This window comes from Actinomadura sp. NPDC048394 (assembly GCF_040651755.1).
Taxonomy (GTDB): Bacteria; Actinomycetota; Actinomycetes; order Streptosporangiales; family Streptosporangiaceae; genus Spirillospora; species Spirillospora montaniterrae.
Genome location: NZ_JBEZJL010000009.1, coordinates 1 through 115,343, shown reverse-complemented (window position 1 = coordinate 115,343; position 115,343 = coordinate 1). Strand labels below are relative to the sequence as shown.

Genomic DNA, 115,343 nt, shown 5'->3' with positions numbered 1-115,343 from the left:
ACCGATCTGCGTACGCCGCCGGTCAACGACGGCGATCTCTTCTCAGAACGCGCAAGGCAGTACGCACTGGAGAAGCCCCTGCAGCGGATCCACATCCTGGAGGCGGGCTGCGGCTGGGGCGCGGGGCTGGACCTCGGCGACCGCGAATGCCTGGTGACCGGGGTCGACCTGGAGTCGCCGGAGCTGCGCGCGCACGCCTGCGAGCGGCCCGACCTCGACCAGTGGCACCTCGGCGACCTGCGCACGGTCCCGATGCCGCCGCGTGCCTACGACATCGTCCACGCCACCTACCTCGTCGAGCGGGTCCCGCACGCCGAGCTGGTCCTCGACCGGTTCGTCGCGGCGCTCAAGCCGGGCGGGCTGCTGCTGGTCCACCTGCGCGACCGCAACACCGCGTTCGGGTTCCTCGACCGCCACCTGCCGCGCTGGATGCACGCCTCGGGCCGGCGCCGCAAGTCCCGTCCCGCCCGTGCCGCGCGCGGCGCCCACGCCCGCGTCCCCGCCGAGGGCCAGGCGGAGAGCGCCGCAGAGGGCGCGCCGGAGGCCGCCGTCCCGCCGCCCGGCACGGACATCGTCCCGGCGCCCGCGCCGGAGGCCGCCGCCCCGGACGCCAGCGGGCAGGACGCCGCCGGGCAGGAGCGGCCCGCTCCGCGGCGGGAGAAGCGGCGGGCCCCGGCGTCCGCGCCGCAGACAGGGCGGGCCCGGCGGCTCCCGCCGCCCGCGATCTACGACAAGGTCGCGTCCCGGCAGGGCATGCAGTGGTACTGCGTGATGCGCGGGCTGATGGTCGCCGAGGAGTACACCTCCCGGCAGGCCATCGACGCGCTCGGGGCCGGAACCGGCCTCACCGACCTGCTGTGCCGGCTGGTGGCGGCGGCCAGCCGGGGCCGCCTCACCGCAGACCACAGCGACGTCACCCTCGTCATCCGCAAGCCGGAGAACCGCTTCGCCCGGGTGATCTGACGGGGGGCGGAGGTGCGGGCACCGCCGCGACCGCAGTAATTTGGCGGAAATCGACGTTTGACCTGCATCGGCCCGGCGCGCACGCCGGGCGGGATCGGAGACCGCGGTGACCGCCGAAGCCGGCCTTCCCGACACGCTGCGCGACCTGCCCGGGTGGGCTCCGGACGCGGTGGAGCTCGCCGACCTGGAGCTGCTGCTCGCGGGCGTGTACCGGCCGCTGACCGGCTTCCTCGGCTCGTTCGACGCGGCGATGGTGATCGCCGGGGGCCGGCTCGCCGACGGGACGCCGTGGCCGGTCCCGGTCACCCTGGCGGTGCCGAAGGAGCTGACCGCGCACGAGCGGATCGTCCTGCAGGACCCGGAGGGCGTGCCGCTGGCCGTGCTGGAGGTCGCGGAGGCCTGGCAGGACCCGACGTCCCAGGGCTGGCGCCTCGCGGGGCCGCTGGAGGCGCTCCGCTCCCCCGCGCACGGACCGTTCCACTCCCTGCGCCGCCGTCCCGACGAGCTCGACCCGGTGGACGGCCCGCTGCTGGCGGTCGCGACCCGCGAGCCGCTGCACCGCAAGCAGCTCGGCCAGATCCGCCAGGTCGCCGAGCGGCTCGGCGCGCAGGTGCTGGTGCTCCCGCTGCTGAGCGGCGAGCACGACGAGTCGCTCGTCCGGGCGCTGCTGGGCGTCCGCAAGGAGCTGCCGGAGGGTGCGCGGATCATCCCGGTGCCGCTGCCCGCGCGCGGCGACCACGACCGTGACCTCCTGCTCCGCGCGCACGTCGCCGCCGCGTACGGCGCCACGCACCTGCTCGCCGAGCAGGAGGCGGAGGGCACCGCGATCCCGGTCGTGGTCCCCGAGCCGTGGGCCTACGACGCGGACGTGGAGATCTGGCGTCCGGTCGCGCGGATCGAGCCGGACCACGTGCAGGCGGAGCTGACCGCCGAGCGGCTCGGCGAGCTGCTGGACGCGGGCGAGCCCGTCCCGGACTGGTTCACGCCGCCGGCGGTCGCCGCCGAGCTGGCGCGCGCGCGGCCACCGAAGCACTCGCGGGGCGTCACGGTGTTCTTCACGGGCCTGTCGGGCTCGGGCAAGTCCACGGTGGCGCGGGGCCTGGCGGACGCGCTGGTCGAGCGCGGCGGCCGGACGGTCACCCTGCTGGACGGGGACGTGGTGCGGCGGATGCTGTCGGCGGGCCTGACGTTCTCCAAGGCCGACCGCGACCTGAACATCCGGCGGATCGGGTTCGTCGCGGCGGAGATCACCCGGCACGGCGGGGTGGCGATCTGCGCGCCGATCGCGCCGTACGCGGCGACCCGCGCGGAGGTGCGCCGGATGGTGGCGGCGGCGGGCGACTTCATCCTGGTGCACGTGTCGACGCCGCTGGAGGAGTGCGAGCGGCGCGACCGCAAGGGCCTGTACGCCAAGGCGCGGGCGGGGCTGATCCCGGAGTTCACCGGGATCTCCGACCCGTACGAGGTGCCGGACGACGCCGATCTGGCGCTGGACACCTCGGCGATGACGCCGGACGAGGCGGTGGGGCGGGTCCTGGAGCTGCTCGTCGCGGGCGGCTGGCTCCGGACCGAATAGTCCCCTTTCGTCACTCTTGTCGTAGATCGTCAATCTAGTCGCGTTTGTTGGGGTGCACCCGGGTTAACAGACCCGGGTGCGGTCCCGTACTGTATTAGGCGAGTTTTCCTATATAGCAGGTAGGTCATGCCGCCGTAGGGGGGTGAAGGCGCGTGGACTTCGACTGGACCATGGCCCTCGGCTCGTTCCTGGTCGCCATCGTCGTCGGCCTGACGGGAATGGGCGGCGGCGCGCTCATGACCCCGATGCTCGTGACGTTCTTCGGCGTCAGCCCGCTCGCCGCCGTCTCCAGCGACCTCGTGGCGGCGGCGGTGATGAAGCCGGTCGGCAGCGCCGTCCACTACCGGCAGGGCACGATCAACATGCGCCTCGTCGGCTGGCTCTGCGCCGGCTCGGTGCCCGCCGCGTTCTGCGGCGTGCTGGTGGCCCGCGCCCTCGGCCACGGCGACGGGGTGGAGAACCTGATCAGCAAGGCGATGGGCGTCGCGCTGCTGATCGCCGCCGGCGGCCTCGCCGTCCGCGGCGTGCTCGCCCGCCGCGACCGGAACCGCCCCGGCGCCGGGGACGGGGAGGCCCCCGAGATCAAGGTCCGGCCCGTGCCGACCGTGCTGATCGGGCTCGTCGGCGGCCTGGTCGTCGGCATCACCTCGGTCGGCTCCGGCTCGCTGATCATCGTCGCGCTGCTCGCGCTGTACCCGACGCTCAAGGCCAACCAGCTCGTCGGCACCGACCTGCTGCAGGCCGTGCCGCTGGTGTTCGCCGCCGCGCTCGGCCACCTGCTGTTCGGCGACTTCCAGATGCAGGTCACCGCCGCGCTGCTGGTCGGCTCGATCCCGGGCGTCTACATCGGCTCGAAGATCTCTTCGCGCGCCCCCGGCGGCCTCATCCGCCGCGTGCTGGCGCTGGTGCTCGTCGCGTCCGCGCTGAAGATGTTCGGCGTCGGCGCCGTCCCGATCGCGTGGACGGTCGTCGTGCTCGGCGCCGGAACGGCCGCCGTCTGGCTCACCGGCCGCCGCCGCGCGGACCGCTCCGCGAGCGGCCGGAGCGCGCGCGGGAACGTCCCCGCGTCAGCCGACGAGCTGGTCCCCTGACTCAGCGGTCCGGGCCGGCGCCCCGGGCTCCCGGGGCTCCGTCCCCGCCGGCGATGCCACCGGCCCGCCGCCTCCGCGCGGCGGGTCGCCCTTGCGGAGCATCCGCCACAGCATCACCGCCGACACGATCCCGCCCGCGCCCAGGCAGTACGGCGCGATCGCGGCGTGCCCCGGGTCGGCGGCCAGCAGGCCGAGCAGCACCGCCAGGCCGCTGAGGCTCTCCACCCCGCGGATCACGAACACCGACCGGGACTGCTTGCGGGCCGTCGCGAGGCTCGCCAGCGGCAGCGTGCAGGAGAAGCACACCGAGTACAGCGCCCAGCCGCCGAGCGCCACCCGGTCCACCGCGAACGAGCCGCCGGTCACGACCGGGCCGAGCCACCCCACCAGCAGGATCCCGCCGAGGCTCATCACGAGCGCGATCCCCGACATCAGCAAGCACGCCCGCACCGCCTGCCGGGCCCGCATCGGCCGGCCGGCCTTCTCCGCCTTGGCGAAGTCGCCGAGCAGGAACCAGCCGGCCCCGTTGACGAAGGTCAGCGCGGGCGACAGCAGCAGCCGCGCCGCCTCCACCCCGGCCAGCGCGGCGGTGGACGCGAACCCGGCGATCATCACGCGGGCGAGCAGCAGCGCCGTCGGCCTGATGCCGGCCTGCACCGACCGCCACCAGGAGAACGCGAGGATCTCCCGGAACGCGGTGCCGCGCAGCGAGGCGAGCGCGTACTCCTCGCGCGGCAGCCGCAGCCGGGCCAGCAGGATCGACGCCAGCGACCCGGCGCACATGGCGGCGAGCAGCAGCTCCACCGAGGCGTCCGCGCCGGCGCCGAGCGCGGCGCCGAGCACCGCGAGCGTCGTCAGCAGGTAGGTGGCGTCGTTGACGGTCAGCCGCCAGAACTCCATCCGCGCGGTGAAGATCCGCCGCCCGGTCTCCTCCAGCAGCCACAGGGCCACCGAGAGCGCGAACAGCCCGATGCCGAGCGGCCCGGCGAGCCCCATGACGGCCGCGACGGCGGCGCCCACGGCCGCGCCCACCACCACGGTGCCGCCGACCGACAGCAGCAGCGCGCCGCGCACCCGCGGCTCGAACCGGTCGAACACCGTGAGGGTGTCGCCGACCCAGCTCGTCTGCACCGAGGTGATCATCACGATGATCGAGAAGAGCAGCGCGTACGCGCCGTAGCCGGACGCGCCGAGCGTGCGGGCGGCCAGCGACTGCACGACGAGGCTGCCGCCCGCGGTGACGAACTGCACGGCGACGGCGCCGCCGGCGGACGCCAGCAGCCGGCCGGCCTTCCCCGCGACCCGCCTGCCCCGGCCCTCCGCGGGCGGGGCCGGGGGCGCCGGGTCGGGCACGGCGGGCAGGTCGATCGCGGTCTCGACCGTGCTCTCAGGGGTGCTGACGCTCCGTCCCGAAGCCCCCTGCGTCACCTGTCCAGGTCGTAGTGCATCAGGGACGAGTCGCCTTTTCCCTTGCCGGACCCGCTGCCCGGCTCGGGCTTGCCGCCCCGGCCCTTGTCGGACACGGGCTTGTCGGCCGCCGGCTTGTCGGCGGGCGGCTTGTCCGCGCCGGGCGTCTTGCCGCCGAGCAGGTACAGCGGGTCCTCGGCGGTGCGGGTCGGGTCACCGCCGTCCGGCCACAGGTCGGCGGCGATGTCCGAGGCGGGGCGTTTGTCGCCCTCCGCGGGCTTGTCCGAGCGGCCCTTCGGCGCGGCCTTGCGCGGCGGCTTGCCCGACGCGGGCGGCGTCTTCGGCAGGCCGGACGCCCCGTTCCCGGTCGACGCGCCGCCGTTCGCGCCGCCGGCGACGCGGGTGCCGCGCGGGCCGGACGACGAGCGCGACGCCGAGCCCGACCCCGCCCCGTTCACCCGGGACGAGCGGCCGCGCTCCGGCGGGAGCGGCGGCGGGGACGCCGGAACCGCCTGGGTGGCCGACGCGGACGGCGCGACGGCGCCGCCGCGGCCCTCCTCGGGCGCCCAGCCGCGCCCGCCGGCGGGCTCGGCGGGCGGCGCGGACCTGCGGCTCCGCCGGCCCCGGCCGCGCTCGGGCGCGGGCGGCGGCGGCTCCTCCGCGTACCCCTCGGACCGGTAGGCCTCGGACCGGTACGCGTCGTCGCGTCCGTCGCCGATGGACCGGCGGCCCTGGTAGGACCGGCCGGCCGGAAGCTCCGGCATCGGCGTCCCGGGACCGCCGAGCGCCCCGGCGGGCGCGCCGCCCGGCATCCCGCCCATCGCGGGCGCCGGCGCGGCCTGCGCCTGGCCGCGGGGCCGGGAGGACGCGCGCAGGAACGACACGATGCAGGCCAGGATCGCGCCGATCGCGAAGCCGATCGCGCCGTTCTGCGGCAGCTTGCTGGGCGTCGGCGCCGTCGGGTCGGCGGTGTCGGTGAACTGGACCCCGTCGTTGTTCTTCGACCGGGCCGACAGCAGGCCGCTCTCGTCCGACTGCATCTTCGCGAGCTGGCTCTGCAGCACCTTGTACGGCCGCGTGCCCGCCTGCGTCGACTGCATCTGCTCGGTGATCTTCGTCTCCTGCTCCTTCAGCCCCTTGATCTGCTCGTCGAGGTTGCTGTTGTTGGTGGAGACGGTGACGTCCTGGTAGGCCTGCAGCACCGCGTTGGCGATGACGGCGGCCTCGGGCATGGTGGAGCCGTTGGCGGTGACGACCACGACGCCGCCGTCCGGCTTGCTCGAGGTCTTCACCCGGCCGCGCAGCTGCTCGCCGGTGAGGTTCGGGCCGTGCTTGCTCTTGACGATCTCGGCGGCGCGGGCCATCACGGGCGTGGAGCCGGCGAACGCCGCGCGCTGCGCGGTGTACGCGGCGTACCCCTGCCCGGACACGACGCCCATGCGCAGCGCGTTGTTGTTGTTCGTCGGGTCGGTGACGGCGAACCTCGCGGTGGCGGTCGCGCCGCTGAACAGGATCTGGGTGGCGGCGACCGAGGCGAGGACGCTGGCCAGCACGATGATGAGAGACATCAGCCGGTAGCGCCAGACCGCCTCGACGAGGCTGATCTCCGGTGTGACGGGGGTCTGTGCTGTCATCGGATGCTCTTGGAGTCCTCAGGAGGCCGTGGGCGGGATGGGGTCGGCGTCGGGTCCGGCGAGACGGCGGACGGCGTCCCGCAGCTCGTGGTGGTAACGGTCCTTGCCGAACCGCCGGGCGGCGTCGGCGCCGGCCCGCTTGGCCATCGCCTGGGCGCCGTCCCAGTCGTCCAGCAGCCGGGCGATCCCGGCCGCCAGCGCGTCCGGGTCGTCCGGGGCGACCAGCACGCCGTTGTCGCCGTCGGCGACGATCTCGACCAGCCCCTGGGTGGCGCTGGCGACGACCGGCCGGCCGGCGAGCATCGCCTCGACGGCGACGTTACCGAAGGGTTCGACGCGCGAGGGGACGATCGCGATGTCCGCGCCGGCGAACGAGTTCCACACCGACGGGCGGAATCCCGCGAAGGCCACCGCGCCGTCGTCGCCGGCGAGGCCGCGCAGCTCCTCCTCGAACCACTCATATCCGGGGAAGACGCTCCCGACCAGGGTCAGGTTCGCATCGTATCCGCGATCGCGGAGTGATCGGACGGCGCGGACCGCGACGTCGGAGCCCTTGCGCGGGGACAGCCGCCCGACCAGGACGATCCGGGCGGGCCCGTCCAGGACGGCGCGCGGCGGCGCGACCGGCTCGGGCGGTTCCTCCACCCCGTTGTAGATGATCTGGGCGCCGCGTCCGGCGGAGCCGAGGGCGGCGGCGCTGGCGCGGCTGTTGACGACGACGGAGCGGGCGAGCCGCAGCGGCATCGACAGCGCGGCGCGCACCGGGCCGGGCACGTCGTCCTCGGCCTCGTGCACGTGGCAGAGGGAGGGCACGCGGGCGAGCCGCCCGGCGAGCAGCCACAGCGGGATCGTGACGGTGTTGACGTAGAGGGCGGCGGCGCGTTCGCGGCGCAGCAGCCGCCACGCCTTCGGCAGCGCCCGGGTCGCGGCGAACGCCAGCCGGACGAGGCCGAGCGGCGTCATGTACGACTTGCGCAGGACCGGGACGGGCAGCACCACGACCTCGGCGCCCGCGTCCCGCAGCACCGGTGAGAGCGGTCCGTCCGCCGGCAGCGTCACGATGACGCGGTGGCCGGGGACCAGCGCGCGCACCGACTCCACGAGCATCCGGTCGGAGCCGTAGAGATCGGGCGACGGGTGCGCCAGCACCACCGCGGACCTCGCGTCCCGTTCGGCCACTTGCCCCTCCTTCTGGTGATCCAGCCCCCTGGATACCAGTCTCCCGCAACCTTCAGATTAACTGTCGTTTACCGCAGGGACGCGCAACCCCCCTTCCGCATAATCTGTGCGGATCAATCACAAAGTGACGGTAATGGCTGGGGGTCAGGGTGCGCATCGCCATGGTAGGGACGCGCGGGGTGCCGGCGCGGTACGGCGGCTTCGAGACGGCGGTCGAGGAGATCGGCAAGCGGCTGGCGGCGGGCGGGCACGAGGTCACCGTCTACTGCCGGGGCGAGCGCCACCCGGAGCCGGAGTACCTGGGCATGCGGCTGGTGTACCTGCCGGCGATCGAGAAGAAGGTCGCCGAGACGCTCAGCCACACCGGGCTGTCGGTGCTGCACGCCTTCCGCAGCAAGATCGGCAAGGAGGGGGCGGACGTCGCGCTGCTGTTCAACGCGGCGAACGCGCCGATGCTGCCGGTCCTGCGGACGCTGCGGATCCCGGTCGCGACGCACGTCGACGGCCTGGAGTGGAAGCGCACCAAGTGGAGCGGCACCGGGCAGAAGTACTACCGGGCCGCCGAGGCGATGGCGGTGCGCTGGTCGGACGCGCTGATCGCGGACGCCGTCGGCATCCAGGACTACTACCGCGAGCGGTTCGACGCCGACACGGTGTTCATCCCGTACGGCGCGCCCATCCTGACCGGCACCGACACCGGGAAGCTGGCGGACGCCGGGTACGAGCCGGGCGGGTTCCACCTCGTCGTGGCCCGGTTCGAGCCGGAGAACCACGTGCACCTGGCGGTGGACGGCTACCGGCGCAGCAAGGCGGAGAAACCGCTCGTCGTCGTCGGCTCGGCGCCGTACGCCGACGAGTACACCGCGCAGGTGAAGGAGCTGGCGGGCGACGACCCGCGCATCACGTTCATGGGCGGCGTGTGGGACCAGGACCTGCTGGACGCCCTGTACGCGGGCGCGCTCACCTACATCCACGGGCACTCGGTCGGCGGGACGAACCCGTCGCTGCTGCGCGCGATGGGCGCGGGGGCGTCGGTGCTGGCCTACGACGTGAACTTCAACCGCGAGGTGCTGGGCGAGGAGGCGGGCCGGTTCTTCGGCGACGCGGCGGAGCTGGCGGCGCAGGTGGAGGCGGCGGAGGCCGATCCGGGCGCGGCGGGCGACCGGGGCGCAGCGGCGCGCAAGCGGGCGGCGGAGCGGTACGTGTGGGACGACGTCGCGGCGGCCTACGAGCGGCTGTGCGAGGACCTGCTGGCCGGTCGCCGTACGCGCAAGACCATTCGCGGTAAGTGACGACATGAACGAGCAGATGACCACATCTGGTCATGAATTCGTCCGCCCCCGCATCGGGACCGGAAATGTCCTGGTACCTGCGGGTTCGCGGCGCGGGGCCCGCGCCGGCGTCGCGCTGTTCACCCGGTCGAAGCTGCCCGCGCTGGCCGCCCAGTGGGCGCTGTACGGCGCGGTGGCGGTCGCCGGGCCGCGCGTCCTGCCGGGCCCGCGCGTCCGCTGGGAGCCGCCCGGCGGGCCCGAGCGGTGGCGGACGCTGGTCGACCGGATCGGCACGTTCGACGGCCTCGCCCTCTACGAGCGCCCGCAGGCGTCCCGGACGGGCCTCGCGGCGGTGCTGCTGCGCGACGGGCGCCCCACCGGGTTCCTCAAGCTCCGCGACGACCCCGGCGAGCTCGACCGCGAGGAGCGCGCGCTGTCGGCGTTCCCCGAGGGCCGCGCGGACGGCTTCCGCGTCCCCCGCGTCCTGGACCGCGACGAGACCGCCGGCTGGCACTGGATGGTGATCGAGGCGATGCCGCCGCGCCCGGCCCGCCCGGTGCGCGGGATCGCGCTCGCGCCGCTGCTGGCGGACCTGCAGCGGCGGCTCGCGGCGGTGCTGCCCCGCCCGTCCGGGACCCCGGACCACTGGACGCCGATGCACGGCGACCTGACGGCCTGGAACCTGCGGCACTGCGGCCGGGGCCTGCCCTGGCTGATCGACTGGGAGGACGCCGCGTGGGCGCCGCCGGGCGCCGACCTCGTCTACTACGAGGCGACGCACGCCACCGTGTTCGGCAAGCCGTCCGGGCGCGACGACCTGAGCGGCTGCGCGGAGGCGGCGGAGTTCTGGCTGAAGCGGGTCGCGCAGCGCTCCACCGGCGACCACGACGCCGCCTTCAACACCCGCCTCAGCGACGTCCTGAGGCAGCTCGGCGCCGCCTGACGCCTCAGGCACACGAAAGCGCGCCCCGGTGGAGACCACCGGGGCGCGCTTCGCGTCGGTTCGCGTCCGTTCGCGGGATCAGCCCACGGAGGCCGACGCGGCGCTGGTGATGGTGTTGCCCAGCGGGTCCTTCACGCGGATCTTGTAGGTGTGCTTGCCCGCCGGCGCCTTGTCGGTGTAGGTCAGCGACGGCTCGTTCCAGAACTGCGACCGCTGCTTCACCGTGTAGACCGGCGTCGTCGACGCGTCCCGCAGCACCTCGTAGGTGAGCCAGCCGTTGTCCATGTCCCAGGTGCCCTTCCAGGACACCTTGATGCCGGTGGACGTCTTCGCGGCGGTCGGCGCCTTCAGCTCGGACGTCTCCGGGCCGACCTTGTTCGGCGCCTTGTCCTTGATCGCGAACCGCACCAGGCCCTGCTGCGGCTTGCCGTTCACGTTCGGGAACTCGCCGCCCATCGCGACGTAGTCGCTGTTGCCGGTGACGGCCCACGCGGCCTGGGACTGGCCGGTGTAGGAGCCGACGGCCAGCCGCGGGAACCAGTCCAGCAGCGACGGGACGGGCAGCTTCCGGCCGGGGTAGTTGGTGTTCGCGGCCGGGTGGTCGGACTGGTCGGTGCCGGTCGCGACCTTGGTCTCGGCGAGCGCGCGGTGCCAGGTCTTCGGCGTCGTCTCGGGGAACGCGCCGAGCGAGGAGCAGTCGTGCGCGTGCGAGACGCTGTAGACCGCGCCGCCCACCGGGAAGATCCCGTACGTGGCGCCGTAGCAGTTGTCCAGCCACTCCAGGTGCCCGTTGGACGCCTTCGCGGCGAACCGCCCGTCGAACCAGTACCAGCCCTCGCCGTCGGCCGAGGCGTAGACCATGCCGTCGTCGATCCGCAGGTCGGTGACGTACGAGAAGTGACCGCTGTCGATCTTGGTGGGGATCGGCGTGCTGAGCCACTCCACGGACCCGCCGTTGGACGTGCTGACCGCGCCGATGCCGACGTGCTTCTGCCCGTTCAGCTGCTGGAACCGGCCGCCGACGATCACCCGGTCGCCGTACACGGCCAGCGCGTACACCTCGTCGTCGTTGGCGACGGGCTTCCAGGTGTCGACGTTGGAGCCGTCGGAGGCCTTCACCGCGGCGAGCCGCGTCCGCGACTTGCCGTTCACGTTGAAGAAGTTGCCGCCGACGTACACGGTCGAGTCCGTCGCGGCGATCGCGCGGACGCGGTTGTGCACGTTCGGCGCGAACGAGTCGATCAGCGCGCCCGTCGAGGTGTCGAACGCCGCCAGGTGGTTGTGGTCCTTGCCGTCGACCTTGGTGAAGTCGCCGCCGACGTACACCCGCTTGCCGTCCGGGGAGGCCACGATCCGCAGGCCCTGCCCGTCGAGCGTGTGCACGAACGTGGTGCTGAGCTTCCCGGTCGTCAGGTCGAACGCCACGATGTTGCCGCGCGCCACCTCGCCGGCGCCCCCGGCGGCGACGCCCGCCGGACGCGCCTTGGTGAAGCTGCCGGTCGCGTAGACGGTGTTCCCGACCGTCGCCATGCTCCACACGACGCCGTTCACCTGCGCGGTCGGCAGCGCGTCCGCGCTCACGGTCGCCGGCGTCCCGGTCGCGGGCACCGTGTCGGCGCCGGCCGGCCCGGCGGGCATCAGGGCCGCGCCCACGAGCGAGAGGGCGGCGGCGGACGCAACGCCCGCGCGCACGCCGGCACGGCGCTGTCGCAAAAAGGCTCTCACGAGTCGGATCCCCTAAAGCACTTCAACCCCCGGTGGCCCCCTCGGCCACTCCGGTCTGGTGATCTTAGTGCGCCGAAGGGACCACCACTCCGCACTCTTATGAAATCGTGATGGAAATCGCTTACGCAGCGCTTGATGTCGATAGCTCAGCGCAGTATGGCCAATTCCGGAAATAGAAAAGTGCCCCGAGGTGTAAACCTCGGGGCACTTTCGCGCGTCGGGGGTTCCGGGCTACCGGGACGGCGTCACCGCCGGACGGAGTTGGACGCCGCGCTCGTCACGGCGTTCCCGCTCGCGTCGACCGCGCGGATCTTGTAGGTGTGGGTGCCCCTCGGGGCGCTGGTGTCGGTGTAGGTGAGGGTCGCCGGGTTCCAGAACGCGGCCGTCTTGTCGAACGTCGCGATCGGGGTCGTGCCGCCGTCTCGGAGCACCTGGTACTTCAGCGACGCGTTGTCCATGTCCCAGGTCGTCCGCCACGTCACGCGGATGCCGGTGGTGCGCAGGCTCGCGGACGGGGCCTTGAGGTCGGCGGCCTCGGGGCCGACCTTGTTCGGCGCGTCCGCCTTGATCGCGAACCGGACGAGCCCGGCCTGCGCCTTGCCGTTCACCTTCGGGAACTCGCCGCCCATCGCGACGTAGCCGCCGTTGCCGGTGACGGCCCACGCCGCCTGGTACTGCTTGGTGAACGAGCCGATCGCCAGCTTCGGGAACCAGTGCAGCAGGGTCGGGATCGGCTGGTTGCGGTAGTTGCTGTTGGAGCCGGGCGCGGTGCGGTCGGTGCCGGTCGCGGCCTTGGTCTCGGACAGCGCCCGGTGGTTGGTCTGCGGGCTGGTGTCGGGGAACGCGCCGAGCGAGGTGCAGTCGTGGGCGTGCGAGACGCTGTAGACCTCGTTGGCCACGGGGTACATGCCGTAGGTGGCGCCGTAGCAGTTGTCGAGCCACACCAGGTCGCCCGTGTCGGCCTTGGCGGCGAAGCGGCCGTCGAACCAGTGCCCGCCCTCGCCGTCGGCGCCGCCGTAGACGACGCCGTCGTCGACGCGCAGGTCCGTGACGTAGGAGAAGTGCGTGCTGTCCTGCTTGGTGGGGATCGGCCGGCTGCTCCACGGCAGCGTCCCGCCGTTGGACGTGCTGACCGCGGCGACGCCGACGTGGGTCTCGCCGTTGAGCTTCTGGAACTTCCCGCCGACGATGACGCGGTCGCCGTACAGCGCGAGCGCGTACACCTCGTCGTCGTCGGCGGTCGGCCGCCAGGTGCCGATGTTGGACCCGTCGGTCGCCTTCACCGCGGCGAGCCGCGTCCGGCCGCTGCCGTTGACGTTGAAGAAGTTGCCGCCGACGTACACGGTCGAGTCCGTCGCGGCGATCGCGCGGACGCGGTTGTGCACGTTCGGCGCGAACGAGTCGATGAGCGCGCCGGTCGAGGTGTCGAACGCCGCGAGGTGGGGGTGCGCCTTGCCGTCGACGGTCGTGAAGTCGCCGCCGACGTACACGCGGCTGCCGTCGGGGGACGCGATGATCCGCAGGCCCTGGCCGTCGAGCGTGTGCACGAACGTGGTGCTGAGCTTCCCGGTCGTCAGGTCGAACGCCATGATGTTGCCGCGCGCGACCTCGCCGGTCCCGCCCGCGGCGACGCCCGCCGGGCGGGCCTTGGTGAAGCTCCCCGTCGCGTAGACGGTGTTCCCGACCGTCGCCATGCTCCACACGACCCCGTCGACCTGCGCGGTCGGCAGCGGGTCGGCGCTGACGGTCGCCGGCGTCCCGGACGGCGGGTCGGTGTCGGCGGCGGCCGAGCCGGCCGCCGCGAGCGCCGCGCCCGCCAGCGAGAGGGCGGCGGCCGCCGCCAGGCCCGCGCGGACGCTCGTCCGGCGCTGTCGCAAAAGAGCTCTCACGAGTCCGATCCCCTAAGCCTTGGCCCGGTGGCCACCCCGGCCACTCCGGTGCGGGGATCCTATTGGGTAGTCAGTCCGACACATCCGGTCCCTTATGAAATCGTGACCGAAGTCGCCTTCGCTCGGCTGACCGGCGCGAATTCGATCTTCGGGACGGTTCTGGAAGCGGCACGGGAAAGCGCCTCGGGGCGCTTTCCCGTGCCGTCCGCCGGCCGGTTCCGGGCGGCCGCGGGTCAGCCCGCGGGCCGGGTCGCGGTCAGGTCGTCGACGGACACGACCGTGGGCGCGTTCGTGGCGTTGCCCGCCAGGTAGGCGCGGATCCCGACCGCGCCCGCGGCCTGCAGCCCGGCCGTCGCGTCGGTGCCGGTCGCCTGCCAGTCCGGTTCGGCGGCGCCGTCCGCCCACACCTTCGCCTTCAGCGTGGTCGGCGACCCGCCGGTCACCTGGAGGCGCAGCCGCAGCGGGACCCCGGGCCGGTAGGTCAGGCCCGGGACCGTCTGCTCGGTGCCGATGGCCGTCTCGGTGTTGCTCGCGTTCGCGCGGCTGAGCTGCAGCGACACCACACCGGACGGCCGCAGCCGGATCCGCGCCCGGTAGTCGCCCTGCCCGGCGACGCGCCGCCCGAGCGCCCACACGTAGACGCCGTTGCCGGTGCCCTCCTTGTCGGTCGCGACGGTGAACGTCAGGTCGGTGTCCTGCGACGACACCGCGTTCAGGTTCGCGCCGCCGTCGTTCTTCGCCGCGGGCAGCTCGATCTGCCCGGTGCCGCCCACCGACAGCACGCCGCCCGAACCGACCTTGCTCCAGGCGCCGCCGGTGTCGGCGCTGCCCCAGCCGCCGGTGACCGTCCGCCCGAACGCGTCCGACGCCAGCGCCGCCGAGGTGGCAGTCACCGTGTGGACGACCTCGCCGGTAGCGCCCTTGTCGTCGGTGACGGTGAGCTTGACGGTGTGGTCGCCCGCCGACGCGTAGGTGTGCGACGGCTTGGCGCCGGTGCCGGTCGTCCCGTCGCCGAAGTCCCACGCGTAGCCCGCGATCGTCCCGTCGGGGTCGGACGACGCCGACCCGTCGAACGCGCAGGCCAGCTCGGTGCACGACGCGGTGAACGCGGCGGCCGGCGGCTGGTTCGGCTTCACCTCGCCGGTGCCGAGGCCGTGGTGGCGGGCGACCTGGTCGGCGGTCAGCGCCCGCGGGTACACCGCGGCCTCGTCGATCGTCCCGTTCAGGTAGTCGCTGGACGGCCGGTTCGGCCAGCCGGACAGGTTGTCGCCGCCGATCCGCCAGTAGCCGCTGTAGCTCTGCGCCGACGTCACGCCGCCGTCGGCCGCGACCTGCGCGCCGTCGACGTACAGCTTCATCCCGGCGCTCCCGTCGAGGGTCCCGACGAGGTGGTGCCACTTGCCGTCGTTCAGCCCCGCGCCGCTCTGGACCGTCTTCGCGGCCCCCGGGTAGACGCCGAACACGACCCGGCCGTCATTGGTCATGTACAGGTGCCGGTCGTAGGACGAGCTGTTGCCCGAGGCGCTGCCCCCGTACCCGATGATCTTCCCGCCGCTGCCGGACGCCGTCTTCACCCACGCCTCGACGCTGAAGTCGCCCGGCGTGGACGCGGCGCCGCTGCCCGCCGACGAGCCGAGGAACCCGCCGAAGCCCGCCGCCTTGTCGGCGTCGCCGGAGATCGCGCCGGCCTGGCCCCGGGTCGTGCCGGCGCCGAGCGTCAGGTCGTTGGAGCCGGCGTAGTCGTAGGCGGGGCCGCTCGCCTCGCCGAGCCGCCAGTACGCCTGCGCCCCGTCCGACCGGATCTGGTCGGAGTACGGGCCGGGCGCGCCGTCGGGGGCCGTCACCGCGTTCGACGCGGCGCTGGTCACGGCGTTCCCCGCCGCGTCCACCGCCCGCACCTTGTAGGTGTGCGCGGTGCCCGGCGCGGCGGTGCCGTCGAAGTAGGCGGCGTTCGGCTCGTCCCAGAACGTCGACGTCCGGTCGACCGTCCCGACGGGCGTCGTGCCGCCGTCGCGGAGCACCTGGTAGGTCAGCGAGGCGTTGTCCATGTCCCAGGTGGTCTTCCAGCCGACGCGGACGCTGCCGTCCGCCATCGCGGTCGCGGTCGGGGTGCCGAGGTCGCCGGCCTGCGGGCCGGCCTTGTTCGGCGCCTTCGCCTTCACCGCGAACCGGACGAGCCCGGCCTGCGCCTTGCCGTTCACGCTCGGGAACTCGCCGCCCATCGCGACGTAGTCCGCGTTGCCCGTGACCGCCCACGCCGCCTGGTACTGCTTGGTGAACGACCCGATCGCCAGCCTCGGGAACCAGTGCAGCAGGCTCGGGATCGGCTGCTTGCTGTAGCTGCTGCCGACGCTCGGGTTCCCGTGGTCGGTCCCGGTCGCCGCCGTCGTCTCGGCCAGCGCCCGCTGGAACGTCTGCGGGCTGGTGTCGGGCCACGCGCCCAGCGAGGTGCAGTCGTGCGCGTGGGAGACGCTGTAGACGGACTGGTCCTGCACGAACATGCCGTAGGTCGCGCCGTAGCAGTTGTCCAGCCACACCAGGTCGCCCGTGGCGGCCTTGGCGGCGAACCGCCCGTCGAACCAGTGCCAGCCCTCGCCGTCCGCCCCGGCGTACACGGTGTCGCCGGACACGTACAGGTCCGTCACGTAGGAGAACAGGCTGCTGCTCTGCTTGGCCGGGATCGGCGTGCTGCTCCACGGCACCGTCCCGCCGCCGGCCGCGTCCACCGCGCCGATGCCGACGTGCTTCTCGCCGTTCAGCTGCTGGAACCGGCCGCCGACGATCACGCGGTCGCCGTACAGCGCGAGCGCGAACACCTCGTCGTCGTCGGCGGTCGGCCGCCACGCGTCGATGTTCGCGCCGTTGGACGCCTGCACCGCCGCCAGCCGCGTGCGCGCCTTGCCGTTCACGTTGAAGAAGTTGCCGCCCAGGTAGACGGTCGAGTTCGTCGCCGCGATCGCGCGCACCTTGGCCGACACGGAGGGAGCGAACGACGTGTCGAGCGCGCCGGTGGCGGTGTCGAACGCGGCGACGTGGTTGCGGGTCTGCCCGTCCACGGCGGTGAAGTCGCCGCCGACGTAGACGCGCTTCCCGTCCGGCGAGGCCACGATCCGCAGGCCCTGCCCGTTCAGCGCGTGGTCGAAGGACGAGACGAGGTTCCCGGTCGTGAGGTCGAAGGCGAGGATGTTCTGCCGGGTGACCTCCCCGGCCCCGCCCTCGGCGACGCCCGGCGGGCGCGCCTTCGTGAAGTTCCCCGTCGCGTAGACGGTGCTGCCGACGGTGGTCATGCTCCACACGACCCCGTTGACCTGCGCGGTCGGGAGCGGGTCCGCGCTGACGGTGGCCGGCGTGCCCGCCGGCGGGTCGGTGTCGGCCGTGGCGGGTGCGGCCGGGACGGCGGCGGCGCCCGCGAGCGCCGTCGAGAATGCGGTGAAGACGGCTATCGCCGTTTTACGGACGCGCGCCGCGCGCCGGTGCGAAGGTACAGATCTCACTGGGCCGGTCCCCTGCCGTTCGTCTCCGGTGGCCCCCTCGGTCACGGAAGTGAGAGCAGGGTAATCCGCGATTCCTGTTTACACTGTTCTGCCCTGGAACTTTCGTTTCGTTTTCCACTGATGAGGAGAGAGCCGGATGTCCGATCGGGGAGCGCGTCCGCACAGGCATCTCGCCGCGACGGGCGCCGTCCTCGCCCTCGCGCTGGCGCTGACCGGATGCGGCGGCGGGAAGAAGAAGTCGGCCGACCCGACGCCGCCCCCGCCGCCGAGCGCGCAGCCGACCGAGCAGGCCAACGCCGCCCCGGGCTCCACCGCCCTGAAGTCGTCCGGCGGGCTGCGCAAGCCCGTCACCTACGACGACAAGGTCAGCGTGGCGATCAGCAACATCCGGTACGTCAAGAACAAGGACCTCGGCCCCGGCGAGCTCACCGGCAAGGTGCTCACCATCTTCACGCTGAAGTTCGCCAACGGCTCCGGCAAGCCCCTCGACCTCAACAAGGTGCAGGTCACGGCCGTCTACGGGAGCAAGAAGACGCGCGCCCAGCACACCTCCTACGCCAACCTGAACGACTTCTACGGCACCGTCCCCGCCGGCGGCACCAAGTCGGCGTCCTACGCCTTCGACCTGCCCTCGTCGGGCTACAAGTCGGTCATGGTCGGTGTCAAGTTCGACGCCCAGCACAAGACCGCGCTGTTCGCGGGCGCCCTCCACAACTGACGTTCCGCGAGGTACGTTCGTGGTTCCAGCGTTCCCCGGGGGTTGAGGGTCGTGCCATGCCTAGCTCTAACCGGTCTCGCGGCTCGAGCCGGTCGATGATCGTCAAAGTGCTCGCGCTGCCGGTGATCGCGGCGGTGGGCTTCCTCGGCTGGCAGCTGCCGCAGAGCCACGACCCGGCCCCGGACACCGTGCCCGTGCCGGGCGCCCCGGGCGCCGCGCCCGTGGGCTCCACCGCGTACAAGATCCCGGACGGGGCGCTGTTCGTGTCGCCGGCCGGGAACGACGGCGCGGACGGCACCCGGAAGCACCCCCTGCGCACGCTCGCCAAGGCCGTCGCGAAGGCGCGCGCCGGCGGCACGGTCGTGCTGCGCGGCGGCGTCTACCACGAGTCGGTCACCGTCCCCGGCGGCAAGAGGCTGACCGTCCAGTCCGCGCCGCACGAGGCGGTCTGGCTCGACGGCAGCTCGCAGGTCGCCGGCTGGCGGCAGGGGAACCGCGCCTGGGTGCGCGAGGGCTGGACGGCCCGGTTCGACTCCAGCCCGACCTACACGGCGGGCGCCCAGGAGAGCGGCGACTCCGACTTCCGGTTCGTCTCGCCCGACCACCCGATGGCCGCGCACCCCGACCAGGTGTGGCTGGACGGCGTCCCGCAGAAGCAGGTCGGGGCGCGCGGCGACGTCAAGGACGGCACCTTCTACGTCGACGAGGCGTCCCACCGCCTCTACCTCGGGTCGGACCCGCGCGGCCACGACGTGCGCGCCAGCACCCTGTCCGAGGCGATCACCGTCGGCGGCGCCGGATCCCGCCTGCGCGGCATCGGGGTGCGCCGCTACGCCACCTCCCTCCCCCAGCTCGGCAGCGTGAAGGTCACCGCGCCGGACGTCACCGTCGAGAACGTCGCGGTGAACGAGTCGGCCACCACCGGCCTCAGCGTCCTCGCCGCGCACGCCCGCGTCCGGCACGTCACCACGTCCGGCAACGGGATGCTCGGCGTCCACGCCAACTACGCCGACGACCTGCGGCTCGACGCGGTGCGCAGCACCGGCAACAACGTCGAGCACTTCAAGTACTCGCCGGTCTCCGGCGGCGTGAAGGTGACCCGGTCCCGGAAGGTCGCGGTGACCGGCGGCGTGTTCGCCGACAACCTCGGCAAGGGCGTGTGGATGGACGAGTCCGTCTACGACATCACGCTCACCGGCGACCGGATCCTGCGCAACGCCGACCACGGCGTCTCGCTGGAGCTGAGTGCGAAGGCGGTCGTCGCCGGCAACGTGATCGGCGACAACGCCGGCGACGGGCTGAAGGTGAACAACACCTCCGACGTCCAGATCTGGAACAACTCGCTGGCCGGAAACGGCCGCACGATCCACCTCGCGCAGGACGCGCGCAGCCCGTCCGACCCGCACGCGGCGGGCCGCGACCCGCGGCAGAAGACCGCCGACCCGGCGATGACCTGGCGCGTCTCCAAGGTCGTCATCAGCAACAACACCCTCGCCGACGCCCGCTCCGGCACCCCGTGCCTGCTGTGCGTCGAGGACGGCACGCACCGGCGCGGCGCCGGCCAGATGGGCGTCGCCGTCGACGGCAACGTCTACGTCCGCCCGGACGGGAACCCGCGCACGCTCGTGCAGTGGGCGCGCAGTTCCGGCGGGACGACCGACTTCGGCGACCTCGGCCGGTTCCGGTCGGAGACCGGGCAGGAGAAGCGCGGCGTGCTGAAGACGGCCGCCACCGCCGCCGGGCAGGACGGCGAGCTGGAGCGCACCGTCGCCGCCCAGGCGGACGCCGACACCGCGCTCCCCCTCCCCGCCCCGATCGCCGCCCTCCTAGGCAAGCCCACCGGCACCCGCCACATCGGGGCTTGGCAGTTCTGATTGCATCGCCCTTGGCGGTCGGGCCCTGGGGGCCCTCCCTTCAACGGGCAATGCGTGCGATCGCTGCATCGCTCCGACTCGGCCCTGGGGGCCTCGCTGCGCGATCGGATTCTCGCTCCGCTCGAATCCGGCTTCGCACGCGATCGCGACGCCTGAGGTCCGCGATGGCCGGGGTGACGGGCTGAGGCAAGCGCTCAGCCTTACGGCTTTCTCAGGGGCGGGTCCAGGGGAACTCGCGGCCCAGGATCGCTTCCAGGTCGGCGTTGTAGGGGGCGTAGTGCTCGGCGAGGGCCTGCCGGGTCGCGGGGGCGAGGTCCTGGCTCGGCGCCGCGTTCCACACCTTGATCGCCGACGGGGGCAGCGGCGCGGGCTCCAGCCCGAGGAACGTCGCGACGGTGTCGCACGCGGTCTGCGGGTCGGCGTAGAACTCCTCCGCCGCCAGCACGCAGAACTGCTCCGCCGGGAAGTGCTTCATCCAGCGCCGCAGGTGCGGGGCGTACTCGCCCTGCGCCCGGTACGACTGCTGCTCGTGCGCGTAGCTGGTGTAGCCGGGCTGACCGGCGATGATCCGCTCCTCCTCGCCGGCGAGCCGATCCGCCTCGGCGGCGAGGGCCTCCTCGAACGACGGCAGGTCCTCGGCGTTCTGCCGGCGCCGCTCCCGGTAGTGCGAGAACGCCCGCTCGATCGGGTCCCGCAGCACCAGCAGGATCTTCGCGTCCGGGACGTCCCGCCCGGCCCGCTCCGCCGCCAGCGGATGGAACAGGTAGTACGGCGACCCCTCGCCCACGACCTTCCCGGCGCGCCGCGCGGACGCGGGGAAGTGCGACCGGTACCAGGCGGCGCCCTTGTCGTAGTGGGAATCGAAGTAGTGGACGCCCTTGGTGTGGTTGTCCTTGGGCAGCAGCCGCGCGTTCGGGAACAGCGGCATCACCTGCGGATGCTCCAGCAGCGTGTAGTAGAGCGAGGTGGAGCCCCCGCGCTTCGCCCCGATCAGCAGGAAGTCGGGGCCGGGGCGCAGCGCCGCCGTGCTCATCCCGTACCCACGGATCATGCTGCGGCCCGCGGCGACGACCGGGCCGGGAAGAGTCCCTCGATTCACATCGGACAGATTACCGGCCCGGCGCCCGTATTCTTGGTCTCGTCTTTAACGAGCCCGGAAGGGCGCGGCGGCGGCCGGACTCAGCCAGGGAGGGCCTTCATGACCGTCAAAGGCGTCTTCCCGCGCCGCCGGCCGCCCGCGCCGAGCGCCGGCTGGTGGGCGTTCACCCTGCCGCTCGCCCTGATGCTCGCCAGCGACTACAAGCTCCGCAGCCGCGACGTCGACAACGCCGTCGGCGGCAGCGCCGACCTGACCGTCCTGGTCGAGATCGCGGTCTACGGCGCCGCCGCCCTGTACCTGGTGTGGAAGTTCGGGCTGCGGGCGCCGCGCCGCCGCACCACCGGGCTGCTGCTCGCGGCCTGGCTGTTCTGCGGGTACGTGGCGTTCTCCGCGCTGTGGTCGCCGTTCAAGTCGCTCGGCCTCGTCCGCGGCGTCCAGCTGATGATCACGATGCTGGTGGCGCACACCATCGCGACCCGCGCCACCCCCGCCGACCTGCGCAAGCTCGCGCACATCTTCGTCGGGATCGTGCTGGTGTCGGTCGGGATCGGCGTCGCGCACCCCTTCCCCCGGACGCTGCACACCGAGACCCGGTTCAACTGGCTGTACGTCCACCCCGTCATCGCGGGCGTGTACCTCGCCGTCGCGATCCTGCTGGTCGTCGGCTACCTGATCCGGTGGAACCGGCCCGAGGACCGGCTGTGGCACCCCGTCGTCTACGCGGGGGCGCTGGTGGTCCTGACGGGGGCGCTCGTCGCCACCGGGACGCGCGGCGCGGCGCTCGGCTGCGCCGCCGGGCTGCTCGTGCTGCTGGCCACCGCGAGGGGCCCCAAGGGCCGGATCGATGTGATCGTGATGGGCGCCGCCGTCGCCGTGCTGGCGGTCCTGGCGTTCTCCGACAAGATCCTCGCGTTCGTGTCGCGCGGCGAGACCACCGAGCAGCTCGCCACCCTGAACTCCCGCACCGAGCTGTGGTCGCTGGCGATGGACGCGTTCCGGGAGGAACCGATCTTCGGCCGCGGCCTCGGCGCGTCCCGCGGCCTGTTCCTGGACAGCATCGGCCTCGGCGGCGGCCACAACGCGTTCATCAACGCGCTCGTCGACAACGGCGTGGTCGGCACGGTCGCGTTCGCCGCGCTGCTGCTGACGCTCGGGTTCGTGCTGCTGACGCTCTGCCGGCACCGGACGCTGCGCGCCGACGCCGGCATGCTGCTCGGGATCTTCGGCTGCTTCCTCACCGACAGCATGACCACCGAGGGGCTCGCCGCCCCCGCGAACGTGTCGTCGGTGTGGCTGTTCATCCTCGTCGCGTGGGCGGAGACGCTGCGCCGGCAGGGCGGCGACCCGCTCCCCGCCGTCCAGCGGTCGCCCGCCGAGACGGTCGTGGACGCGGCCGGCTGGTCAGGCACCACCGTGACGGCGTCCGCGCAGATAGAACGCGCCGCCGAGCAGCCCTAGCACCACCAGCCCGACCAGCGCCCCCGTCCCGATCAACCCGCCCGGCATGCCGGACTTGGACGGGAACGCCACCGGGGAGGTGTCATCGGTCGCCGGCGACGCCGACGCGTCCGGCTCCGTCGCCGCGTTCGCCGCCGGCAGCGCCACCGTCCGGAACACCGGACGGGTGCCCGCCCCCGCCACCAGCACCTTCCGGCCGTCCGACGACACCCCGAACGCGTGCCCGGCCAGCGACGCCGCCGTCTTCACGACCTGCCCGGCGTCGTCCCGGATCCCGCCGAGGATCCGCACGTCCGTGGTCGTCTTCAGGATCACCCGGCCGTCCCGGGTGAAGTCGCCGCCGCGCACCGGGAACGGCAGCGTCCGCAGCCGGGTCAGCGCGTTGTTCGCCGGGCCGAGCACCCCGGGCAGCGCGAACACGGCCGCGGCCGCCGCGTCCCGGGTGATGATGTACACCCGGCTCTCCGCCGGGTCGGCCAGCAGCGCGGCGCCCCGGTGCCCCCCGTCCGGGTACTTCAGCTTGAACGTCTTGACCGGCAGCGTCCCGCCGGTCAGCGTCTTCGGCTCGGCGACCCGGTGCAGCAGCAGGCTCCCCGCCCGCCCGGCGCTCAGGTCACCGACGAACAGCCCCGACTCCCCGGACCCGTTCTTCACGATCGTGATCGCGTCCCACCGCGCCGCCGCCGCGCCGGACAGCGTGTAGGTCGCGCGGGTGCGGCCCTTCGCGTCCAGCGCGAACAGCCGCGCCCCTCCGGTGCCGGACGCGACCGTCCACCAGATGTCGGGATGCAGCACGCCCGCGACCATCGCCGCGGGCGCGGCCACGGCGGGCCGGAACGCGGTGCGGGCCGCCGCCGTGGTCGTCACGGCGGGACTCGGGGACGGCGCCGCCTCCGCGACCGCCTCGGGCCCTGTCAGAACCACGAGCACCGCCGCCGCGCCACCCGCGGCGAACCGGAGCCTGAGGGGATGCGTTCTCACAGTTCGACGTCCATCTCTGCCGGGAATCGTGTGGCATTCTTGCGCATGTGGATCCGCTCGGCATTAAAGGTACTTACTCCTTCACCCCCCGCGTGCACGGTGACCAGCGGGGATCTTTCCATGAGTGGTTCCGGGACGACGCGCTGCGGACGGTCACGGGACACGGGCTGAACCTGGCGCAGGCGAACTGCTCGGTGTCGTCCAGGGGCGCCCTGCGCGGCGTGCACTTCGCCGACGTCCCGCCCGGCCAGGCCAAGTACGTGACGTGCCTGCGCGGCGCGATCCTCGACGTCGTCGTCGACCTGCGCGTCGGATCCCCCACGTTCGGGCAGTGGGAGGGTGTCCGGCTGGACGACGAGTCCCGCCGCTGCCTGTACGTCGCGGAAGGCGTCGGGCACGCGTTCATGGCGCTCACGGACGACGCGACGGTCATCTACCTGTGCTCGGAGCCCTACGCGCCGGGCCGCGAGCACGGCGTCCACCCGCTCGACCCCGAGATCGGCATCGAGTGGCCCGCCGGCATCGAGCCCGTCCTGTCCGGCAAGGACGCGGAGGCGCCGACGCTCCAGGAGGCCCTCGACACCGGCCTCCTGCCGTCCTACCAGGACTGCCTCGACCACTACGCCAAGCTCGGGCTGCCGGTCTGACGCTCCGGCCACGCGGCCGTCAGGGACGGCCAGGCGGCGTGCAGGGCGTCCCGCCAGTCCCGCATGGGCGCCAGGCCCGACGCCGCCCACCGGCCGTGCCCGAGGACGCTGAACGCCGGGCGCGGCGCGGGCCGCACGAACCTCTCGCTCGTCGTGGCCCGCACCCGCGCCGGGTCGTGGCCGAGCAGCGCGAACACCTCGCGGGCCAGCCCGTACCAGGTCGTCCGGCCGGCGTTCGTGCCGTGGTAGGCCCCGGCAGGGGCGTCCGCGCGGGCGAGCGCGATGATCCGGTCGGCGAGGTCGCCGGTCCAGGTCGGCTGCCCGGCCTGGTCGTCGACCACCTCGACGGTGTCGCGCTCCCCCGCCAGCCGCGCCATCGTCCGGACGAAGCTGGGCCCGTGCGCCCCGTACAGCCAGGCCGTCCGCACCACGTAGCCGCGCTCGTAGCCGAGCACCGCCGTCTCGCCGGCGAGCTTCGTGCGGCCGTAGGCGTTGACGGGGGCGGTCGGCGCGTCCTCCGGGTACGGCTCGGTGGCGGTGCCGTCGAACACGTAGTCGGTGGAGACCTGGACGAGCTTCGCGCCGATCTCCGCGCATCCCGCGACGAGCGCCCCGACCGCCGTGCCGTTGACGGCCAGCGCCGCGTCCTCGCTGGTCTCCGCGTCGTCGACGGCCGTCCAGGCGGCGCAGTTCACCACGGTGTCGGGCCGGTGCCGCCGCAGCGCCTCGCGGACCGCGTCCGCGTCGGTCAGGTCCAGCTCGGCGCGTCCCGGCGCCACCACGTCGTCGAGACGCGCGACGAGGTCGGTGCCGAGCATCCCGCCCGCACCGGTGACGAGCCACGTCACGCCGCGTCCTCCGACCGCTTCTTCAGCGGCTCCCACCAGGCGCGGTTCTCCTCGTACCAGCGGACCGTCTCGGCCAGGCCGTCCTCGAACGCGACCTGCGGCGCGTACCCGAGCGCCCGCAGCTTCGCGTCCGACAGCGAGTACCGGCGGTCGTGGCCCTTGCGGTCCTCGACACGCTCGACCCTGTCCCAGCCGGCGCCGACCGCGTCCAGCAGCCGCCCCGTCAGCTCCAGGTTCGTCAGCTCCGCCGTGCCCGCGATGTGGTACACCTCGCCGGGCTCGCCGCGCTCGGCGACCACCTGGATGCCGCGGCAGTGGTCGGCGGCGTGGATCCAGTCGCGGACGTTCCCGCCGTCCCCGTACAGCGGCACCGTATGGCCGTCCATCAGGTTCGTGGCGAACAGCGGGATGACCTTCTCCGGGTACTGGTACGGCCCGTAGTTGTTGCCGCAGCGGGTGATGCTGACGGGCAGCCCGTGTGTGCGCGCGTAGGCCCGCGCCATCATGTCGCCGCCCGCCTTCGCCGCCGAGTACGGCGAGTTCGGCGCGAGCGGCGCCTCCTCGTCCCAGGAGCCCTCGTCGATGCTGCCGTACACCTCGTCGGTGGACACCTGCACCACCCGCGGCGTCCCCGCGTCCAGGCACGCCTGCATCAGCGCCTGGACGCCCAGCACGTTCGTCCGCGCGAACTCCGCGCCGCTGGCGATCGACCGGTCCACATGCGACTCGGCCGCGAAGTTCAGCACGACGTCATGCCCCGGCACCAGCTCCGCGAGCAACTCCCCGTCGCAGATGTCGCCGTGCACGAACGTGAACCGCCCCTCGACGGGCTCCAGGTTCGCGAGGTTCCCGGCATAGGTCAGCTTGTCCAGCACGGTGATCTCGGCGCCCGCCCACGCGGGAAACGCCCCGGACGCCAGGTCCCGCACATACTGCGACCCAATGAACCCGGCCCCACCCGTCACCAGCACCCGCGGGGGTCGGCCAGCCGCCATGTCCATCTGACTCCTCACTTGGACATCCGCCCTTCCGTCATCGGGGCAGCGTGCGCACGGAACTTCGAACAAATGCACGACGCTGAGCAATCGAACCGCTACAGTCCGTTCCATGCCTCGGACCGTGAAGCGGGCGTTCAAGTACCGCTGCTATCCGACCCTTCACCAAGCCACGCAGCTTGCACGGACGTTCGGCTGTGTCCGCCTCGTCTACAACAAGGCCCTGGAGGAGCACATCCGGGTCTTCCGCGCCGAGGGACGCCATCTCGGCTTCAAGGAGGCGTCGGCGATGCTCACACAGTGGAAACGCGAACCAAGATTCGACTTCTTGGCGGAGGTCTCCTCGGTTCCGCTTCAGCAGGCCGTGCGGCATCTGCAAAAGGCGTTCACCAACTTCTTCTCGAAACGCGCACGCCATCCGGCCTTCAAATCGAGGAAGAAGAGCAAGGCGACGGCCGAGTTCACCAGGTCGGCGTTCGCCTACCGGAACGGTGAACTGACGCTCGCCAGGATGGACGCGCCGCTCCGTGTCGTCTGGTCGCGTCCGCTTCCCGACGGGGCGACGCCGTCTACGGTCACGGTCACACGCGACCCGGCGGGGCGGTGGTTCGTGTCCCTGCTGTGCGAGGACCGCGTCACACCCCTGCCCCCCACTGGGCAGCGCACCGGCGTGGACTTCGGCATCACGTCGCTGGCGACCCTTTCCACCGGCGAAAAGATCACCAATCCGCGATTCGGGGATCGTGACCGGAAGCGACTCGCCAAAGCTCAGCAGAGCCTTTTCCGGAAGCGTCCGGGCTCGGCCAACCGCGCCAGGGCCCGGCGGCGCGTCGCGCGCGTCCATGCTCGGATCGCCGACCGGCGGCGCGATTTCCTGCACAAGCTCTCGACTCGGCTCGTCCGCGAGAACCAAGCGGTCGTGATCGAGGACCTGGGCGTGGGGAACATGCTCAAGAACCCGTCGCTGGCCCGCGCCATCGCCGATTCGGGCTGGCGCCAGTTGCGCTCGATGCTGGAGTACAAGGCCGACTGGTACGGACGCGAACTGGTCGTGGTCGACCGTTGGTTCCCGTCCAGCAAGCTGTGCAGTGCCTGCGGGCACCGGGCTTCCATGATGCCCCTGGCAGTCCGCGAGTGGAGGTGCGCCGCCTGCGACGCCCTTCACGACCGGGACGTCAACGCCGCGCGGAACATCCTCGCCGCCGGGCCGGCGGAGAGGCGAAACGCCTGCGGAGCTGCTGTAAGACCTCAACGGAAGTTCTTCCCGGCGGGCGAGCGGTGATGAAACAGGAAACCCGGCGGGTGACCGCCGGACTCCCCTTCCACGAGGGGAATGCCGGTCAATTGCTGATCTGCACTTTGCTGTGATCTCCCAGGACGAGGCGGTGCGCCTTCGGCACGCGGGGGGCGGGGGTGACCTCGGCCTCGCGGCCGATCAGCGAGCACTCGATGCGGCCGACGCCGTCGATGGACGCGCCGCGCAGCACGATCGAGTACTCGATCTCGCTGTCCAGGACCGCGCAGTCGCGGTCGATGGAGGTGAACGGGCCGACGTAGGAGTCGCGGACGACCGAGCCGGCGCCGACGATGACCGGGCCGACGACGCGGGACCCCGCGACGCGCGCGCCCGCCTCGACCACGACCCGGCCGATCAGCTCGCTGGCCCCGTCCACCTCGCCCTCCACATGAGGTTCGACGCCCTCCAGGACGAGCCGGTTGACCTCCAGCATGTCGGTGACGTTGCCGGTGTCCTTCCAGTAGCCGGTGATCACCGTGGACTCGACCCGGTGGCCGTGGTCGATCAGCCACTGGATCGCGTCGGTGATCTCCAGCTCGCCGCGCGCGGACGGTTTCAGCTCCGCGACCGCCTCGTGCACCGCCGCGCTGAACAGGTACACCCCGACCAGCGCCAGGTCGCTCTTCGGGAACTCCGGCTTCTCCTCCAGCGCGACGACGCGGCCCGCGCCGTCGAGCTCGGCGACGCCGAACGCGCGCGGGTCGGAGACGTGCGTCAGCATGATCTGCGCCTGCGGGCGGTCCGCGCGGAACCGGTCGACGAGGCCGTCGATGCCGCCGACGATGAAGTTGTCGCCGAGGTACATGACGAAGTCGTCGCCGCCGAGGTACTCGCGGGCGATGAGGACGGCGTGCGCCAGCCCGCGCGGGGCGTCCTGGCGCAGGTACGTCACGTCGAGGCCGAACGCCGAGCCGTCGCCGACGGCGCCGCGGATCTCCGCCTCGGTGTCGCCGACGACGATGCCGACCTCGCGGATCCCGGCGTCCCGGATCGCCTCCAGGCCGTAGAAGAGGACGGGCTTGTTCGCGACGGGGACGAGCTGCTTCGCCGAGGTGTGGGTGATGGGGCGGAGCCGGGACCCGGCCCCGCCCGCCAGCACGAGGGCCTTCACGGCGCGACGGCGGAGGTCGGGCCCTGGGGGGCGGGCAGGTGCACGGGGGGCTCCAAAGGGGTGCTTATCGGGCGCCGGTGATCATCCCGGCGCCGACGGTGTTGTTGGTGGCCTCGTCGATCAGGATGAACCCGCCGGTCAGCCGGTTGCGGTTGTAGTCGTCGACGAACAGCGGCTGCGTCACCCGCAGCGAGATCCGGCCGATCTCGTTCAGCCCGAGGCCCTCCGCCTGGTCGTCGCGGTGCAGCGTGTTGACGTCCAGCCGGTAGTGCAGGTCCTTCACCAGCGCCTTCGCGGTGCGGGTGGTGTGCTTGATGACGAGCTTGGTGCGCGGGGTGAGGACCCGGTCCGGGGTCATCCAGCACACCATCGCGTCGAGGTCCTGCGCGGCCTCCGGCCGGTTGTGCGGGCGCGCGATCATGTCGCCGCGGGAGATGTCGATGTCGTCGGCGAGCCGCAGCGTCACCGACATCGGCGCGTACGCCTCGTCGACCGGCCCGTTCGGGCCGTCGATGTGCGTGATCGTCGTGGTCAGCCCGGACGGCAGGTGCACCACCTCGTCGCCCGGCTTCAGCACGCCGCCCGCGACCTGCCCGGCGTAGCCGCGGTAGTCGTGCAGCTCGGGGTCGGTGGAGGCGTGCGGCCGGATGACGTACTGCACCGGGAACCGGACGTCGATCAGGTTGCGGTCCGAGGCGATGTGCACGTGCTCCAGGTGGTGGAGCAGCGACGACCCGTCGTACCACGGCATGTTCACGCTGCGCTCGACGACGTTGTCGCCGTGCAGCGCCGAGATCGGGATGAACGTCAGGTCCGTCACCTCCAGCTTGGAGGCGAACGCGGTGAACTCGTCGACGATCCGCTCGTAGACGGCCTGGTCGTAGTCGACGAGGTCCATCTTGTTGATCGCCACGACCAGGTGCGGGACCTGCAGCAGCGTGGTCAGGAACGCGTGCCGCCGGGACTGCTCCAGGATCCCCTTGCGGGCGTCCACCAGGATGATCGCGAGGTCGGCGGTGGACGCGCCCGTCACCATGTTCCGGGTGTACTGGATGTGCCCGGGGGTGTCGGCGATGATGAACTTGCGGCGCGGCGTCGCGAAGTAGCGGTACGCCACGTCGATGGTGATGCCCTGCTCCCGCTCGGCGCGCAGGCCGTCGGTGAGCAGCGCGAGGTTGGTGTACTCCTCGCCGCGGTCGACGCTGGTCTTCTCGACCGACTCCAGCTGGTCCTCGAAGATCGACTTGGAGTCGAACAGCAGCCGCCCGATCAGGGTGGACTTGCCGTCGTCGACGCTGCCGGCGGTCGCGAAGCGCAGCAGATCCATCGTCTTGGCGGACGCGCTCTCGGCGGGCTCGATCGTGCTGGCCATTAGAAGTAGCCCTCCTTCTTGCGGTCCTCCATGGCGGCCTCGCTGGTGCGGTCGTCGGCGCGGGTCTGGCCGCGCTCGGTGATCCGCGTCGCGGCGATCTCCGCGATCACCTCTTCCAGCGACGCGGCGTTCGACTTCACCGCGCCGGTGCAGGACGCGTCGCCGACCGTCCGGTACCGGACGGACGCCTCGAACTCCGGCTCGTCGTCGCCGCGGTTCGCGAACCCCGTCTCGGCGTCCAGCAGCAGCCCGTCGCGCTCGAACACCCGCCGCGTGTGCGCGAAGTAGATCGGCGGCAGCTCCAGCTCCTCGCGCCGCACGTAGTCCCAGATGTCCAGTTCCGTCCAGTTCGACAGCGGGAACACCCGGACGTGCTCGCCCTGCGTGATCCGCGTGTTGAACAGGTTCCACAGCTCCGGACGCTGGTTCTTCGGATCCCACTGCCCGAACTCGTCCCGGAACGACACCACGCGCTCCTTCGCGCGCGCCTTCTCCTCGTCGCGGCGCGCACCGCCGAACGCCGCGTCGAACCCGTGCTCCTCGATCGCGTCCAGCAGCGGTGTGATCTGCAGCCGGTTCCGCGACGCGCGCCGCCCCTTCTGCTCCACCACCCGGCCGGAGTCGATCGCGTCCTGCACCGACGCCACGATCAGCCGGACGCCCAGCTCGGCGACCCGCCGGTCGCGGAACTCCATCACCTCGGGGAAGTTGTGCCCGGTGTCGACGTGCATCACCGGGAACGGGATCGGCGCGGGCCAGAACGCCTTCTGGGCCAGGCGCAGCATCACGATGCTGTCCTTGCCGCCCGAGAACAGCAGGACGGGCCGCTCGAACTCGGCCGCCACCTCCCGGAAGATATGGATCGACTCGGCCTCGAGGACGTCTAGCTGGGACAGCAGGTAATCGCAACGCTGCATGGTCTAGGGCTCTCTCCACGCTGTTCTGGCAGATGCAACCGGTGGCGCGGGACGGGCGCCCGCGCTTCCCACCGGATCGAACGTCGGCCCGCCGCCGATCAATCCCGCCCGGCGAGGGGCGGTTCAGCCGGGCAGGCTGTCGCTCACTTCTCCGATGCCGGTCAGCAGCGTCGACGCCGACACGGGATGGCACACCAGGATATCCGGCAGCCTCGGGTCCTTCCGGTTGTACTCCAGCGGAGCGCCGTCGATGCGCGACGCGTGCGCGCCCGCCGCCAGCGCCACCGCCGCCGGCGCCGCCGAGTCCCACTCGTACTGGCCGCCCGCGTGCACGTAGGCGTCCACCTCGCCGAGCAGCACCGCGGAGATCTTCGCGCCCGCCGACCCGATCGGCACCAGCTCCACGTCCAGGTCCAGCCTCTCCGCGAGCCGCTGCACGAACTCCGGCGGCCGCGTCCGGCTCACCGCGATCCGCAGCTTGCCCGCGTCCGGCGCCGGCGCGTGCAGCGGCACCTCCCGCGGCAGGCCGCGGCGCGCGGCGTCGCTGCCCGCCGTCACCGGGTCGGGCTCGCCGGCGTCGTCGCGGACGAGCGACGCGCCGCCCGTCGCGTCGGTCCGCAGCGTCAGGCCCTGCGCCGGCAGCGCCACCGCGCCCGCCGACAGCCGCGCCGCGCCCGCCGCGTCCCGCTCCCACAGCGCCACGTGGACGGCCCAGTCGCGGCGGCCCTCCTCGGAGAACTCCCGGGTCCCGTCCAGCGGATCGATGATCCACACGCGGGACGCCGACAGCCGCTCCGCCTCCCCGGTGTTGCGCGTCGGGGCCCGGTCGTCGCCCTGGGAGCGCTTGCCCGCCACGGACGAGCGGCCCTCCTCCGAGAGCACGGCGTCGCCGGGACAGCGCTCCGCCAGCGCCGCCATCAGGTACTCGTGCGACCGCAGGTCGCCGGTGTCCTTCAGGGCGCGCCCGTCGGCGAAGCCCACCTCGTCCCGCACGCCCAGCAGCAGCCGCCCCGCCGCCGCGGCGAGCTCCGCCGCCAGCGCGTGGTCGTCCGCCGCCGCTCTCTCGGTCATCCGTTGATCACATTCCCGACTCGACTGGTCTGCCCGGTCTACTTTCTCATGCATACCCCACGCCGCCCGGTGCCAGGGTCACGTCCCACCTGGCGAGACCGGGCTGACGGCGGCGCGCCGCGGCTAGTACGCGCCGGAGCCGCGGAACACCGCCGACCACGTCTTCCACATGATCTGCAGGTCCAGCGCCAGCGACCAGTTGTCCACGTACCGCAGGTCGAGCCGGACCGACTCGTCCCACGTCAGGTCCGACCGGCCGCTGACCTGCCACAGCCCGGTCAGCCCCGGCTTCACCACCAGCCGCCGGTACACGTCGCCGCCGTACTGCGCGACCTCCTCCGGCAGCGGCGGACGCGGCCCCACCAGCGACATGTCGCCCCGCACCACGTTGAACAGCTGCGGCAGCTCGTCCAGCGAGTACCGGCGCAGCCACCGCCCCACCTTCGTGATCCGCGGATCCTCCCGGATCTTGAACAGCACGCCGTCGTTCTCGTTGTGCTCCATCAGCGCGTTCTTGCGCGCCTCCGCGTCCTGCACCATCGTGCGGAACTTCAGCACCGTGAACTCGCGGCCGCCGCGCCCCACCCGGACCTGCCTGAACATCACCGGGCCCGCGCTCGTCACCTTGATCAGGAACGCGACCACCAGCATCAGCGGGCTCAGCAGCAGCAGTCCCGTCAGCGCCGCCGTCCGGTCGAACAGCCCCTTCAGCACCCGCCGGCCGCCGTCCAGCTCCGGGTGCTCCACGTGCAGCAGCGGCAGCCCCGACACCGGACGGATCGAGATCCGCGGGCCCGTCACGTCCATCAGCGCCGGCGCGACCACCAGCTCCACGTCGTCGCGCTCGATCTGCCACGCCAGCCGGCGCAGCGCCACCCCGTCCATCTCCGGGCACGCCAGCACCGCCACCGAGTCCGCGCCGATCCGCTCCGCGACCGCCGCGGTCTGCCCGAAGTCGCCGAGCACCGGCACGCCCTCGATCTCGTGGACCGCGTCCTCGCCGGACGCGAGCGCCGGCGGCAGGCACACCGCCACGATGTCCATCCCGTGGTACCGCTTCTGCCGCAGCAGCCGGATCAGGTCCGCGACGGACGTGCGGTGCCCCACCGCCACCACCCGCCGCATGCACTCGCCGTTCCAGCGCTTGCGGTGCAGCCACTTGCGCAGCCGGTACCGAGCGACCAGGTCCAGGAACGTGCCGAGCGGCATCGCCATCACGACGTACCCGCGCGCCACCTCCGTCTTGGTGGCGTACGCCAGGATCGCCAGCGTCGCGGTGAAGATGAACCCCGCGCGCAGGACGCCCTTGAACTCCTCGTAGCCGACGCCGATGTACCGCGGCTGGTACGCCCGGCACAGCGCCAGCATCGGGATCCACAGCACCGGCAGCGCCACCGTCAACGCGACGTACGGCGCCGTCGGATCGCTCGGCACACCAGGGAAGCGGAGCACGAACGCGATCACCCCGGCCGCCAGCATGCTGAAGAAATCGAGCCCGCCGGCGAACCGGCGGTACCATCCACTCCAGCTCTGCGCATCCGGGCGACGTTGCTCGTGGCGGATCGGTGACTCGGCCTGAACCTTGTCAACGACGGCCATACGACCTCACCCAACCCATGTAACGCGCGCCCCGAAAAGCTCGATCCACCCCAGAGACGGTTGAACAGCGCTCAAGGTTCACATAAACCGTGAACCTCATCCGCGCAGAATTTTACGATCGTCCCGCCGTGTTCACCCCACCACGGGCCGCATCCGGCCGATCCCCCGAAGACGCTCGCCGCGCCGCGGAATCAGCCCGCGTGGTAGGCGTTCTGCGCCGCCTCCAGGCCGCCGGTCAGGAGCGACTCCACCGCGTCCGCCGCCCGGTCGACCTCCAGGTCCAGCACCTTCCGCTCCGCAGCCGAGAAGTCCTTCAGCACGTACGCTGCGGCGTCCATCCGCCCGGGCGGCCGCCCCACCCCGAACCTGACCCGCAGGTACTCCTTGTCGCCCAGCGACTTCGTGATCGACCGCAGCCCGTTGTGACCGTTGTCACCGCCGCCGCGCTTCAGCCGCAGCGCCCCGAACGGGATGTCCAGCTCGTCGTGGACGACGATCAGCCGCTCCACCGGCACCTTGTAGAAGTCCCGCAGCCCCTTCACCGGGCCGCCCGACTCGTTCATGTACGTCCGCGGCTTCGCCAGCACGGCCCGCACGCCCGCGAGCCGGCCTTCCAGCACGTCGGCCCGGCCCTTGTGCGCCTTGAACTTGCCGCCCGCCCGTCCGGCCAGCAGGTCCAGCACCATGAACCCGGCGTTGTGCCGGTTGCCGGCGTACGACGGCCCCGGATTGCCCAGGCCGACCACCAGCCAGACGTCCGCGCTCACCCGATCTCCTCACAGCCGAAGACCCCCGCAGGCGCGCCTGCGGGGGCCGTTCGTCGGTTTCGCCGTTCCGCGATGCTACTCGGCGGACTCCTCCGCCTCGCCCTCGGCGGCGGCCTCCGCGGCCGCGGCCTCGGCGGCTTCGGCGGCCTCCGCCTCGGCCTCGGTCTCGGTGTCGCCCGCGGACGCCGACGCGTCGGCGATCTGCAGGATCAGCGCCTCCTCGTCGACCGCCAGCGTGGTGCCCGACGGCAGCTTCAGGTCCTTGGCGAGCAGCTGCGTGCCGACCTCGACGCCCTCGATGGACAGCTCCACCGACTCGGGGATGTGCGTCGCCTCGGTCTCCACCGAGACCTGGACGAGCTCCTGCTGCACGACGCCGCCGGCGACGACGTCGCCGACCACGTTCACCGGCAGGTCGACGGTGACCTTCTCACCGCGCTTGACCAGCAGCAGGTCGACGTGCTCCAGGAAGCCCTTGATGGGGTCGCGCTGCACGTCCTTGGGCAGCGCGAGCTCGGAGCCGCTGCCGACGCCCTCGATGGTCAGCAGCACGTTCGGGGTCTTCAGCGCGAGCATCAGCTCGTGCCCCGGCAGCGTGATGTGCTGCGGGTCGGTGCCGTGACCGTAGAGGACGGCGGGCACCTTGCCGGCCCGGCGGGTGCGCCGCGCGGCACCCTTACCGAACTCGGTGCGCGGCTCGGCGGCGATGCGTACCTCGGACACGGCGAAAACTCCTCGTTGTTGCGATCCACGGCCGTCCCGAAGGACGTCCGCTACGGACAGAGCGAATCAGGCGTAGCTCGATGCGTCAGGCGCCTCGAAGATTCTTTGCGTTACCCGGGGAGTACGGACCTGAACGGAGCCGCACTGACGACCCGGGGCATACGCGGATTCAAGAAGTCTAGCCGATCGTTTCCACGCGCAACGCCATCGCCCCCGCGACGACCCGCCGCGGGGGCCCTTCCGAAACGTCCACGACCCGGCCGAGCCGGACACGAACGGCACCCTCACCCGGAAAGACGATCGTCCCCCCGACCCCGTTCCCACCACCCCGAGCCGTCAAGAAGAACCCAGCCGAGGACCGATGCCGACAACCTCAGCCACCGTGACCGACGACCTCAGCCGATGACCAGACCCGCCGACCTCAGCCGGCACCCCGGCCACGCAACGACCCGAACCGTCGCGATCGCGAGCGAAGCCGGATTCGAGCGAAGCGAGAATCCGATCGCGCAGCGAGGCCCCCAGGGCCGAGCCGGAGCGATGCAGCGATCGCACGCTTTGTCCGTTGAAGGGAGGGCCCCCAGGGCCCGACCGCCGAGGACAAAGCAAAACTAACTATGTCCGCCGAAGAGGCTGGTGACGGAGCCGTCGCTGAAGACCTCGTTGATCGCGCGGGCGATCAGCGGGGCGATCGACAGGACGGTCAGCTTGTCGAACTGCTTGTCCTCGGGGATGGGCAGGGTGTTGGTGAGGACGACCTCGGAGATCCGGGAGTTCTTCAGCCGGTCGACGGCGGGGCCGGACAGGACGCCGTGGGTGGCGGCGACGACGACCTTGTCGGCGCCGTGGTCGAACAGCGCGTCGGCGGCCTTCACGATCGTCCCGCCGGTGTCGATCATGTCGTCGACGACGACGCAGGTGCGGCCCTTGACCTCGCCGACGACGTCGAAGACCTTGACCTCGTTGGCGACGTCGGGGTCGCGCTTCTTGTGGATGATGGCCATGGGGACGCCGCCGAGCCGGTCCGACCAGCGCTCGGTCACCCGGACCCGGCCCGCGTCCGGCGCGACGACGGTCACGCGGGAGGTGTCGAGGCGGCTCTCGAAGTGGTGGGCGAGCAGGTCCAGCGCGAACAGGTGGTCGACGGGGCCGTCGAAGAAGCCCTGGATCTGCGCGGTGTGCAGGTCGACGGTGATCAGCCGGTCGGCGCCGGCGGTCTTGAACAGGTCGGCCATCAGCCGCGCCGAGATGGGTTCGCGGCCGCGGTGCTTCTTGTCCTGGCGGGCGTAGCCGAAGAACGGCGCGACGACCGTGATCCGCTTGGCGGACGCCCGCTTGAGCGCGTCCACCATGATCAGCTGCTCCATGATCCACTGGTTGATGGGAGCCGTGTGGCTCTGGATCACGAAGGCGTCGGAGCCGCGGACGGACTCCAGGAACCGCACGAACGTCTCACCGTTGGCGAAGTCGTACGCGGACGTCGGCGTCAGGTCGACGTGGAGGTTGTCGGCGACCTCCTTGGCCAGGTCCGGGTGGGCTCGGCCGGTGAAGAGCATCAGCTTCTTCTGACCGCTCGCTTTGATCCCACTCACCTCTGACAACTCCCCCTCAATGGAACTGTGCACTCATGTGGGTTGTCGTCCCCACTCCCCGGGCACCACAAGAGTCCCCTCCGTGATGCCCGGTCGTCTTTTGTCCGTGGGGGACGCCGCTGTCCTCCACCTCCCCGCCGCGGGGCGGGGCAGTCATGGGCGCGCCGGGTCGCCGGCGCGGGCCGTCAGGCGGGGTCGTCCCCGCCTTCGGCGGCGCGCCGCGCCGCTTCCGCCGCCTCCGCCGCGGGCGTGCCGGGCCGCCTGCGCTCGACCCAGCCCTCGACGTTGCGCTGCCGCGCCCGCGCGACCGCCATCGCGCCCGGCGGGACGTCCTGGATGATCACCGAGCCGGCGGCGGTGTAGGCGCCGTCGCCGACCGTCACCGGCGCGACGATCATGTTGTCGCTGCCGACCTTCACATGGGAGCCGATCACGCTGCGGTGCTTCTGGACACCGTCGTAGTTCACGAACACCGAGCTCGCGCCGATGTTGGAGTGGTCGCCGATCTCGGCGTCGCCGACGTAGGTGAGATGCGGCACCTTGGTGCCCTCGCCGATGTCGGCGTTCTTGGTCTCGACGTAGGTGCCGATCTTGCCCTTGCGGGCGAGCCGGGTGCCGGGCCGCAGGTAGGCGAACGGGCCGACGGACGCGTCCGGGCCGATCTCCGCCTCGACGCACACCGCGTTCACCACGGACGCGTCCGCGCCGACCCGGGTGTCGGTCAGGGTGCAGTTCGGGCCGACGCTGGCGCCCGCCTCCAGGTGGGTGCGGCCGTGCAGCTGCGTCCCGGGGTGGACGACGGCGTCCGGTTCCGCGGTGACGTCCACGTCGATCCAGGTGGACGCCGGATCCACGATCGTCACCCCGGCCCGCATGTGGGCCTCCAGGATCCGGTCGTTCAGCTGCCGCCGCGCCTGGGCGAGCTGGACGCGGTCGTTGACGCCCTGGGTCTCGGCCCAGTCGGCGACCAGGTGCGCGCCGGCGCGGTGGCCGTCGCCGCGCAGGATCGCCACGACGTCGGTGAGGTACTCCTCGCCGCCGGCGTTGTCGGTGGTCACCCGCTTGAGCGCGTCCTCCAGCAGGGTCCCGTCGAAGGCGTACATGCCGACGTTGATCTCGGTGACGGCGCGCTGCGCCTCGGTGGCGTCCTTGTGCTCGACGATCGCCTCGACGCTGCCGTCGGCGGCCCGGATCATCCGCCCGTACCCGGTCGCGTCGGGCATCTCCGTCGTCAGGACGGTGACCGCGTTGCCCGCGGTCTCGTGCGTCCGCACGAGCGCGGCGAGCGTCTCGCCGCGCAGCAGCGGGTGGTCTCCGTTGGTCACGACGACGGTGCCGTCGAGCGAGCCGGTCTGCTCCAGCGCCATCCGGACGGCGTGCCCCGTCCCGCCCTGGACCTCCTGGACGACGGGTTCCACGTCCGGCGCGTGCTCGCCCAGGTAGGCGACGGCCTGCTCGCGGCGGTGCCCGACGACCGCGACGATCCGCCGCGGCTCCAGCTCGCGGGCGGCGGCGAGCACGTGGCCGAGCATCGCGCGCCCGCCCAGCTCGTGCAGGACCTTCAGGGTGCGGGACTTCATGCGCGTGCCCTCGCCCGCGGCGAGAACGATGACGGCGGCCGGGCTGTTGGCGCTCACTAGGAGGCTCCTCGGCATCGCGGACGGGATCGGCTGCGAGCGCGCCCACCTGCGACATCAGGGCATGGCAGGCCGGAGCGCACCCGACACCGGAAGGATACCGCCCGCCGGGCGCGGGTCACCCCGCGGGCCACCTCACCAGGACAGACGCCCCAAAAGACGGCAATCCAGCCAAACAGGCTCCCGGGGGAGGAATCGAACCTCCGTTGACTGAACCAAAATCAGTTGTCCTGCCCCTAGACGACCCGGGATGGGCGTTTCGAACCTCTCTGCACGAGAGTGTCGACTCGCGCGGGATCAACGATACCGAGTGGACCCACGGGGTCCCCACGGCTTTCCCTCGCCCGCAGGACTTTACCGGCCGAGCCAGCCGGGCAGGGGTTCGCGGGCCTCCAACCAGGAGGCGGGGACGGCCTCGGCGCCGAGATGGGCGGCCACGATCCCGCCGACGATCGCGGACGTGGTGTCCATGTCGCCGCCGACCATCACGCACGCGCGCACCGCCGCCTCGTAGTCGGTGAGCCTGGTGGCCGCCGCCCACAGCGCGTACGGCACGGTGTCCTGCGCCGAGATGCGGTTGCCGTTGCCCAGCTCGTAGGCGGCGTCCCGCGGGGACTTGGACAGCAGGCGCATCGACCGCTTCAGGCCGCGCCTCACGTACTCCCCCATCGTGACGTGCTCCAGCGCCACCTCGATCACGTCTCTGGGAGCGACCTTGGCGTCCCTCTGGGAGGCGACGTAGGCGGCGGCGACGGCCACCGCCACGGCACCGGCGATCCCCTCGACGTGGGAGTGGGTGATCTCGGCGGAGAGGGCCGCTTGGGCCGCGGCGCGGTCGAGGTCGTCCGCGAAGAAGGCGCCGAGGGGCGCGACGCGCATCGCCGCGCCGTTGCCGAAGGAGCCCTTGCCGTCGAACAGCTCCCGCGAGGCTCGGTGCCAGTGGTCGCCGCCCCGGATGCGCTCCAGCAACTCGAAGGCGCCGGCGCCGTAGCGGCGGTGGACGTCGAACCGGTCGGCGAACGACCGCGCCAGTGCATCCTGGTCGATTTGCCCGAATCGGTTTAGAACGTCTACTACCGAGCACGCCATCTCCGTGTCGTCCGACCACCCCCACGGCGCCGGCGGCACACCCGTCTCCGCGGACACCTGCCGGTTGGCCAGGACGAAGAACTGGTCACCGAAGGCGTCGGCGGTGGAGAGGCCTGTCAGGGAGGCGTGGGCGCGGGTGGAGCGCTCGTCCAGGGTCGGGGGCATGGGACGTCCTTCCGCGGCGGGCAGTGGAGTTTCGCACGAGAGTTTTGTGGCCCATGAGAGAGATTCCCACTGATTTTACCGGCCGTCCCTGTCCAACTTACGGATCCGTAGGTTACGTTGGCGTAAGTAAGCAGCCCCTAGTCGCAGGAAGTGGTGACGCATGACAACGGCTCCGACCATGGCTCCTCCCCGACCCGAACGGCGTCCCGAACTATCCCCCGACCAGCAGGGCAACGCCGAACGCGCGCTCGTCGCGGTGTTCACCGGCGTCCCGTTCCTGGCCCTGTTCGCGGCCGTCCCGCTCGCCTGGGGCAGGTTCCTCGGCTGGACCGACGTCGCGCTCACGGCCGTGTTCTACGTGCTGTCCGCCGGAGGGATCACCGTGGGGTACCACCGGTACTTCACGCACGGGTCGTTCAAGGCGAACCGGGGGCTGAAGATCTTCCTGGCGCTGGCCGGGAGCATGGCCATCCAGGGGCCCGTGATCACCTGGGTCGCCGACCACCGGCGCCACCACAAGCACTCCGACCAGGACTTCGACCCGCACTCGCCGTGGCGGTTCGGGGACGACTGGAAGGCGCTCGCCAAGGGCCTGGTCTGGGCGCACTACGGCTGGCTGTTCGACGCGAACAAGACGTCCAAGCAGCGGTTCGCCAAGGACCTGCTCAAGGACCGCGACATCACCCGGATCCACCTGGCCTTCCCGGGGCTGGTGGCGGTGTCGTTCCTGCTGCCGGCCGCGCTCGGCGGGCTGATCACGATGTCGTGGCTCGGCTTCTTCACCGCGCTGTTCTGGGCGGGGTTCGTGCGGATCACGCTCGTCCACCACGTGACGTGGGCGATCAACTCGATCTGCCACACGTTCGGCAAGGAGGACTTCGAGGTCCGCGACAAGTCCCGCAACGTGTGGTGGCTGGCGATCCCCTCGCTCGGCGAGTCGTGGCACAACCTGCACCACTGCGACCCGACGTGCGCGCGGCACGGGGTGCTGAAGGGGCAGGTCGACATCAGCGCGCGCATCATCTGGGCGTTCGAGAAGGTGGGCTGGGCGCGGGACGTCCGGTGGCCGAAGGACGACAGGCTGTCCGCGAAGCGCACGAAGCAGGCGGCTTGACCGTCACAATTGATCCCGTGACAGATCCCGCTCCCAGGCCCCGCAGAAAGCGGATGACCGGCAAGGAACGCCGCGAGCAGCTCCTCGACATCGGCCGTACGCTGTTCGCCGAGCGCGGCCTGGACGGCACCTCGGTGGAGGAGATCGCCTCCGCCGCGGGTGTGTCGAAGCCCGTGGTGTACGAGCACTTCGGCGGCAAGGAGGGGCTCTACGCGGTCGTCGTCGACCGCGAGTTCGAGCGGCTGCTGAGCCTGGTGACCGAGGCGCTGAACTCGGCGATCCACTACCGCAGCAAGCTGGAGAAGGCGGCGCTGGCGCTGCTGGAGTACATCGAGGGGCATCCGGACGGGTTCCGGATCCTCGTGCGGGACTCGCACGGCGGGACCGGGACGGGCAGCTACGCGAGCCTGCTCAGCGAGATCGCCGGCGAGGTGGAGTACATCCTCGCGCAGGAGTTCGACCGGCACGACTACGACGACAAGTTCGCGCCGCTGTACGCGCAGAGCCTGGTCGGCATGGTGGCGCTGACGGGCCAGTGGTGGCTGGACGTCCGCAAGCCGAAGCGGGAGGAGGTCGCCGCGCACGTGGTGAACCTCGCGTGGAACGGACTGGCGGGGCTGGAGCCGAAGCCGTCGCTGGATCCGCGGCAGCGCCGCAAGGAGATGGAGCGCGCGGAGAAGCGCGCGGAGAAGGCGGCGGCGAAGGCGGAGAAGGCGGAGGAGAAGGCGGCGGCGCGGGCCGAGAAGGCGCAGCGGCGGAGCCGCCGGGAGGCGGAGTCCGACTTCGTCGACCCGAGCCCGAGCCCGCATCCGTCTGTCTGATCCGTCCGCGGGGCCGGTCGCGCGCGGTGCGTGCGGCCGGTCTCGTGCGTCCGGGGGCGGTCAGTCCTCGGGCTGGAGGAATTCGAGGCGGTTGCCGACGGGGTCGTCGGCGTAGAAGCGGCGGTAGCCGGGGAACAGGCCGTCGGGGCGGACGTCGTGGCCGGCGGCGCGGAGCCGGTCGGCGAGGGCGTCGAGGTCGCCGGTGAGCAGGCCGGGGTGGGCCTTGCGGGCGGGACGGAAGTCCTGCTCGATGCCGAGGTGGAGTTCGAGCCCGGGGCCGCGGAACCAGGCGCCGCCGCGCTTGGCGAGCTCGGGCGGCTTCGGGATCTCTTCGAGGCCGAGGACGCCGCCGTAGAAGGCGCGGAGGGCGTCCTCGCTGCCGGGCGGGGCGGCGAGCTGGACGTGGTGGAGGGCGGTGAGCATGCGGGCCTCCTCGCGGACGGACGCCGGCGGCCGTCCGGAGTTCGTCCGGGCGGCCGCCGGCAGGGGTCGCCGGCATCGGGTCGCGAAGCCGGGGTTCGGTGCCGGGCCGGGCGGTCTGCGATCATGTGCGGGTCGCGTCCGCGCGGCCTGGATGCCGCCCGCCGGCCGAGCTGGCACACCGCAGGGGAACGAGTCGCTTCCCTCGGCCGGCGGGCGGCACCCCGTCTAGGGGGCGTGACGTGCTGCGATCACGAACACTCTCCTGAACGGGAAGACGGTGCCGTAGGGGCGGGCGGGGTAGGCGTCGCGGAGCCGGTCCCGGTAGGCGGTGAGGAACTCCTCGGCCTCGCCGGGCGGGAGGGCGGACAGGACGGGGCGCAGCGCGGTGCCCTTGACCCATTCGAGGACGGGGTCGTCGCCGGTGAGGACCTGCATGTAGGTGGTCTCCCAGGCGTCGACGGCGCAGCCGAGGCGGGCGAGCCGGTCGAGGTAGCCGGCGGGGTCGAGGACGGGGTCCTCGCGGACGGTGCCGGCGAGGCGGTCGCGCCAGCGCGGTGACCGGCAGAGCTCGCGGAGCAGGACGTGGCTCGGCGCGTCGAAGTTGCCGGGGACCTGGAAGGCGAGGCGCCCGCCGGGGGTGAGGGCGTCGATCCAGCGCGGCAGCAGGTCGAGGTGCTCGGGGACCCACTGCAGGACGGCGTTGGAGACGATCAGGTCGACGGGATGCTCGGGCCGCCAGGCGGCGGCGTCGGCGACGTCGAAGGTGAGCCGTCCGGGGATCGCGTGGGCGCGGGCGGCGGCGATCATCTCGGGGGAAGAGTCGAGGGCTCGCACGACCGCGCGGGGCCAGCGGCCCGCGAGGGTCGCGGTGAGCTCCCCGCTCCCGCACCCGAGGTCGACGACGTGCCGGGGCTCGATCGGCCCGAGCCGGCCGACCAGTTCGGTGAACGGCCTGGCGCGCTCGTCGCCGTAGACCCCGTACTGCGCGGGGTCCCACACGGCCTCGGCTTGTCTCGACATCAAGAGACATGATGCCGCGCCCATATCTTGATGTCAAGAATCTTGTGCGCCGCCGCGCCGGGACCGGTCGACCGACAGATGCCCGGCGGGCGCGCGCTCCGTAGCGTCGGCGGCACGACGTTCGACGGGAGAGGGAGTGGGCGCATGAGCTGGGGTCTGGTGCTGGGGCCGGGCGGGCCGGTCGGGACGGCGTGGCTCGCGGGCCTCGCCGCAGGGCTGCGGGAGGTGGGGATCGACCCGGCCGCCGCGGGGACGATCGTGGGCACGTCGGCGGGCGCGATCGCGGGCGCGATGATCGCGACGGGCCGGGACCTGGCGGCGGTCGCGGAGCTGCCGCCGCCGAACGGCCCGCGCCCGGCGCGGGACCCGGCGGTGATGGAGCGGGTGTTCGGGCTGATGCGCGATCCGGCGCTGGAGCCGGACGAGGCGCGCCGGCGGGTCGGGCGGCTGGCGGCGGAGGTCGAGGCGCTGCCCGCCGAGTGGCACCGCAGGCGGATGGAGTTCCTCGTCGGGACGGACGCGTGGCCGGAGGGCCGGCTGCTGATCACGGCGGTGGACGTGGCGTCCGGCGAGCCGGTCGTGTGGGACCGGGCGAGCGGCGTGCCGCTGTCGGCGGCGGTCGCGGCGAGCAGCGCGGCGCCCGGTCACGCCCGTCCGGTCGAGATCGATGGGCGGCTCTACATGGACGGCGCGTTCGGCGGCGGCGCGTGGCCGTGGCTGGCGAGGGACGCGGGCAAGGTCGTGCTGGTCGAGCCGATCGCGCACATGTCGGACGGGTCGGGGGGCGACGTGCGGATCGTCCCGGACGCGGCGGCGCTGGAGGCGTTCGGCGGCGACGTCGGCGACGTGACCCGGTGGGCGGAGTGCTACCGGGCGGGCGTCCGGCAGGCCCCCGAGGCGGCGCGGCTGATCGCTACTGTGGCCTGATGCGGAAGGTGGTGCTGGCGTCGGCGTCGACGGCGCGGTTGCGGATCCTGCGGGAGGCGGGTGCCGACCCGGAGGTGATCGTCAGCGGCGTCGACGAGTCGAAGATCGCGGCGGGCTCGGTCGCGGGGCTGGCGCGCGCGCTGGCGAAGGAGAAGGCGGGCGCGGTCGCGGGCGGCGTCGCGGACGCGATCGTGATCGGCTGCGACTCGCTGCTGGAGGTGGACGGCCGCGCGTTCGGGAAGCCCCGGTCGGCGGACGAGGCGGCCGCGTGGTGGACGGAGCGGCGCGGCGTGACGGGCGTCCTGCACACCGGGCACTGCGTGATCGACACGGCGTCGGGGCGGGACGCACTGGAGGTGGCGAGCACCCGGATCCGCTTCGGCGACCCGTCCGCCGAGGAGATCGCCGCGTACGTCGCCACGGGCGAGCCGCTGCACGTCGCGGGCGCGTTCACGCTGGAGGGGCGTGGCGCCTGGTTCATCGACGGCATCGACGGCGATCCCGGCACGGTGATGGGCCTGTCGCTGCCCCTCCTCCGGCGGATGCTGGCCGCCCTCGGCGTGCCGCTCACGGACATCTGGCCGGTCGGCGCCTGATCACCCCGGCCTGCGCCTGATCTGTCCGGTCGGCGCCTGATCACCGCGGCCTGCGCCTGATCAACCAGGTCAGCGCTTGATCAGGCCGCGTTCCAGGGCGACGACGACGGCGCGGGTGCGGTCGCCGACGTCGAGCTTGGCGAACACGCGCAGCAGGTGCGTCTTCACGGTCGCCTCCGCGATGACGAGCCGCCGCCCGATCTCGGCGTTGGACAGCCCGTCCGCGACCGCGTTCAGCACCTCCGCCTCCCGGGCGGTGAGCGCGACGGGCGCGGGCTGCCGCATCCGCGCGACGAGCCGCTGCGCGACGCGCGGGGCGAGGACGGTCTCGCCGCGCGCGGCGGCGCGCACCGCGTCGGCGAGCTGCTCGCGGGTGGCGTCCTTGAGCAGGTAGCCGACGGCGCCGGCCTCCACGGCGCGCTCGATCTCCTCGTCGGTGTCGTAGGTGGTGAGGATCAGCACGCGGGTGCCGGTGCGGCGGGCGAGGATCTCGGTGGTGGCGGACACCCCGTCCAGCACGGGCATCCGCAGGTCGACGAGCGCGACGTCGGGCCGGAGCCGCTCGGCGAGGCCGACCGCCTCCCGGCCGTCGCCCGCCTCGCCGACGATCTCGATGCCGGGCTCGCCGGCCAGCAGCGCGGCGACGCCGGCGCGCATCACGGTGTGGTCGTCCACGAGGATCACGCGGACCGTGCCGTCGTTCATGGGGTGCCGTCGTTCATGGGGTGCCTTCGCGGGGAAGCAGGGCGAGGATCCGGGTGCCCTCGCCGGGGGCGCTGGTGACGGTGAGCCGGCCGCCGAGCTCGGCGAGGCGGCGGCGCATCCCGTCCAGCCCGTACCCGCCGGACGCGGCGCCGGGGGCGAACCCGCGGCCGTCGTCGGTGATCTCCAGTTCGACGCCGTCCGGGTGCGCGGCGAGGACGACGCCGACGGTGGTGGCTCCGGCGTGCTTGCGGACGTTCGCGAGTGACTCCTGGGTGCAGCGCAGCAGCGCGACGCGGGTCGGCTGGTCGCAGGGCACGTCGGGCAGGTCGGCGTCGACGGTGAGGCCGGTGTCCTCGGCGAACCGGTCGAGGGTGCGGCGCAGGGTGGCGGCGATGGAGCCGGCGGCGACGCCGTCGCGAGGGGCGGCGCCGACGAGGACGCGGGCCTCGGCGAGGTTCTCGCGGGCGGTGCGCTCGATGGACACCAGCTGCCGGGCGCTCGCCGCCGGGTCGGTGCCGATGCCCTCGCGGGCGGCCTCGGCGAGGACGACGATGGACGCCAGGCCCTGCGCGAGGGTGTCGTGGATCTCGCGGGCGAGGCGTTCGCGCTCGTCGGCGGCGCCCTGCCGGCGCTGCGCCTCGGCGAGGCGGCGCTCGGCGTCCTCCAGGTCGGCGGCGAGGAGCCGGGCGCGCTCGTCGTGGCGGCCGACGACGCGGGTCATCCAGAGCCCGACCAGGACGCTCGCGGCGTAGCCGGTGAGGGCGGCGACGGTGTTGCCGCTGACGAGCGACCCGTCGGGGTGCCGCTGGACGGCCATGCCCGCGACGGCGGCCGCGGTGGCGAGGCCGCTGAGGGCGATCGCGCGTCGCGGGCCGCCGCCCTGGATCCAGAAGTGCGGGAGGGACACGATCAGCAGCGACGCGGTGCCGTCCGCGAGGTAGGACACCGCGCCGATGCCGGCGGTCAGCACCCCGAGGAACGCGTACCGGCGGGCGGCCGGGTTCCCCGGGAACGTCCCGGTGATCGGGTGGCAGACGGCGAGCACGGCCAGCAGCGCGAGCGTCCCGGACCGGATCCCCTCGCTGCGGTCCCAGGCGGCGATGCCCGGCGGGACGAGCCCGAAGCAGATCCACAGGGCGGTGTACCAGCGGCGCAGCGCCCGTGCCTGGAGCCGGTCGTCGTGCTGTGGCCGTCGCTCCATGCCGGTCAGCCTACTTTCGCGGGGGCGTGCGCCGGGACGGCGGCGGGCGCGGGCCGCGACGGCCACCAGGTGCGTTCGCCGAGGAGCAGCATCAGGGCGGGCAGCACCACGATGCGGACGACGAACGCGTCCACGAGAACCGCGGTGGCGAGCGCGAAGCCCATCTGTTTCATCTCGATGATGTGCAGCGGGATGAAGCTGGCGAAGACGGTCACCATGACGAACGCGGCACTGGTGACGACGCCGGCGGAGCGTCCGATGCCGTCGAGGACGGCGGTGCGGGTGGACGCGCCGGCCAGCCGCGCCTCCCGGATCCGGCTGATCACGAAGACCTGGTAGTCCATCGACAGGCCGAACAGGATCACGAACAGGAACAGCGGGACGCGGGAGCCGATCGTCCCGGTGGAGGTGAAGCCGAGCAGGCCCTCCGCCCACGTCCCCTGGAACGTCAGGACGAGCAGGCCGAGCGAGGCGCCCGCCGACAGCAGGTTCAGCAGCACCCCGATCAGGCCGAGGACCACGGACCGGAACGCCCACACCGTCATCGCGAACGTGACGAGCAGCAGCGACGCGATGATGAGCGGCAGCTTCTGCTTCTGGTGGTCGGGGTAGTCGGCGTAGCGGGCGACGTCGCCGGTGACGGCGACCTTGACGCCGGGCAGTTTCCCGACCGTCGCGGGCACGTAGTCGCCGCGGACGGTCTTCAGCGACGCGACCGCCGCCGGGTCGCTGACGTAGTGCGGGACGGGCAGTTCGAGCAGGCTGGTCCGGCCGTCCTGCGAGGTGCGCAGCTCGGACGTCCCGGCCAGGCGCGGGTCGTGCTGCGCGCGGCGGGCGAGGTCGCGGAGCGCGTCCGCCACCTCCGCCTGCCGGGACGGGCCGGCCTGCACGACGACCTGGTGCATCGCCTTGAGCTCGGGGAACGCGGCGTTGAGCCGGTCGTAGACCTGCATCGCCGGGATCGAGCGGGGGTGGGTCTCGCGGCCCATGTCGGTGAGCTTCAGGCCGAGGAGCGGCGCGGTGAGCGCGAGCATCGCCAGGATCCCGGCGGCCAGCGTGAGACCGGGACGGCGGCCGGTCGGCCGCAGCAGGGCCCGGGTGATCCGCCCGCCGCTCTCCGAGCGCGTCCCGCGCACCGGCCGGCCGCGCCGGGTCCGGCGCTCGCGGCGGCGCTCCGCCCACTGGCCGAGCTTGGCGAGCAGCGCGGGCAGGACGGTGAGGGAGCTGAGGACGGCGACGACGGTGACGACGATCGCGCCGGTCGCGATCGAGGAGAAGATGACGTCGTCGGCGAGGTACAGCGTTGCGCTGGACACGGCGACGGCGATGCCGGAGACGACGACGGCCCGTCCGGACGTCGCGGCGGCCAGCTCGACGACGGCGGCGGGCGACAGCCGGCCGCCCGACCGGGCGCGCTCCTCACGCTCACGCTTGAGGTAGAAGAGCGTGTAGTCGACGCCGACGGCCATGCCGATGAGCAGGATGACGTTGGTGCCGACGCCCGCGTCGGGGAAGGCGTGCGAGGCGAGCATCGACAGCCCGACGGCCGCGGCGATGGACGACAGCGCGAGCAGCAGCGGCACCACGGCCAGCGCCACCGACCCGAACACGACCAGCAGCGTGACCAGCGTGACCGGCAGGGCGATCACCTCGGTCCGCGACAGGTCCTGACCGCGCAGGTGGTCGACGCCCTTGCTGATGGACGGGCTGCCCGTCTCCTCGACCCGCACCCCCGGATGCGCGGCCTGGACCTGCTCCGTCTGCGCGATCAGCGGCGCGACGTGCTTCTTGCCCTCCAACTCGGGGCCGCGCAGGGTGACCTGGACGCGGATCGCCGTCCCGTCCGCCGACCGGATCGGCTTCGACACCGACGCGACCTCCGGCAGGCGCGCCATCCGGGCCGCGGCGTCGCGGGCGGCGGCGTCCGCCTGCGCCGCGTCGAGGCGGCCCGCACCGGGCTTCGCGGTGATCAGCACCTGCTCGGCGGGCCGCTGCTGCAGGCCGCCCTCGGCGGCCATCGCCTCGGCGCGTCCGGCCTCGCCGATCCGGAAGTCGGCGCTGGTCGCGGCGTGCCCGCCCACCGAGATCCCGACGCCGAGGCACAGCGCGACGAACAGGAACCAGCCGGCGATCGCCCGCCAGGGATGCCCGGCGCTCCACCGGGCCATGCGCACAGGAAGATCTCTCATGCCGGAAATGCTCCCGTCGCGGGGCCCTCCGGCATGAGCCTCGACCGGCTGAACCCGCCGTCCACCACCCGGTGGACATGCGACGACAACCAGAGGTTGTCATCCCTGCTCAATGGCTGTTGGACGGGCCCGTACGGGGTGCGGTCGACTGGGTCCACCGCACCGGCGAAGGGGCGCCGGCGCAGGGAGCAGAGGAGGGGCCGTGAAGGCGTTGGTACCGACCGGCGACGCGCGGGAGACCGTCGCGTTCGCCGACGTCGACGAGCCGGAGCCGCGCCCGGACGAGGCGCTGGTGAAGGTGGCGGCGTTCTCGGTCAACCGCGGCGAGACGTTCCAGTTGGAGGGCGACCGGCCCGGCTGGCGTCCCGGCAAGGACGTCGCGGGCCTGGTCGTGCAGGCCGCGGCGGACGGGTCGGGTCCCGCGTGCGGGACGCGGGTCGTCGGGCATCCGCCGTCGGCGGGCTGGGCCGAGTACGCGGCGGTGCCGGCCGGGTCGCTCGCGGAGCTGCCCGCCTCGGTGCCGGTGGAGACGGCGGCGGCGCTGCCGCTGGCGGGCCTCACCGCGCTGCGGCTGCTGCGCGCCGCCGGGCCGCTCGCGGGACGGCGGGTGCTGATCACCGGGGCGTCCGGCGGCGTCGGGCACTACGTCACCGAACTGGCCGCCGCGGCGGGCGCGGAGGTCACGGCCGTGGCGGCGACGCCGGAGCGGGGACGGCGGCTCGCGGAGTTCGGTGCCGCGGTGGTGCCGGACGCGGCGTCCGCGGACGGCCCGTTCGACCTGGTGCTGGAGTCGACCGGCGGACGGCAGTTCACCGACGCGCTGGCGCGGCTCCGGCGGCGGGGCACGCTGATCTGGTTCGGGCAGGCGTCCCGGACGCCCGTGACGCTCGACTTCTTCCGGTTCTTCGACGGGCCGGAGTCCGCGACCATCCGGCACTTCCACTACGAGGACGCCGACACGGCCAACGCCGACGACCTGGCCGTCCTGGTCCGGCTCGTCGACCGCGGGCGGCTGCACCCGGAGATCGGCCGGACCGCCGACTGGGCCGAGACCGCCGCCGTGCTCGCCGACCTGCGCGAACGCCGCGTGCGCGGCAACGCCGTCCTCACCATCGACCGCTGAACGCACACCCACACCCGCACCCACACACACGCACACGCACACGCACACGAGGAGATCGCAATGAACGCCAAGGACGTCGTCGTCCGCTACGTCCAAGCCGTCGCCGACGGCGACCTGGAGACGATCAAGGACAGCTTCGCCGAGGACGCGACCTGGACCTACCCGGGCGACCTCCCGCTGACCGGCACCTGGAAGGGCCGCGACGCGATCATCGATGACTTCCTCGGGGCCGCGACCGGAAACCTGTTCAAGCCCGGCACGGCGCCGGAGGTCGCGCTCGTCAACGTGATCGCCGAGGGCGACCAGGTCCTCGCCGAGTGGACGGCGAAGGGGATCACCCGATCGGGCAAGATCTACGACAACCGGTGCGCCGGGATCTACGTCGTCCGGGACGGGAGGATCGTCTCGGTGCGGGAGTACGCCGACACCCAGCACGTCGAGCGAACCCTGTTCGGTTAGCCCCGACCGGCCGCAGGTCCCTCGATATCAAGACAGGTAGGCTTGCGGCATGGAGGATGAGGTCGACCGGCTGGTCGCCGCGTGGCAGGCCGAGCGCCCGGACCTGGACGTCCGGCCGCTGCAGGTCCTCAGCCGGGTGTCCCGGCTGGCCCGGCACCTCGACCGCGCCCGCCGCGCCGTGTTCGCCGCCCACCAGGTCGAGTCGTGGGAGTTCGACGTCCTCACCGCGCTGCGCCGGGCCGGCGCCCCCTACCAGCTGAGCCCCGGGCAGCTGCTGCGCGCGACGCTGGTGACCTCCGGCACCATGACCAACCGCATCGACCGGCTCGCCGCCGCGGGCCTGGTCGAGCGGCATCCCGACCCGCAGGACAAGCGCGGCGTCCAGGTCCGCCTCACCGGGGCGGGCCTGACGCGCGTGGACGCCGCGTTCGCCGACCTGCTGGGCCGCGAGCAGGCCATCCTCGAGGGGCTCAGCCCCGACCAGCGCGAGACCCTCGCCGTCCTGCTCCGCACCCTCCTCATCCCGTTCGACTCCTAGGCCGCCCCGTCAGCGCAGCGCCTCCTCCAGCGCCGCGGCGACGGCGCAGAGCCGCTCCTCGCTCCCCGCCGGGCCGATGAGCTGCACGGACGCGGGCAGGTGCGAGCCCGGCAGCGGGACGGGCAGCGCGAACGCCGGCAGCCCCGCCACGTTGACCGTGCCGGTGAGCATCGTCAGCAGCAGGTCGTCGTCGCCGTCCGGCGGCTCCGGCGCGACCCCGGCCAGCACCGGCAGCGCGAGCACCCCGTGCCGGTCCAGCAGCGCGTCGAACTCCGCCCGGACCGTCTTCTGGAGCTGCTCCGCCCACGGGCGCCGGCCCGCCGCGGCCTCCTTCAGCACGTTGAGCCGCCGGTACATCCGCTCGCTGATCCTCGACGGGTCGCCGAGCAGCGGGCCGTTCTGCGCGTACGCCTCCTCGCCGACGAACACGCCGTTCGCGAGCGCCGCGTCCTGGAAGTGCTCGCACGTCTCGTCGGTGATCGGGCCGAGCCGGCGGAGCGCGTCGTCGACGGCCGCGTCGATCGCCGGGTCCACGTTCGGGACGCGCAGCCGCCCGATCGTCATGTTCGCGTCATAGGCGTCCGGGGCGAACCCCGGCTCGATCAGCCGCATGCCGGTGACGACGGCGGCGACGTCGCGGCCCATCGGCCCGACGGTGTCGAGCGTCGGCGACAGCGGGTACACGCCGTCCAGCGGGACGCGCCCGTGCGTCGTCTTCAGCGACGCGATCCCGCAGCACGCCGCCGGGATCCGGACCGACCCCGCGGTGTCGGTGCCGAACGCGACGTCCGCCTCCCCCGACGCGACCGCCACCGCCGACCCGCTGGACGATCCGCCTGGCACCCGCGCCGGGTCGAGCGGGTTGACCGGCGTGCCCGACCACGGGTTGACGCCGTCGGCGCCCAGGCAGAACTCGGTGAGGTTGACCTTGCCGACGATACGGGCGCCCTGCGCGCGCGCCGACGCGACAACGGCCGCGTCGGCCGCCGCCGGCTCCGCGCGCTCGGCCACCGCCCGGCTGCCCGCCGTCGTGGGCAGCCCGGCCACGTCGATGGCGTCCTTCACCGCGAGCCGCGGACCGTCCCCCGGCGCGTCGTCGATCTTCACGATCCAAGTCGTCATTGCTGGATCATGGCGACTCCGGACGCCGAGCACCAGAGGTTCCGCCCGATATCGGGCGCTGGTCGATGTTCTCGGCGGACTAGTCGATGTCCTCGGCGAGCATCAGCCACTCCTCCTCGACCCGCGCGGCCTCCGCCTGGATCTCCTTCAGCCGCCCGTCGAGCTCCTGGAGCTTGACGAAGTCGGTGGCGTGCGCGGCGAGCTGCTCGTGCAGCTCCGCCTCCTGCCCGGACAGCTTCTCCAGGCGGCGTTCGAGCCGGTCCAGCTCCTTGCGGGCCTTCCAGTCCTGCCCGCCCTTCGGCTTCGGCGGCGCCGCGGCGGGCGCCTCCTGCGCGCGCGCCTGCGCCGTCCGCGCCTGCGCCGTCCGGGTCTGGGCCGTTCCGGCGGCGCGGCGCTCCAGGTACTCGTCGACGCCGCCGGGCAGCATCGACACCCGCCCGTCGCCGAGCAGCGCCACCACGTGGTCGGTGATGCGCTCCAGGAAGTACCGGTCGTGGCTGACGACGACGAGGGTGCCGGGCCAGCCGTCGAGCAGGTCCTCCAGCTCGGTGAGCGTCTCGATGTCGAGGTCGTTCGTCGGCTCGTCCAGCAGCAGCACGTTCGGCTCGCCCATCAGCAGCCGCAGCACCTGCAGCCGGCGCCGCTCACCGCCCGACAGGTCGCCGACGGGCGTCCACTGCCGGTCCCCGGCGAACCCGAGCCGCTCCAGCAGCTGGCTCGCCGTCCACTCCCGCTTCCCGACCGTGATGCGGCGGCGGATCTCCTCCACCGACTCCAGCACCCGCCGGGACGGGTCCAGCTCCTCCAGGTTCTGCGACAGGTGCGCCAGCTGGACGGTCCTGCCCTGCACCACCGTGCCGGACACCGGCGCCACCGAGCCGTCCAGCAGCCGCAGCAGCGTGCTCTTGCCGCTGCCGTTGACGCCGACGAGCCCGACGCGGTCGCCCGGGCCGAGCCGCCACGTCATCCGCTCGAAGATCGCCCGGCCGCCGACCTCGACGGTGGTGTCCTCGATGTCGTACACGGTCTTGCCGAGCCGCGCCGTCGCGAATCTCGTCAGCTCCACCGAGTCGCGCAGCGGCGGCTCGTCGGCGATCAGCGCCTGCGCCGCGTCCACCCGGAACTTCGGCTTGGACGTGCGGGCCTGCGGGCCGCGCCGCAGCCACGCCAGCTCCTTGCGCAGCAGGTTCTGCCGCTTGGCCTCCGTCGCCGCCGCGATCCGGGACCGCTCCGCCTTCGCCAGCACGTAGGCGGAGTAGCCGCCCTCGTACCGCTCGACGCGGCCGTCCACGACCTCCCACGTCCGGTCGGTGACCTCGTCGAGGAACCAGCGGTCGTGCGTGACGACCAGCAGCGCCACCCGGCGGTCCTTCAGGTGCCGGGCCAGCCACGCGATCGCCTCGATGTCGAGGTGGTTGGTCGGCTCGTCCAGCATCAGCAGGTCCGACTCGGGGACGAGCAGCCGCGCGAGCGCGATCCGGCGCCGCTCCCCGCCGGACATGCCGGCCAGCGGCGCGTCCAGGTCGACGTCCGCGAGCAGCCCGGCCAGGACGTCGCGGGCGCGGGTGTCGCCCGCCCACTCGTGCTCGGCGCGGTCCCCGAGGACCACCGACCGGACCGTCGCGCCCTCCGGGAACACGTCCCGCTGCGTCAGGTACCCCAGCCGCAGGCCCCGCGCGTGCGTGACGCGGCCCGCGTCCGGCTCCACCTCGCGCGCCAGCACCTGCACCAGCGTGCTCTTGCCGCCGCCGTTGCGGCCGACGACCCCGACCCGGTCGCCCTCGTCGAGGCCGAGGGACACCGCGTCCAGCAGCGGCTTCGGCCCGTACGCCTTGGCGACGTTCTCAACGTTGATCAGATTCACCGGGTCCTCCAAAGGGTGCATCGGCCTCCGAACCGGGGAGCGGTCCGGGCCCCATGGAGACCACCCGGCGCAACCCGGGGCGTTCCGGGAACGAATCCACCGACGCGCGGGCCGCGCTTTTACACAATCCTATGCCTCCTGTAATTTGCGGCTCATGCGCATGGCGTACAAGTGCCGGGCCTACCCGGACGCCGAGCAGGCGACCGTCTTCGGCCGCACGTTCGGGTGCGTTCGTCTGGTGTGGAACAAGACGCTCGCCGAACGGCACCGGGTCTGGCACGCCGAAGGGCGGCGCGTCTCCTACAAGGAGACCGACGCGGCGCTGACAGCGTGGAAGAAGACCGAGGATCTGGCGTTCTTGAACGAGGTGTCCTCGGTTCCGCTGCAGCAGGCGTTGCGCCACCAGCACGCCGCGTTCGCCAACTTCTTCGCCGGACGTGCCCGCTATCCCCGCTTCAAGAACCGGAACTCCCGCCAGTCCGCGCACTACACCCGCTCCGCGTTCCGCATCCACGACGGCGAACTGCGGATGGCCAAGACCACCGCGCCCCTGGCGTTCGTCTGGTCCTTCGACGACGTCGATCTGGTAGCGCTGAACCCGACAATGGTCGTGATCTCGCGGGACTGCGACGGGCGCTGGTACGTCACCTTCGCCGTCGACACCGCCGAGCCCGTCCCCCTGCCGGCCACTGGGCACCAGATCGGTGTCGATCTGGGCGTCAAGGAGTTCGCGGTCACCTCCGACGGGGACCGCATCGCCAACCCCCGCCATCTGGAGAAGAAGCAGCGCAACCTCGCCCGCTACCAGCGGCGCATGGCCCGCCGCCGACCCGGGTCCAACAACCGCGGCAAGGCGAAGGCCAAGGTCGCCCGCGCCCACCGCAAGGTCCGCAACGCTCGAAGTGACTTCCTGCACCGCACCAGCACTGATCTCGTCCAGAAGGCGGACGTGATCGTGATCGAGGACCTCGCGGTCACCAACATGGTGCGCAACCGTACTCTCGGCCGCGCGATCTCCGACTGCGGATGGGGCGAGTTCCGCCGACAGTTGGAGTACAAGTGCGAGCGGGCCGGGCGCACTCTGGTGGTGATCGACCGCTGGTACCCCTCGTCCAAGACCTGCTCGCACTGCGGGCACCTGCTGGCCGAGCTGAGCCTGTCCACCCGGCGCTGGACGTGTCCGGGCTGCCGCACCCGGCACGACCGGGACGTCAACGCGGCCAAGAACATCCTTGCGGCTGGTCGAGCCGTAGCCGGGTACAGCCCCGGTGATGTCTGTGGAGCTGATGTCAGACGGCGAGGGTCTTCCCTTCCGCAATCGGCTGTGAAGCAGAAACACCCACGGCGCGAGCCGTAGGACTCCCCTCTCCGAGGGAGGGGAGGAAGTCAAGACGCCGTCCAGCCTATTGCCTGCCCCCGCGCGCACTGCCCGTGCGGTCAGCCTTGCGGCGGCGCCCAGCCCTGCCCCTGCCGCCCCTGCTGGTCCGGCGGCCCCTGCGGCGGCTGCCCCTGCGGCGGCTGCGGCGGCTGCCCGTACGGCGGCGGACCCTGGGGCGGGCCGGGCTGCCCGTACGACGGCGGACCCTGGGGCGGCCCCGGCTGCCCGTACGGCGGACCTTGGGGCGGGCCGGGCCTCTGACCGCCCGGAGGCGTGTACGCCGAAGCGGACGCGGTGCGCCTGCGCGACGCCACGACGGCGATCACGATCACCACCGGCACCGCGACCACGACGGCGAGAAACACCAAGATGACCAGCAGTTCGACCACGCTGATGCCCGCTCCTGACGAATGGTTCACTGTCGGTCCCTCATGTGGAGACGCGCCGAGTCGGCATCAGCGTAGCGGCGGGCGGCGGGCCCCGGTCACCGCGTCGGGGGCGTCGCGGCGGATCGCCCGGTCCCGGCGCACGGCCAGGACGGCGAGCGTCGCCATCATCACGACGGCCACCAGACCCAGCAGCCCCGTCAGATACGTCATCGCTCCACCTCGTCGCGGAATCGGCGTCAATGATCAGGACGCCCGCCGCGCGCGCGGAGTTCGCTTGTGTGCCGAGAGCACACACCGTGATCGGTTCAGCACCCCCCGAGGGGGCACCCCCGGCCGGCTTCGTCGGATTCAGACCACGGTGGCGCCGGGCACCGGCCCCTGGGCCCGGACGATCTGCTCCGCCACCCCCGCGCCGTCCAGCGCCACCGCGAGGTCGGCGGCGTCCTCGTCGGTCTCGGCGAGGAACGCGCAGGTCGGCCCCGACCCGGACACCAGCGCGCCGATCGCGCCGAGGTCCCGCCCGGCGTTCAGGGTGCGGGCCAGCGACGGCCGCAGCTCCAGCGCCGCGGGCTGCAGGTCGTTGGCGAGCGCGGCGCCGAGCGCCTTCGCGTCACCGGTCGCCAGCGCCGTCATCAGGTCCTCCGCGACCGACGGCCGCGGCGCGCTCTCCCCCGCGGCGTCCCGCAGCCGGTCGCACTCGGCGTACACCGCGGGCGTCGACAGGCCGCCGTCCGCCGCCGCGAACACCCAGTGGAACGTCCCGCGGGTCAGCGCCGGGGTGAGCCGCTCGCCCCGCCCCACGCCGATCGCGGTGCCGCCGAGCAGCGCGAACGGCACGTCGCTGCCGAGCTCGGCGCCCATCTCCATCAGGTCGTCCCGCGACAGCGCCGGCCGCTCCCGGTCGTCCCACAGCCGCGCGCACGCGACCAGCGCGGCGGCCGCGTCGGCGCTGCCGCCCGCCATGCCGCCCGCGACCGGGATCGCCTTGCGGATCCGCAGCCGCACCCGCGGCTCCACGCCGAGCCGCGACGCGACCAGCACCGCGGCCCGCGCCGCCAGGTTCCGGGCGTCCGTCGGGACCCGGCCGATCGCCACCCGCGAGTACGGCGCCGCCTCGACGGCGAGCTCCAGGCCGTCGGCCGGCTCCGCGGTCAGCTCGTCGAACAGCGACACGGCGTGGAACACGTTCACGAGGTCGTGGTAGCCGTCCTCCCGGATCGGCCCGACGCCGAGCTGGAGGTTGACCTTTGCGGGGACGCGTACCCTCACTGCGCTCACTCCAGAACCCTACGGGAGAGATCAGCCCCCGCTCGTCACGGGGAGGTTGCGGGGATTGAAGTACGGCGCCGTCGCCAGCTCCCGCAGCGCCGACACCGCGTGCGTGTCGCCCGTCACCGAGTAGGCGCGCCGCTTGTCCCGCGCGTCCTCGGCCTGCTCGTCGGAGTCGAAGTAGACGACGGCCTTGACCTGCGGGTCCTCCAGCGTCCTGGTGGCGGCGCGCAGCCACTCGGCGCGCCGCTGCCCGTACGCCTTCGGCACCCCGAACTCGGCGATCATGATGGGCTTGTGCCGGTTGCGGGCCCACTGCATGAACACCTTCAGCGTCTCCGACAGGTCCCGGTACTCGTAGTCGGCGCCGGGCGGGGCGTCCGCGCAGATCCAGTCGACCTGGTCGTCGCCGGGGTAGAAGGCGCCCGCGTTGGGCGCGCCGAACCCGCGCGCGCTCGGGCACCACACCCAGGCGACGTTGTCGACCTTCTCCGCGGTGAAGATCTGCCGCAGGTGCTTCCACGCGGCGATGAAGTCGGCCGGCGAGTGCACCCGGTCCTTCACCGACGACCGGTCCATGTCGCGGGACCAGCGCAGGAACACCGGCTTGCCGGTCGCCTTGATCGCCTTCGCGCGGGCGCGGATCAGCCCGTCGTACTTGCCCTCGACGATCTCCTTGGTGTCGGCGCCCGCCCACGTCAGCAGCAGGTAGCGGTTGCTGTCGACGACGGAGGTGTCCAGCCCGGTCGGGAACTCCGACTTCCAGCCCCGGTAGCTCTGCACGATGTCCAGCTGCCGGCCCATGTCCCGCTCGAACGCGGCGACGGGCGCCATGCCCGGCTTGCCGGCGTCCTTCCCGGTCGGGGTGCCGGACGCGCTCCCCGACGCCGTGCCCGACGCGGTGCCCGACGGTGTTCCGGACGCGCCGTCCGACGCGCCGCCGGACGCGCCGTCCGAGGCCGTGGACGACGGCGACCTCGTCGCCGCGCCGCCCACCTCGGGCGGCACCCACGCGCCGAAGTAGGCGCCCTTCGCCGGCGGCGTCGGGGCGATGCCCGCCCGCGCCGTCGTCGTGATCTTCGGCGCCGCGCCGGCGCCGTCACTGCACCCCGCCGCCACCGTCGCGACCAGGCCGCCCGCCGCCACCAGCGCCGTCGCCGCCAGCGGCAGCCGGGCCGCCCGCGCCCCGCCGGGCCGGAAGGCGCGCGCCGTCCGGGCCCGCTCGGTCCCCGCCCGCGCCGTCCGCGAACGCGCCTTCACCATTGCCCTCCGACTCTTCCGTGTCCATCGCCCCGGCGTCCGTCCCGCCGGAGCCGCTCGCGCCGCCGTCCGTCCCCGGGGAGCCCGCCGCGCGGGGGTCCGCCGCGGCCCCGGCCGCAGCCGCCGGGGCGCCGGGAGCGCCGTCCCCCTCGATGGAAGGACCATACTCGGCAATACGGGCGAAGGCGGCCACGTCCAGAGCTTCGCCCCGCGCCCGTGGATCAACGTCCGCCGCGCGCAGCGCCCGCTCCGCCTCCGCCGCCGACCCCGCCCAGCCCGCCAGCGCCGCCCGCAGCGTCTTGCGGCGCTGCGCGAACGCCGCGTCCACCACGGCGAACACCCGCTCGCGGGACGCGGCGGCCGGCGGCGGATCCCGCCGCGTGAACGCGACCAGCCCGGAATCGACGTTCGGCACCGGCCAGAACACCGCCCGGCCCACCGGACCCGCGCGGCGCGCCTCCCCGTACCAGGCGAGCTTCACCGACGGCACCCCGTAGATCTTGCTCCCCGGCGCGGCCGTCATCCGGTCCGCGACCTCCGCCTGCACCATGACCAGCGCCGACCGCAGCGACGGCAGCACCTCCAGCAGATGCAGGACCACCGGCACCGCGACGTTGTAGGGCAGGTTCGCCACCAGCGCCGTCGGCGCCGGCCCCGGCACCGATGTGATCTTCATCGCGTCGGCGCGGACGACCTCCAGCCGGTCCGCCAGCTCCGGCTCCCGCGCGGCCGCCGTCGCGGGCAGCTCCGCCGCCAGCACCGGATCGATCTCCACCGCCACCACCCGCCGCGCCTCCGGCAGCAGCGCCAGCGTCAGCGACCCCAGCCCCGGCCCGACCTCGATGACCACATCGTCCGGCCCGAGATCCGCGGCCCGCACGATCCGCCGCACGGTGTTGGCGTCGATGACGAAGTTCTGCCCGAGCGTCTTGGTCGGCCTGATGCCCAGCCGCGCCGCCAGCTCCCGCACGTCCGCCGGCCCGAGCAGCCCCCGTCTCTCCCCCATGAGAACAAGTGTGGCAGGTCAGGAGAACAGGAACTTCCCGCATACCGGCCACTGCCCCTGCCACCGCCCGTTCACCCGGTTGTAGAGCAGCTGCGCCCGGTACGTCTGCTCGCCCGCGCTCGCGTCCGACGGCCTGCCCGACCCGCCGACCGACGCCCACGACGACAGCGAGAACTGGTACAGCCCGTAGTAGCCGGACGGGTTCACCGCCTTGGGATTGCCATGCGACTCGCAGTTCGCCAGCCCCGCCCAGTTCAGCTTCGCCGCCGCGCCCGTCCCCGCCGACTTCGGCCCCACCGCCACGATCCGCGCCACCGGCTTGCGCTTCACCTTCTGCGCGATGACCGCCTTGACCTTCTTGCCCTTGCGCCGGACGTACGCCATCTGCACGACCTTGATGCCGGCCTTGCCCTTGCGCAGCTCCTTCTGCGACCACGGCGGCACCGACGCGCTCTTCTTCTCGATCGTCGGCGCCGGCACCCGCACCGTCCTCGTCACCGGCTTCGACAGCAGTCGCAGCACCTTCACCACGCCCCCGGCGGGCTGCTCGCGCGCCGGCTTCACCAGGTCGTACCGGCCGAGCTTCACACCGGCCTGGTCCAGCACCTGCTGGACCGTCGTCCCGGTCGTCATCGCGGTCGTCTTCTTCCCGTCCACCACGATGACCACCTTGCGCGGCGCCGGCGCGGACGCCTTCGGCGCGTCCGCCACCCGCACCGTCGACCGCGGCTTCGGCGAACCACCGCCGCCGCACGCCGTCGCCAGCAGCACCGTCGCGATCAGGACAGCAGAAGTCGCAGGGGCTCGACGCACCGTTCCTCCAGGGGGAGCCGAACGGGCCTGGGGGGTCGCCCGCTCAACGGCCAGACCCTAGAGCGGAACGCCCGTCCCCCGCCACCTCAACGCCCACACGGGTCCCCCCGCCCCCTCAGGTAAGAAGATGCGAACCCGAACGGTCATATTCATAGAGTCACCAGTTGACTACGTTCAGTAATCGAGAGTCCACCTCGAAGAGAAGGGAGCCCACGCCGAACGCGGGTGTCCAGGGCGCGGAAGCCCGCGAAGAGGCCAGGGGGCCGGTGCGGACGGCCAGAGCCCGGCCGTCCGCACCGTCCTGTATTTATTTGCATCGCCCTCGGCGGTCGGGCCCTGGGGGCCCTCCCTTCAACGGGCGCTGCGGCGATCGCTGCATCGCTCCGACTCGGCCCTGGGGGCCTCGCTGCGCGATCGGATTCTCGCTTCGCTCGAATCCGGCTTCGCACGCGATCGCAACGCTCGGGTCGCTGCATCCTCAGCTTACGGACGATCCCTTTCCGCCTGCGCGGGGTTTCGCTCCCGTCCCGGCCATCCGCGCCTATCCGCTTGGGAGCCTCGGTGCGTTGTCGGGCGCGCGGGGGCATCGCCGAGTTGGGTCCCGAGCGCTCATGGACCTGTGTGGGCAGGTTGCTCGCTGGGGGTTTTTAGGCGGTTGCTTGGGCGGTGGCTTGGCCGGCGGCTCGGGCGGAGAAGAGGCAGCCGCCTAGGAACGTGCCTTCGAGGGCGTTGTAGCCGTGGACGCCTCCGCCGCCGAAACCCGCGACCTCGCCTGCCGCGTACAGGCCGTCTATGGGGCGGCCGTCCAGGCCTAGGGCGCGGGAGTCCAGGTCGGTTTGGATGCCGCCCAGCGTCTTGCGGGTGAGGACGTGCAGCTTCACGCCGATGAGCGGGCCGGCGGACGGGTCGAGGATGCGGTGCGGGACGGCGGTGCGGCTGAGCCGGTCGCCCAGGTAGCGGCGCGAATTTCGGATGTCCTGGACCTGGGCGTCCTTGCTGAACGGGTTGGTCGTCTGCAGGTCGCGGGACTCGATCTGGCGGCGCAGGTGGGCGGCGTCCAGGAGCGGTTCGTCGGTCAGGGCGTTCATGCCGGCGACGAGTTGGTCGAGGGTGGCGGCGACGACGAAGTCGGCGCCGTGGCGCTTGAACGCCTCGACCGGGGCGGGGGCGCCCTTCGACAGGACGCGTTCGCGCAGCACCGCCCTGCGGTCGCCGCTGGTGATGTCGGGGTTCTGCTCCGAGCCCGACAGCGCGAACTCCCGCTCGATGATCTTCTGGGTGAGGACGAACCAGGAGTGGTCGTAGGCGGCGATGTCGGGCGTGGTGCGCAGGTGCTCGAGGGTCGCGAGGGTGTCGTGGCCGGGGAGGCAGGGCGCGGGGAGGCGCCGCCCGAGGGCGTCGAACCACATCGGGGAGGGGCCCGGCAGGATCCTGATGGCGTGGCCGGGCCAGACCGGGTCCCAGTTGCGGACGCCCTCGGTGTAGTGCCACATCCGGTCGCGGTTGACGAGACGGACCCCGGCGGCGGCGCTGATGTCGAGCATCCGGCCGTCCACGTAGGCGGGCACACCGGTGATCATGTGGGCGGGTGCGGTGCCGAGGCGGTCGGGCCAGTACCGGCGGACCATCTCGTGGTTCCCGCCGATGCCGCCGCTGGTGACGATCACCGCCTGGGCCGACAGCTCGAACGTCCCCGTCTCTTCGCGGCTGGACGCGACGCCGCGCGGCGAGTCGTCGTCGGCGAGGACGGTGCCGTGCACGCCGGTCACGGCGCTGTTGGTGAGGGTCAGGCCGTCCACGCGGTGGCGGTGGTGGAAGGTGAGGAGGCCCTCGTCGGCGGCGAGGCGGGCGCTGCGGACGAACGGCGCGACGACGCCGGTGCCCGTCCCCCAGGCGATGTGGAAGCGCGGCACGGAGTTGCCGTGGCCGTCGGCGCGGAGGTCGCCACGTTCCGCCCAGCCGACGACGGGGGTCAGGCGGATGCCGTGGGACGCCAGCCATGCCCGCTTCTCCCCGGCGGCCCACTCCACGTAGGCGCGGGCCCACCGGGCCGCCCAGGCGTCCTCGTCGTCGAGGCGGTCGAAGCGGGCGCTGCCCTGCCAGTCGTTCCAGGCCAGGTCGAAGGAGTCCCGGACGCGGAGCCGCCGCTGCTCTGGGGTGTCCACCAGGAACAGTCCGCCGAGCGACCAGAACGCCTGGCCGCCCAGGTTCGCGGCGTTCTCCTGTTCCACCAGCGCGACCCGGCGGCCGCGCGCGGTCAGCTCGTGCGCGGCGACCAGCCCGGCGATCCCCGCGCCGACGATGATGACGTCCGCGTCCATCCCCGCCTCCTTCCCCTGGCCCTATGCCCAGGGGAAGGCGCGCCCAACTACGAGGTCACCACGGGCCGAAGGTGCGCTCCCCGTTCGCGGCGATCGCGGCGCACAGCTCGGCCAGGTCGACGCCCTTGACCTCCGCCATCGCCCGGACCGTGTGCGGGATCAGGTACGACGCGTTCGGCTTGCCGCGGTTCGGGACCGGGGTGAGGAACGGCGCGTCGGTCTCGACGAGGACGAGGCCGAGGGGCGCGACGCGCAGCGCCTCGCGCAGCGGCTCGGCGTTCTTGAACGTGACGTTCCCGGCGAAGCTCATCACGTAGCCGCGGTCGGCGCAGACCTTCGCCATGGCGGCGTCGCCGGAGAAGCAGTGGAACACCACCTTCTCCGGCGCGCCCTCCTCGCGGAGGATGGCCAGGACGTCGTCGTGGGCCTCGCGGTCGTGGATCATGAGGGCCTTGCCGGTGCGCTTGGCGATCGCGATGTGGGCGCGGAACGCGGTGTGCTGGTCGGACTTCGGCGCCCAGTCGCGGTAGTAGTCCAGGCCCGTCTCGCCGATCGCCCGCACCTTCGGGTGCGCCGCCATCGCCTCGATGTCGTGCAGGACGTCGTCGTCGATGCCCGTGGTCTCGTTCGGGTGGATCGCCACGCCCGCGTACACGTCGTCGAACTCGGCGGCCGCGTCGACCGCGAACCGCGAGGACGGCAGGTCGCAGCCGATCGTGACGATCCGGGTGATCCCCGCCGCCTTCGCCGAGTGCAGCTGCTCGCTGACCGGCGTCTCGACGATGTCGAGGTGGCAGTGGCTGTCGAACACGTCGACCGGGAGCCGCTCGGGCAGCGGCGGGAACGACCGGGCGGCCTCGCCGCCCTGGTCGTCCGCCGGGCTCACTCCGCCTCCAGCCGGGCGAGCTCCTCGTCCACCACGGACGTGTCGAGCTTCTTGAACAGCGGGGTCGGCTTCGCGAGCGGGACGCCGGGCTTGATCGGCGTCGACTCCCACCGCGCCGCGGTGTCGTAGTCGCCGGTGAGGACCGTGTAGTCGGGGCCGCCCTCCTCCGAGACCGTCTCCAGCCGCGGCATGCCGCTCCACACGCCCTCGCCGCCGAGCAGCTCGTACACCTTCTGCGAGGAGTTCGGCAGGAACGGGGTCAGCAGCGTCTTGGCGTCGTCGACGACCTGCAGCGCGGTGTGCAGGATCGACTGGACGCGGGCCGGGTCGTCCTTCAGCTTCCAGGGCGCCTGGTCGGACAGGTACCGGTTGGCGTCCCGGACGACGTCGAGCGCCTCGGTGATCGCGTTCTTGAAGCGGGACCGCTCGAGCTCGGCGCCGACCGCCGCGAACCCGTTGCGGCTGCGCTCCATCAGGGCGCGGTCGGCGTCGTTGAGGTCGCCGGGCTCGGGGATCGCGCCGAAGTTCTTCGCGGCCATGTTCACCGACCGGTTGACGAGGTTGCCCCACGCGGCGACCAGCTCGTCGTTGTTGCGGCGGACGAACTCCGACCAGGTGAAGTCGGTGTCGTTGTTCTCGGGGCCGGCGACGGCGACGTAGTAGCGCAGCGCGTCGACGTCGTAGCGCTCCAGGAAGTCCTTGACGTAGATGACGACCTGGCGGGACGAGGAGAACTTGCGGCCCTCCATCGTCAGGTACTCCGACGACACGACCTCCGTCGGGGTGTTGAGCGTGCCGAGCGAGCCGGGCTTGCCGCCCTTGTCGCCCTGGCCGCTGTAGCCGAGCAGCATCGCCGGCCAGATCTCGGCGTGGAAGACGATGTTGTCCTTGCCCATGAAGTAGTACGACAGGGCGTCCGGGTCCTGCCACCAGGCGCGCCACGCGTCGGGGTCGCCCGAGCGCTTCGCCCACTCCACGGACGCCGACAGGTACCCGACGACGGCGTCGAACCACACGTACAGCTTCTTCGCCGGGTTCTCGCGCCAGCCGTCCAGCGGGATCGGCACGCCCCAGTCGATGTCGCGGCTGATCGCCCGGGGCTGGATGTCGTCCAGCAGGTTCAGCGCGAACTTCACCACGTTCGGCCGCCACGCCAGCGACCCGCTCTGCTTGCCGCGCAGGTACCGGCCGAGCACCTCGGTGAAGGCGGGCAGGTCGAGCATGAAGTGCTCGGTCTCGACGAACGTCGGCTTCTCGCCGTTGATCCGCGACACCGGGTTGATCAGGTCGATCGGGTCGAGCTGGTTGCCGCAGTTGTCGCACTGGTCGCCGCGCGCGCCGTCGTACCCGCAGATCGGGCAGGTGCCCTCGATGTAGCGGTCCGGGAGCGTCCGGCCGGTGGACGGCGAGATCGCGCCCATCGTCGTGGTCGGGAAGATGTAGCCGTTGTCGTGCAGGCCCTTGAAGACCTCCTGGACGATCGCGTAGTGGTTCAGCGTGGTCGTCCGGGTGAACAGGTCGTACGTCATGCCGAGGCCGTGCAGGTCCTCGGCGATCACGGCGTTGTACCGGTCGGCCAGCTCGCGGGCGGTCACGCCCTCCTTGTCGGCCTGCACCTGGATCGGCGTGCCGTGCTCGTCGGTGCCGCTGACCATCAGGACCTGGTTGCCCGCCATCCGCTGGTAGCGGCTGAACATGTCGGCGGGCAGCGCGAAACCGGAGACGTGCCCGATGTGACGGGGCCCGTTGGCGTACGGCCAGGCGGGCGCGGTCAGGATGTGTCGGCTTGACGAGGACATGAAATCAAGGGTAGTCGCGCCGTCCCGTTGAACCGCACCAATATCGCCACCTGTGGATAACTCCCGGACGGGCGCCGGCTGGAAGGTTGCTGCAGATCCGGCACGGCCGACTACGGCGGGTCCGGCACGCGAGTAGCCTGGTCCGGCGCCAAGCGCAGTCCAGCTCGTCGTCCAGCCAGGGGCAGAAGCCAGCCATGCCGCAGACCACGGCCGACCAGCCGGCCGTCACGCAGGAAACGACCACCGGACGGGCGGACGGGGCGCCCCGGAGGCTGATCGCCCGGATCCGCCGCACCCGCCGCGTGTGGTGGCTGGCGCTGCTCGTCGGGGTCTGCGCGGTGACCGCGCAGTGGGTGCTGATGACCCCGCCCCTGTACTTCGACCCGTACTACGTGTGGCTCGCGGCCCGCGACTGGCCCGACATCCCGCTCGGCGTCTTCCCGTTCGACGAGGTCCCGCACCAGGTGACGCGGATCGGGCTGGTGCTGCCCGCGCGGCTCGTCCAGGACGTCCTCGGCCCCGGCCAGGCCGCCTACTTCGTGATCGCCGCGCTCGGCGGGATCGCGTTCTTCGTCGGCACGTACCTGGTGGTGCGGGCGCTGTTCGGGGACGTCGCGGGCCTGCTGTCGGCCGGGGTCCTGCTGGTCCACCCGTTCTTCACGATGACGAACCCGTACGGCCACGAGATCACCTGGTCGACCGGGGTGATGCTGCCCGATATGCCGGGCGCCGGGCTGTTCGCGATCGGGATGGCGGCGCTGGTGGTCGCGTCCCGCCGGACGGGGCGCGTCCAGACGAGGTTCCTGCTGGCGGCGGGGTTCCTGCTCGGCTGCTCGTTCCTCGTCCGGGAGTTCCTGGCGTTCCTGTTCCTGGCGATCCCCGCCTACCTGGCGCTGCTGCGGATCCCGTGGCGGCGCAACGTCACGGTCGGCGCGCCGATGGCGGTCGTGCTGGTGTTCAACTTCGTCCACAACCAGATCGTGTGGGGCAACCCGCTCGCCGGGCTGATCTCGGCGGCCGAGCACGGCGGCGAGTCCCGCGACTACGTGACGCGGGGGCTGGCGGCCCGGTCGTTCCTGCGCGCCATGCACGACTGGAACCCGCTCGGCACGATCTTCGTCGCGGCGCTGGTCCTGACGATCGTGGGGTTCGCGGTCACCCGCGACCGGCGGCTCGCGCTCGTGCTGGTGTGGTTCTTCACCCTCGCCGTCCCGCTGACGATCTTCTCCGGGGTGCTCGACCCGCACAGCATCTCGCTGCGCGCCTGGCTGCAGCGGTACTGGTTCGGGGTGCTGCCCGCGCTGCTGGCCGGCGGGTTCGGGTCGCTGATCCTGATGTTCAGGATGATCCCGGACGGTCTGGTCGCGCGGCTGCGGCTGCGGACCCTGGCCGTCCCGGCCGTGGCGGTGGTGCTCGGCGGCGCGTACGTGTGGGGCGCCGTGACGGCCGTCCCGGAGCTGCCGCGCGACCGGGCGTGGAACCAGCTGCGGATCTACCTCGGCAAGCACCAGGACATGAAGCTGATCTGCGCGGACCGGCGCCTCGCGCAGACCCTGACGTTCTACACGCGGGACATGTGGGGCAAGCAGATCTGGCACGGCGAGATCCGCGACTTCCCGCACTACGTGCCGCAGCTCCCGCTCGACGCCCTCCAGGGGCCGATGCTGTACACGCACTGGCGCGGCCAGGAGTCGCAGATCGCCGGGGGCTGGCGGCCGGACCCGGCGAAGGGATGGCGGCTGATGTGGCGGTCGTCCGACGGCGTCCTGCAGCTGTGGAACCCGCCGCCCGGCGCCACCAGCTGATCCGTCCCCGGGGCTAGCGGGTCCAGGCGACCCAGTCGCCCTCGACGGTGCGGCGGCTGTCGACGACCTTCCAGCCCGCGGGCGCGCCGTGCGGCCAGGACCGCTCCGCCGGGACGTTCTTGGGCCACCACATGATGACCATGTCCGCGCTCTGGGGGGCCGGGGTGGTCTGGGCGTTGAAGACGCTGCCGTCGCTCCACCAGGCCCAGTAGTACTGCCCCAGGCGGATCGTCCACGGGACGTTCCAGTCGATCGCGACGGACCGGGCGTCGCGCAGGCCGGGGATCCCGCGCAGGTCGGTGTGCGCGGTCTCGGCGGCGACCAGGGGATGGGCGATCCGGTCGGTGGCGGTGACCGACATCGCGAGCGTCACCACGGCGAGGAGCCCGGCGAGCAGCGCCGGGCCGCGGCGGCGCAGCAGCACCGCGGACACGGCGAGGCCGAGGAGGACGAGCCCGGCGACGGTGGCGTGCCACAGCTCGAACGCCTTCCAGTCCCAGGTCAGGAACGACGTCTCCGGGAAGTCGTACGACGTGAACGTGTACCGGGTCAGCAGGTCGCCCGCGTACCACTCCACCACGCACGCAGCGAGGACGGTCAGGACGGCGGCGGACGCGGCCACGAGCGCCAGCGTCCGCCGCGACGCCCGCAGCAGCACCGCGACCCCCACCATGAACAGGACCGGGGTGATGCACGCCAGGTAGCGGCCGTAGACGTAGTTGCCGACGCGGTACTCGACCGGGAGCGCCGCCGACGTCGCGAACGCGATGCCCGCCACGATCGCGAGGACGCCGAGCGCCAGCGTGCGCTGCCGCAGCGGCGTGCCGCGCCGGGCGGCGGCGACCGCGACCGTGATGAGGCCGATCGCCGCGATCCCGCCCGTCGCGACGGCCTGGTACCAGATCTGGCCGGTGCCGAGCGACAGCATCCAGGCCCAGCCGTCCTGCGTGGTAACGCGGCGGACGAGGTTCCCGCTCAGGTCGTTGTCACCGGACGGGTACATGTGCGGCAGCAGCGAACGGTTCAGCAGTGTCCCTGCGCCGACCGCTGCGGCGAGCACGAATGTCGACACCGCGACGCTCCGCCATGGCCGCCAACGGAACACCAGTGCGGCCGCCAGGAGCACGGCGTGGACGCCCAGCAGGATCGTCCCGCGCGTATGCGAGGTGTAGGCGAACGCGACCAGCAGCGACGCGCCCGCCCCGTACAGCGCGACCCGCCGCGCCTCCCCGGCGGGCGAGCGCCCGATGTGCAGCCAGGAATGGACGAGCAGCAGCCACCCCACCACGACCACCGGCAGGACCGCGTCCGTCAGCGCGAACTCGGAGAAGAACAGCACGCCCGGCAGCAGCGCCGTGACGTGCGCGAACAGGTACGACCAGCGCCGCCGCACCTGGAGCGCCCGCAGCATCAGGTACGACAGCGGCATCATCAGCGCGCTGATCAGGGCGTTCACGATCAGCGCACCCCGGTAGACGCTCACCGGGTCGTGCGCGATCCACAGCACCGGCGTCAGCAGCAGCGGGTAGCCGCCCCGGTACACCGTCCCGTACGACATGTCGGCGTCGGGACCGCCGGTCAGCACCCGCGCGGCGAACAGGTACCCCGACTCGTCCGGGGTCGCCACCGGCATCGTCTGCCCGGACGCCAGCCACAGCCGCACCGCGACCTGCATCGCCCAGCCGAGGACGAACAGCAGCACCCAGCGGCGCCGCCGCACCGACGGCGGGACGTCCCTTCCGGGCGAGGGCGCGGAGGGCGGGCGGGAAAGGACCGGCGGCGCGGCCTCGGTGCTCACGGCCGCCCGGTCCGCCGGCCGCGCGCGGTCAGGGAAGGAAGATCCATGTTCGTTTCAGCGTGTCACAGCGCCGGGCGGGGCGGCGTAGCGGGCCGGGAAACGCTCAGCAAGTTCTCGGCTTCGGACACGCTCCGTCACGGCGCCGCGACGGGACGGCCCGGGCGGCGCTCAGCGCTCGTCCGGCGTCCCGGCGGCCTCGGCCACCTCGGCGGGCTCGGCGGGCTCGGCGGCGTCCGCGGCGGGCTTCTCCGCCTCCTCGCCGTCCGCGGCGGCGGTGTCCGCCCCGGCGGCCACGGTCCGGCGCTCGCCCGCGACCTTGTGCGCGGCGGCGTCCACCACTCCGGCGGCCTCCTCGGCGGCGTCGGTGAGCGGCGGGTGCTGGCGGCGGCGGATGCCGAGGATGCTGACGAACAGCGACGCGAACATCACCTGGAAGCTCATGACCAGCGCGGTCGCGGACGGGACGACGATGCGCAGCGAGTCGCGGGGGTCCAGCTCACCGAAGCTGTGCCCGCGCCAGTGCAGCAGCGAGGCGACGAGGCCGGCGAGGCCCGCGATGGCCAGCAGCCCGCCGGTCAGCAGGCCGCGCTCCAGGCCCCACCAGTCGATGAGCCGCTGCACCCGGCGGTCGTGCGGCAGGAACCCCTCCTGCATCGCGTACACCTTGGTCAGCAGCGCGAACAGCACCGCCTGGAAGCCGATCACCAGCGCGGCGGACGCGCCGACGAGGGTGTCGACGTCGAAGGCGATCGCGCCGATCCGCACCGGGCCGGTGGAGATCGCGACGCCGGCGAGCAGGCCGAGGGTCATGAAGACCAGGCCGGGGATCAGGAACAGCCAGCGCGGGCTGTACAGCATGAGGAAGCGCAGGTGCCGCCAGCCGTCCCGCCAGGTGTTCAGGTGCGGGGCGCGGGTCCGGCCGTCCGGCGACAGCGTCGTCGGGACCTCGCGGATGTCGTACTTCTGCAGGGTCGCCTTGACGACCATCTCGCTGGCGAACTCCATGCCGCCGGTCTGCAGGCCGAGCCGCAGGATCGCGTCCCGGTCGAACGCGCGCAGCCCGCAGTGGAAGTCGCCGATCTTGCTGCCGAAGAACAGCCGGCCGACGAAGCTGAGCACCGGGTTGCCGAGGTAGCGGTGCAGCGGCGGCATGGCGCCGGGCGCGATGCCGCCCTTGAACCGGTTGCCCATGACGAGGTCCGCGCCGTCGCGCAGCTCGTCCAGGAACGGGCCGAGGGTGGTGAAGTCGTAGGAGTCGTCGGCGTCGCCCATCGCCACGTACTTGCCGCGCGCGGCCCGGATCCCGCCCATGAGGGCGTTGCCGTAGCCCTTGTCGACCACGGGGACGACGCGCGCCCCCGCGTCCCGGGCCAGCTGCTGGCTGCCGTCGGTGCTGCCGTTGTCGGCGATGACGACCTCGCCGTCGATACCGCTGTCCTCGAAGAAGCCGATCGTCTTGCGGACACAGGTCTCGACCGTTTCGGCCTCGTTCAGGCATGGCATCACTACGGAGAGTTCCACGCGATCTCCTTCGTTACCCCTGGTGACCGTTGGCGGTGCGGTGGTCTGCTGTCATGGTGTATCCGCCCGGCGGCCCGTCGTCGTTCATGATGCCTGCCGTGGACCGGTGATGGTGGCCGCTCTCCATAAGAGCACCCGTATCGTGTTGCCTACTTGCAACCGAAAAACCCTCTCCGCCGCGAACCCGGCGGCAGGCTAGGACGTCAAGCATACGGGTATGGCGGCCCGGAAAGGGTGGGTCGACTGTGACGCGCGGCGGAGAACGCAGTGCCACGGGTCCGGGATCAGAGCGGCGGAGGGGAGGTGCCGAAGTGGCTGTCGAATCGCCGCGCGGTGCCGAGCTGAAGGGGGCCGCGGCGGACGCGGGCACGGCGGAGACCACCGAGGTCACGGCGGGGACCGGGGCCGTCGGGGAAGGGTCCGGAACGGCCCGCGACACGCCCGGCGGACCCGATGCCGGGAACGGTTCCCCGGCGGACGCGGAGACGCCCTCCGCCGACGCCGGAAATGGCGCCGTGAAAGCGGACATGAAGGACCGGGCGAAGGACGGCGCGCCGTCCGGCGACGGCGGCGAGGCCCCCACCGGAGGTGCCACCGCCGCCGCCCTGGATGCGACCGCGAGCGGGCCGCTCGGCCGCCGCATCGCCTACTGGCTCGGCGCGCGCGCCACCGGAACGTGGGCGCGGGTCCGGCGGCATCCGATCTTCAGTGTGATCATTGCCACAGCGGCGCTGCTGCGGGTGGTCGCGATGGTCGGCTACCAGCCGGTGATGTTCTTCAACGACAGCTTCGACTACCTGCACGTGGCGATGGGGCTGTACCCGCACCCGCTGCGGCCCGACGGCTACTCGTTCCTGCTGTGGGCGCTGAAGCCGTTCCACAGCTTCGCGCTGGTCGCCGCCGTCCAGCACCTCATGGGCCTGGGCATGGGCGTGATGATCTACGCGCTGCTGCGCCGCAAGTTCGGGCTGCCCGGCTGGGGAGCCTCGCTCGCCACGGTGCCGGTGCTGTTCGACGCCTACCAGATCCAGCTGGAGCACCTCGTCCTGTCCGACACCACGTTCACCTTCCTGGTGATGTGCGCGGTGACGCTGCTGCTCTGGCACGACCGCCCGTCCTGGAAGATCGCGCTGGCGATCGGGCTGATCGTCGGGTTCTCCTGGCTGACCCGGTCGGTCGGCGCGCCGGTGCTGCTCGGCGTGCTGGCGTTCATGCTGATCCGGCGGATGGGCTGGCGGACGATGGCGATCACGGCGGCGGCGTGCGCGCTGCCGGTGCTGTCGTACATGACCTGGTACAAGGTGGACAGCGGCAAGTTCGCGATCACGGAGAGCAACGGCATCTTCCTGTACGCGCGGGCCTACAAGTTCGCCGACTGCCACAAGATGCACGGGCTGCCGGTCAGCGAGTACCCGCTGTGCACCGAGCCGGCGAACCGGCTGCCGAACTCGCAGGACGGCATCTGGAACGCGGCCTCGCCGCTGAACCGCTTCCCCGGGACGCGGTTCAGCCCCGAGAACAACGCGGCCAGCAACGACTTCGCCAAGCGCGCCATCCTCGCCCAGCCCGGCGACTACCTGAAGGTCGTCGCGCACGACTTCTTCCGCGTGTTCCGCTGGGACCGGACGGTCTTCCCGGACAAGGCGACGTACTCGCAGTACGAGTTCGGCAAGAAGAGCAACGCGCTGCCCGACTGGCGGATGGACGCCGACTCGACCGCGTCCGGCGAGGCCCGGGCCTACGAGCACGGCGACGCCCGCACCCGGGTGATCGAGCCGTTCGGCGGCGTCATGCGCGGCTACCAGGACGTGGTCTACCTGCGCGGGACGATGCTCGGCGGCGTGCTGCTGCTCGGGCTCGGCGGCATGGTCGCGCTGTGGCGGCGGTTCGGCGGCGAGGCGCTGCTGCCGTGGACGCTGGCGACCGGACTGCTGCTCGCGCCCGCCGCGACCGCCGAGTTCGACTACCGGTACGTGCTGCCGGCCGTCCCGCTGGCGGCCCTCGCCGCCGGGATGGCGTTCACGCCGGAGGTCCGGCACCGGCTGGACGGCTGGTGGCGGCGGCTGCGCGGCCGCCCGGGCCCGGCCGGGGCGCTGGACGTCCCGTCCGAGCCCGTCGGGCGGAAGGTCCCGGAGGTCACCGCCCGCTGACGGCCGCCCCCGGGCCCGCCCGCCGGCGGTCCTCCCGGGCCCGGCCGCGGCCGGGCCACGGCGTCACCAACGGCCCAGGCCGCCGCGTCACCAGCGGCCGGGCCGCCGGGTCACCAGGCGTGGATGCGGCGGAGGTGGAACACCATCGCCACGTCGTTGCCGTCGCGGGCCGGCGGAAGGTCGTTCGCCTTGCGGGACGCCGCCCACGCCTTGACGTTCCGGCTCTGACACTTCGGGCACAGGCAGTCCGTCCACGGTGTCGTGCACGGCTGGCCGTTCCGCTCGTAGATGACGGCCTCGTTACCGTGGCCATCGCCGAAATGACGGACCTCGAGAACCTCGTCCCAGGTCGTCTCGCAGCACAGGCATTCGTAGACCCATGCCTCACGGCTCGACCATGCGTCCTGCATGGCCCTCACCCCCTCGGTGACGCCATCTCGCGCTACCGGCGGCATCTCGTGCCGTCTTCCCGGCTCGCGCCGGGCTCTGAGCCGCGGGGTCCCACTCGGTGGTGGCTCCGCCGGTCCCATAGTGGTCCAGCGCGGGCCACCGAGGGACCTATTCCCCCGAAATCACCCTTTGGATCGTTCCGCCGGGGGTCACTCTTTCCTGGCCTCGACGACAGCGTTGTAGACGGTTCCGCGTGGTATGCCGTTCTCCTTGGCGATCTCCCGGATCGCCTGGTTGCGGGGGGTTCCGGTGGCCTCCCGGGCGGCGACGGCGGCCACGAGGTCGGCCGGGTCGGACAGCCCGGCGGGCTTCGGCGCGCCGCTGACGACCAGGGTGATCTCGCCGCGCACGTCCCGCTCCCCGGCCCAGCCGGCCAGCTCGCCGAGGCCCCCGCGGCGGACCTCCTCGTAGGTCTTGGTCAGCTCCCGGCAGACGGCGGCCGGACGGTCCGCCCCGAACGCCGCCTCCATGGCGTGCAGCGTGTCCGCCAGCCGGCGCGGCGACTCGAAGAACACCATGGTGCGGGGCTCGGCGGCGAGGGCCTCCAGCCGCCGCGCCTGCTCGCCCTTCTTGCGCGGCGGGAAGCCCTCGAAGCAGAACCGGTCCGTCGGCAGCCCCGACACGACCAGCGCGGTGGTGACGGCGGACGGCCCCGGCAGCACCGACACCGGCACGTCCCGCTCCACCGCCGCGCGGACCAGCCGGTATCCCGGGTCGGACACGCCCGGCATCCCCGCGTCGGTGATCACCAGCACGTCCCGCCCGGCGAGCAGGTCCTCCAGCAGCTCGGCGGCGCGCGCCTTCTCGTTCTGGTCGTAGTACGACACGACGCGCGCGGTCAGCTCCACGCCGAGGTCCGCGGCCAGCCGGCGCAGCCGCCGGGTGTCCTCGGCCGCGATCACCGGCGCGCCCGCCAGCGCGTTCCGCAACCGCACCGACGCGTCCTCGGCCCGCCCGATCGGCGCGGCCGCCAGCAGCAGAGTCCCCATCACGGTCCCATCCTCCCAGGGGCGCCGCGCGCCGGGGCCGGGCCGGGCGGGAGGGAGTCGGCTTTACGATTGCGAGATGGCGACGACGGATCTGGCTCCGGCGAACGCGTCCCGGTGGCGGCCGCCCTCGATGCGCGAGTGGCTCGCCCCCGCGGTCCCGGGCGGCGTCCTGGCGGGCTGGTTGGGCCCGCTGCTGGTGTCGCTGTTCGCGGGCTTCCTGCGGTTCTACCGGCTCGGGCAGCCGAAGGCCGTGGTCTTCGACGAGACGTACTACGCCAAGGACGCGCTGGCCCTGCTGAAGTTCGGCTGGGAGCACAACACCGTCGACAACGCCGACAAGCTGCTGATCGCCGACCCGGACGCGCACATCTGGGGGCAGGGGCCCTCGTTCGTCGCGCACCCGCCGTTCGGCAAGTGGATGATCGCGATGGGCGAGTGGGCGTTCGGCGCGACGCCGTTCGGGTGGCGGTTCGTGCCCGCGCTCGCCGGCACCCTGTCCGTGCTGATCCTGTGCCGGGTCGCCCGGAAGATGACCGGGTCGACGCTGCTCGGCTGCGCCGCCGGGCTGCTGCTGGCGCTGGACGGGCTGGAGTTCGTGACGAGCCGGGCCGCCCTGCTGGACATCTTCGTGATGTTCTGGATCCTGGCCGGGTTCGCGTGCCTGGTGAACGACCGTGACCGGTCCCGGCGGGATCTCGCCGACAAGATCGAGGCGGGCGCGACGTCGGTGTACGGGCCGTTCCTGGCGCACGCGTGGCGCTGGGGGGCGGGGATCTGCCTCGGCCTGGCCTGCGCCACCAAGTGGACGGGCGTGTTCTACGTCGCCGCGTTCGGGCTGATGGTGGTGCTCTGGGACTACGGCGCGCGGCGCGCGGCCGGCGTGCGGGACCCGATCGCCGGGACGCTGCTGCTGGACGCGGTCCCGGCGTTCGTCCAGCTCGTGGTGGTGGCGCTGGTCTCGTATTTGGCGACCTGGTCGGGCTGGATCTTCAAGCCGGGCGGGTGGGGGCGCGGCCACGCGTCGAGCCACTGGTGGTGGCGGCCGTTCGAGGCGATGCCGCACCTGTGGGACTACCACCGGCAAATGCTGGACTTCCACAACAACCTGGACGCCAAGCACCCGTACCAGTCGTGGCCGTGGGACTGGCCGGTCCTGCGCCGTCCGGTGGCGTTCTTCTACACCGAGCCGAAGACGTGCGGGGCGTCGCGGTGCTCGCGGGAGATCCTCGGGATCGGGACGCCCGCGCTGTGGTGGGGGGCGCTGGCGGCGCTGGTCGTGGTGCTGTTCATCTGGCTGGTGCTGCGCGACTGGCGGGCCGGGGCGATCGTGCTGGGGTTCCTCGCGGGCTGGCTGACCTGGTTCCCGTCGGCGTTCCGCGACCGGACGATGTTCCTGTTCTACGCGACGCCGCTGATCCCGTTCATGGTGCTGGCGGTCGTGCTGGTGCTCGGCTACCTGATAGGGCCGGCGTCCGGGCTGGTGGGCGCGCACGCGGCGGCGTCCGGGCGGCCCGCGGAGGCCGGCCCGCCGGCCTACGAGGACGGCGACGCGTTCCCGGACGAGATGCACGGGCCGAGCGGCGCGCGGCTCGCGCCGGTCCCGGCCTCGGTGCCGTCGCCGGTGCCGCCGGGGGTGCGGCGGCTCGTCGGCGCGGCCGCCGCGGGCGCGTTCCTGCTGGTGGTGCTGGCGAACTTCGCGTACTTCTATCCGATCCTGGCGGCGCAGACGCTGACCTACGACGACTGGCACGCCCGGATCTGGTTCAAGTCCTGGATCTAGCGCCCGTCAGGACAGGACCTCGGCGGGGACGGGCCGGGCGGCGGCGGGACGCAGCGTCCGCGAGCCGAGCAGGCACAGGACGAGCGCGAGGACGCCGCCCATGCCGGCTCCGGCGAACGCGCCCGGCACCCCGGCGAGCTTCTCGCCGAACCCGGCGACCGCGGAGCCCGCGGCGCCGCCCGCGCCGACCGCCGCGACGACCCACGCGAACGCCTCGGTGACGGTGCCGCTCGGCGCGAGCCGGTCGACGAGGGTGAAGCTGCAGGCCAGCACGGGCGCGAGGAACACGCCGCTGACGAACGCCAGCAGCGACATCGCGGCCAGGCCGGGCGCGAGGACCAGCGGGACGTACCCGGCGGCGAGCGCGGCGAGCAGCCACGGCAGCCGCCGGTGCGGCTCGCCCGCCCACGGCCGCGCGCCGTAGACGATCCCGCCGGTGAGCGCCCCGGCGGCCATGCAGGCGAGGAGCAGCCCGGACGCGATGCCGCTGTCGAGGCGCTCGGCGTAGGCGACGACGGCGACCGCGTACACGCCGAGCGCGATGCCGGCGCAGGCGAGGGAGGTCAGCAGGACGCGCAGGCCGGGCGAGCGCAGCGGCCCGGCCCAGTCGGCGGCGCGCGGCTCGCCCGTCCAGCGGCGCGACGGCCCGGACAGCGCGACGACGAGGGTCCCGGCGATGCCGACCAGGCCGGTGAGGACGAGCGCGGTCTCGGTGCTGATCGCGGCCGCGGCGACGACGAGGAGCGGCCCGACGGAGAAGAGGATCTCCTGGGCGGCGGCGTCGAGCGCGTAGGCGGCGTCGACCTGCTCGGGGCCGTCCAGGACGTCCGGCCACAGCGCCCGGAGCCCGGCCTCCAGCGGCGGGGTGGCGAAGCCGGCGAGGACGACGGCGGCGACCGCGACGGGCAGCGGGCGGGCGCCGGCGGCGGCGAGCAGCCCGAACCCGGCGGCGGACAGGCAGGCGGCGGGCAGCAGGACGCGGGGCTGGCCGTAGCGGTCCATGGCGCGGCCGAGGACGGGCTGGCCCGCGGCCATCGCGAGGCCGAGGACGGCGGCGAGGGTGCCGGCGAGCGGGTAGCCGCCGCCGTCGGCGCGCACGTGCAGGACGACGGCGAGCGCGCCCATCCCGTTCGGCAGCCGGCCGAACAGCGTGCCGCCGAGCAGCCGTGCCGCGTGCGGCCGCCGCAGGAAGACGACGTAGCCCCGCATCTCCGTGCCCCCGTCATGCCGTCATACGTATTACCCCGTGGGTCATACGTACCACTTCACGGGTGCCCGGCTCTAGTCTGTTTTTCGTGTCCGACGTCCCCGAGGGAGGCCCAGGTGCCGGTGGCAGGCCGTCCCACCAGTAAGGACGTCGCCCAGGAGGCCGGGGTCTCGCAGTCCACGGTGTCGCTGGTGCTGGGCGGCAAGTGGACCGGCCGCGTCTCCCCCGCCACCGCGCGCAGCGTCCGGACCGCCGCCGAGCGGCTCGGCTACCGGCCGAACCAGGCCGCGCGGAACCTGCGGCTCGGCACCACCCGGACCGTCCTGCTGATGGTCCCGACGCTGACCGCGCCGTTCTTCGGCCCCGTCTACACCGGCGCGGCGCGGGTCGCGGCGCGGCACGGGTTCGGCGTGGTGGTGTCCACCTGGCCGGACGACGCGGACGGCCCGGCCGAGAGCCCGTTCCCCGCGCCGCACGAGGCGATCGACGGGGTGCTGGCGTCGTCGATGCCGGCGGCGGCGCTGGAGCGGTTCCACGGGACGCCCGCGGTGCTGCTCGACAGCGGCCCGGACGCCGACGTCCCGACCGTCGACTTCGGGGTGGCCGCCGGGATGCGCGCGATCGCCCGGCACCTGGCCCGGCTCGGGCACCGCCGGTTCGGGCACGTCGCGGCGGGCGTCGACCAGTGGACGTTCCGGGCCCGCGCCGAGGTGCTCGAAGCCGAGGTCGCGGCGCTGCCCGGCGGCGTGCTGGCCCGCGCGGCGTGCGCGATCGACGTCGCCTCGGCGCGCGACGCGGCGCAGCGGCTGCTCGCCCGCCCCGACCCGCCGACCGCGCTGGTCTGCGACGACGACCTGATCGCGGCGGGCGCCTACAAGGCGGCGCGCGCGCTCGGGCTGGACGTGCCGGGCGAGGTGTCGGTCACCGGGTTCGACGACGTGCTGCTCGCGACCGCGCTGGAGCCGGAGCTGACGACGGTCCGGCTGCCCGCCGAGGAAATGGGCGCGCAGGGCATGACCGCGCTGCTGGACCTGCTGGACGGCGGCCGTCCGGCGCCCCGGGTGCTGCCCGGCCGGCTCGTGGTGCGCGGCTCGTCGGCGCCCCCGCGCGCCCCCCTGTGACCCGGGCGGCGCGCTATGACGCCCGCCCTGTGACACCCGCACTGTGACGCGCGCACACTGTGACGCCCGCGCCGTGACGCGCGCGCTGTGATCTCGGACGCACTCCGTGTTCCCGCGGCGGCTCGGGTATAAGGGGGCGCATGGCGCATCCCTCCGAAGCCGGTGCCGAGCACATCCCGGGTGACCGGATCGAGGTCCCCCCGCCGCGCACGCGCGTCTGGCGGGGCGGCACGCTGGAGGCGCACGACTTCCCGGTCGCGCAGGTCAGCGACTATCTCGAGCAGGACGACACGGTCGTGTGGGTCGACCTGTGCGCGCCGCAGCGCGCCGACCTGCGGGTGATCAGCGACGAGCTGGGCCTGGACCCGGTGGCGGTCGAGGACGCGGTGTCCCGGCACGAGCGGGCCAAGATCGACCGCTATGAGGGGTACGCGTTCCTGAACGTCTATGTGCCGCGGATCCGGGACGGCGAGCTGGAGCTGTACGAGGTGTCGGCGTTCCTGGCGAAGCGCGCGCTCGTCACCGTCCGGCAGGGCCCCGGCTTCGACATCGACGCGCTGGTCAAGCGGTGGGACGAGAGCCCCGGCGTGGACATCGCCTCGACCGGCGCGGGCTACCTGCTGTACCACCTGCTCGACATGGTCGTCGACCTGCAGCTGGACGCGGTGCAGGCGCTCGACGACGAGGCCGACGAGGTCGAGTCGATGATCTTCGACGAGGCGTTCGCGGTGCGGGAGATCCAGCGGCGCAGCTTCCGGCTGCGCAAGAACCTGGTGGCGCTGCGGCGGGTCGCGCTGCCGATGCGCGAGGTGGTGAACACGCTGCTCCGCCGCGACCTGCGGATGGTCGCCCCGGAGCTGGCGCCCTACCTGCAGGACGTCTACGACCACACGCTCCGCGTCGGCGAGTGGACCGACAGCCTGCGCGACCTCGTCGCGAACCTGCTGGACACCCGGATCGCGCTGCAGGGCAACCGGATGAACGAGGTGATGAAGAAGGTCACCAGCTGGGCGGCGATCATCGCGGTGCCGACGGCGGTCACCGGCTTCTACGGGCAGAACGTGCCGTATCCGGGGTTCTCCTCGCATTCGGGATTCATCGTCAGTTCGGTCATCATCGTGGTGTGCAGCGTCGCGCTCTATGCCGTCTTCAAATTCCGCGACTGGCTCTGATCCGGCGGCGGCGCCACCGCCGAGCAGCGCGAATATGGGAATTGATATCGATCCGCCTCTGATATCCATATTGGACACGCCCGCTCGGGCTCTGGTCTGCTCTCCCCATGCGCGAAAACCGACTCCCTCTCCGCCCGACCGCGGCGATCGCCGTGTCCGCCGCCGCCATCACCGGCCTGGCGGCGTGCGGTTCCGGCGAATCCCCCGGCAGGAAGGCCGCGCCGCAGAGCGCGGTCGCGCCGCTCCCCGCCTCGTCCGGCCTCCGGCCCGCCCCGTCCCAGGCCGCCGTCACCGAGCAGCTGAAGGCGCTCGAGAAATCCAGGAAAGACCGCATCGGCGCGTACGCCGTCAACACCGGGACGGGACGTTTCGCCGCCTACCGCGCGGACGAGCGGTTCGCTTTCGCGTCCACTTTCAAGGTGATGGCGTGCGGCGCGGTGCTGCGCAAGGCGCGGCAGAGCGATCCGGGCCTGATGGACCGGGTCGTCCATTACAAGAAGAGCGATCTGGTCGACAATTCGCCGGTCACCGAGAAGCATGTGAAGACCGGGATGACGCTGTCCGCCCTGTGCAAGGCGGCCATCACCCAGAGCGACAACACGGCGGGGAACCTGCTGCTCAGGCAGATCGGCGGCCCGGCCGGCGACACGGCGTTCCTCCGCTCCCTCGGCGACCGCGTCACCCGCCACGACCGCTGGGAGACCGACCTCAACCTCTGGAAGCCGGGCGAGCTCCGCGACACGACCACCCCGCGCGCCTGGGCGGGCGACCTGCGCTCCCTCACCGCGGGCGGCGCCCTCGTCCGCGCGGACCGCGACCGCCTGACGGGCTGGATGAAGCAGACGATCACCGGTGACCACCGCATCCGCGCCGGCCTGCCGGAGGGCTGGACGGTCGGCGACAAGACCGGCACCGGCGGCACCTGGGGCACCGCCAACGACATCGCGATCGCCTGGCCCCCGTCCGGCGCCCCGCTGATCATTGTGATCACCACGAACCGCCTCGCCGCCGACGCCGAGGCCGACGAGCCCGCGATCGCGAAGACCGCGAGCATCCTCGCCAAGGCCGTCCGCTGAGGCCGGGTCGTGGCGTGCCGCCCCTGGGAACGGCATCAGGAGGGCGGCACGCCACGAATGGACGCGGTCCGGTCAGAGGGCGTTGAGGAAGCCGGCGGCGATGGGGGCGGCGGCCTCGGCGCCGGTGCCGCCGCCCTCGACGATCACCGCGAAGGACAGGTCGCCGCGGTAGCCGATGAACCACGCGTGGGTCGGCGGGTTCGCGCCCGAGCCGTACTCGGCCGTGCCGGTCTTCCCGGCCGTCCCGGACGGGAAGTCCACGCCGCGCGCGGTGCCCTCGCTGACGACGGCCGGCATCAGCGAGTGCAGCGCCGACTTCACCGCGGGCTCCAGCCGGTGCGGCGGCTCGGCCTTGCGGCCGGCCGCGTCCACCGCCTTGGAGACCAGCGACGCGTCGACGAGCCGGGGCGAGCGCCATACGCCGTTCGCCGCCGCGCCGGCGACCGCGGCCATGTTCAGCGGGCTGGTCAGCACCTCGCCCTGCCCGAACGAGGCCGCGGCGAACGCGGTGTCGTCCTTGTTGTCGGGGAACGAGGCGCGGACGGCGGGCAGCCCGGCGACGACCGGGGCGTTGAACCCGAACTGCGCCGCGACCTGCGCGACCCGCTTCTCCCCCAGCTTGTCCACGGCGAGCCGCGCGAAGGTGGTGTTGCAGGAGTGCGCGAACGCCTCGCGCAGCGCGACCGTCCCGAAGTCCTCGTGCTGGTAGTTGTGGAACGAGCGGCCGCCGACCGTCGTGGTGGCGGGGCAGGGCACCTTGGTGGACGGCGACATCCCGCCGGCGACGAGCGCGGCGGCGGTGACGACCTTGAAGGTGGAGCCGGGCGGGTAGCGGCCCATCAGGGCCCGGTTGTAGCCGCCGGGCTTGTTCGCGACGGCGAGGATCTCGCCGGTGGACGGCCGGAGCGCGACCAGCGACGCGGGCTTGGCCGCCGAGCCGAGCGCCTTGCCGGCGGCGGCCTGCACCTTCGGGTCGATCGTGGTCCGCAGCGGCGTGCCGTCCGCGCCGCCGAACCGCTTCAGCGTCTTCACCGGCTTGCCGGCGGCGTCCACGATCTGCACGGCGAGGGCGGGCGTGCCCGCGAGCCGCTTCTCGTACTGCTTCTGGAGCCCGTCGGTGCCGACGGTGTCGCCCTTGCGGTACGGGGCGCCGAGCTTGCCGGCGGCCTCCGCGGACGCGGGCCCGACCGGCCCGGTCAGCTGCTGGACGGACCCGGACGGCGACCCGGCGAGGCTGCTGCCGTCCGCCGCCGTGATGTCGGCGCGGGCGGGCCAGGCGCGGGCGGCGTTCAGCTTCTGCCCCTCCTCCAGCCCGGGGTACATGACCTCGGGCGACCAGGCGACCCGCCACTTGCCGCCGCTCTTGGTGAGCGGCAGCGCGCCCTCGTAGGTCCAGGTGCGGGCGCCGGCGAGGGTCAGCGCGGCGGTGTAGGAGCCGCCGGCGGTGTCGCCCTTCGGCTTGCCGACGGACGCGACGGTGTAGTGCTGCGCGGTGACGCCGAGGCCGTCGCGCATGGCGGTGAACCGGGCGGTGAAGTCGGCGGGCGGACCGGCGGTGAGGGAGCGCATCGCGGCGTAGTCGCCGCGGCTCCACGCCGCCAGGTAGCGCTTTGCGGCGTCCCCCGGGCCCTCCCCGCCCCGCAGGAACCACACCGCTCCCGCCCCCACGAGCACGGCCGCGGCCGCCACGGCGGCGACGGCGGCCACGCGGGATCGGCGCATGTCATGTCCTTTCGGTAGTTGGACGCACAACAACACCAGGTCAGCGCGCAGATGTCCAAGATTGATATCCGGGTGACAGCGATATGGATCCTGATATGGTCGCTGGTCGTGAACATCGTCGGCCACCTCACCTGCTTCGTCGCGGTGGCCGAGGAGCTGCACTTCGGCCGCGCGGCCGAGCGGCTCGGCATGGCCCAGCCGCCGCTGAGCCAGCGGATCCAGCGGCTGGAGCGCGAGCTCGGGGTCCGGCTGTTCGACCGGTCCAGCCGCAAGGTGGAGCTGACCGCGCCCGGGCGGCTGCTGCTGGACGAGGCCCGTGACATCCTCACCCGCGTGGATCGCGTCTACTCCGTCGCCGAACGGGCCCGGCTCGGCGAGGTCGGCACGGTGCGCGCCGGGCTGCCGAGCGACCTCGGCGGCCCGATCGTCGCCGCGCTGATCGCCGCGTTCCGGGACCGCCGCCCGGACCTGCGCCTCGACCTGCGCGAGACCGGCACGGCCGAGCAGGTCCGCGCGCTGGCGGAGGGCGCGCTGGACGCCGGGATCGTCCGGCATCCGTGCGACTCGCGCGGCCTCGGGCTCGGCCCGATGCTGGGGCAGCCGGTCGGGGTGCTGCTGCCGGAGGGCGCCGCGCTCGCCGCGTCCCCGGAGGTGCACCTCGCCGACCTCGCCGGCCGCGACCTGGTCGTCTTCCCGCGCGACGAGGCGCCCGGCGCCTACGACGAGGCGCTGGCCGCGTGCCGCCGGCACGGGTACGCGCCGCCCGCCGTCCACGAGGCGCGGCACCCGCAGTTCGCGCTGGGCCTGGTCCTCGCCGGGACGGCGGTGGCGCTCGTCCCGCGCACCGACGACTCCGCCGGGGTGACGTGGCGGCCGCTGGTCGGCGAGCCGCTGGTGTGGCGGACGTCATGCGCGTGGCGGCGCACCCGCGACCCCGAGCACGAGCGCGCCATCGCCGACTTCACCGCCGTCGCGACCGCCGTGCTGCGCCGCGAGGCCGGGATGGCGCCGCTGGACGCCGCGCCGCCGCGCCGCGTCGTGTCCCGCCCGTCCTCGGGGTTCCTGGCGTGACCGGCACGCAGCGGACCGGCACGCAGCCGACCGGCACGCAACCGACCGGCACGCAGCCGACCGGCACGCGGGACGCGGCGGCCCGGGACACCGCCGTGCGGATCGAGGCGGCGTTCCGGGACGCGGGCGTCACCGGCTTCCTGCACGCGGCCGACATCGACACCGGGCGGGAGGTCGCGGTCGGCGCCGACGCGCCGGTGGTGCTGGCGTCGGTGTTCAAGGTCCCGCTGCTCGTCGCGTTCCACCGCCGGGCCGCCGAGGGCCTGCTCGACCCGACCGAGCAGGTCACGCTGCCCGCCGGGGACCGCACGTCCGGCCCGACCGGGGTGTCGGCGCTGCTGGACGACGTGCGGATGTCGCTGCGCGACCTCGCCTGCCTGATGATCACGGTGAGCGACAACGCGGCGGCGGACGCCCTGCTGGACCGGGTCGGCCTGGACGCGGTCAACGCCGCCGCCACCGCGCTGGGCCTCCGCGAGACGGTGGTGACGGGCGGCGGCCGGCAGCTGTTCGACGACCTGATGGCGGACGCGGGCGCGTCCGGGTTCCCCGAGGTGTGGGCGCGGCTGGACGAGCCCGGCATGGCGGCCCGCCTGCGCGCCCTCGACCCGTCCCGGACGAGCCGCAGCACGCCCCGCGAGATGACCCGGCTGCTCGCCGCGATCTGGCGGGACGAGGCGGCGCCGCCGGACGGGTGCGCGGCGATGCGCCGGCTGTTCGGGCTGCAGGTGTGGCCGCACCGGCTGTCGTCCGGCTTCCCCTACGACGACGTGCTGGTCAGCGGGAAGACGGGGACGCTGCTGACCGTCCGCAACGAGGTCGGCGTCGTGGAGTACCCGGACGGCGGCCGGTACGCGGTCGCGGTGTTCACCCGGTCGCTGCTGCCGATCGCGGTGCTGCCGCAGGCGGACGCGGTGATCGGCACGGCGGCGCGGCTGGCCGTGGAGGCGCTGCGTCGCACCGCGTCCGGCCGGTGACCGAACGTGGCCGACCCGATATCGGCGATCCGGCCGACCGCTAAACCAGCACTCCTTCCGTAAACGTAGGCTGTACCCCTGCTTTGATCTCTCTTGGAGGAACGCGTTGCGGCTGCCGGAGCATCTGGAGCTACTGCTCACCGACGAGCCGGTGCTCGACGTCTACGCGCACGGGCCCTGGCGCGTCCCCGACGGGCTGTTCGAGGAGATCTCGGCGCGGATCGACGCGCTCGCGAACGACCCCCGCGCCGCCGACCTCACCACCGACGAGCACAAGCTGCTGACGCTGCCCGCCTCGCTGGTCACCGCGGAGATCTTCGGCATCCTGGCGTTCCTGCCCGGCGGCGGCGCGATCAAGGCGGGCTCGTGGTCGCAGCTGCCCGAGCGGTTGCTGCACGGGCACCTCGCCAACCCCGGCGCGCTCAGCACCCGGATGACCCGCTGGGACGCGCCGGGCGGCCGGTGGCGCCCGCCGGTGGACTGGCTGATCGAGGCGCCCGACCGGGAGCTGGCGATCGAGCTGGCCCGCGAGTGCCTGGGCGTGCTGGAGGGCATCGAGCCGCTGGAGGAGCGCCGCAAGGCGCTGCTGCGGCTGTACTCCGACCCGCCCGAGTGCGACGTGAACCTGCCCAAGATGGAGCTGCGCGAGCACTGGCACGCGCACGCCGGCGACGACATCGTCGCCGCCGTCCCCGAGTTGCTCGGCCCCGTCGGCTACCTCGACTGGGTGTGCGAGGGGCTGCTCGCCGCGTACGGGATCCTCGCGGAGGTCGCGCCGCGCGACGAGTCCGCCGAGTCGCACCTGATCCAGCTGCTGCTGCAGGGCAGCATGGAGCACATCCCGGCGGAGCTGGCCGCGGCCCTCGGCGAGGACCGCTACCACGACCTCCAGCAGCGCTTCCCGGCCGAGCGTCGCGGTTTCAAGGCCGACGCCTGGCAGCAGCGCACCCGCGCCTGGCTCGTCCGGGCGCTGGTGGCGGGCGCCGCCGACGCGTGCCGCGCCTGGCTCGACATGGCGATGCGGTTCGTCGCGATCGTCCAGGGCCTGCCCGGCGACCCGTGGTTCCCGAAGGCCGAGTGGATCCCGGTCGGCCAGTTCCAGACCGACCTGCGCCGGCTGTACGCGCCGCGCCGCCGCGTCGTCAACCCGCTCACCGAGACCCTCAAGGCGCCCGCCGCCGATGACGACTCCGAGGACGGCGGTACGGGCGCGACGGCCGCAGGCGCGCGCGCGGAGCTGGCCAGCACGCTGGTCGGGCAGCCCGAGCTGACCGCCGCGCTGGAGGCCCTGTCGCGCGGCAAGGAGCCCGTCCGCCTGCTGATCGCGGGCCCGGACGGCACCGGCAAGCGGGACGCGGCGCAGGAGCTCGGCAAGGCGCTCGCGCTCGGCCGCGACCCGCTGTGGGTCACCGACAACCTGTACGCGGGCCAGCGGCTGTCGGACGCGGTCGCCAAGCTGCACGCCGACACCCGCGACTGCGCCGGCGACCGGCTGCTGATCATCGACGGGCTGGACGGCATCGTCGCCGACCCCGGCAACGGCGAGGCGATCGCCGACGAGCTGCACCGGCTGCTCGCGATCCACCCGGACCTGAACCTCGTCGTGCTGTGCGACGCGGGCGGCGACGAGCGGATCCGCGACGTCAACCCGGTGCTGCCGGGCCGCTTCCGCATCGCGCGGACCAGGCCGTTCGACGCGCAGGGCCACGCCGAGCTGTTCCGCCGGGCGCTGGACCGGCTCGGCGCCCGCGCCACCCGGCAGGCCGTCGAGGCGGCGGGCGCGCTGCTCGCGGCGACGCCGCCGATGCAGTCGCTGCGCAACGCGCGGCTGGCGCCCTACCTCGCCGACCAGGTCGTCGCGGCGGTCCGGGAGCGGACGGAGGGCGGGGCGGAGATCGTGGTGCGCAAGGGCGACATCCCCGCCGCCCTCGACACCGCGCAGTCGGCCGGGAACCCGCTGCACGAGCTGCGCGACCTCACCGGCCTCGACACCGTCAAGCACGAGATCGCGCTGCTGGTCGCGGGCACGCACGCGGCGCGGCTGCGCAGCGAGTCCGGCCTGCGGATCACCCCGCCGACGCGGCACATGGTGTTCACCGGCAACCCCGGCACCGGCAAGACGATGGTGGCGCGGCTGCTCGGCCGCATCTACAAGAAGCTCGGCGTGCTGTCGTCCGGGCACCTGGTCGAGGCGTCCCGCGCGCACCTGGTCGGCGAGTACATCGGGCAGACCGCGCCGCGCACCCGGCGGCTCGTCGAGCGGGCGATCGGCGGCGTGCTGTTCATCGACGAGGCGTACACGCTCACCCAGTCGCCGCTGAAGGGCGACTACGGGCACGAGGCCATCGCCGAGCTGGTCAAGCTGATGGAGGACCACCGCGACGACCTGGTCGTGATCGTCGCCGGCTACCAGCAGGAGATGGCGGAGTTCCTGGCCGCCAACCCCGGCCTGGACTCCCGCTTCCCCAAGCAGATCCACTTCCCCGACTACACCGACGACGAGCTGATCACGGTGTTCGGGCAGCTCGCGGAGGCGGACGGGTTCCGGCTCGCGGCCGGCACCGAGGAGACGCTGCGCTCGATGCTGCGGACCGCGCCGCGCGGCCCGTCGTTCGGCAACGGCCGGCTGATGCGCAACCTGCTGGACGTCGCCGTCGCGAACCAGGCCGACCGGATCGCGTCCGCGGCCGTGGGCGCCGGCGGCGACGGCGGGCCGGTGAAGCCGCCCGCGAAGAAGGACCTGGTCACCCTCACCGCCGAGGACCTGCCGCCGCTGCTGGACCATCCGGAGGAGTTCTTCGGCCTGTACCTGTGACGCCTGTCTCCGTGACGCCTGTACCCGGGGCGACGCCTGTACCCGGGGCGTCCGGGGTATGACTCAGGCGGCTTCCCCGCCGGCCCGACGAAGGCGAGGGACCCGTGACCGCCACCCCCTGGGAGGACGACCGGCGCCGCCTGGCCGCGCTGCTGCGCGACATGGCCGCCCATGAGGTGTCGCTGCTGCGCGACGGGACGCGCCCGTGGACGTGGTGGCTCGACCGGGCCGTCCTGCACGGGCGCCGCCACGGTTTCGTCAACACGCTGCTGATCGGCGCCCAGTGGCGCGCGGCGACGGACGTCCGGTCGTACGAGGACTGGCGTGCCGCCGGGCGCCAGGTCAGGAGGGGTGAGGCGGGCATCCGGGTGCTGTCGCGGACGGGCCGTCCCTACGCCGTCTTCGACATCGCGCAGACGACGGGCCTGCCGCTGCCTCCCGCCCCCGCCGGGCCGCCCGCGCCGCCGGAGGGGCTCGTCCACCGGCTGGCAGGCGAGCTGAGCCGGGGGCTGCCGCCGGTGGAGGCCGATTCGGTCGCGTATCTGGTCCTGGCGTGGCTCGGTCTCGAACCGGAACCGCCGGTGTTCCCCGTGAACGCGTTCTGGGCGGGCGCCGAGGCGGGCGACCGGATCCTGCGGACGGCCCGCCGCGTCCACGACCGCGTGCGCGACCCGTCCGGCGGGGTCCTGCCGGACGCGCACCGCTTCTTCCGCGCCCGCCTCAAGGCGAGCTGGGTGCCCGCCTACCTGGACGGACGCGGCTTCCCGGCGGCCGTGCAGCGGCGCCGCCAGATCGGCTGCGCGCCGGACTCGCCGCACGCCCTCGTCGATCATCTGCGTTCGCTGGGGCACGCCGGCGAGGCGATCGTCGCGGCGGGGCTGGCGCGGCCCGGGGCGTCGGGACGGCTCCACGCCATGTTCCGCGACCGCGCGATGTTCCCGATCCGCAGGCCGGACGGGGCGATCGCCGGCTTCATCGGCCGCCGCCGCGACGGCGGCGACGGCCCGAAATACCTCAACGGCCCCGACACCGGCTTCTTCCAAAAGGGCGAGCTGCTCTACGGCCTGCACGAGGTCCGGGAGCGGCTGGCGGCGGGCGCGCGTCCCGTCCTGGTCGAGGGCCCGCTGGACGCGATCGCGGTCGAGACGGCGCGGGCACCGGAGTACGCGCCCGTGGCGACCTGCGGGCTGTCCCTCACGTCCGCGCATCTGGCGGCCCTCGCGGGCGTCGCCGATCTCGACGCCACAGGCGTCCTGATCGCGCTGGACGACGACCCGGCGGGCCGGTCCGCGGCCGTCCGCGCGTGGGACGTCCTGTGCCGGGTCACCGGCCCGCTCGACCTGGCCTCGCTGCCCGGCGGCGAGGACCCCGCGGGCGTGCTGGCCGCGCAGGGCCGCGACGCCCTCCTCCAGGCGCTGCGCGCGGCGGTCCCGCTGATGGACGCGGTCGTGGACGCGGCGGCGGCGCGCGCGGGCGGTCCCCTCACCAGCCCTGAGCAGCGTCTCGCCGCGCTCCGCGCCGCCTGCTCGCCGATCGCGGCGCGGCCGTCCGGGGCGGCCCGGCAGGTCGTCCGCCTGGCGGACCGGACGGGCCTGCCGGCGCCCCTGGTGACCGAGGTGCTCGCCGACCACCTCGCGGGCGGCTGATCAGGGCGCGAGGCGTCCGGCGAGGGCGAACAGCAGATCCTCCCGGCCCGCGCTCGTGACCAGCTGCAATCCGGCGGGCAGCCCTCCGGCCGTCCCGGCGGGGACGGTCAGCGCGGGCAGGCCGAGAACGTTCCAGGCGCACGTCAGGCTCAGCAGGGCCGGCTGCACCCGGCCCAGCGCGCACTCCTCCTGCCCGATCTCCGGCGCGGTGATCGGGACGGTCGGCAGCGCGAGCACGTCGTGGCGGCGCAGGAGCGCGGCGGCCTCCTCGACGAACCGCGCCCGCTCGCGGGACGCCCGGACGTACCGCCAGCCGGGCGTCTCCCCGGCGCGGCGCAGTCGGTCCAGGGTGGCCGGCTGGTACAGCTCAGGCGCGTCCGCGACGCGTTCGGCGTGCACCTCGTAGGCCTCGCTGTCCTGGATCGCGGCGAAGACGCGGCGCAGTTCCCGCAGCTCGACGCGTTCGGCGGGCGCGTCGGGGAGCAACCTGCGGACCGTGGACGCCACCTCGTCCGCGACCGGAGCGCCCTCGACCCACGCCACACGGAGGTCGTCGTGCCCGGCTAGGACATCCTGCGGCTGCTGCGCCAGGACCCGGTAGGCCGTCCGGCAGTCGGCGGCCGTGGCGGCGAGAACCCCGACGTGGTCGAACGAGACCGACAGCGGGAAGACGCCCTCGGTCGGGACGGCGCCGTAGGCGGGCTTGAACCCGGCGATACCGCAGAACGCGGCGGGGATGCGGACGGACCCGCCCGTGTCGGTGCCGATGGCGAGCGGGACCATGCCCGCGGCGACCGCGACCGCGCTGCCGCCGCTGGACCCGCCGGAGATCCGGGACGGGTCGTGCGGGTTGCGGGACGGGCCGTTCACCGCGGTGTCGCCGCTCGCGCCGTAGGCGAACTCGTGCGTGGTGGTCTTCCCGACGATCACCGCGCCGGCCGCGCGGAGGCGGGCGACGCAGGCCGCGTCGCGGTCGGCGACGTACCCGTCGAAGTGCGCCGAGCCCATCCCGGTGGGCAGGCCGGCGACGTCGACGATGTCCTTGATCGCGACGGGCACGCCGTGCAGCGGGCCGCGGTCGCGTCCGGCGGCGAGCTCCTCGTCGGCGGCGCGGGCGGCGGCCGCGGCGCCCTCCGCGTCCACCGTGACGAACGCGTTGAGGGACGGGTCGATCGACTCCAGCGCGCGGTCGAGCAGCCCGGCGGCCGTCTCCGCGCCCGACCGCAGGTCGCGGCCCAGGTCGGTGAGCGTCCGTCCGGCGAAGAATCCCGTCATGCCGCCTGCATAGCACGGCGCGCCGGACCCGTGCCGCTCGTTCCGCCGCCGATCGCGGGAGGCACCGTCCGGCGGGCCTCCGACCAGGGCCGTTGCCCGCTCGTCGCAGGAATCCGACCGTTCGGCGACGGGACCGCCGGACGCGTGAACCTACGCGCGGGTACACGGCAAGCTTCATCGCACCTTGTGGAGGCGTTCCCACCGGTTCGCTGGGGGGCGGGGCGGCGGCCCGCGGCGGTCGCCGCCCCTGTAACCGGTGCCTTCCACAGCCGGGTGGGGGGACGGGGCCACGGCGGCGCGGTCTTGAGGCGCGCACCCGCCGCCGTGGCCTCCCCGGCCGCCCCGCCGCCCTCACCGCGCCCCCGGCTCCCTGTCAAATCCGCTGACAATGCCCGCCATCTGGGCCTTTCGGCCCGGCGCCGCGGCAACTACCGTCATAGTGTGAACGCGCCGGTGGATCAGCAGGGGATCACCGGCACCGCCGACCGGGCGATGATCTGCACCGCCGACCACCGCGCGTCCTCCGCGGGCCTCGCGATCCTGCGGGCCGGCGGGTCCGCGGCCGACGCGGCGGTGGCGGCGAACGCGGTGCTGGCGGTCGTCGCGCCGCACCGCTGCGGGCTGGGCGGCGACCTGTTCGCGCTGGTCCACGACCGTCCCGGGCCGCCCGCCGCGCTGAACGCCTCCGGCCGCGCCGGGTCGGGCGCCGACGCCGCCGCCCTGCGCGCGGAGGGCCGCCGCCGGATGCCCGTCCGGCACGACCTGCGGTCGGTGACCGTCCCCGGCTGCGTGGACGGCTGGCTCGCGCTGCACGCCCGGCACGGCCGGACGCCGCTCGCCGAGGTGCTGAAGTCGGCGGTCCTGCACGCCGAGCGCGGGTTCACCGCCTCGCCCGGCCTCGTCGCGGCCTGCCGGGACGCCCCGGACGGCGACGGGCTCGCGTGGCCCGCGCGGCCCGGCGAGCAGGTGAAGCGCCCGGGGATCGCCCGCGCGCTGCGGGCCGTCGTCGCGGACGGGCGCGCCGGGTTCTACCAGGGCGAGTTCGGCGACGGCCTCCTCCGCATGGGACGCGGCCTCTACGCGCCGTCCGACCTCGCCGAGCCCTGCGCGGAGTGGGTGCCCGCGCTCGGCGTCCGCGCGTTCGGGCACGACGTGTGGACGGCCCCGCCGAACTCGCCGGGCCACGTGCTGCTCGCCGCCCTGGCGGTCGCCGCCGGTCTCGACCTGCCGGATCCCGCCGACCCCGGCTGGGCGCACCTGCTCGCCGAGTCCGTGCTCGCGGCCTCCGACGGCGGCGGGGAGGCGGACGCCGCAGCGCTCCTGCGCCCGGAGCGCATCGACGCGCTCCGCGCCGCGATCGACCCGGCCCGGCACTGGCGCCGCCGCGGAACGGTCCAGTCCGGCGACGCCGCCTGCGTCTGCGTCGTGGACGACCGGGGCATGTCCATCGCGCTGCAGCAGTCGAACGGCACCGGCCTCGGCTCGCTCCTGTTCGAGCCCGGAACCGGGATCAACCTCCACAACCGCGGCGCCGGGTTCACACTGGCGCCCGGCTCGGCCGCCGAGTACGGGCCGCGGCGCCGCCCGCCGCACACGCTCGTCCCGGTCGTCGCGACGCGCCCCGATGGCACGTTCCGGGCGGTCCTCGGCTGCGCCGGCGGCGGCGTCCAGCCGCAGGTGGACCTGCAGATCCTCGTGCGGCTGCTGCGCGGCGCGGCGGCCGAGGACGCGCTCGCCGCGCCCCGCTGGCGGCTCGCCGGCGGGCTCGGGCCGTTCGAGGCGCCGCAGGGCAACACCCCGATCCGTCTCGACCTGCAGGCCGGCGCCCCGGACGCGTGGGCGCGGCACCTGCCCCGCTACGGGCACCTCGTGCGGGCGGCGGCGGAGGACGAGGAGTTCGGCGAGGCGCACCTCATCGAGGCCGGTCCCGGCGGCGGCCTCCGGGGGGACGGCCCCTGCCCCTTCACGCTCCCCCGCGTCCGCTGAGCGGGGTGCAGGACTGTTGAGTGGAATGTGAACAGACACCGACTTCCGTGGGTTTGCGTCCTCTGAATTTGCTGCCGTCCGGGTTTTGTCGGTGGTCGCGGTTACGGTGCGGGTTGTGATGGTCACACAGGCGTATCGGTTCGCGCTGGACCCCACCCCCGCGCAGGAGCGGGCCTTGCGGTCGCACGCCGGAGCGGCGCGGTTCGCCTGGAACTGGGCTCTGGCGGCTTGTCGGGACCGCTACGACGTCGAGGGCAAGTGGTGGTCGGGCGCGGAGTTGCACCGGCTGTGGAACGTCGTGAAGAAGACCGACCCGGCGTTGGGGTGGTGGGGAGAGAACTCCAAGTGCGTCTACCAGGAGGCGTTCCGGGATCTGGAGCGGGCGCTGCGCGAGTTCGTCCGGTCCCGCAATGGCGGTCGCAAGGGACGGCGTCTGGGGTTTCCGCGGTTCAAGAGGCGGGGCCGGTGCCGTGACTCGTTCCGGTTCGGTTCGGGGGTGATGCGGTGCGGCGACCGGACGGTGACGCTGCCGCGCTTGGGGGTGATCGCCACGCACGAGTCCACCCGCAAACTGGCCCGAGATCCCCGGGCCCAAGGCGCTGCGGGCGGGACTGCGGAGACTGGCGCGGCTCGGCAAAGCCCACTCGCGCACCCAGCTGGGGTCGGCCAACCGCAGCAAGGCCGCCCGGCGGCTCACCCGCCACCACGCCCGCGTCGCCGCCCTGCGTGCCGACGCGCTGCACAAGGCCACCACGCGCCTGGCAGCCCGGTACGAGACCGTCGTGGTCGAAGACCTCAACGTCACCGGCATGCTCGCCAACCGCCGGCTCGCCCGCGCCGTCGCCGACCAGGGCTTCGGCGCGGCGCGGCGCATGCTGGAGTACAAGACCAGGTGGAATGGCGGACGGCTGGTCGTGGCCGATCGCTGGTTCCCCTCGTCCAAGACCTGCTCGGGCTGTGGTGGGCGAAAGCCAAGCCTGTCGCTGTCCGAGCGGACCTATCGGTGTGAGGCATGCGGCCTGGTATTGGGCCGGGACGTCAACGCCGCGATCAATCTGCGTGACCTCGCCGCCAGTGGGGCGGAGAGGCGAAACGCCTGTGGAGGCGATGTCAGACCCGGCCCCGCCGGGCGACCGCCCGCGAAGCAGGAACCCGGCACCGCGCACGCGGGCAAGACCGGGACCGCCGCCGCGCAAGCGACGGCTGCCTGGACAGCGGATGCTCACATCCGCTCACATCTCAGGTAACGGTTGACGGGAGTCAGAGCGGGGACGTGATCCTTCCCGGGCGTATGCCGACCACCGAAGGGACCGCGCGATGACCGAGGCCGTGACCGCGTCCGCCCCCCTGTCCGATGACGAGGTCCGGCGGATCGACGCGTACTGGAGAGCCGCGAATTACCTTTCGGTAGGGCAGATCTATCTCCTGGGCAACCCCCTGCTGCGCGAGCCGCTCCGGCGGAGCGACATCAAGCCGCGGCTGCTCGGCCACTGGGGCACCTCCCCCGGCCTGAACTTCTGCTACGCCCACCTGAACCGGGTCATCAGGGCCCGCGACCTCGACATGATCTACATCATGGGGCCGGGCCACGGCGGCCCGGCGGCGGTCGCGAACGCGTGGCTGGAGGGCACCTACAGCGAGGTGTACCCGGACGTGTCGCGGGACGGCCCGGGCATGGAGCGGCTGTTCCGGCAGTTCTCGTTCCCCGGCGGGATCCCGAGCCACGTCGCGCCGGAGACGCCCGGGTCGATCCACGAGGGCGGCGAGCTGGGGTACTCGCTGGCGCACGCGTACGGCGCGGCCTTCGACAACCCGGACCTGGTCGTGGCGTGCATCGTCGGCGACGGCGAGGCGGAGACCGGGCCGCTCGCGGCGTCGTGGCACTCGAACAAGTTCCTCGACCCGGTGCGGGACGGCGCCGTCCTGCCGATCCTGCACCTCAACGGCTACAAGATCGCGAACCCGTCGGTCCTGGCGCGGATCTCCGAGGAGGAGCTCGTCCAGCTCCTCGACGGCTACGGGTACCGGCCGGTCGTCGTCAGCGGGGACGAGCCGGAGTCGATGCACCGGAAGATGGCCCTGGCCCTCGACCAGGCCCTGGACGAGATCGCCGGCATCCAGCGGGCCGCCCGCGACGGCGGCGACACCGCCCGGCGGCGGTGGCCGGTGATCGTCCTGCGGTCGCCGAAGGGGTGGACGGGCCCGAAGGTCGTCGACGGCCTGCCGGTCGAGAACACCTGGCGCTCGCACCAGGTGCCGCTCACCGGCGTCCGCGACGATCCCGAGCATCTCGCGCTGCTCGAGGAGTGGCTGCGCTCCTACCGTCCCGGCGAGCTGTTCGACGAGGAGGGGCGCCCGTTCCCCGCGCTCACCGCCCTGGCGCCGGAGGGCGGGCGGCGGATGAGCGCGAACCCGCACGCCAACGGCGGGCTGCTGCTGCGCCCGCTGAAGCTGCCCGGCTTCCGCGACTACGCCGTCCCGGTCGGCAAGCCCGGGACGACGACGTCCGAGGCGACCCGCGTGCTCGGGACGTTCCTGCGGGACGTGGTGAAGGGCAACCCGTCCAACTTCCGGATCATGGGCGCGGACGAGACGGCGTCCAACCGGCTCGGGGACGTCTTCGCGGCCACCGACCGGGTCTTCGAAGGCGAGCGGCTGCCGACCGATGAGCACCAGGGCCCGCACGGGCAGGTCATGGAGGTGCTCAGCGAGCACCTGTGCCAGGGCTGGCTGGAGGGCTACCTGCTGACCGGGCGGCACGGCCTGTTCAACAGCTACGAGGCGTTCGTCCACATCGTGGACTCGATGTTCAACCAGCACGCGAAGTGGCTGAAGGTGACGCGGCGGCTGCCGTGGCGGCGGCCGATCGCGTCGCTGAACTACCTGCTGTCGTCGCACGTGTGGCGGCAGGACCATAACGGCTTCACCCACCAGGACCCGGGCTTCCTCGACGTGGTCATGAACAAGAAGCCCGAGATCGTCCGGGTGTACCTGCCGCCGGACGCGAACACGCTGCTGTCGGTCGGCGACCATTGCCTGCGCTCCCGCGACTACGTCAACGTGATCGTCGCGGGGAAGCAGCCCGCGCTGAACTGGCTGCCGATGGACGCCGCGATCGCGCACTGCACGCGCGGCATCGGCATCTGGGAGTGGGCGTCCACCGACGGCGGCGCCGATCCCGACGTCGTCATGGCGTGCGCGGGCGACATCCCGACGCTGGAGACGCTCGCCGCCGTCGACATCCTCCGCCAGCTGTTCCCCGACTTGCGCGTCCGGGTGGTGAACGTCGTCGACCTGATGCGGCTGGAACCCGACACCGAGCATCCGCACGGGCTGCCGGACCGCGAGTACGACGCGCTCTTCACCACCGACAAACCGGTCATCTTCGCGTTCCACGGCTACCCGTACCTGATCCACCGGCTCGCCTACCGCCGCCACGGCCACGACCACCTGCACGTCCGCGGCTACAAGGAGGAGGGCACCACGACCACGCCGTTCGACATGGTCATGCTGAACGACCTGGACCGCTTCCACCTCGTCATGGACGTCATCGACCGCGTCCCGTCGCTCGGCGGGCGCGTCGCGCACATCCGCCAGCGCATGGCCGACCAGCGCCTCGCCCTGCGCGCCTACACCCGCGAGCACGGCGAGGACGCGCCCGAGGTCCGCGACTGGACCTGGCCGTACTGACGCCGAACCTTGACGAAGCCGTACTGAGGGGCCGCGATGCGCATCCTGACCGTGAACCCGGGGTCGAGCAGCCTGAAGCTGAGCATGATCGACCCGGACGGCTCCGTCGTCACCGAGAACGCCGGCGCCCGCCACGAGGTCGCCCCGATGGTCGCGGACATGCCGGCGCCCGACGCGGTCGGCGTCCGGTTCGTGCACGGGGGCACCGACTTCACCGAGCCCGTCGTCGTCGACGCGAAGGTCACCGAACGGCTGGAGGCGCTCGCCGACCTCGCGCCGCTGCACCAGCCCGCGTCCCTGCACGCGCTGTCGGAGATCACCGCCGCGCTGCCCGGCATCCCGGCCGTCGCGTGCTTCGACACCGCGTTCCACGCCACGCTGCCGGACGCCGCCGCCACCTACGCGCTGCCCGCGGAGTGGCGGGAGCGGTTCGGCCTGCGCCGCTACGGCTTCCACGGCCTGTCGTACTCCTACGCCGTCCGCCGGACGCGCGAGATGCTCGGCGCGCTGCCGACCCGGACGGTGATCTGCCACCTCGGGTCCGGGGCGTCGCTCGCCGCCGTCGCCGACGGCCGCTCCGTCGACACGACGATGGGCTTCACGCCCCTCGAAGGGCTCGTCATGGCGTCCCGCGCCGGCAGCGTCGACCCGGGCATCCCGCTGTGGCTGATCAAGCACGGCGTCGAGGCGTCCGAGGTCAACGAGGCCCTGGAGGGCCGGTCCGGGCTGCGCGGGCTCGCCGGGACGGGCGACATGCGGGAGATCCGCGAGCGCGCCGAGGCCCGCGACGCCGTCGCGCTCGCCGCCCTCGACGTCTACCACCACCGGCTGCGCGCCTGCGCCGCCGCGATGGCCGCCACCCTCGGCGGCCTCGACGCGCTGGTCTTCACCGGCGGCGTCGGCGAGCACGATCCGTCCGTCCGGCACCGCCTCGCCGAGGACCTCGCCTTCCTCGGCGTGTCCGTCGACCCCGGCCGCAACGACGGCGCGCACGGCGACGCCGACGTCACCGCGCCCGATTCCGCCGTGCGCGTCCTCGTCGTCACCGCCCGCGAGGACCTCGAGATCGCCGACGGGGTCCGCCGGTGCCTCCGCTGACCCGCGCCGGACGCGACGCCGGCGCCCTCGGCACCGGTGGCCGCCCGGAGGGCAATGACATCGTCCAACCTGCACCAATACCGGTAAAGCGCCGGATATCGCGCATACGATGACCGGGATGGAGAGACCGGCGGACGCCCTGGAGAGCCTCGCGCGCAAGCTCGAGAACATCCAGGCGATCACCGATGAGGCCTTCGCGCACATGGGCGTCGAGGAGTTCCTGGACACCCTGCTCGACCGCGTCCGCGACATCCTCGGCGTCGACACCGCGGCCGTGCTCCTGCTCGACCGGCGGGCCCGGCTCCTCGAAGCGGCGGCCGCGAAGGGCCTCGAGGAGGAGGTCACGCAGGGCGTGCGCGTCCCCGTCGGCCAGGGCTTCGCCGGACGCGTCGCCGCCGAGCGGATCCCGGTCTACATCCCCGACGTGCCCCACGCGAACGTCTACAACCCGCTGCTGGTCCAGCGGGGCCTGCACTCCCTGCTCGGCGTCCCCCTCATCGGCGGCGGGCGGCTGGTCGGGGTCATGCACGTCGGCACCCTGGCGCCGCGCCGGTTCACCGCGGACGAGACCGAGTTCCTGCAGCTCGCCGCCGCCCGCGTCGCCCTGGCGGTGCAGTCGCTGACGAGCCGCGCCGAACGCGCCGGCGCCCTGGAACTGCAGCGCAGCCTCATCCCGTCCGGGCTCCCGGAGATCCCCGGCCTCGAGCTGGCCGCGCGCTACCGTCCCGGCAAGGAGAGCGTCGGCGGCGACTGGTACGACGTCTTCGACCTCCCCTCGGGCGAGATCGGCATCGTCATGGGCGACGTGGCCGGGCACGGGCTGGGCGCCGCCGTCGTGATGGGCCGGATGCGCAGCGCGCTGCGCTCGTACGCGCTGGAGACCACCGACCCGGCCGAGGCCCTCGGCAAGCTCAACCGCAAGATGATGCATTTCGAGCCCGACGCGACCGCGACCGTGCTCTATGCGGTGTGCGATCCCGCCCTGGACCGGGTCCGGCTGTCCTCGGCCGGCCACCCGCCCCCGGTCCTCGCCCTGCCCGGCCGGCCGGCGGAGGCCGTCGACATGAAGTTCGACCTCCTGATCGGCCTGGACGAGACCACGGCCCGCCACACGACGGTGGTGGAGCTTCCGCCCGGAGCGCTGCTGTGCTTCTACACCGACGGGCTCATCGAGCGGCGGGACGACTCGGTCGACAGCGGCATCGCACGGCTGTGCGGCGCCGTCCGCGCGGGCCCGCCCGAGCAGGTCGGCGCCGCGGTGATGGCGGCGCTCATCGGCCGCGAGCGCGCCGAGGACGACGTCGCGCTGCTCCTGATGCGCCGGACCCCGGACGGCCCGGCGGCCGCGGAGCCCTTGCCCTAGGCTCTGGGCGCATGGCGGACAACGCGTGCCGGGTGTGCGGGAAGGCGCTGCCGCGCCCGGACGGGCGGCCCGGGCGGGCGTCGGTGTACTGCTCGGCCGCCTGCCGGCAGAAGGCGTACCGGACGCGGCGGGCCGGCGGCGGCGACGCCGTCCACGACCTGATCTCCGACATCGAGCGGCGCGTGCGGAGCCTGGCGCCCGAACGCCCCGAGCCGTTCTACGCCGACGTGCGGGAACTGTCGTCGTCGATCGGGCGCCTGCGCCGCATCGCGCGCGTGGCGGCGGACGCGACACGGTCCGTCCCGGCTGCCGTCGCGCCTTCCGTCCCGGCTGCCGTCACGCCTCCCGTCCCTGCTGCCGTCACGCATTCCGTCACGCCCGCATCCGTCACGGAATCCGTCACGCCGGAGACCGTGACGAATCCGCTCCGGGACGGGGACGAGATCGATTTCGCGGCGCTCGTCGAGCCGCACCGGCGCGAGCTGCAGGTCCACTGCTACCGGATGGTCGGCTCCTACGACGACTCCGAGGACCTCGTCCAGGAGACCCTGCTGAAGGCGTGGCGGAACCGCGACGGGTTCGAGGGGCGCTCCAGCCTGCGCACCTGGCTCTACACGATCGCCACCAACGCGTGCCTGGACTTCCTGCGCCGCAACGAGCGCCGCCCGCAGCGGTACGCCCCGTCCCCCGTCCCGCCGTCGAACGAGGTGACCGCGCCGCCGTTCCTGCCCTGGCTGCAGCCGTTCCCGGACGACCCGGAGGCGGCGGCGGAGACCGCGGAGACGCTGGAGCTGGTGTTCCTCGCCGCGATCCAGCACCTGCCGCCGAAGCAGCGCGCCGTCCTGATCATGCGGGACGTGCTCGGCTGGCCCGCCGCCGACACCGCGACCGCCCTCGGCCTGACCGTGGCCTCGGTGACCAGCGCGCTGCAGCGGGCCCGGCCCGCCCTCCGCGATCGTCTCCCGCAACGGCGTGACGAATGGGCGCGCGGCACGGACCCGTCCGAGGCCGAACGCGCGCTCCTCGACCGCTACATGCGGGCCGCCGTCGACGGCGACATGGCCGCGATGACCGCGATGCTGCGGGAGGACGTCCGCATCACCATGCCCCCGAACCCGCTGTGGTTCGGCGGCCGGGACGCGATCATCGGGATGCTCTCGCAGACGTTCGACCCGTCCTCGCCCGCGTACATCGGCCGGTGGCGGCACCTGCCGACCAGGGCGAACGGGCAGCTCGCCCTCGGCGGCTACGTGCAGCGGCCCGGCACCCGCGTCTACCGGGCGCAGGTCATGGACGTCCTGCGGATCGAGGACGGCCTGATCGCCGAGATCACCTCGTTCGAGCCGCACCTGTTCCCCGCCTTCGGGCTGCCGCTGACGCTGACCGATTAGTTTCCCGGCCGCGCGCGTCTCCATAGGCGTCCCACAACGACGCGAGAACGGAACACGGACATGCTGCTGGAGAACAAGAACGCGATCATCTACGGTGCCGGCGGCTCGATCGGCGGCGCCGTCGCGAAGACCTTCGCCCGCCTGGGCGCGACCGTCTTCCTCGCCGGCCGGACCCGCGCATCCCTCGACGCCGTCGCCGCGGACATCGCGGCCGCGGGCGGCCGCGCCGAGGTGGCCGTCCTCGACGCGCTGGACGAGAAGGCCGTCGAGGAGCACGCCCGGCAGGTCGCCGACGCCGGCGGCATCGACGTCTCCTTCAACCTCGTCACGCGCGGCGACGTGCAGGGCATGCCGCTCACGCAGATGCCCGTGGACGACTTCGTCAGCCCGATCACGACCGGGATCACCGCGAACTTCATCACGGCCCGGACCGCCGCCCGGCACATGTCCGAGCGCGGCTCCGGGGTCGTCCTCACGCTGAACAGCGGCTCGGCGAAGGGCAGCCCGATGATGGGCGGCACGGGCCCGGCGGACGCCGCGCTCGACGCCCTCGTCCGCAACCTGGCGCAGGAGTGCGGCCCGGCGGGCGTGCGCGTCGTCGGGATCTGGACGGCGGGCCTCCCCGAGACCCTCTCGCCGGAGAAGCTGTCCCAGTTCGGCCCGCCGATGGACGACGCCGCCTTCCAGGCCCTGCTGACCCGCCTTGACGAGATGCGCCTGCTCCGCCGCTCCCCCACGCTCGCTCAGATCGCCGACACCGCCGCGTTCCTCGCGTCCGACGGCGCCGCCGCCATCACCGGCACCTTCGTCAACGCGACCGGCGGCATCTTCACCGACTGACCCCGTGGGGGTCGCGGCCGGTGACGCCCAGCACGCGGTGCAGGAGGGGGGCGTCGTCGGGGACGGGGACGGCGGGGTCCCAGAGGGTCGGGACGGGAGCCTTGGGGACGAAATCGACGACGTGGTCGAGGCAGGCGCGGAGCGTGTCGTCCGGCAGTGCGAAGGGCCGGCCGGTGGCGGTGGCGAGGTCCCAGCCGTGCACGACGATCTCGGTGAACGCGATCTTGCCCCACAGCTCGTTGGACAGCGTCGTGCCGCCCGTCTCGGTCTCGCCCTCCCAGGCCGCCGGGTCGGCCCAGGCCTCGCCGAGCGCCCGCACGTGCTCGGCGACGCGCTTGTGCCAGTCGTCGCCGAGGCCCGTGGCGCCGCCGGATTCGGGGAGCTCCTCGCGGGCGAGCCCGGCGAAGCCGGCGGACACCGTGTCGACGTGGAGGATGAGGTCACGGACCGTGTACTCCGTGCAGGGCGTGCCGTCGTCGAGCCGGTCATCGGAGACGCCCGCCAGCACGTCGATCATCCGGTCGCAGGCCGGGGTCATGTCGATCATCGGTCTCCTCGCAGTGCGGTTCCTCGGCCGCGCGGACGCGGCCCGTGGGATATAGACCTGCGGGGCGGCCGAAACTCGTCGCCACTACCGTCGCCGCCGCGGAGATGACCGGGCCGGGCCGTGACCGCGAGGGCCGCCGAGCCGCCGCGGGTCACGGCTCGGTGAGGGGTTCGGCCTCGTAGGCCTGGTGGAGCAGGTCCACGAAGCGGGGCGCCTCGGGAACGGGCGCCGGGCCGATCCGGTGGACGGCGATGCCCGGCGTCCACGAGTTCATGACCACGGCCCCGGACAGCGACGGGACGTCGGCCGGCGTCACCTCCTGGACGCGCTGGGGCACGCCCATCCGTTCCAGCCGGCGGCGGACGATGCCCATCGTGGTGCCGACCAGCATCGGCGCGTCGGGCCACACCACGGCGTCGCCGTCCCAGAAGGCCAGGTTCCAGATCGTGGCCTCGGTGAGCCGGCCGCGGCGGTCGACGAACGCGGCGTCGTCGAACCCGTCCCGGATGGCCCGCCGCATGAAGTACGTCTTGGCCACCTCGCCGACGTGCTTCACGGCGGGCAGCACCCGTTCGTACTCGACCGTCGCGAGCGCCAGGGGCCCCTCCGGGCCGGTCGCGGGCGGCCTGGTGCGGACCAGGACGTCGGGCTCCGCGTCCTCGCCCGGGGCGGACCCGCCCGGCGCCGCGTACATGGTGGCCGTCAGCGAGACGTCCGCCGGACCGGCCTCCAGCGCCGTCCGCAGGAAGGACCGCACCCGGTCGTCGGGCACCGCCCGGCCGAACAGTTCCGCCGACGCGGACCGCAGCCGCTCCAGATGCAGGTCGAGGCCGCGGACGCGGCCTCCGCGCACCTGCATGGCGGTGAAATGGGCATAGCCCGCGAATGCGAGCGGCGCCAGCTCCCCGGCGGTCGCCGGGTGCCCGTTGCGATGGGCGAGTGTGGTCATCGGTGTCTCCATAGGTCCAGAATGATCGCCGCCCTCATCGTGCATGCTCACGCGTCCGGACCTACGGTGTCGGTCCCCTGCCCTAACGTGGGGCCGCATGATCACCTCCCGCCCCGAGAACGTCCTGGCCGTCCCCGACGCGTGGCTGGAGGACCTGCTCCCCCGGCACGGGGGCCGGGTCCCGGTGCCCGAGACCATCCCGGATCAGGAGGCGCGCGCCGCCGTCCGCGACGGTCTTGAGGCCGCCGAGCCCCTCGTCCGCGAGGTGCTGGAACACCGGGGCACCGTGCCCGAGCTCGCGGAGGCCGGGCTCGCCTACCTGAAGGGCGAGGCGACCCCGCTGGGGGCGGCGGTGGTCGCGCGCGTGGAGACGATGGCGCGGACGAGGTCGCGTTTCGCCTGCGACCCCGGCTGGGCCGACCACCTCGCGGCCGAGCACGGGCTCGCCTTCGCCGCCTGCGCGTTCGCCGAGATCGAGGGGATCTGGGTCTACGGCGACGGCGGGCCGGTCGGGCTCGAGGAGCAGCCGGCCTACGTCCTGCAGGGCACGGGCGACCTCGACCACGCCCACTGGGCGGCGGGCGGCGCGGGCCGGCGGATGCGCGTGCTCCTGGCCGCCGCGAGCGAGGACGACCGGAACGCGGCCGCGCAAGCGCTGGCGGGGCACCGCCAGGGACGGGTCCGGCGGCTGATCGCGGCCTTCCTGATGCCGGACCGGACGGACTGGGTGGACGACTGCTGCCAGGACCCGCCGCCGCGCCTGTCGTACTACACCTCGTCCGGCGCCAAGATGCTGTGGTGGTCGCTGGGGACGGCCGAGCAGGTCGAGCGGCTCGGCGACTGGGCCGTCCTGCGGACCGGCGAGCGGGAGCCCGACGTGCTCTACACCCTGGTCGACGGGCTGGGCGAGGCCGCGGCGCCGGTGCTGGCGCGGTCGCTGGACGGCGACGCGGAGCCGAAGGAGCGGCGCCGCATCGTGGACGCGCTGGCGCGGATCCCCGGCGACGAGGCGTTCCGGATCATGGGCGGCCGGCTCGACGCGACGCACGTGCTGCCCGCGATGGAGGCGATGATCGACCGGTTCCCGGTCCGGGCGCTGCGGCTCCTGCCGGAGCTCGGCACCGGCACCGCCTGGCGGTCGTCGCTGGCGGCGGGCCTGCTGAACGCGCACCTCGAGGCGCACCCCGGCCTGCTCCCGGCGGCGGACCTGAGCCCGCGAGCCCGGGAGGCGCTCGACGCACTCCAAGCCGCGCGCACGGCCGAGGCGCCGCTCGACCAGGTGCCCGCGGCCCTCCGGAAGGACGGGAAGAAGCGGGCGCCGACGTGGGCGCGTCCGGCCGCGCTGCCGCAGATCCTGCTGCGGGGCCGCGAGCACGCGCTGCCCGCGGCGGCGACGGGCCACCTGGTCGAGGCGCTGAGCAAGGCGAGCCCGCGGCGCGCGCCCGCCCAGAGGCTCAAGGAGTCGCTCGACGCGCTCGACCCGGGGTCGCTGGCCGAGTTCGGCTGGAGCCTGTTCGCCCGGTGGCGGGCGTCCGGCGAGGCGACGCGGATCGGCTGGGCGCTGGCGCAGCTCGGCTGGACCGGCGACGACGAGATCGCGCGGCGGCTGGGCGGGATGGCCCGGTCCTGGCCCGGCCAGAACGGGATCCAGCTGCCGCTGAAGGCGCTCGACGTGCTCGCCGGGATCGGCACGGACGTGGCGGTCATGCAGCTGCACCTCGTCGCGGACAAGGCCCGGCCCAAGCGGCTCAAGAAGCGGGCGGGGCAGTTGCTGACCGAGGTGGCCGACGAGCGCGGCCTCACGATGGACCAGCTCGGCGACCGGATCGTCCCCGACTTCGGCCTGGACGCCGCCGGCGGCATGACGCTCGACTACGGTCCCCGGACGTTCACGGTGGGCTTCGACGAGCAGTTGCGGCCGGTCGTGTTCGACGGCCGCGGCACGCTCCGCAAGACGCTGCCGAAGCCAGGCGCCAAGGACGACCCGGAGGCGGCGCCCGCCGCGTACCGGGCGTTCACCGGGCTGAAGAAGGACGTCCGCACGGTCGCCGCCGACCAGATCGGCCGGCTGGAGCGGGCCATGGCCGGGCAGCGGCGGTGGACGACCGGCGACTTCCGGCGGCTGTTCGTCCGGCATCCGCTGCTGTGGCACCTCGTCCGGCGGCTGGTCTGGCTGCACGAGGAGGACGGGGCCGCTCCGGTCGCCTTCCGGGTCGCCGAGGACCGCACGTTCGCCGGCGTGGACGACGAGGCCCTGCCGCTCCCGGAGTCCGGCGAGGTCCGGATCGCGCACCCGGTGCACCTGGGCGAGAGCGTCGCGGCCTGGTCGGAGGTGTTCGCCGACTACGAGATCCTGCAGCCGTTCCCGCAGCTCGGCCGGCCCGTCCGCGCGTTCACGGCGGAGGAGGCCGCCGGCGACCGGCTCGACCGGGTCGCGGGCACCGTGGTCGGCGTCGGGAAGGTGCTGGGCCTGGAACGCCGGGGCTGGGAGCGCGGAACGCCGCAGGACGCGGGCGTGCAGCACTGCCTGACCCGCGACGTGGCGGGACGCACGGTCGTCCTGGACGTGAACCCCGGCTTCCCGGTGATGTCCCCCGCCGAGTGGCCCGAGCAGACCCTCGGCGCCGTCTGGATCGCCGGGTCCGAGGCGTCCGATCGCCACCTCGCGGAGGCGACGTTCGGGGAACTGGACGAGGTCGAGGCGTCCGAGCTGCTCCTCACCCTGCACGATCTCGCCGCCCAGGCAGAGCCCGCGTAGGCAGTGCCCGCGTAGGCAGTGCCCGCGTAGGCGGGGACGCCCGGCGGCGCCGTCAGTCGGGCCGCTCGGCCTTGGTGATGGCGCGGACGGCCGGGCGGAGGATCTCGACGACGCGGTCGGGGTCGGCGTCGGCCAGGTGGTCGAGCCCGATGAGGTGCCGGCCGAGGGCGATCCCGATCAGCATCGCGTTGACGACGGCGGCGCGCAGGTCGGCGTCCTCGTCGGGGATGGCCTGCCCGATCCCCTCCTTGCGGAGCCGCGCCGCGGACCGGAACGCGCGGGCGGCCTCCGGGTGGGTCAGCATCGACCGCAGGAGGGCGAGCGACTCGACCGGTTCCTCGACCAGCGAGGTGCGGAGCCGGTCGAGCAGCTGCTCGGCGACCTCGTCGGCCGTGCCGCCGGGCATCCAGCTCGCGCCCGCCTCGATGGCCCGCGCGAAGAGCTTCTCCTTGCTGCCGAAGTAGTGCATGACCAGGCCGGGGTCGACGCCCGCGGCCGTGGCGACCGCGCGGATGGTGGTCCGGTCGTAGCCGGCGTCGGCGAAGATCCGGCGGGCGTGCTCGAGGATGCGGGCCTGGGTGGCGCGCCGCTGCTCGGCCCGGGACCCGCCCCCTGGGGTGCTCACCTTCTCATTCTATGAGCGTTGACCGGGCCTGCCATTTCGTTCTACATTCGTTGAACCAGTCATACAACGCACGTTGAACGAAGGAGCGGGCCATGAGCGCACCGGCGACACCCCTGGAAGTCCTCGAACGGCGACGGGAACTGCTGATCGACCGCGACATGGAGGCGTTCGCGGACCTGTTCGCGGCGGACGGCGTCATCGAGCTGCCGTTCGGCGGCCCGGGCCTGCCGGACCGGCTGGAGGGCCGCGAGGAGATCCGCGCGTTCTCCACGAAGGCGGGACGGCCGGACCTGGAGATCCTCGACCTGCGCGTCCGCGACGTCCACCGCACCACCGACCCCGAAGTGGTGATCATGGAGCTCACCACCGTCGGCCGGGTCGTCGCGACCGGCGAGCCGTTCGAGGTGCCCTGCATCCAGGTCTTCCGGATCCGCGACGGCCGGATCGTGCTCTTCCGCGACTACGTCGGAGCCGGATCGCTGCCGGCCCCGGCCTGATCGCGCGATCGCCCGGCACGCGGCGCAGACGATCCCCTACGCTCTGGTGATCGCAGTCGGACGGGAATGCGGGGGATCCGGTGGATTCGTTCAGTGACGCGCTGCTGGCGCTGGCCGCGCCGCGGCTCGGGGTGGCGGCGGAGCGGTCGGCGCGGCTCAACCGCGCCCTCGAAGGGACGACGTTCCGCCGGAACCTGGAGGCCGGGGTCGCGTGGTCGGGCGACCGGCGGATGGCCGCCGGGATCCTCGGCAGCCACGCCGAGGACAACACCTTCCAGTGGAGCTGGGCCGTCCCCGGCTTCGCCGGGACCCCGGCCGCCGCGCACGCCGAGCGGCTCCGGGAGATCGGCGAGCGGCACGGCGTCCCGGAGCTGACCGAGCCGCTGGTCGACCTCGGTGGGTTCTACGACCCGCGCGCCGCCGCCGACGACCTCGCCCTGCTCGCGGTCGCGCTGCTCGGCGCGAGCGCCGCGATCCGGCACGGCCACGGCGGGCGCGCGCTCACGTTCATCGTCGCCGACGCGCCCGACCTGACGTCCGGCGGCCCCGCCGCGGAGCAGGCCGGGGCCTGCCTGCGGCGCGCCGCCGACCTGCTCGGCGACTACGACGCCCGGCAGCACACGGACGCGATGATGCGCGGCTACGCCGACCATCACGGTCTCGCCGTGCGCGGGACGGAGATCGAACTGCCGGACGGGACCGTCCCCTTCCCCGCCAAGGACGACGGCCGTTCCGGTCTGCTGCTCGTCAACGAGCTCGACGTGAACGGGCCCGTCCCCGCGTCGCTGCTGGCGACGGCCGCCCCGGCGATGGCGTGCGTCCTCGCCGGGCAGAACGCGCTGATCGACCGGCTCTCCGACGACGGCGTGGACTGGCGGACGCCGCCCGAGTGGGACGCCGCCGCCGGGACGCTGCGCTTCGGCAGCACCGTCACCGTCCAGGCCCGGGAGATCGGCGTCTTCGCCCAGGACGGCACCTGGACCTGGGCGGACGGCGACGGCCCTGCGCAGGCGAAGGAGCTGGTCGCCGCCGGCGGCGAGCCGGCGTGGGCGGCCGACGAGGTCGATCTGGGCGGGCATCCCCGGCCCGCGCACGTCGCGGAGCTGCTGACCTGCGCGGCCGCGCGCCTCGGCGGCGGCTGGGGCGCCTGGTCGGTGCCGGGGCCCGGCGGCGAGCGGCGGTTCGCGCTCGTCGATCCCGAGCAGCCCGGCACCGGCCCGGACACCATGCTGGCGGCGCTGCACACCAGCGCCAACATCGTCCAGCAGCTCGTGCTGCGGCGGGACCGGTACGAGATCACGCGCGCGATGGCGCTCGGGGTGTTCGAGCACTGCGGGTACGTCCCGTGGCACGCCGGCGAGCCCGAGTTCCTGATGGGCGTCCAGGGCCTGTACCAGGTGCGCGCCTACGTGAGCGTGGACGGCACCATCTACCGGCTGTCGTCCGGCCTGTTCGGCCAGCCCGGCTGACGCGCGCCGGCCCGGTCGGCCGCCGCCTGCGAGGTCAGGTGGGCTGACGCGCCCCAGGTCAGGCGAGGAGGGCGGCCACCGCGTCGACGACGAGGCGGCGGCGCCGTCCGGCCGAGCCGTCCTCGATGAGGGCCTCGAACTCGGGCATGCTCGCGCTCCACAGGCCCGACAGGTGGATGACCAGGCCGAGCAGCTCGGCGGCGGAGAAGCGGGTGGGGAGCGTGCCGTCGGCCTGCGCGGCGGCGATCGCCCGGACCTTCGCCTCGTTGCCCGCCACGACGGGCGCCAGGAGGTCGGACGAACCGGCCCGTTCCAGCCGGTACCAGGTCGCGATGCGCTGCACCCACGGGCGCTTCTCGTAGGAGTCGTGCAGGCGGCCCGCGTACTCGGGGAGGTTCGCGGCGTCGATGGGGACGTCGTCGAGCGTCTCCCGCACCATGGCGTCGAAGACCGCGTCGAACAGGCCGTCCTTGCTGCCGAAGTAGTGGTAGATCTGCGCCTTGTTGCTGCGGGCGGCGGCGGCGATCCGGTCGACGCGGGCCCCGGCGATGCCGTGCGCCGAGAACTCCTGCCGCGCCGCGTCCAGCAGCCGTCGCCGCGTGGCGTCCGCGTCCCGTGCCATGCCCCGCACCCTATCAACTAACCGTTCAGTTGACATCCGCGCCGGACCGTGCCTACCTTGTTCTAAACAACCAGTTAGTTAGTAACGGCTCCGGAGGGGACCATGTCCACCCAGAACTCACTGTCATTCCTGGTCAGCGGCGCTTCCCGCGGGCTCGGGCGGGAGATCGCCCGCGCCGCGCTGGAGGCCGGCCACCGCGTCGTCGCCGGAGTGCGCACGCTCTCCGCGCTGGACGACCTCGCCGCCGAGCACGGCGACCGCCTCGTGGTCGTCCCGCTCGACGTGACCGACGAGCACGCCGCACAAGCGGCCGTGCGGACCGCCGTCGACCGGTTCGGCCGGCTGGACGTCCTGGTCAACAACGCCGGCTACGCCGACCTCGCCGCCATCGAGGACGTCGCCTTCGACGACTTCCGGACCCAGATCGACACGAACCTGTTCGGCGTGGTCCGGCTGACGCGGGCGGCGCTGCCGGTAATGCGCGAGCAGCGCGCCGGGCACATCGTCCAGGTCTCGTCGGTGGGCGGCCGGCTCGCCACCCCGGGCCTCGGCGCCTACCAGACCGCCAAGTGGGCCGTCGGCGGGTTCTCCTCGGTGCTCGCCGCCGAGGTGGCGCCGCTCGGGATCAAGGTCACCGTGCTGGAGCCCGGTGGGATGCGCACCGACTGGGCGGGGTCGTCCATGCGGATCGCGCCCGTCCGGCCCGAGTACGCCGAGACCGTCGGGGCGATGGCGGCCCGGCACGCGGACGGCGGCGTCACGGCGGCGAGCGACCCCGCCAAGGTCGCGCGCCTCGTCCTCGACGTCGTGGCGCTGGACGAGCCGCCGCTGCGCCTGCTCGTCGGCCCCGACGCCTACGCGTACGCCACCGCCGCGGGCCGCGCCCTGCTCGCCGAGGACGAGCGGTGGCGCGAGCTGAGCGTCTCCACCACCGCGGACGACGCCACGGCGGAGCACGTCGACCCGCTCGGCCACGCCCACCGCTGAGCCCCGGCCGCCGCTGAGGCCCCGGCGGCAGGGCCCCGGTCGGCGGGCGCTGGGGGAAGCGGGCCGGGGGTCAGCGGGCGCGGCGCTCCTCGTCCTCCAGGAGCGGGCCCAGCCGGAACGGAACCTGCTCGGTGAGGACGATCGAGGTCGTACTGCGGCGGACGCCCGGGCACGCGAGGATCGAGTCGATCACCTCGTGCAGCTGCTTGCCGTTCGGGGCGACCGCGCGGACCAGCAGGTCGCCCTGCCCGGTGATGCCGAGCACCTCCAGAACGCGCGGGATCGCCGCGAGCGCCTGCGCGGCCTCGCGGAGCCGGCCCTGCGCGACCTCCAGGGTGACGAACGCGGTCAGCTCGAAGCCGAGCGCGCCGAGGTCGACCTCGCGGCCGCGATGCCCGATGACGCCGTCGCGTTCCAGCCGCTCGACGCGGGCGTGCGCGGTGTTGCGGGCGATGCCGAGCTTCGCCGCCAGCTCGGTGATCCCGATGCGGGGCTGGTCGACCAGCCGGCGCAGGATCTGGATGTCGAGGAGGGTGGCACGCGTCACAACGCTCATCTCCGGCGGGTAACTCGGTTCTGACTTGAGCAATCCGCTCAATTATCGCCCCATCATCTTGCACTCCGCTCAGGCAAGAGTGCTCAATGTGGCTGAACAGTCCGGCCGCCGGGAGAGGGGCAGCACCATGACCAGTACCTCCGCGCTCCGCGACCGCCTCGAGCTGGAGCGGGGCCGGGTCGCGCTCGGCGGCGTCCAGGCGCTGGTCCGGCTGCTGCTCGAGCAGCGCCGCGCCGACGCCCGCCGCGGCTGGACGACCGCCGGCTTCGTGTCCGGCTACCGGGGATCCCCGCTCGGCGGGCTCGACCAGCAGCTGATGCGCGAGGCGAAGCTCCTGGACAGCCACGACATCCGGTTCATCCCGGGCGTCAACGAGGAGCTGGCCGCGACCGCCGTGTACGGGTCGCAGCTCGTCGACCACCTGCCGGACCCGCGCTACCAGGGCGTCTTCGGCCTCTGGTACGGCAAGGCGCCCGGCGTCGACCGGTCGCTCGACGCGTTCAAGCACGCGAACTGGCTCGGCACCGCCGAGCGCGGCGGGGTCCTCGCGGTCGTGGGCGACGACCCGTCCTGCAAGTCCTCGACCCTGCCGTCCGCGACGGAGGGCGCGCTCGCCGAGGCGTTCATGCCGGTGCTCGCGCCCGGATCGATCACCGACGTGCTGCGGCTCGGCCGGCACGGGTTCGAGATGTCCCGGTTCAGCGGCGCCTGGACCGGGTTCAAGCTCGTCACCGACGTCGCCGACTCACTTGAGGTCGTGGACGTCGCGCCGGTCCCGGACCCGGTCGTCCCGGAACTGGAGTGGCGCGGCCGCCCCTGGAAGCCGACGCGGCGCCCCGGCGTCGACCTCAAGGACACGACGTCCCTCGAAGCCGAGGTCCTGCACGGACGCCTCCGCGCCGCGGCCGCCTACGCGTCCGCGAACGGCCTGGACGTCATCGAGGGCGCCACCGGCGACGCCGCCATCGGGCTCGTCGCGTCCGGCCGCACCTACCTCGAACTGCGCGAAGCCCTCGACCGGCTCGGCCTCGACGACGCGGCCCTCGCCCGGCGCGGCGTCCGGCTCCTCAAGCTCGCCCTGATCCACCCGCTCGACCCGGTGCAGCTCCGCGCGTTCGCCGCCGGACTCCGCGAGATCGTCGTCGTCGAGGAGAAGCGGGCGTTCGTCGAGACGCAGATCCGCGACCTGCTGTACGACGCGCCGGAGCGGCCCGCCGTGCTCGGCAAGAACGGGCCCGACGGCGCGCCCCTCGTCCCCGCGGACGGCGGCCTCACCGCCGACCGGATCGTCAAGGCGCTCGCCCGGCTCCTCGCCGACCGCGTCGGCGAGGACCACGTCGACCTGCGCGACCCCGCGCTGCGCCCGCGCAAGCCGAGCATCAACCTGCTCGCCCCGGCGCGCACCCCGTACTTTTGCTCCGGCTGCCCGCACAACCGGTCCACGGTCGTCCCCGACGGGTCGATGGCGGCGAGCGGCATCGGCTGCCACGTCATGACCGTCTTCCAGGACCGCAGCATCGGCACCACCCAGATGGGCGGCGAGGGCGCGATGTGGGTCGGCGCCGCGCCGTTCACCGGCACCGGGCACATGTTCCAGAACCTCGGCGACGGCACGTTCTTCCACTCCGGCAGCCTCGCGATCCGGCAGGCCGTCGCCGCCGGCACCAACATCACCTTCAAGCTCCTCTACAACGCGGCGGTCGCGATGACCGGCGGGCAGGACGCCGACGGCGGCACCGACCCCGCGTCCATCACCCGCATGCTGCACGCCGAGGGCGTCGCGAAGATCGTCGTGGTCGCGGACGACCCGTCCCGCTACCCGCGCGGCACGCAGTGGGCGCCCGGCGTCCGGGTCCGGCATCGCGACGACCTCGACGCCGTCCAGCGGGAACTGCGCGAGATCCCCGGCGTCACCGTGCTCCTCTACGACCAGGCGTGCGCCGCCGAGACCCGCCGCAAGCGCAAGCGCGGCCTCGTCCCGGACCCGCAGACCCGCGTGCTGATCAACGAGGCGGTCTGCGAGGGCTGCGGCGACTGCGGTACCAAGTCCAACTGCCTCAGCGTCGAGCCCGTCGAGACCGAGTTCGGCCGCAAGACGCAGATCAACCAGACGTCCTGCAACAAGGACTACTCCTGCGTCGACGGCGACTGCCCGTCGTTCGTCACCGTGATCCCCGGCGAGCGGAAGGCGTCCGCGCCGTCGCTGCCGGAGATCGGCGACCTCGCGGAGCCCGCGACCCGGCCGGACACGGCGGACGTCCTGCTCGTCGGCATCGGCGGCACCGGCGTCGTCACCGTCAACCAGGTCCTCGCCACCGCCGCGCTCCTCGACGGCCGGCACGCCCGCGCCCTCGACCAGACCGGGCTCAGCCAGAAGGCCGGCGCGGTCGTCTCCCACCTGCGGATCGGCGCCGCCCCCGCCGAGCGCCCCGGCATGATCGGGGACGGCGGCGCCGACGCCTACCTGGTGTTCGACGCGCTCGCCGGCACCACCGAGACCAACCTGCGCCGCTGCGCCCCCGGCCGCACCGCCGCCGTCGTGTCCACCAGCGAGGTCCCCACCGGCCGGATGATCACCGACGTGACGGCGTCGCTGCCGCCGAGCGCGTCCCTCGTCCGGCAGATCGCCGCCCGCACCGACGGCGCCCGGCTCGTCGCGCTCGACGCCCTGGACCTGGCCGAACGCTGGTTCGGCAGCACCACCACCGCGAACTTCGTCGTCGTCGGCGCCGCCTACCAGGCCGGCCTGCTGCCGCTGTCGGCGCGCGCGATCGAGGAGGCGCTCGCCCTCAACGGCGTCCAGGTCGACGCGAACGTCCAGGCGTTCCGGGCGGGCCGGCGGCTCGTCCTGGAGCCCGGCTGGGCCGAACCGCCCGCCGTCCCCGCCGTCCAGCGCCCCCTCGCCGTCAACGCGCCCGCCGCCATGAACCTCGTGGACGCGTCGGGCACGGACGACGAACTGGCCCGCGTGCTGCGGATCCGCGTCCCCGACCTCGCCGCCTACCAGGACCTCGCGCTCGCCAAGCGGTACCTCGACGCCGTCCTGCGCGTCGCCGCCGCCGAACGCGACGCCGTCGCGTCCGGGCAGCGGCTCGCCGTCGCCGTCGCCCGCCACCTGCACAAGCTGATGGCCTACAAGGACGAGTACGAGGTCGCGCGCCTCCACCTCGACCCGGCGCTCACCCGCCAGGTCGAGGAGCAGTTCGGCGCGGGCGCCACCGTCCGGTACATGCTGCACCCGCCGCTGCTGCGCGCCGTCGGCGTCGACCGCAAGATCGCGCTCGGCCGGACGGCCCGTCCCGCGTTCCACGCGCTGCGCGCGATGCGGCGGCTGCGCGGCACCCCGTTCGACCCGTTCGGCGCCACCGCCCAGCGCCGCGCCGAACGCCGCCTCGTTACCGAGTACCTCGCGGTCGTCGACGAGCTCGCCCGTGGCCTCGACAAGGACAACCACGCCCTCGCCGTCGAGATCGCCGAACTGCCCGACATGATCCGCGGCTACGAGGACGTCAAGACCGCGAACATCGGCCGCTACCACGACAGGCTGCGCGACCTCCTCGGCTCCTGGCGCGCGGAGCAGCCGCTCCCCGCCGGGAACAGGTAGGACCGGCCGGCCGCGGCCCGCACCCCAACGACGTGGTGCGGGGCCGCGGCCGGCTGCATTCCCCGCTCCCCGCTTCGAACCGTCGCCGCCCCGTCCGGCGTACTCCGGAACATGGCGCACGGCCGGCGACCCGCCGTCGCCGTCCGACCGGGGAGGGACCCATGACCGCCGAGCCCGCGGGAGCCGAATGGCGGGCCGCCCTGCCGCGGGCCCGCCGCCGGTCGCCCTTCCCGTGGCTCGCGCTCGCCGGGGTCGTCGCGACGATCGCCGCCGCGGCCACCCTCGTCCTCGGGCTCGGCGACACCCTCAGCGGCCCCGACCGCCCGCGCGGACGGCTCCTCCCCCTCCAGGCCGCATCACCGACCGCCCCGGCGCCCCGTCCGGCTCCGACGCAAGGCGGGCGAACCTTCTCGGCCCCGGCCCCGGCTCCCGCCCCGGTGCCGTCGGTCTCGTTCCGCCAGGCCCTGCTCCGCCTGCGCTTCGCGGTGGGTCAGGGCGTCGCGACCGGCGACGTCCGCGCGGACGTGGGCGTCGACCTCACCAACGTCATCCAGGGCATGCTCGCCCACCCCCGCCACGGCGGTGCGGACGTCGCGGACCTGCAGCACAAGATCTCCACCCGGACCCGCGAGGGTGCCATCACCGCGCGCCGCTCGACCGAACTCCACCAGATCCTCACCCAAGCCACCCCGCCCTGATGCCCGTCGAAGCCGCGCGGTCCATCGAACCGATCCGGGCTCGGAAAAGTGCGCGCCCGCCGGAAGACTCCGGCGGGCGCGCTCAGGCGTCAGCGTTCCTCGCGGTACAGCACGTGGGCGCGCCGTACCGGGTCGTACTTGCGGAGAACCAGGCGGTCGGGGTCGTTCCGGCGGTTCTTGCGGGTCACGTACGTGTGGCCGCTGCCCGCGGTCGACCGCAGCTTCACCACCGGCCGGACGTCGTTTCGTGCCATCGGGAACCTCCTCCGTTCAGAACGACACCGATAACCATTGCCGCTCCTGGTTTAATCCCGCAGGTCACAGATGCCGCCGGAGCGCCAGCGCGAGCGCGTCCCGCCGCGCCTCGCCGAGGTCTTCCTCCGGCGCGCGTCCGAGCAGCGCGAACACTCGCGGCCCGCGCAGGTCATCAGGCAGGTCGTCCGCGCGCGGGACGATGTGGAAGTGCACGTGCGAGAACCCTTCGGCCTCGGCGAACTGCGCGATGTAGGTCTTGCCGCATCCGGTGACCGCGTGCAGCGCCCGCGACAGCCGCACCTGCCAGGACCCCAGCGCGGCGGCCTCCGCGTCGGTCAGCTCGGCGACGGCCGTGACGTGCCGGCGCGGCATGAGCACGAGCCAGCCGGGCGTCCCGGTGCCGAACGCGTGCGCCACACGCCAGTGCTCGTCGAACGCGACGATCTCCCGAGGCGGCAGCGTGTCCATCCGGCCGTTGTGCTCGCACACGAGGCATCCCATGGTGGCCGATCCTAGGAGCCTCCGTCAGGTGCGGCACGGGCCGCGATGGCCAACAGTCCGGCGAGCAGCAGAGCGGCGGCGACCGTGGCGGCGGGCGGGTCATGCGCGGTGCGGATCGGCCAGAACCACAGCGATGTCCATGACCGTTCGAGGGCGCGCCCGCACAGGATCGTGTAGGCGAGCGGCAGCGTCCAGCAGCGGTGCGGGCCGGCGATGACCGCGGTGAGCAGCGTCATGCCGGTCAGGCCGGTGCATGCCCGGAGCAGGGCCGGGGTCCCGCCGGTCGGTGCCCGGCCCACGGCAGCGGCTGCGAAGAGCACCGTGGCCGCGGCGAACAGCAGCACCACCGTCAAGGTGCGCAGGACGGGCAGGTGACGCCCGGTGACCCGCTCGACCTCCCCGATGGGGCTCCCGGTGGCGGCGCCGACCACTGCCGCGGCCCCCATCGCGACGACCAGCGGAACCATCGCGCCGAGCGCCCCACCCGACCGTGGAATCGGCAGCACCAGCACAAGCGCGACACACGCGATCACCCCCACCGCAGGCCCGGCCCGCCGAGAAGCCAGATGCAACCGAACCAGCCGCAACGACGGCATCAACATCACAACAACCCCTCCCAGATCAACAACAACCCCAACGAAACCCCGAACACGGCACGGCAACGCGCCACGCCGGACACAGCACGCTGGACGGCACGGCGGACACCGCACTGCGGACGCAGCGCAGCGGACGCAGCGCAGCGGACGCAGCGCGGCACGGCGCGGCGCGGCGGACGCGGCACCCCGGACACAGCGCGGCACCCCGGACACAGCGCGGCACCCCGGACGCAGCGCGGCACGGCGGACGCAGCGCGGCACGGCGGACGCAGCGCGGCACGGCGGCCGGCACGGCGCGGCACGTTGCGAGGGCTCGGCGCGGCACAGAGGCGCGGCACAGAGGCGCGGCACAGAGGCGCGGTGCGGGGGTGGGGTGCGGCGCTGAGCGCGGCACGGCGCTGAGGCGCGGCACAGAGGCGCGGTGCGGGGGTGGGGTGCGGCGCTGAGCGCGGCACGGCGCTGAGGCGTGGCACGGCGCGGTGTGGGGACGCGGCACGCGAACACAGCACGGCGCGGTGCGGGTGTGCGGCGCGACGCTGAGGCGTGGGACGCGGCGCGGAGGCACGGCACGGCACGGAGGCACGGCGCGGAGCGCGGCTCGGCGCAGTGCGGGGGTGGGGGTGCGGCGCTGAGGCGCGGGATGCGGCACGGGAACGCGGTACGGCGTGGTGCGGGTGTGCGGCGCGACGCTGAGGCGTGGGACGCGGCGCGGAGGCACGGCACGGAGGCGCGGCACGGCGCGGTGCGGGGACGCAGCACGCGAACACAGCACAGCGCGGGGCGAGAACACACCACGGCGCGAGGCGAGAACGCAGCACGACGCAGGGCGGGAACGCGATGAGGGGCGGAGGTACGCCGCAGCGTATTGGACGCCACGCAGGGCCCGGCGCGGTGCGGGGGTGCGGCGAGGAGGCGCGGGACGCAGCGCGGCGTGGAGGTACGAGGCGTGGAGGCACGAGGCGTGGAGGCCGAGGCGTGGAGGCCGAGGCGTGGAGGCCGAGGCGTGGAGGCCGAGGCGTGGAGGCCGAGGCGTGGAGGCCGCGGCGTGGAGGCCGCGGCGTGGAGGCCGAGGCGTGGAGGCCGCGGCGTGGAGGCCGCGGCGTGGAGGCCGCGGCGTGGAGGCGCGGGGCGTGGCACGGCACGGTGCGGGGACGCAGCACGCGAACACAGCACGGCGCGGGGCGAAAACGCAGCACGGCGCGAAGGCGCGGGACGCGGTGTGGGGGGCGGCGCGGTGTGGGGGCGGCGCGGTGTGGGGGGCGGCGCGGTGTGGGGGGCGGCGCGGTGTGGGGGGCGGCGCGGTGTGGGGCGCGGCGCGGTGTGGGGCGCGGCGCGGTGTGGGGCGCGGCGCGGTGTGTTGGGGTGGTGGTGGGGTCAGGGGAGG

At 73.4% G+C, this 115,343-nt stretch carries 90 protein-coding genes, 1 tRNA gene and 3 pseudogenes (1 of these 94 running past the window's edge); 42 read left to right on the top strand and 52 right to left on the bottom strand.

Annotated elements, in window-relative coordinates:
* From AB0C78_RS08335 to AB0C78_RS08325, 3 genes are all read left to right on the top strand, one after another.
* Positions 1–963, top strand: partial view of a class I SAM-dependent methyltransferase gene (locus tag AB0C78_RS08335; RefSeq protein ID WP_360743612.1) — the 3' portion only. The gene continues 3 nt to the left of window position 1, outside the view; 963 of the gene's 966 nt are visible here — the last part of the coding sequence; its start codon lies beyond the left edge, outside the window; the stop codon is at positions 961–963.
* A 106-nt stretch (positions 964–1,069) separates the two neighbouring features.
* Complete coding sequence (cysC, locus tag AB0C78_RS08330; RefSeq protein ID WP_360743609.1) at positions 1,070–2,539, top strand: adenylyl-sulfate kinase; 1,470 nt, start codon at positions 1,070–1,072, stop codon at positions 2,537–2,539.
* 152 nt (positions 2,540–2,691) lie between these two features.
* Positions 2,692–3,630, top strand: coding sequence for a sulfite exporter TauE/SafE family protein (locus tag AB0C78_RS08325; RefSeq protein ID WP_225992658.1), 939 nt, complete (start codon positions 2,692–2,694; stop codon positions 3,628–3,630).
* Here the strand turns inward: AB0C78_RS08325 and AB0C78_RS08320 are convergent.
* Genes AB0C78_RS08320 through AB0C78_RS08310 form a run of 3 tightly spaced genes read right to left on the bottom strand, consistent with a single transcriptional unit; the run spans position 3,607 to position 7,850 of the window.
* Positions 3,607–5,058 (bottom strand): hypothetical protein, encoded by a 1,452-nt coding sequence (locus tag AB0C78_RS08320; protein WP_360743605.1) that lies wholly within the window; start codon positions 5,056–5,058, stop codon positions 3,607–3,609. The genes AB0C78_RS08325 and AB0C78_RS08320 overlap by 24 nt on opposite strands.
* Complete coding sequence (locus AB0C78_RS08315; RefSeq protein ID WP_360743602.1) at positions 5,055–6,671, bottom strand: hypothetical protein; 1,617 nt, start codon at positions 6,669–6,671, stop codon at positions 5,055–5,057. Before AB0C78_RS08315 ends, AB0C78_RS08320 begins: the two co-directional genes overlap by 4 nt.
* 18 nt (positions 6,672–6,689) lie before the next feature.
* Positions 6,690–7,850 (bottom strand): glycosyltransferase family 4 protein, encoded by a 1,161-nt coding sequence (locus tag AB0C78_RS08310; RefSeq protein WP_225992583.1) that lies wholly within the window; start codon positions 7,848–7,850, stop codon positions 6,690–6,692.
* Between the two features lie 161 nt (positions 7,851–8,011).
* Here AB0C78_RS08310 and AB0C78_RS08305 point away from each other — a divergent pair, with 161 nt between their 5' ends.
* Both AB0C78_RS08305 and AB0C78_RS08300 read left to right on the top strand, forming a co-directional pair.
* Positions 8,012–9,142, top strand: coding sequence for a DUF1972 domain-containing protein (locus tag AB0C78_RS08305; protein ID WP_360743598.1), 1,131 nt, complete (start codon positions 8,012–8,014; stop codon positions 9,140–9,142).
* A 4-nt stretch (positions 9,143–9,146) separates the two neighbouring features.
* Positions 9,147–10,064: a phosphotransferase gene (locus AB0C78_RS08300; RefSeq protein ID WP_360743595.1), complete on the top strand. Its 918-nt coding sequence runs from the start codon at positions 9,147–9,149 to the stop codon at positions 10,062–10,064.
* A gap of 78 nt (positions 10,065–10,142) precedes the next feature.
* Here AB0C78_RS08300 and AB0C78_RS08295 read toward each other — a convergent pair whose 3' ends face one another.
* The 3 genes from AB0C78_RS08295 to AB0C78_RS08285 form a co-directional block, all read right to left on the bottom strand.
* Positions 10,143–11,756, bottom strand: coding sequence for a hypothetical protein (locus AB0C78_RS08295; RefSeq protein ID WP_360743592.1), 1,614 nt, complete (start codon positions 11,754–11,756; stop codon positions 10,143–10,145).
* A gap of 278 nt (positions 11,757–12,034) precedes the next feature.
* Entirely contained in the window at positions 12,035–13,678 is a 1,644-nt protein-coding gene (locus AB0C78_RS08290; protein WP_360743589.1) for a hypothetical protein, read from the bottom strand.
* 233 nt (positions 13,679–13,911) lie between these two features.
* Positions 13,912–17,172: a LamG-like jellyroll fold domain-containing protein gene (locus AB0C78_RS08285; protein WP_360743586.1), complete on the bottom strand. Its 3,261-nt coding sequence runs from the start codon at positions 17,170–17,172 to the stop codon at positions 13,912–13,914.
* Positions 17,173–17,308: 136 nt separating this feature from the next.
* Between AB0C78_RS08285 and AB0C78_RS08280 the strand changes: the two genes are divergently transcribed.
* Together AB0C78_RS08280 and AB0C78_RS08275 are read left to right on the top strand one after the other, a co-directional pair.
* Positions 17,309–17,890 (top strand): hypothetical protein, encoded by a 582-nt coding sequence (locus tag AB0C78_RS08280; RefSeq protein WP_151542380.1) that lies wholly within the window; start codon positions 17,309–17,311, stop codon positions 17,888–17,890.
* A 95-nt stretch (positions 17,891–17,985) separates the two neighbouring features.
* Positions 17,986–19,764, top strand: coding sequence for a right-handed parallel beta-helix repeat-containing protein (locus tag AB0C78_RS08275; RefSeq protein ID WP_360743582.1), 1,779 nt, complete (start codon positions 17,986–17,988; stop codon positions 19,762–19,764).
* Positions 19,765–19,975: 211 nt separating this feature from the next.
* Here the strand turns inward: AB0C78_RS08275 and AB0C78_RS08270 are convergent, their stop codons facing one another.
* On the bottom strand, positions 19,976–20,863 hold the full coding sequence (locus tag AB0C78_RS08270) for a sulfotransferase (RefSeq protein WP_360743578.1): 888 nt from the start codon (positions 20,861–20,863) through the stop codon (positions 19,976–19,978).
* A gap of 99 nt (positions 20,864–20,962) precedes the next feature.
* On the opposite strand from AB0C78_RS08270, the gene AB0C78_RS08265 reads away from it, so the two are divergent.
* The gene (locus tag AB0C78_RS08265) at positions 20,963–22,321 is read left to right on the top strand and encodes an O-antigen ligase family protein (RefSeq protein ID WP_360743575.1); all 1,359 of its coding nucleotides are present in this window, start codon (positions 20,963–20,965) and stop codon (positions 22,319–22,321) included.
* Here the strand turns inward: AB0C78_RS08265 and AB0C78_RS08260 are convergent.
* On the bottom strand, positions 22,265–23,188 hold the full coding sequence (locus AB0C78_RS08260) for a hypothetical protein (RefSeq protein WP_360743572.1): 924 nt from the start codon (positions 23,186–23,188) through the stop codon (positions 22,265–22,267). The genes AB0C78_RS08265 and AB0C78_RS08260 overlap by 57 nt on opposite strands.
* Before the next feature lie 161 nt (positions 23,189–23,349).
* Between AB0C78_RS08260 and rfbC the strand changes: the two genes are divergently transcribed.
* Complete coding sequence (gene rfbC / locus AB0C78_RS08255; RefSeq protein WP_360743569.1) at positions 23,350–23,949, top strand: dTDP-4-dehydrorhamnose 3,5-epimerase; 600 nt, start codon at positions 23,350–23,352, stop codon at positions 23,947–23,949.
* Here the strand turns inward: rfbC and rfbD are convergent.
* A complete protein-coding gene (rfbD, locus tag AB0C78_RS08250) occupies positions 23,922–24,797 on the bottom strand; it encodes a dTDP-4-dehydrorhamnose reductase (RefSeq protein ID WP_360743566.1) in 876 nt (291 codons plus the stop codon). The two genes, rfbC and rfbD, sit on opposite strands and share 28 nt — an antisense overlap.
* Complete coding sequence (gene rfbB, locus AB0C78_RS08245) at positions 24,794–25,792, bottom strand: dTDP-glucose 4,6-dehydratase (RefSeq protein ID WP_360743563.1); 999 nt, start codon at positions 25,790–25,792, stop codon at positions 24,794–24,796. Before rfbB ends, rfbD begins: the two co-directional genes overlap by 4 nt.
* Positions 25,793–25,904: 112 nt before the next feature.
* Between rfbB and AB0C78_RS08240 the strand changes: the two are divergent.
* Positions 25,905–27,160, top strand: a pseudogene (locus tag AB0C78_RS08240) (RNA-guided endonuclease TnpB family protein).
* Here AB0C78_RS08240 and AB0C78_RS08235 read toward each other — a convergent pair.
* The 11 genes from AB0C78_RS08235 to AB0C78_RS08185 form a co-directional block, all read right to left on the bottom strand.
* Complete coding sequence (locus AB0C78_RS08235) at positions 27,133–28,200, bottom strand: glucose-1-phosphate thymidylyltransferase (RefSeq protein ID WP_360743560.1); 1,068 nt, start codon at positions 28,198–28,200, stop codon at positions 27,133–27,135. The pseudogene AB0C78_RS08240 and the gene AB0C78_RS08235 overlap by 28 nt on opposite strands.
* Positions 28,201–28,264: 64 nt before the next feature.
* On the bottom strand, positions 28,265–29,527 hold the full coding sequence (locus AB0C78_RS08230) for a GTP-binding protein (protein WP_151542384.1): 1,263 nt from the start codon (positions 29,525–29,527) through the stop codon (positions 28,265–28,267).
* 44 nt (positions 29,528–29,571) lie between these two features.
* Positions 29,572–30,489, bottom strand: a complete 918-nt coding sequence (gene cysD / locus AB0C78_RS08225; RefSeq protein WP_360743556.1) for a sulfate adenylyltransferase subunit CysD — start codon at positions 30,487–30,489, stop codon at positions 29,572–29,574.
* Positions 30,490–30,612: 123 nt separating this feature from the next.
* Complete coding sequence (locus AB0C78_RS08220; RefSeq protein ID WP_360743553.1) at positions 30,613–31,560, bottom strand: inositol monophosphatase family protein; 948 nt, start codon at positions 31,558–31,560, stop codon at positions 30,613–30,615.
* A gap of 123 nt (positions 31,561–31,683) precedes the next feature.
* Positions 31,684–33,159, bottom strand: coding sequence for a sugar transferase (locus AB0C78_RS08215; protein WP_151542369.1), 1,476 nt, complete (start codon positions 33,157–33,159; stop codon positions 31,684–31,686).
* A gap of 191 nt (positions 33,160–33,350) precedes the next feature.
* On the bottom strand, positions 33,351–33,926 hold the full coding sequence (gene pth / locus AB0C78_RS08210; RefSeq protein ID WP_360743549.1) for an aminoacyl-tRNA hydrolase: 576 nt from the start codon (positions 33,924–33,926) through the stop codon (positions 33,351–33,353).
* A gap of 75 nt (positions 33,927–34,001) precedes the next feature.
* Positions 34,002–34,649, bottom strand: a complete 648-nt coding sequence (locus tag AB0C78_RS08205) for a 50S ribosomal protein L25/general stress protein Ctc (protein WP_360743546.1) — start codon at positions 34,647–34,649, stop codon at positions 34,002–34,004.
* Positions 34,650–35,257: 608 nt separating this feature from the next.
* Positions 35,258–36,238 (bottom strand): ribose-phosphate diphosphokinase, encoded by a 981-nt coding sequence (locus tag AB0C78_RS08200; protein WP_151542366.1) that lies wholly within the window; start codon positions 36,236–36,238, stop codon positions 35,258–35,260.
* 185 nt (positions 36,239–36,423) lie between these two features.
* Positions 36,424–37,875: a bifunctional UDP-N-acetylglucosamine diphosphorylase/glucosamine-1-phosphate N-acetyltransferase GlmU gene (gene glmU / locus AB0C78_RS08195; RefSeq protein ID WP_360743542.1), complete on the bottom strand. Its 1,452-nt coding sequence runs from the start codon at positions 37,873–37,875 to the stop codon at positions 36,424–36,426.
* Positions 37,876–38,055: 180 nt separating this feature from the next.
* Positions 38,056–38,126: transfer RNA gene (locus tag AB0C78_RS08190), tRNA-Gln, on the bottom strand.
* Between the two features lie 103 nt (positions 38,127–38,229).
* Positions 38,230–39,129, bottom strand: coding sequence for an ADP-ribosylglycohydrolase family protein (locus AB0C78_RS08185; protein ID WP_360743539.1), 900 nt, complete (start codon positions 39,127–39,129; stop codon positions 38,230–38,232).
* Positions 39,130–39,289: 160 nt separating this feature from the next.
* Between AB0C78_RS08185 and AB0C78_RS08180 the strand changes: the two genes are divergently transcribed.
* Together AB0C78_RS08180 and AB0C78_RS08175 are read left to right on the top strand one after the other, a co-directional pair.
* Complete coding sequence (locus tag AB0C78_RS08180) at positions 39,290–40,243, top strand: acyl-CoA desaturase (RefSeq protein WP_151542364.1); 954 nt, start codon at positions 39,290–39,292, stop codon at positions 40,241–40,243.
* Positions 40,244–40,296: 53 nt separating this feature from the next.
* Positions 40,297–41,064, top strand: coding sequence for a TetR/AcrR family transcriptional regulator (locus tag AB0C78_RS08175; protein ID WP_192808964.1), 768 nt, complete (start codon positions 40,297–40,299; stop codon positions 41,062–41,064).
* Between the two features lie 60 nt (positions 41,065–41,124).
* Here AB0C78_RS08175 and AB0C78_RS08170 read toward each other — a convergent pair whose 3' ends face one another.
* Together AB0C78_RS08170 and AB0C78_RS08165 are read right to left on the bottom strand one after the other, a co-directional pair.
* Positions 41,125–41,487 carry a VOC family protein gene (locus tag AB0C78_RS08170; RefSeq protein WP_151542363.1) on the bottom strand — a complete coding sequence of 121 codons (363 nt, stop codon included), beginning with the start codon at positions 41,485–41,487 and terminating at the stop codon, positions 41,125–41,127.
* Positions 41,488–41,712: 225 nt separating this feature from the next.
* Positions 41,713–42,507: a trans-aconitate 2-methyltransferase gene (locus AB0C78_RS08165; protein ID WP_360743534.1), complete on the bottom strand. Its 795-nt coding sequence runs from the start codon at positions 42,505–42,507 to the stop codon at positions 41,713–41,715.
* A gap of 144 nt (positions 42,508–42,651) precedes the next feature.
* Here AB0C78_RS08165 and AB0C78_RS08160 point away from each other — a divergent pair, with 144 nt between their 5' ends.
* On the top strand, positions 42,652–43,434 hold the full coding sequence (locus AB0C78_RS08160) for a patatin-like phospholipase family protein (RefSeq protein ID WP_360743531.1): 783 nt from the start codon (positions 42,652–42,654) through the stop codon (positions 43,432–43,434).
* Positions 43,434–44,030 carry a Maf family protein gene (locus tag AB0C78_RS08155; protein WP_360743528.1) on the top strand — a complete coding sequence of 199 codons (597 nt, stop codon included), beginning with the start codon at positions 43,434–43,436 and terminating at the stop codon, positions 44,028–44,030. The genes AB0C78_RS08160 and AB0C78_RS08155 overlap by 1 nt, the downstream gene beginning before the upstream one ends.
* A 69-nt stretch (positions 44,031–44,099) precedes the next feature.
* Here the strand turns inward: AB0C78_RS08155 and AB0C78_RS08150 are convergent, their stop codons facing one another.
* The 3 genes from AB0C78_RS08150 to AB0C78_RS08140 are packed head-to-tail and all read right to left on the bottom strand — an operon-like array spanning position 44,100 to position 48,125.
* The gene (locus AB0C78_RS08150; protein ID WP_360743525.1) at positions 44,100–44,735 is read right to left on the bottom strand and encodes a response regulator transcription factor; all 636 of its coding nucleotides are present in this window, start codon (positions 44,733–44,735) and stop codon (positions 44,100–44,102) included.
* A 13-nt stretch (positions 44,736–44,748) separates the two neighbouring features.
* Positions 44,749–45,936: a sensor histidine kinase gene (locus tag AB0C78_RS08145; protein WP_360743522.1), complete on the bottom strand. Its 1,188-nt coding sequence runs from the start codon at positions 45,934–45,936 to the stop codon at positions 44,749–44,751.
* A gap of 5 nt (positions 45,937–45,941) precedes the next feature.
* Entirely contained in the window at positions 45,942–48,125 is a 2,184-nt protein-coding gene (locus AB0C78_RS08140; RefSeq protein ID WP_360743519.1) for an MMPL family transporter, read from the bottom strand.
* Between the two features lie 202 nt (positions 48,126–48,327).
* On the opposite strand from AB0C78_RS08140, the gene AB0C78_RS08135 reads away from it, so the two are divergent.
* The 3 genes from AB0C78_RS08135 to AB0C78_RS08125 are packed head-to-tail and all read left to right on the top strand — an operon-like array spanning position 48,328 to position 50,245.
* Positions 48,328–49,248, top strand: a complete 921-nt coding sequence (locus tag AB0C78_RS08135) for a zinc-binding dehydrogenase (RefSeq protein ID WP_360743516.1) — start codon at positions 48,328–48,330, stop codon at positions 49,246–49,248.
* Between the two features lie 60 nt (positions 49,249–49,308).
* On the top strand, positions 49,309–49,707 hold the full coding sequence (locus tag AB0C78_RS08130) for a nuclear transport factor 2 family protein (RefSeq protein WP_360743513.1): 399 nt from the start codon (positions 49,309–49,311) through the stop codon (positions 49,705–49,707).
* A gap of 49 nt (positions 49,708–49,756) precedes the next feature.
* On the top strand, positions 49,757–50,245 hold the full coding sequence (locus tag AB0C78_RS08125; RefSeq protein ID WP_360743510.1) for a MarR family transcriptional regulator: 489 nt from the start codon (positions 49,757–49,759) through the stop codon (positions 50,243–50,245).
* A gap of 9 nt (positions 50,246–50,254) precedes the next feature.
* Here the strand turns inward: AB0C78_RS08125 and AB0C78_RS08120 are convergent, their stop codons facing one another.
* Positions 50,255–51,367 carry an amidase gene (locus tag AB0C78_RS08120; RefSeq protein ID WP_360743507.1) on the bottom strand — a complete coding sequence of 371 codons (1,113 nt, stop codon included), beginning with the start codon at positions 51,365–51,367 and terminating at the stop codon, positions 50,255–50,257.
* Positions 51,368–51,446: 79 nt separating this feature from the next.
* Positions 51,447–53,231, bottom strand: coding sequence for an ABC-F family ATP-binding cassette domain-containing protein (locus AB0C78_RS08115; protein ID WP_360743504.1), 1,785 nt, complete (start codon positions 53,229–53,231; stop codon positions 51,447–51,449).
* Positions 53,232–53,385: 154 nt separating this feature from the next.
* Between AB0C78_RS08115 and AB0C78_RS08110 the strand changes: the two genes are divergently transcribed.
* Positions 53,386–54,588 (top strand): RNA-guided endonuclease TnpB family protein, encoded by a 1,203-nt coding sequence (locus AB0C78_RS08110; RefSeq protein WP_360743501.1) that lies wholly within the window; start codon positions 53,386–53,388, stop codon positions 54,586–54,588.
* Between the two features lie 80 nt (positions 54,589–54,668).
* Here the strand turns inward: AB0C78_RS08110 and AB0C78_RS08105 are convergent, their stop codons facing one another.
* The 9 genes and pseudogenes from AB0C78_RS08105 to metG all read right to left on the bottom strand — a co-directional run bounded on the left by AB0C78_RS08105 (position 54,669) and on the right by metG (position 64,352).
* A complete protein-coding gene (locus AB0C78_RS08105; RefSeq protein WP_360743498.1) occupies positions 54,669–55,028 on the bottom strand; it encodes a hypothetical protein in 360 nt (119 codons plus the stop codon).
* A 36-nt stretch (positions 55,029–55,064) separates the two neighbouring features.
* Complete coding sequence (locus AB0C78_RS08100) at positions 55,065–55,208, bottom strand: hypothetical protein (RefSeq protein WP_360743495.1); 144 nt, start codon at positions 55,206–55,208, stop codon at positions 55,065–55,067.
* A gap of 138 nt (positions 55,209–55,346) precedes the next feature.
* Positions 55,347–56,267 (bottom strand): 4-(cytidine 5'-diphospho)-2-C-methyl-D-erythritol kinase, encoded by a 921-nt coding sequence (locus AB0C78_RS08095; protein ID WP_360743775.1) that lies wholly within the window; start codon positions 56,265–56,267, stop codon positions 55,347–55,349.
* 30 nt (positions 56,268–56,297) lie between these two features.
* Positions 56,298–57,530 carry a hypothetical protein gene (locus AB0C78_RS08090; RefSeq protein WP_360743492.1) on the bottom strand — a complete coding sequence of 411 codons (1,233 nt, stop codon included), beginning with the start codon at positions 57,528–57,530 and terminating at the stop codon, positions 56,298–56,300.
* A 160-nt stretch (positions 57,531–57,690) separates the two neighbouring features.
* Positions 57,691–58,533: pseudogene (gene rsmA / locus AB0C78_RS08085) on the bottom strand (16S rRNA (adenine(1518)-N(6)/adenine(1519)-N(6))-dimethyltransferase RsmA); the annotation flags it as partial.
* Positions 58,534–58,551: 18 nt separating this feature from the next.
* Entirely contained in the window at positions 58,552–59,346 is a 795-nt protein-coding gene (locus AB0C78_RS08080; RefSeq protein ID WP_360743489.1) for a transglycosylase family protein, read from the bottom strand.
* Between the two features lie 647 nt (positions 59,347–59,993).
* Positions 59,994–61,667, bottom strand: coding sequence for an FAD-binding dehydrogenase (locus AB0C78_RS08075; RefSeq protein WP_360743488.1), 1,674 nt, complete (start codon positions 61,665–61,667; stop codon positions 59,994–59,996).
* A 55-nt stretch (positions 61,668–61,722) separates the two neighbouring features.
* Positions 61,723–62,553, bottom strand: a complete 831-nt coding sequence (locus AB0C78_RS08070; protein ID WP_360743485.1) for a TatD family hydrolase — start codon at positions 62,551–62,553, stop codon at positions 61,723–61,725.
* Positions 62,550–64,352 carry a methionine--tRNA ligase gene (gene metG / locus AB0C78_RS08065; protein WP_360743482.1) on the bottom strand — a complete coding sequence of 601 codons (1,803 nt, stop codon included), beginning with the start codon at positions 64,350–64,352 and terminating at the stop codon, positions 62,550–62,552. Before metG ends, AB0C78_RS08070 begins: the two co-directional genes overlap by 4 nt.
* Positions 64,353–64,546: 194 nt before the next feature.
* On the opposite strand from metG, the gene AB0C78_RS08060 reads away from it, so the two are divergent.
* Positions 64,547–66,157, top strand: coding sequence for a glycosyltransferase family 39 protein (locus tag AB0C78_RS08060; protein ID WP_360743479.1), 1,611 nt, complete (start codon positions 64,547–64,549; stop codon positions 66,155–66,157).
* A gap of 13 nt (positions 66,158–66,170) precedes the next feature.
* Here the strand turns inward: AB0C78_RS08060 and AB0C78_RS08055 are convergent, their stop codons facing one another.
* Entirely contained in the window at positions 66,171–67,955 is a 1,785-nt protein-coding gene (locus AB0C78_RS08055; RefSeq protein ID WP_360743476.1) for a hypothetical protein, read from the bottom strand.
* Positions 67,956–68,123: 168 nt separating this feature from the next.
* Positions 68,124–69,476 carry a glycosyltransferase family 2 protein gene (locus tag AB0C78_RS08050; protein ID WP_360743473.1) on the bottom strand — a complete coding sequence of 451 codons (1,353 nt, stop codon included), beginning with the start codon at positions 69,474–69,476 and terminating at the stop codon, positions 68,124–68,126.
* A gap of 311 nt (positions 69,477–69,787) precedes the next feature.
* Between AB0C78_RS08050 and AB0C78_RS08045 the strand changes: the two genes are divergently transcribed.
* Positions 69,788–71,626: a hypothetical protein gene (locus tag AB0C78_RS08045; RefSeq protein ID WP_360743470.1), complete on the top strand. Its 1,839-nt coding sequence runs from the start codon at positions 69,788–69,790 to the stop codon at positions 71,624–71,626.
* Between the two features lie 110 nt (positions 71,627–71,736).
* Here the strand turns inward: AB0C78_RS08045 and AB0C78_RS08040 are convergent, their stop codons facing one another.
* Complete coding sequence (locus AB0C78_RS08040; protein ID WP_360743467.1) at positions 71,737–72,036, bottom strand: hypothetical protein; 300 nt, start codon at positions 72,034–72,036, stop codon at positions 71,737–71,739.
* Between the two features lie 189 nt (positions 72,037–72,225).
* Positions 72,226–73,065 carry a 16S rRNA (cytidine(1402)-2'-O)-methyltransferase gene (rsmI, locus tag AB0C78_RS08035; RefSeq protein ID WP_360743772.1) on the bottom strand — a complete coding sequence of 280 codons (840 nt, stop codon included), beginning with the start codon at positions 73,063–73,065 and terminating at the stop codon, positions 72,226–72,228.
* Between the two features lie 76 nt (positions 73,066–73,141).
* On the opposite strand from rsmI, the gene AB0C78_RS08030 reads away from it, so the two are divergent.
* Complete coding sequence (locus AB0C78_RS08030; RefSeq protein ID WP_360743464.1) at positions 73,142–74,845, top strand: phospholipid carrier-dependent glycosyltransferase; 1,704 nt, start codon at positions 73,142–73,144, stop codon at positions 74,843–74,845.
* A gap of 6 nt (positions 74,846–74,851) precedes the next feature.
* On the opposite strand, the gene AB0C78_RS08025 is transcribed toward AB0C78_RS08030, so the two are convergent.
* Positions 74,852–76,054: an MFS transporter gene (locus AB0C78_RS08025; RefSeq protein ID WP_360743461.1), complete on the bottom strand. Its 1,203-nt coding sequence runs from the start codon at positions 76,052–76,054 to the stop codon at positions 74,852–74,854.
* A 114-nt stretch (positions 76,055–76,168) separates the two neighbouring features.
* Between AB0C78_RS08025 and AB0C78_RS08020 the strand changes: the two genes are divergently transcribed.
* The 3 genes from AB0C78_RS08020 (at position 76,169) to bla (ending at position 79,421) form a co-directional block, all read left to right on the top strand.
* Positions 76,169–77,173 carry a LacI family DNA-binding transcriptional regulator gene (locus AB0C78_RS08020; RefSeq protein ID WP_360743458.1) on the top strand — a complete coding sequence of 335 codons (1,005 nt, stop codon included), beginning with the start codon at positions 76,169–76,171 and terminating at the stop codon, positions 77,171–77,173.
* 140 nt (positions 77,174–77,313) lie between these two features.
* A complete protein-coding gene (locus tag AB0C78_RS08015; protein WP_360743455.1) occupies positions 77,314–78,345 on the top strand; it encodes a magnesium transporter CorA family protein in 1,032 nt (343 codons plus the stop codon).
* Positions 78,346–78,452: 107 nt separating this feature from the next.
* Positions 78,453–79,421 carry a class A beta-lactamase gene (gene bla, locus AB0C78_RS08010; RefSeq protein WP_360743452.1) on the top strand — a complete coding sequence of 323 codons (969 nt, stop codon included), beginning with the start codon at positions 78,453–78,455 and terminating at the stop codon, positions 79,419–79,421.
* Between the two features lie 72 nt (positions 79,422–79,493).
* On the opposite strand, the gene AB0C78_RS08005 is transcribed toward bla, so the two are convergent.
* On the bottom strand, positions 79,494–81,143 hold the full coding sequence (locus AB0C78_RS08005; protein WP_360743449.1) for a penicillin-binding transpeptidase domain-containing protein: 1,650 nt from the start codon (positions 81,141–81,143) through the stop codon (positions 79,494–79,496).
* 72 nt (positions 81,144–81,215) lie between these two features.
* On the opposite strand from AB0C78_RS08005, the gene AB0C78_RS08000 reads away from it, so the two are divergent.
* From AB0C78_RS08000 to AB0C78_RS07985, 4 genes are all read left to right on the top strand, one after another.
* On the top strand, positions 81,216–82,214 hold the full coding sequence (locus AB0C78_RS08000; protein ID WP_360743446.1) for a LysR family transcriptional regulator: 999 nt from the start codon (positions 81,216–81,218) through the stop codon (positions 82,212–82,214).
* Entirely contained in the window at positions 82,211–83,191 is a 981-nt protein-coding gene (locus tag AB0C78_RS07995) for a serine hydrolase (RefSeq protein ID WP_360743443.1), read from the top strand. Before AB0C78_RS08000 ends, AB0C78_RS07995 begins: the two co-directional genes overlap by 4 nt.
* Before the next feature lie 106 nt (positions 83,192–83,297).
* On the top strand, positions 83,298–86,006 hold the full coding sequence (locus tag AB0C78_RS07990; protein WP_360743440.1) for an AAA family ATPase: 2,709 nt from the start codon (positions 83,298–83,300) through the stop codon (positions 86,004–86,006).
* 104 nt (positions 86,007–86,110) lie between these two features.
* A complete protein-coding gene (locus AB0C78_RS07985; RefSeq protein WP_360743437.1) occupies positions 86,111–87,652 on the top strand; it encodes a toprim domain-containing protein in 1,542 nt (513 codons plus the stop codon).
* Here AB0C78_RS07985 and AB0C78_RS07980 read toward each other — a convergent pair whose 3' ends face one another.
* Positions 87,653–88,927 carry an amidase gene (locus AB0C78_RS07980; RefSeq protein ID WP_360743434.1) on the bottom strand — a complete coding sequence of 425 codons (1,275 nt, stop codon included), beginning with the start codon at positions 88,925–88,927 and terminating at the stop codon, positions 87,653–87,655.
* Positions 88,928–89,368: 441 nt separating this feature from the next.
* Here AB0C78_RS07980 and AB0C78_RS07975 point away from each other — a divergent pair, with 441 nt between their 5' ends.
* The 8 genes and pseudogenes from AB0C78_RS07975 to AB0C78_RS07940 all read left to right on the top strand — a co-directional run bounded on the left by AB0C78_RS07975 (position 89,369) and on the right by AB0C78_RS07940 (position 99,295).
* Entirely contained in the window at positions 89,369–90,913 is a 1,545-nt protein-coding gene (locus tag AB0C78_RS07975; RefSeq protein WP_360743431.1) for a gamma-glutamyltransferase, read from the top strand.
* Positions 90,914–91,031: 118 nt separating this feature from the next.
* Positions 91,032–91,160 (top strand): annotated as a pseudogene (locus AB0C78_RS07970) (helix-turn-helix domain-containing protein); the annotation flags it as partial.
* 334 nt (positions 91,161–91,494) lie between these two features.
* Entirely contained in the window at positions 91,495–92,160 is a 666-nt protein-coding gene (locus AB0C78_RS07965) for an RNA-guided endonuclease TnpB family protein (protein ID WP_360743769.1), read from the top strand.
* Positions 92,161–92,230: 70 nt separating this feature from the next.
* The gene (locus AB0C78_RS07960) at positions 92,231–94,603 is read left to right on the top strand and encodes a phosphoketolase family protein (protein WP_360743428.1); all 2,373 of its coding nucleotides are present in this window, start codon (positions 92,231–92,233) and stop codon (positions 94,601–94,603) included.
* Positions 94,604–94,639: 36 nt separating this feature from the next.
* Positions 94,640–95,701 carry an acetate/propionate family kinase gene (locus AB0C78_RS07955; protein WP_360743425.1) on the top strand — a complete coding sequence of 354 codons (1,062 nt, stop codon included), beginning with the start codon at positions 94,640–94,642 and terminating at the stop codon, positions 95,699–95,701.
* 118 nt (positions 95,702–95,819) lie between these two features.
* Positions 95,820–97,064: a GAF domain-containing SpoIIE family protein phosphatase gene (locus AB0C78_RS07950; RefSeq protein ID WP_360743422.1), complete on the top strand. Its 1,245-nt coding sequence runs from the start codon at positions 95,820–95,822 to the stop codon at positions 97,062–97,064.
* Between the two features lie 11 nt (positions 97,065–97,075).
* A complete protein-coding gene (locus tag AB0C78_RS07945) occupies positions 97,076–98,455 on the top strand; it encodes a sigma-70 family RNA polymerase sigma factor (RefSeq protein ID WP_360743419.1) in 1,380 nt (459 codons plus the stop codon).
* Between the two features lie 60 nt (positions 98,456–98,515).
* On the top strand, positions 98,516–99,295 hold the full coding sequence (locus AB0C78_RS07940) for an SDR family oxidoreductase (RefSeq protein WP_360743416.1): 780 nt from the start codon (positions 98,516–98,518) through the stop codon (positions 99,293–99,295).
* Here the strand turns inward: AB0C78_RS07940 and AB0C78_RS07935 are convergent.
* Entirely contained in the window at positions 99,285–99,842 is a 558-nt protein-coding gene (locus tag AB0C78_RS07935; protein WP_360743413.1) for a TIGR03086 family metal-binding protein, read from the bottom strand. The two genes, AB0C78_RS07940 and AB0C78_RS07935, sit on opposite strands and share 11 nt — an antisense overlap.
* A 151-nt stretch (positions 99,843–99,993) precedes the next feature.
* Positions 99,994–100,791: an aminotransferase class IV family protein gene (locus AB0C78_RS07930; RefSeq protein ID WP_360743410.1), complete on the bottom strand. Its 798-nt coding sequence runs from the start codon at positions 100,789–100,791 to the stop codon at positions 99,994–99,996.
* 97 nt (positions 100,792–100,888) lie between these two features.
* Between AB0C78_RS07930 and AB0C78_RS07925 the strand changes: the two genes are divergently transcribed.
* The gene (locus AB0C78_RS07925) at positions 100,889–103,549 is read left to right on the top strand and encodes a DUF4132 domain-containing protein (protein ID WP_360743407.1); all 2,661 of its coding nucleotides are present in this window, start codon (positions 100,889–100,891) and stop codon (positions 103,547–103,549) included.
* 52 nt (positions 103,550–103,601) lie between these two features.
* On the opposite strand, the gene AB0C78_RS07920 is transcribed toward AB0C78_RS07925, so the two are convergent.
* Positions 103,602–104,174, bottom strand: a complete 573-nt coding sequence (locus AB0C78_RS07920; protein ID WP_360743404.1) for a TetR family transcriptional regulator — start codon at positions 104,172–104,174, stop codon at positions 103,602–103,604.
* A gap of 92 nt (positions 104,175–104,266) precedes the next feature.
* On the opposite strand from AB0C78_RS07920, the gene AB0C78_RS07915 reads away from it, so the two are divergent.
* Both AB0C78_RS07915 and AB0C78_RS07910 read left to right on the top strand, forming a co-directional pair.
* The gene (locus AB0C78_RS07915; protein ID WP_360743401.1) at positions 104,267–104,671 is read left to right on the top strand and encodes a nuclear transport factor 2 family protein; all 405 of its coding nucleotides are present in this window, start codon (positions 104,267–104,269) and stop codon (positions 104,669–104,671) included.
* 80 nt (positions 104,672–104,751) lie between these two features.
* The gene (locus AB0C78_RS07910) at positions 104,752–106,140 is read left to right on the top strand and encodes a DUF6882 domain-containing protein (protein ID WP_360743398.1); all 1,389 of its coding nucleotides are present in this window, start codon (positions 104,752–104,754) and stop codon (positions 106,138–106,140) included.
* Between the two features lie 58 nt (positions 106,141–106,198).
* Here the strand turns inward: AB0C78_RS07910 and AB0C78_RS07905 are convergent, their stop codons facing one another.
* Positions 106,199–106,762: a TetR family transcriptional regulator gene (locus AB0C78_RS07905; protein ID WP_360743395.1), complete on the bottom strand. Its 564-nt coding sequence runs from the start codon at positions 106,760–106,762 to the stop codon at positions 106,199–106,201.
* 102 nt (positions 106,763–106,864) lie between these two features.
* Between AB0C78_RS07905 and AB0C78_RS07900 the strand changes: the two genes are divergently transcribed.
* Positions 106,865–107,749, top strand: a complete 885-nt coding sequence (locus AB0C78_RS07900) for an SDR family NAD(P)-dependent oxidoreductase (RefSeq protein ID WP_360743392.1) — start codon at positions 106,865–106,867, stop codon at positions 107,747–107,749.
* 70 nt (positions 107,750–107,819) lie between these two features.
* Here the strand turns inward: AB0C78_RS07900 and AB0C78_RS07895 are convergent, their stop codons facing one another.
* A complete protein-coding gene (locus AB0C78_RS07895) occupies positions 107,820–108,305 on the bottom strand; it encodes an Lrp/AsnC family transcriptional regulator (protein WP_151540661.1) in 486 nt (161 codons plus the stop codon).
* A 127-nt stretch (positions 108,306–108,432) separates the two neighbouring features.
* On the opposite strand from AB0C78_RS07895, the gene AB0C78_RS07890 reads away from it, so the two are divergent.
* A complete protein-coding gene (locus tag AB0C78_RS07890; protein ID WP_360743389.1) occupies positions 108,433–111,909 on the top strand; it encodes an indolepyruvate ferredoxin oxidoreductase family protein in 3,477 nt (1,158 codons plus the stop codon).
* Between the two features lie 161 nt (positions 111,910–112,070).
* Positions 112,071–112,607, top strand: a complete 537-nt coding sequence (locus AB0C78_RS07885) for a hypothetical protein (RefSeq protein WP_360743387.1) — start codon at positions 112,071–112,073, stop codon at positions 112,605–112,607.
* An 89-nt stretch (positions 112,608–112,696) separates the two neighbouring features.
* Here the strand turns inward: AB0C78_RS07885 and rpmG are convergent, their stop codons facing one another.
* The 3 genes from rpmG to AB0C78_RS07870 all read right to left on the bottom strand — a co-directional run bounded on the left by rpmG (position 112,697) and on the right by AB0C78_RS07870 (position 113,965).
* On the bottom strand, positions 112,697–112,861 hold the full coding sequence (gene rpmG, locus AB0C78_RS07880; RefSeq protein WP_151540658.1) for a 50S ribosomal protein L33: 165 nt from the start codon (positions 112,859–112,861) through the stop codon (positions 112,697–112,699).
* A 64-nt stretch (positions 112,862–112,925) separates the two neighbouring features.
* Positions 112,926–113,363 carry an HIT family protein gene (locus AB0C78_RS07875; RefSeq protein WP_360743384.1) on the bottom strand — a complete coding sequence of 146 codons (438 nt, stop codon included), beginning with the start codon at positions 113,361–113,363 and terminating at the stop codon, positions 112,926–112,928.
* Between the two features lie 11 nt (positions 113,364–113,374).
* The gene (locus AB0C78_RS07870) at positions 113,375–113,965 is read right to left on the bottom strand and encodes a hypothetical protein (RefSeq protein ID WP_360743381.1); all 591 of its coding nucleotides are present in this window, start codon (positions 113,963–113,965) and stop codon (positions 113,375–113,377) included.
* Positions 113,966–115,343 lie beyond the last annotated feature (1,378 nt).

Coding starts and splice junctions, on each gene's coding strand:
- AB0C78_RS08315 (WP_360743602.1), bottom strand. CDS start 6,671: ATGACAGCACAGACCCCCGTCACACCGGAGATCAGCCTCGTCGAGGCG.
- AB0C78_RS08305 (WP_360743598.1), top strand. CDS start 8,012: ATGGTAGGGACGCGCGGGGTGCCGGCGCGGTACGGCGGCTTCGAGACG.
- AB0C78_RS08300 (WP_360743595.1), top strand. CDS start 9,147: ATGAACGAGCAGATGACCACATCTGGTCATGAATTCGTCCGCCCCCGC.
- AB0C78_RS08280 (WP_151542380.1), top strand. CDS start 17,309: ATGTCCGATCGGGGAGCGCGTCCGCACAGGCATCTCGCCGCGACGGGC.
- AB0C78_RS08275 (WP_360743582.1), top strand. CDS start 17,986: ATGATCGTCAAAGTGCTCGCGCTGCCGGTGATCGCGGCGGTGGGCTTC.
- AB0C78_RS08265 (WP_360743575.1), top strand. CDS start 20,963: ATGACCGTCAAAGGCGTCTTCCCGCGCCGCCGGCCGCCCGCGCCGAGC.
- rfbB (WP_360743563.1), bottom strand. CDS start 25,792: ATGGCGGCTGGCCGACCCCCGCGGGTGCTGGTGACGGGTGGGGCCGGG.
- AB0C78_RS08230 (WP_151542384.1), bottom strand. CDS start 29,527: ATGGATCTGCTGCGCTTCGCGACCGCCGGCAGCGTCGACGACGGCAAG.
- cysD (WP_360743556.1), bottom strand. CDS start 30,489: ATGCAGCGTTGCGATTACCTGCTGTCCCAGCTAGACGTCCTCGAGGCC.
- AB0C78_RS08220 (WP_360743553.1), bottom strand. CDS start 31,560: ATGACCGAGAGAGCGGCGGCGGACGACCACGCGCTGGCGGCGGAGCTC.
- AB0C78_RS08215 (WP_151542369.1), bottom strand. CDS start 33,159: ATGGCCGTCGTTGACAAGGTTCAGGCCGAGTCACCGATCCGCCACGAG.
- AB0C78_RS08185 (WP_360743539.1), bottom strand. CDS start 39,129: ATGCCCCCGACCCTGGACGAGCGCTCCACCCGCGCCCACGCCTCCCTG.
- AB0C78_RS08180 (WP_151542364.1), top strand. CDS start 39,290: ATGACAACGGCTCCGACCATGGCTCCTCCCCGACCCGAACGGCGTCCC.
- AB0C78_RS08175 (WP_192808964.1), top strand. CDS start 40,297: ATGACCGGCAAGGAACGCCGCGAGCAGCTCCTCGACATCGGCCGTACG.
- AB0C78_RS08170 (WP_151542363.1), bottom strand. CDS start 41,487: ATGCTCACCGCCCTCCACCACGTCCAGCTCGCCGCCCCGCCCGGCAGC.
- AB0C78_RS08165 (WP_360743534.1), bottom strand. CDS start 42,507: ATGTCGAGACAAGCCGAGGCCGTGTGGGACCCCGCGCAGTACGGGGTC.
- AB0C78_RS08160 (WP_360743531.1), top strand. CDS start 42,652: ATGAGCTGGGGTCTGGTGCTGGGGCCGGGCGGGCCGGTCGGGACGGCG.
- AB0C78_RS08155 (WP_360743528.1), top strand. CDS start 43,434: ATGCGGAAGGTGGTGCTGGCGTCGGCGTCGACGGCGCGGTTGCGGATC.
- AB0C78_RS08150 (WP_360743525.1), bottom strand. CDS start 44,735: ATGAACGACGGCACGGTCCGCGTGATCCTCGTGGACGACCACACCGTG.
- AB0C78_RS08145 (WP_360743522.1), bottom strand. CDS start 45,936: ATGGAGCGACGGCCACAGCACGACGACCGGCTCCAGGCACGGGCGCTG.
- AB0C78_RS08140 (WP_360743519.1), bottom strand. CDS start 48,125: ATGAGAGATCTTCCTGTGCGCATGGCCCGGTGGAGCGCCGGGCATCCC.
- AB0C78_RS08130 (WP_360743513.1), top strand. CDS start 49,309: ATGAACGCCAAGGACGTCGTCGTCCGCTACGTCCAAGCCGTCGCCGAC.
- AB0C78_RS08125 (WP_360743510.1), top strand. CDS start 49,757: ATGGAGGATGAGGTCGACCGGCTGGTCGCCGCGTGGCAGGCCGAGCGC.
- AB0C78_RS08120 (WP_360743507.1), bottom strand. CDS start 51,367: ATGACGACTTGGATCGTGAAGATCGACGACGCGCCGGGGGACGGTCCG.
- AB0C78_RS08110 (WP_360743501.1), top strand. CDS start 53,386: ATGCGCATGGCGTACAAGTGCCGGGCCTACCCGGACGCCGAGCAGGCG.
- AB0C78_RS08100 (WP_360743495.1), bottom strand. CDS start 55,208: ATGACGTATCTGACGGGGCTGCTGGGTCTGGTGGCCGTCGTGATGATG.
- AB0C78_RS08090 (WP_360743492.1), bottom strand. CDS start 57,530: ATGGTGAAGGCGCGTTCGCGGACGGCGCGGGCGGGGACCGAGCGGGCC.
- AB0C78_RS08075 (WP_360743488.1), bottom strand. CDS start 61,667: ATGGACGCGGACGTCATCATCGTCGGCGCGGGGATCGCCGGGCTGGTC.
- metG (WP_360743482.1), bottom strand. CDS start 64,352: ATGTCCTCGTCAAGCCGACACATCCTGACCGCGCCCGCCTGGCCGTAC.
- AB0C78_RS08060 (WP_360743479.1), top strand. CDS start 64,547: ATGCCGCAGACCACGGCCGACCAGCCGGCCGTCACGCAGGAAACGACC.
- AB0C78_RS08040 (WP_360743467.1), bottom strand. CDS start 72,036: ATGCAGGACGCATGGTCGAGCCGTGAGGCATGGGTCTACGAATGCCTG.
- rsmI (WP_360743772.1), bottom strand. CDS start 73,065: ATGGGGACTCTGCTGCTGGCGGCCGCGCCGATCGGGCGGGCCGAGGAC.
- AB0C78_RS08030 (WP_360743464.1), top strand. CDS start 73,142: ATGGCGACGACGGATCTGGCTCCGGCGAACGCGTCCCGGTGGCGGCCG.
- AB0C78_RS08025 (WP_360743461.1), bottom strand. CDS start 76,054: ATGCGGGGCTACGTCGTCTTCCTGCGGCGGCCGCACGCGGCACGGCTG.
- AB0C78_RS08015 (WP_360743455.1), top strand. CDS start 77,314: ATGGCGCATCCCTCCGAAGCCGGTGCCGAGCACATCCCGGGTGACCGG.
- bla (WP_360743452.1), top strand. CDS start 78,453: ATGCGCGAAAACCGACTCCCTCTCCGCCCGACCGCGGCGATCGCCGTG.
- AB0C78_RS08005 (WP_360743449.1), bottom strand. CDS start 81,143: ATGCGCCGATCCCGCGTGGCCGCCGTCGCCGCCGTGGCGGCCGCGGCC.
- AB0C78_RS07980 (WP_360743434.1), bottom strand. CDS start 88,927: ATGACGGGATTCTTCGCCGGACGGACGCTCACCGACCTGGGCCGCGAC.
- AB0C78_RS07960 (WP_360743428.1), top strand. CDS start 92,231: ATGACCGAGGCCGTGACCGCGTCCGCCCCCCTGTCCGATGACGAGGTC.
- AB0C78_RS07955 (WP_360743425.1), top strand. CDS start 94,640: ATGCGCATCCTGACCGTGAACCCGGGGTCGAGCAGCCTGAAGCTGAGC.
- AB0C78_RS07950 (WP_360743422.1), top strand. CDS start 95,820: ATGGAGAGACCGGCGGACGCCCTGGAGAGCCTCGCGCGCAAGCTCGAG.
- AB0C78_RS07945 (WP_360743419.1), top strand. CDS start 97,076: ATGGCGGACAACGCGTGCCGGGTGTGCGGGAAGGCGCTGCCGCGCCCG.
- AB0C78_RS07940 (WP_360743416.1), top strand. CDS start 98,516: ATGCTGCTGGAGAACAAGAACGCGATCATCTACGGTGCCGGCGGCTCG.
- AB0C78_RS07935 (WP_360743413.1), bottom strand. CDS start 99,842: ATGATCGACATGACCCCGGCCTGCGACCGGATGATCGACGTGCTGGCG.
- AB0C78_RS07930 (WP_360743410.1), bottom strand. CDS start 100,791: ATGACCACACTCGCCCATCGCAACGGGCACCCGGCGACCGCCGGGGAG.
- AB0C78_RS07925 (WP_360743407.1), top strand. CDS start 100,889: ATGATCACCTCCCGCCCCGAGAACGTCCTGGCCGTCCCCGACGCGTGG.
- AB0C78_RS07915 (WP_360743401.1), top strand. CDS start 104,267: ATGAGCGCACCGGCGACACCCCTGGAAGTCCTCGAACGGCGACGGGAA.
- AB0C78_RS07905 (WP_360743395.1), bottom strand. CDS start 106,762: ATGGCACGGGACGCGGACGCCACGCGGCGACGGCTGCTGGACGCGGCG.
- AB0C78_RS07900 (WP_360743392.1), top strand. CDS start 106,865: ATGTCCACCCAGAACTCACTGTCATTCCTGGTCAGCGGCGCTTCCCGC.
- AB0C78_RS07895 (WP_151540661.1), bottom strand. CDS start 108,305: ATGAGCGTTGTGACGCGTGCCACCCTCCTCGACATCCAGATCCTGCGC.
- AB0C78_RS07890 (WP_360743389.1), top strand. CDS start 108,433: ATGACCAGTACCTCCGCGCTCCGCGACCGCCTCGAGCTGGAGCGGGGC.
- AB0C78_RS07885 (WP_360743387.1), top strand. CDS start 112,071: ATGACCGCCGAGCCCGCGGGAGCCGAATGGCGGGCCGCCCTGCCGCGG.
- rpmG (WP_151540658.1), bottom strand. CDS start 112,861: ATGGCACGAAACGACGTCCGGCCGGTGGTGAAGCTGCGGTCGACCGCG.
- AB0C78_RS07875 (WP_360743384.1), bottom strand. CDS start 113,363: ATGGGATGCCTCGTGTGCGAGCACAACGGCCGGATGGACACGCTGCCG.
- AB0C78_RS07870 (WP_360743381.1), bottom strand. CDS start 113,965: ATGTTGATGCCGTCGTTGCGGCTGGTTCGGTTGCATCTGGCTTCTCGG.